The sequence below is a fragment of the Streptomyces sp. NPDC088733 genome (assembly GCF_044751185.1).
GTDB lineage: Bacteria > Actinomycetota > Actinomycetes > Streptomycetales > Streptomycetaceae > Actinacidiphila.
This window is the reverse complement of the sequence record NZ_JBIVLH010000016.1, coordinates 57,672-141,297: the sequence shown is the minus strand read 5'-3', so window position 1 is coordinate 141,297 and position 83,626 is coordinate 57,672. Positions and strand designations below refer to the sequence as shown.

Annotated in this window: 56 protein-coding genes, 2 tRNA genes and 1 other RNA gene (1 of these 59 running past the window's edge); 37 read left to right on the top strand and 22 right to left on the bottom strand. The window is 72.2% G+C overall.

Translation table 11 applies throughout. The features are described from left to right. Positions 1-695: 695 nt before the first annotated feature. Entirely contained in the window at positions 696-1,670 is a 975-nt protein-coding gene (locus ACIP64_RS27210) for a YbhN family protein (RefSeq protein ID WP_401591705.1), read from the bottom strand. A 245-nt stretch (positions 1,671-1,915) separates the two neighbouring features. Here ACIP64_RS27210 and ACIP64_RS27205 point away from each other — a divergent pair, with 245 nt between their 5' ends. Continuing rightward, positions 1,916-3,343 carry a fibronectin type III domain-containing protein gene (locus tag ACIP64_RS27205; RefSeq protein WP_401591703.1) on the top strand — a complete coding sequence of 476 codons (1,428 nt, stop codon included), beginning with the start codon at positions 1,916-1,918 and terminating at the stop codon, positions 3,341-3,343. Positions 3,344-3,351: 8 nt separating this feature from the next. On the opposite strand, the gene ACIP64_RS27200 is transcribed toward ACIP64_RS27205, so the two are convergent. Further along, on the bottom strand, positions 3,352-4,293 hold the full coding sequence (locus tag ACIP64_RS27200; protein WP_401591701.1) for a GlxA family transcriptional regulator: 942 nt from the start codon (positions 4,291-4,293) through the stop codon (positions 3,352-3,354). A gap of 186 nt (positions 4,294-4,479) precedes the next feature. Here ACIP64_RS27200 and ACIP64_RS27195 point away from each other — a divergent pair, with 186 nt between their 5' ends. The 10 genes from ACIP64_RS27195 (at position 4,480) to ACIP64_RS27150 (ending at position 16,142) form a co-directional block, all read left to right on the top strand. Beyond that, a complete protein-coding gene (locus ACIP64_RS27195) occupies positions 4,480-4,767 on the top strand; it encodes a hypothetical protein (RefSeq protein ID WP_401591699.1) in 288 nt (95 codons plus the stop codon). Positions 4,768-4,778: 11 nt separating this feature from the next. Further along, a complete protein-coding gene (locus ACIP64_RS27190; RefSeq protein WP_401591697.1) occupies positions 4,779-5,213 on the top strand; it encodes a hypothetical protein in 435 nt (144 codons plus the stop codon). Beyond that, a complete protein-coding gene (locus ACIP64_RS27185; protein WP_401591695.1) occupies positions 5,210-5,461 on the top strand; it encodes a DUF3817 domain-containing protein in 252 nt (83 codons plus the stop codon). The genes ACIP64_RS27190 and ACIP64_RS27185 overlap by 4 nt, the downstream gene beginning before the upstream one ends. Positions 5,462-5,524: 63 nt before the next feature. Further along, on the top strand, positions 5,525-6,199 hold the full coding sequence (locus tag ACIP64_RS27180) for a YoaK family protein (protein WP_401591693.1): 675 nt from the start codon (positions 5,525-5,527) through the stop codon (positions 6,197-6,199). 244 nt (positions 6,200-6,443) lie between these two features. Next, on the top strand, positions 6,444-7,655 hold the full coding sequence (locus ACIP64_RS27175; RefSeq protein ID WP_401591691.1) for a ferritin-like protein: 1,212 nt from the start codon (positions 6,444-6,446) through the stop codon (positions 7,653-7,655). Between the two features lie 421 nt (positions 7,656-8,076). After that, positions 8,077-9,366 (top strand): glycosyltransferase, encoded by a 1,290-nt coding sequence (locus tag ACIP64_RS27170; RefSeq protein WP_401591689.1) that lies wholly within the window; start codon positions 8,077-8,079, stop codon positions 9,364-9,366. After that, positions 9,363-11,225, top strand: a complete 1,863-nt coding sequence (locus ACIP64_RS27165; protein ID WP_401591687.1) for a right-handed parallel beta-helix repeat-containing protein — start codon at positions 9,363-9,365, stop codon at positions 11,223-11,225. Before ACIP64_RS27170 ends, ACIP64_RS27165 begins: the two co-directional genes overlap by 4 nt. A gap of 17 nt (positions 11,226-11,242) precedes the next feature. Next, the gene (locus ACIP64_RS27160) at positions 11,243-12,376 is read left to right on the top strand and encodes a right-handed parallel beta-helix repeat-containing protein (RefSeq protein ID WP_401591685.1); all 1,134 of its coding nucleotides are present in this window, start codon (positions 11,243-11,245) and stop codon (positions 12,374-12,376) included. Between the two features lie 187 nt (positions 12,377-12,563). Further along, a complete protein-coding gene (locus tag ACIP64_RS27155; RefSeq protein WP_401591683.1) occupies positions 12,564-13,943 on the top strand; it encodes a UDP-glucose dehydrogenase family protein in 1,380 nt (459 codons plus the stop codon). A 1,107-nt stretch (positions 13,944-15,050) separates the two neighbouring features. Continuing rightward, on the top strand, positions 15,051-16,142 hold the full coding sequence (locus tag ACIP64_RS27150) for a hypothetical protein (RefSeq protein ID WP_401591681.1): 1,092 nt from the start codon (positions 15,051-15,053) through the stop codon (positions 16,140-16,142). 118 nt (positions 16,143-16,260) lie between these two features. Here the strand turns inward: ACIP64_RS27150 and ACIP64_RS27145 are convergent, their stop codons facing one another. After that, entirely contained in the window at positions 16,261-17,268 is a 1,008-nt protein-coding gene (locus tag ACIP64_RS27145; protein ID WP_401591679.1) for a ricin-type beta-trefoil lectin domain protein, read from the bottom strand. Between the two features lie 263 nt (positions 17,269-17,531). Here ACIP64_RS27145 and ACIP64_RS27140 point away from each other — a divergent pair, with 263 nt between their 5' ends. From ACIP64_RS27140 to ACIP64_RS27130, 3 genes are read left to right on the top strand one after another with little or no spacing between them, the layout of a single operon-like run. After that, positions 17,532-18,107, top strand: a complete 576-nt coding sequence (locus ACIP64_RS27140; protein WP_401591677.1) for a sigma-70 family RNA polymerase sigma factor — start codon at positions 17,532-17,534, stop codon at positions 18,105-18,107. Then, positions 18,107-19,312 carry a hypothetical protein gene (locus ACIP64_RS27135; RefSeq protein ID WP_401591675.1) on the top strand — a complete coding sequence of 402 codons (1,206 nt, stop codon included), beginning with the start codon at positions 18,107-18,109 and terminating at the stop codon, positions 19,310-19,312. The genes ACIP64_RS27140 and ACIP64_RS27135 overlap by 1 nt, the downstream gene beginning before the upstream one ends. A gap of 25 nt (positions 19,313-19,337) precedes the next feature. Further along, complete coding sequence (locus ACIP64_RS27130; protein ID WP_401591673.1) at positions 19,338-23,882, top strand: FtsK/SpoIIIE domain-containing protein; 4,545 nt, start codon at positions 19,338-19,340, stop codon at positions 23,880-23,882. Positions 23,883-23,970: 88 nt separating this feature from the next. On the opposite strand, the gene ACIP64_RS27125 is transcribed toward ACIP64_RS27130, so the two are convergent. Continuing rightward, the gene (locus ACIP64_RS27125; RefSeq protein ID WP_319663852.1) at positions 23,971-24,279 is read right to left on the bottom strand and encodes a hypothetical protein; all 309 of its coding nucleotides are present in this window, start codon (positions 24,277-24,279) and stop codon (positions 23,971-23,973) included. Between the two features lie 50 nt (positions 24,280-24,329). Continuing rightward, entirely contained in the window at positions 24,330-25,199 is an 870-nt protein-coding gene (locus ACIP64_RS27120) for a hypothetical protein (protein WP_401591671.1), read from the bottom strand. 179 nt (positions 25,200-25,378) lie between these two features. On the opposite strand from ACIP64_RS27120, the gene ACIP64_RS27115 reads away from it, so the two are divergent. The 3 genes from ACIP64_RS27115 to ACIP64_RS27105 all read left to right on the top strand — a co-directional run bounded on the left by ACIP64_RS27115 (position 25,379) and on the right by ACIP64_RS27105 (position 49,982). Continuing rightward, complete coding sequence (locus ACIP64_RS27115) at positions 25,379-44,056, top strand: hypothetical protein (protein WP_401591669.1); 18,678 nt, start codon at positions 25,379-25,381, stop codon at positions 44,054-44,056. A 104-nt stretch (positions 44,057-44,160) separates the two neighbouring features. Further along, entirely contained in the window at positions 44,161-46,689 is a 2,529-nt protein-coding gene (locus ACIP64_RS27110; protein WP_401591667.1) for a right-handed parallel beta-helix repeat-containing protein, read from the top strand. A gap of 185 nt (positions 46,690-46,874) precedes the next feature. After that, positions 46,875-49,982, top strand: coding sequence for a PA14 domain-containing protein (locus tag ACIP64_RS27105; protein WP_401591665.1), 3,108 nt, complete (start codon positions 46,875-46,877; stop codon positions 49,980-49,982). Positions 49,983-50,045: 63 nt separating this feature from the next. Here the strand turns inward: ACIP64_RS27105 and ACIP64_RS27100 are convergent, their stop codons facing one another. After that, complete coding sequence (locus ACIP64_RS27100; RefSeq protein ID WP_401591663.1) at positions 50,046-50,594, bottom strand: YrhB domain-containing protein; 549 nt, start codon at positions 50,592-50,594, stop codon at positions 50,046-50,048. Between the two features lie 1,157 nt (positions 50,595-51,751). Between ACIP64_RS27100 and ACIP64_RS27095 the strand changes: the two genes are divergently transcribed. Then, entirely contained in the window at positions 51,752-52,480 is a 729-nt protein-coding gene (locus tag ACIP64_RS27095; protein WP_401591661.1) for a hypothetical protein, read from the top strand. Further along, positions 52,477-52,851 carry a winged helix-turn-helix domain-containing protein gene (locus ACIP64_RS27090; protein WP_401591659.1) on the top strand — a complete coding sequence of 125 codons (375 nt, stop codon included), beginning with the start codon at positions 52,477-52,479 and terminating at the stop codon, positions 52,849-52,851. Before ACIP64_RS27095 ends, ACIP64_RS27090 begins: the two co-directional genes overlap by 4 nt. A 369-nt stretch (positions 52,852-53,220) precedes the next feature. Here the strand turns inward: ACIP64_RS27090 and ACIP64_RS27085 are convergent, their stop codons facing one another. Beyond that, positions 53,221-53,967 (bottom strand): methyltransferase domain-containing protein, encoded by a 747-nt coding sequence (locus tag ACIP64_RS27085; protein WP_401591814.1) that lies wholly within the window; start codon positions 53,965-53,967, stop codon positions 53,221-53,223. Positions 53,968-54,225: 258 nt separating this feature from the next. On the opposite strand from ACIP64_RS27085, the gene ACIP64_RS27080 reads away from it, so the two are divergent. After that, complete coding sequence (locus ACIP64_RS27080; RefSeq protein WP_401591657.1) at positions 54,226-54,696, top strand: Imm1 family immunity protein; 471 nt, start codon at positions 54,226-54,228, stop codon at positions 54,694-54,696. Positions 54,697-54,827: 131 nt separating this feature from the next. Here the strand turns inward: ACIP64_RS27080 and ACIP64_RS27075 are convergent, their stop codons facing one another. Further along, on the bottom strand, positions 54,828-55,217 hold the full coding sequence (locus ACIP64_RS27075; RefSeq protein WP_401591653.1) for a hypothetical protein: 390 nt from the start codon (positions 55,215-55,217) through the stop codon (positions 54,828-54,830). A 306-nt stretch (positions 55,218-55,523) separates the two neighbouring features. Between ACIP64_RS27075 and ACIP64_RS27070 the strand changes: the two genes are divergently transcribed. The 4 genes from ACIP64_RS27070 to ACIP64_RS27055 all read left to right on the top strand — a co-directional run bounded on the left by ACIP64_RS27070 (position 55,524) and on the right by ACIP64_RS27055 (position 58,303). Further along, entirely contained in the window at positions 55,524-56,036 is a 513-nt protein-coding gene (locus ACIP64_RS27070) for a hypothetical protein (protein WP_401591651.1), read from the top strand. A gap of 180 nt (positions 56,037-56,216) precedes the next feature. Then, positions 56,217-57,269 (top strand): hypothetical protein, encoded by a 1,053-nt coding sequence (locus ACIP64_RS27065; RefSeq protein WP_401591649.1) that lies wholly within the window; start codon positions 56,217-56,219, stop codon positions 57,267-57,269. 37 nt (positions 57,270-57,306) lie between these two features. Next, positions 57,307-57,732 (top strand): hypothetical protein, encoded by a 426-nt coding sequence (locus ACIP64_RS27060; protein ID WP_401591647.1) that lies wholly within the window; start codon positions 57,307-57,309, stop codon positions 57,730-57,732. Further along, positions 57,725-58,303 carry a hypothetical protein gene (locus ACIP64_RS27055; RefSeq protein ID WP_401591645.1) on the top strand — a complete coding sequence of 193 codons (579 nt, stop codon included), beginning with the start codon at positions 57,725-57,727 and terminating at the stop codon, positions 58,301-58,303. Before ACIP64_RS27060 ends, ACIP64_RS27055 begins: the two co-directional genes overlap by 8 nt. Positions 58,304-58,314: 11 nt before the next feature. Here ACIP64_RS27055 and ACIP64_RS27050 read toward each other — a convergent pair whose 3' ends face one another. The 4 genes from ACIP64_RS27050 to ACIP64_RS27035 form a co-directional block, all read right to left on the bottom strand. After that, the gene (locus tag ACIP64_RS27050; protein WP_401591812.1) at positions 58,315-58,494 is read right to left on the bottom strand and encodes a PaeR7I family type II restriction endonuclease; all 180 of its coding nucleotides are present in this window, start codon (positions 58,492-58,494) and stop codon (positions 58,315-58,317) included. Positions 58,495-58,603: 109 nt separating this feature from the next. Then, positions 58,604-59,962, bottom strand: coding sequence for a hypothetical protein (locus ACIP64_RS27045; RefSeq protein ID WP_401591643.1), 1,359 nt, complete (start codon positions 59,960-59,962; stop codon positions 58,604-58,606). A gap of 186 nt (positions 59,963-60,148) precedes the next feature. Further along, positions 60,149-62,125, bottom strand: coding sequence for an N-6 DNA methylase (locus tag ACIP64_RS27040; RefSeq protein ID WP_401591641.1), 1,977 nt, complete (start codon positions 62,123-62,125; stop codon positions 60,149-60,151). Between the two features lie 823 nt (positions 62,126-62,948). Further along, positions 62,949-63,206, bottom strand: coding sequence for a hypothetical protein (locus ACIP64_RS27035; RefSeq protein ID WP_401591639.1), 258 nt, complete (start codon positions 63,204-63,206; stop codon positions 62,949-62,951). A 151-nt stretch (positions 63,207-63,357) separates the two neighbouring features. On the opposite strand from ACIP64_RS27035, the gene ACIP64_RS27030 reads away from it, so the two are divergent. Beyond that, positions 63,358-64,596: an IS256 family transposase gene (locus tag ACIP64_RS27030; protein ID WP_401591637.1), complete on the top strand. Its 1,239-nt coding sequence runs from the start codon at positions 63,358-63,360 to the stop codon at positions 64,594-64,596. Between the two features lie 557 nt (positions 64,597-65,153). On the opposite strand, the gene ACIP64_RS27025 is transcribed toward ACIP64_RS27030, so the two are convergent. Next, a tRNA-Ser gene (locus tag ACIP64_RS27025) sits at positions 65,154-65,241 on the bottom strand. Positions 65,242-65,336: 95 nt separating this feature from the next. Here ACIP64_RS27025 and ffs point away from each other — a divergent pair. From ffs to ACIP64_RS26980, 9 genes are all read left to right on the top strand, one after another. Continuing rightward, an RNA gene (ffs, locus tag ACIP64_RS27020) (signal recognition particle sRNA small type) lies at positions 65,337-65,433 on the top strand. Between the two features lie 81 nt (positions 65,434-65,514). Next, positions 65,515-67,755 carry a DNA polymerase III subunit gamma and tau gene (locus tag ACIP64_RS27015; RefSeq protein ID WP_401591635.1) on the top strand — a complete coding sequence of 747 codons (2,241 nt, stop codon included), beginning with the start codon at positions 65,515-65,517 and terminating at the stop codon, positions 67,753-67,755. A gap of 229 nt (positions 67,756-67,984) precedes the next feature. Next, positions 67,985-68,320: a YbaB/EbfC family nucleoid-associated protein gene (locus ACIP64_RS27010; RefSeq protein WP_360913155.1), complete on the top strand. Its 336-nt coding sequence runs from the start codon at positions 67,985-67,987 to the stop codon at positions 68,318-68,320. Between the two features lie 46 nt (positions 68,321-68,366). Further along, a complete protein-coding gene (recR, locus tag ACIP64_RS27005) occupies positions 68,367-68,966 on the top strand; it encodes a recombination mediator RecR (RefSeq protein WP_360913157.1) in 600 nt (199 codons plus the stop codon). Further along, positions 68,959-69,603, top strand: a complete 645-nt coding sequence (locus ACIP64_RS27000; RefSeq protein WP_401591632.1) for a DUF5063 domain-containing protein — start codon at positions 68,959-68,961, stop codon at positions 69,601-69,603. The genes recR and ACIP64_RS27000 overlap by 8 nt, the downstream gene beginning before the upstream one ends. Positions 69,604-69,822: 219 nt before the next feature. Beyond that, positions 69,823-71,097: an aspartate kinase gene (locus tag ACIP64_RS26995; protein WP_401591630.1), complete on the top strand. Its 1,275-nt coding sequence runs from the start codon at positions 69,823-69,825 to the stop codon at positions 71,095-71,097. A gap of 431 nt (positions 71,098-71,528) precedes the next feature. Then, positions 71,529-72,197 carry a SigE family RNA polymerase sigma factor gene (locus ACIP64_RS26990; RefSeq protein ID WP_401591628.1) on the top strand — a complete coding sequence of 223 codons (669 nt, stop codon included), beginning with the start codon at positions 71,529-71,531 and terminating at the stop codon, positions 72,195-72,197. Then, the gene (locus ACIP64_RS26985; protein ID WP_401591626.1) at positions 72,194-73,390 is read left to right on the top strand and encodes a hypothetical protein; all 1,197 of its coding nucleotides are present in this window, start codon (positions 72,194-72,196) and stop codon (positions 73,388-73,390) included. The genes ACIP64_RS26990 and ACIP64_RS26985 overlap by 4 nt, the downstream gene beginning before the upstream one ends. 64 nt (positions 73,391-73,454) lie before the next feature. Then, the gene (locus tag ACIP64_RS26980; RefSeq protein WP_401591624.1) at positions 73,455-74,333 is read left to right on the top strand and encodes an SURF1 family protein; all 879 of its coding nucleotides are present in this window, start codon (positions 73,455-73,457) and stop codon (positions 74,331-74,333) included. Here the strand turns inward: ACIP64_RS26980 and ACIP64_RS26975 are convergent. The 3 genes from ACIP64_RS26975 to ACIP64_RS26965 all read right to left on the bottom strand — a co-directional run bounded on the left by ACIP64_RS26975 (position 74,289) and on the right by ACIP64_RS26965 (position 77,680). Further along, a complete protein-coding gene (locus tag ACIP64_RS26975) occupies positions 74,289-76,079 on the bottom strand; it encodes a prolyl oligopeptidase family serine peptidase (protein ID WP_401591622.1) in 1,791 nt (596 codons plus the stop codon). The genes ACIP64_RS26980 and ACIP64_RS26975 overlap by 45 nt on opposite strands. Positions 76,080-76,201: 122 nt before the next feature. Then, positions 76,202-76,753 (bottom strand): DoxX family protein, encoded by a 552-nt coding sequence (locus ACIP64_RS26970; RefSeq protein ID WP_401591620.1) that lies wholly within the window; start codon positions 76,751-76,753, stop codon positions 76,202-76,204. 168 nt (positions 76,754-76,921) lie between these two features. Next, positions 76,922-77,680 (bottom strand): DeoR/GlpR family DNA-binding transcription regulator, encoded by a 759-nt coding sequence (locus tag ACIP64_RS26965; RefSeq protein ID WP_401591618.1) that lies wholly within the window; start codon positions 77,678-77,680, stop codon positions 76,922-76,924. A 72-nt stretch (positions 77,681-77,752) separates the two neighbouring features. Here ACIP64_RS26965 and ACIP64_RS26960 point away from each other — a divergent pair, with 72 nt between their 5' ends. Then, positions 77,753-78,952, top strand: coding sequence for an MFS transporter (locus tag ACIP64_RS26960; protein ID WP_401591616.1), 1,200 nt, complete (start codon positions 77,753-77,755; stop codon positions 78,950-78,952). 61 nt (positions 78,953-79,013) lie between these two features. On the opposite strand, the gene ACIP64_RS26955 is transcribed toward ACIP64_RS26960, so the two are convergent. Both ACIP64_RS26955 and ACIP64_RS26950 read right to left on the bottom strand, forming a co-directional pair. Next, entirely contained in the window at positions 79,014-79,382 is a 369-nt protein-coding gene (locus tag ACIP64_RS26955) for a YciI family protein (RefSeq protein ID WP_401591614.1), read from the bottom strand. Positions 79,383-79,491: 109 nt separating this feature from the next. Continuing rightward, positions 79,492-79,962 (bottom strand): hypothetical protein, encoded by a 471-nt coding sequence (locus ACIP64_RS26950; protein ID WP_401591612.1) that lies wholly within the window; start codon positions 79,960-79,962, stop codon positions 79,492-79,494. A 269-nt stretch (positions 79,963-80,231) separates the two neighbouring features. Between ACIP64_RS26950 and ACIP64_RS26945 the strand changes: the two genes are divergently transcribed. Continuing rightward, the gene (locus tag ACIP64_RS26945) at positions 80,232-80,483 is read left to right on the top strand and encodes a hypothetical protein (protein WP_401591610.1); all 252 of its coding nucleotides are present in this window, start codon (positions 80,232-80,234) and stop codon (positions 80,481-80,483) included. A 91-nt stretch (positions 80,484-80,574) separates the two neighbouring features. On the opposite strand, the gene ACIP64_RS26940 is transcribed toward ACIP64_RS26945, so the two are convergent. From ACIP64_RS26940 to ACIP64_RS26930, 3 genes are all read right to left on the bottom strand, one after another. Continuing rightward, positions 80,575-80,898: a hypothetical protein gene (locus ACIP64_RS26940; RefSeq protein ID WP_401591608.1), complete on the bottom strand. Its 324-nt coding sequence runs from the start codon at positions 80,896-80,898 to the stop codon at positions 80,575-80,577. Positions 80,899-80,974: 76 nt separating this feature from the next. Beyond that, positions 80,975-81,048 (bottom strand) — tRNA-Pro (locus tag ACIP64_RS26935). 89 nt (positions 81,049-81,137) lie between these two features. Further along, positions 81,138-82,070 carry a metallophosphoesterase gene (locus ACIP64_RS26930; RefSeq protein WP_401591606.1) on the bottom strand — a complete coding sequence of 311 codons (933 nt, stop codon included), beginning with the start codon at positions 82,068-82,070 and terminating at the stop codon, positions 81,138-81,140. Between the two features lie 75 nt (positions 82,071-82,145). Here ACIP64_RS26930 and ACIP64_RS26925 point away from each other — a divergent pair, with 75 nt between their 5' ends. Continuing rightward, on the top strand, positions 82,146-82,607 hold the full coding sequence (locus tag ACIP64_RS26925) for a GatB/YqeY domain-containing protein (protein ID WP_401591604.1): 462 nt from the start codon (positions 82,146-82,148) through the stop codon (positions 82,605-82,607). Positions 82,608-82,722: 115 nt separating this feature from the next. Here the strand turns inward: ACIP64_RS26925 and ACIP64_RS26920 are convergent, their stop codons facing one another. After that, positions 82,723-83,626, bottom strand: partial view of a transglycosylase domain-containing protein gene (locus tag ACIP64_RS26920; RefSeq protein ID WP_401591602.1) — the end only. The gene runs 1,427 nt beyond the window's last position; only the last 904 of its 2,331 coding nucleotides appear in the window; its start codon lies beyond the right edge, outside the window; it ends in the stop codon at positions 82,723-82,725.

The window sequence follows — 83,626 nt, the reverse complement described above, 5'->3', positions numbered from 1 at the left end:
AACGTGCGGCGGGGCCGGTTGGGGAACGGGCCCGCCGTCCGCCGGGGGTGGCGGCTTGTTCGGGGGCATCACCGGTCCCGCGCCGGGCGGCGCGGCCCGCCGATGTGCCGATGAGTCATGTTCGCGACGGCCCCGGGAGGCGGGACGTCCAAGAGGGGGCGACGTGCGTGCGTCGGACGACCTTCCGGCGGATGTGACGGAGGTCCGGCGGGGTGCCGGAGGGAACGTGCGGCGGGGCCGGTTGGGGAACGGGCCCGCCGTCCGCCGGGGGTGGCGGCTTGTTCGGGGGCATCACCGGTCCCGCGCCGGGCGGCGCGGCCTGCCGGCGTGCCGAGGGGCCAGGTTCACGACGGCCCGGCAGGGGTCAAAGAGGGCGTGCGACGGTCTTCCGGTGCACGAGTGCGCCGAGCGTCAGTGCGCCGGGGACGGGCGGCAGCCAGGCCGTGACGATGCGGAGGCCGGGTACGACGGAGGCCCGGAAACGGGCGTCGCCGCACGGCCGGTTCGGGGGCATCACCGGTCTTGCGCCGGACGGCGTGGCCCACCGATCTGCCGAGGGGCCACGTTCACGAGGGCGAACGGCGGCGCCGGTTGGGGAACGGGGCCCGCCGATCCGTGGAGCGCGTGCGTCGGACGGCCTTCCGGCGCACGAGTGCGCCGGGGATGAGCGGCCCCCGGTTCGCGGAGCGCGTGCCTCAGACGACCTTCCAGCGGACGAGTGCGCCGAGCGTCAGTGCGCCCGGTATGAGCGGCAGCCAGACCGTGACGATGCGGAAGCCGAGGACGACGGAGGTGGCCGCCGCGACGGAGGCGCCGGAGGCGACGAGGGCGAAGACGAGTGCGGCGTCGACGGAGCCGAGGCCGCCCGGGGTGGGGAGGGCGGCGGCCGCGATGCTCGCCGCGACGTACGCCACCGCGACATGCCCGATCGGCACCGGCATCGCGAGGGCCATCGACACCGCGACCAGGCCGGCCGCCTGGAGGGCGGGGAAGGCGAGCGCGCCGGCCCACAGTGCCAGTGCCCGCGACGGCCGGGCGTGCAGGGTGCGGGCGTCGGTGAGGGCGGTGGCCAGGAAGGAGCGGATGGCGGTGCGCACCTTCCGTACGGCCAGCAGGCCGATCACCGCCGCCGCGCAGACGGCGGCGATCACGGCGGCGGTCGTGCCCATCGAGAAGGAGACGCCGTTCGGCAGCAGGCCGTGCAGCCGCAGCGCGTGCGGGAAGACGGCGATCAGCAGTACCAGCAGCGCGCCGCGTCCCACGCACTCGGCCAGGAAGTACAGGGCGATGGCCGCCGCCGACCGGGCCGGGGGCAGGCCGCACGCCCGCATGAAGCGGAGGTTGACGGCGCTCGCGCCGATCCCGGCGGGCAGCAGGTGGTTGGCGGCGCCCGCGGCGAACTGCGTGGCCAGCAGGCGTCCGGCGGGGAGCCGTTCGAGGACGACGCCCTGCCGCATCAGGGAGACCGCGACCCAGCCGAGCCCGGTGGCCACCATCGCGGCGACCAGCCAGACGCGGTTGGCGTCGAGGAGCTGCCGCCCGCCGGAGGCGATGAGCGGCCAGTGCAGGACGACCCAGTAGCCGACCAGCACGATGGGGGCCGTGCAGGCGATCTGGCGGACGGGTATTCGCCGCAGGAGGGCTCGGATGTGCTGGATGGTTTTGGCCATGATCTCTTTAGCCCCCGCGCCTCACGCGCCTGTCCGCAGGTACTGTCGTCCCTTCTTGCCCTGCTGACACGTCTTCCGGGTGTCCTCCCGCTGACGTACGGCCGCTGTGCGGATGGCGGAAAGGCGATGCGGGGTGCGGGGCCCGTGCGGCTGCCGGGGCTGCGGCGCCGCGCGTACGCCGCCCCGACCCGGCGCCGATGCCGCCGGCACCGCCGCCGTTCACCCCCCGCGGGCACGCCGGAGGTATGCGCTGCTGCCTGACCGCCGCCCCGGCCCTGCTGACGGCCGCCGCATCCGCGTCGCTGCGGCGGCGGACGGCCTCGTGGCGCCCTCCGCACCCGGACGCCGTGGCGGCCGTCCACCTGGAACTGGTCACGCTCACCGAGGACTCGGCCGTCATCACCTGGTACACGGGTGTGCCCGGCACCGACGACGGCACCGGCGCGATGGTGCCCGCGCCGACGGAGGGGGAGGTCGACTGGGGCACGCACCCGGCGCGCCTGGACCGCACCGCGTACGGGGACGACGGGCCGACCGCCCACCACCATGTCGAGCTGACCGGCCTGGAGCCGGGGCGCACCTACTGGTACCGGGCCCGCTCGCGGGGCACGGCGGCGGCGCCGACACCGCTGCACCTGGTGGGCGGGAACGCCGTGGGCACGTCCCCGTACGGGCTGGGCGACGGCGGCCCGTACGCCTTCACCACGCCGCAACCGCCGCCGGGGAGCTTCCTGCTGGCCGTCGCGCTCTGCAACGACCTGCACCTGGGCGAGGTCAGGGCCGGGCTGGTCGCGGGCATCCCGCTGCTGCGCGGGGTCGGGCAGGACGCGGGCCTGGCACCGTACCCGCAGATCATGGGCCGGGCGCTGGCCGAGGACGCCCGCCTGCGCGGGGCCGACTTCCTGCTGGCGGCCGGTGACCTCACCGCGGGCGGCTCGGCCGCCGACCTGGACGAGGCCAAAGGCATCCTGGACGGCTTCGGCCGGCGGGGCGAGGACTGGTTCGCGGTGCGCGGCAACCACGACCGCGCGGCGGCCCCCGGCGCAGGGCCCTTCGCCGACGGCCCGGGGTGGTTCGACCACGACCTGCACGGACTGCGCGTCATCGGCCTGCACACCTACGACAAACCGGGCAACGGCGGTGACGCGGGCGGCCTCTCGCCCGAGCAGATGTCCTGGCTGCGTGGGCGGCTGCGGGACCACGCCGACCAGCCGACCGTGGTGTTCGGCCACCACCCGCCGGCGGTGCCGGACTCGCCGTTCCCCGTCACCGGCGGGCAGCGGCTCGACCGGCGCCAGGCGCGCGCCCTGCTCGACGGCTACGCGGCGGCCCCCGGCGTTTTCCTCCACCACGCCGGGCACACCCACCGCAACAAGCGCACGGTCCTGCCCGCCGCCCCGGGCGTCACCTTCCAGGAGGTCGGGGCCGTGAAGGAGTACCCCGGCGGCTTCTGCCTGCTGCGTGTGCACACCGGCGGCTACGCCCTGAACTTCTACAAGACCCGCGGTGCGGCCGCCCGCCGCTGGAGCGAGCGCAGCCGCCGGGTCGCGGCGGGGCTGTGGCCGCAGTTCGCGTTCGGCCGCGGGGTCGCGGACCGCAACAGCGTCACCGCGCGCGACCTGTCCGGTGTACGGGCGCCGCGCCGGCGGCGGGCGGCCGCCGTGACGGCCTGAACCCCCGCTCAGCCGCGGAAGGCGCGCCGGTAGGCCTGCGGGCTGGTGCCGACGACGCGCTTGAAGCGCTCGCGGAAGGCGGTGGGGGAGCCGAATCCCGCCTGGACGGCGATGCGGTCCACCGAATGGGACGTGGACTCCAGCAGGTACTGGGCGCGGCGGACCCGGGCGCGGTGCAGCCACTGGAGCGGGGTGGTGCCGGTCTGCTCGCGGAAGCGGCGGTTGAGGGTACGGGCGCTGGTCCCGGCGTGCGCGGCGATGTCCTCCAGGGAGAGCTCGCGGTCGCAGTGCTCCTCCATCCAGCGCAGCAGCGGCTCCATCGTGGCCCCGGCGGGCGTCGGCGGCTGCTCGTGGACGATGAACTGGGCCTGGCCGCCCTCGCGTTCCAGCGGCATGACGGAGAGCCGGGCGGTGTCGGCGGCGACGGCGGAGCCGTGGTCCTTGCGGATCATGTGCAGGCACAGGTCGAGCGCGGCGGCGGCACCCGCCGAGGTGAGGAACTGCCCGTTGTCGACGTACAGGACGTCGGGGTCGACGGTCACCTCCGGGTGGCGGGCGGCCAGTTGGGCCGCCGCCAGCCAGTGGGTCGTCGCCCGCAGCCCGTCCAGCAGCCCGGTGGCGGCGAGGACGAACGCGCCGACGCACACCGACGCGATCCGGGTGCCGTTCGCCGCGGCCTCCCGCAGCGCCCGCAGCACCTCCTCCGGTACCGGCCGCGCGGGGTCCGCGGTGCCGGGCACGATGATCGTGTCGGCCTCGGCGAGGCCCTCCAGCCCGTACGGGGCGCGCAGCGTGAACGGACCCGCGCCCACCTCGGGCGCGGGCGCGCAGATCCGCAGCCGGTAGCCGGGGCGGCCGTCGGGCAACCGGGTACGGGAGAAGACCTCGATCGGGGCCGCCAGGTCGAAGGCGATCACCTGGTCGAGCGCGAGGACGGCGACCGTGTGCATGGCGCGAGTGTAGATGGCCACCGGATTCCGGCCAATGCTGCTGCCAGGTCTGCGTGAAAGATGCCTGGGTTGACGGGCCTGGCGGGAATCCGTTGGGATATGGCAATCACGCCACTTCTGCTCTGCTGTGCGCCGTCCTAGCGTCTGAGGCGTCCGATCAACGTCCACCGCTGTGGAGGGGTGCCGATGCACGCCCGGTTCGTCCAGTACGACGGCTTCGACCCGCTCGCCGTCCTCGCGTCCCACGAGACGCCGGAGGCCGGCGGCGTCGAGGGCCCGCGCCACGTGCCCGGCGGCCTGCGGGGAGCGACCCAGCGGGCCGCCGCGGCCGGCGTGGACGCCACCATCCGCGCGTTCGGCCCGGACGCGCCGTGGAACGCCGGGACGGGGGCCGTCGCCGCCGGGTTCACCCCCGCGCCCGGCCTCGGGCCGCGCGCCGCGCACGCCGTGGACCCCGTCCCGGCCGGCGCCTGAGGACCGGCCCCGTGACCAAGTTCCTTCTCGCGGTGCACGTCCTGGCCGCGATCGTCGCCGTCGGCCCGGTCACCGTGGCCGCCAGTATGTTCCCGCGCATGGCCCGTCAGGCGCCGCGGTCGGCGCCGCTGCTGCACCGCGTCTGCCGGGTGTACGCGGGGTTCGGCACGGCCGTCCCGGTCTTCGGGCTGGCCACGGCCGGGAGCATGGGCGTCCTCGGCGACGCCTGGCTCATCACCTCCATCGCCCTGACGGCCCTGGCCGCCGGCGTGCTCGGCCTGCTGGTGCTGCCCCGGCAGGAAGCGGTGCTCGCCGCGCTCGACGCGGGGACCGACCCGGGCCGGACGGTCGCGCGCCTGGCCATGCTCACCGGCGTCTTCAACCTGCTCTGGGCGACGGTCACCGTGCTGATGATCGTCCGCCCCGGTTCGACGACGGGAGCGTGACCGCCGTGCGCCCGCTGCGGATCGCCTCCGCCGTCGAACTGCTCTCGCTCATCGTGCTGCTCGCCAACCTGGCCACCGTCCACCTGCCGCAGGTCTCGTCGCTCATGGGTCCGGTGCACGGCTGTGCGTACCTCTGGGTCGTGGTGGGCGTGCACCGCGCGGAGGGTTCCGCCGCGGCGGCCCGGGTGCGGGCGCTCGTGCCGGGTGTCGGTGGTGTGCTCGCCCTGCGGAGGCTGTCGATGCCGTGACCGGAACTCCCCGGCGCGTGCCCGGTGGTGGCGTCCTGCCGCCGGTGCGGTCAGGCTTCCGCCATGGAGTCGACGCTCGGCCGGGCCGCCGCCCGCCTCTTCCCCGGCACGCCCGGCCACCACGGGGTGCTGCCGCCGCTGCTGCTCGTCCTGACCTTCGTCACGGGGGTGGTGGACGCGGTCAGTTACCTGGGGCTGGGCCGGGTCTTCGTGGCCAACATGACCGGCAACGTGGTCTTCCTGGGATTCGCCCTGGCCGGGGACCGCGCACTGTCCGCCGCGGCGTCCCTGACCGCGGGGGCGGCGTTCTTCGCGGGGGCGGCCGCGGGCGGGCGGCTGGTGTCGCGGGTCACGCACCCCGTACGGCTGTTCACGCTGCTGGTGGCCGCGCACGCGGTGCTGGTGGCGGCCGCGATGGGCGCCTGCGGCGCGGACGCCTCGCGCTATGTGCCGATCGTGCTGCTCGCGCTGGGGATGGGCCTGCAGAACGCCGTGGTCCGCAAGCTCGCCGTGCCCGACCTGACCACCACGGTGCTCACCCTCACCGTGACCGGGCTCGCGGCGGACCGCCCGGGACCGGCCACCGCGCGCCGGGTGCTGTCGGTGGCGGCCATGTTCGCGGGCGCGCTCGTGGGCGGTGTGCTGCAGATCCGCTGCGGCAACGCCCTCGCGCTCGCCCCGGCGCTGCTGCTGCTCGCCGCCGTCGCGCTCGCGTCCGTGCCCGCGTCGCGGGGGTGAGCCGGACGCCGGGCCGGGGGAAACCCGGCGCCCAGGGCTCTTTCCTCACACCCGCGGCCGTTCCGCCGCACGGGTCGGCTGCCCCGGATCCGGCGTTCCACACCGCACCTGCCGAGCTTGCGCGCCGCCGTTGCGCCGCACGGGCGGAGCCGCCGCCACGCCGGGTGCAGCGCCCCGGGAGCGTCCGCGGCGGCTGGTAGCTTCGCCAGCCTCCGCAGACGGCTCCTCGGGGACGGAGAACTGGGTGACTCAGCGCCGCGACGACACCGGCAACGCACCGGCCGGACCGGGCGAGGTCCCGGCCGGCGCGCACGACGCCACCGGGGCCCTGGGCAGGCGGGGGTTCGTCGCCACGGCCGCGCTGGCCGCCGCGGGGCCCGCCGTCCTCGGTGGAACCGCCCAGGCCGCGGCGCGGGCGCCGCAGCGCGGCACGGTCGCCCGGCTGCTGGACGTGCCCGCTCCGGGTCGCGACGTGCGCTGGATCCGGCAGGCGCTGCAGATCGCGGTGCAATTGGAGCTGTCGACCATCCCGCCCTACCTGTGCGCCTGGTGGTCGGTGAAGGACCGCCGCGGTGAGGCGGCGCGCAGGCTCCGGAGCATCGTCGTGGACGAGATGTTCCACATGGGCCTGGTCTGCAACATGCTCACCGCCGTCGGCGGCCGCCCCTGGATCGCGGGCGCGGTGCCGGCGTACCCGGGGCCGCTGCCGGGCGGGGTCCGCAGCGAGCTGACGGTGTACCTGTCCGGGCTCACCAAGGAGTACGTCCACGACGTGATGATGGGCATCGAGATGCCCGAGAACCCGCTGCTGCGCGCGCTCGGCGGGCCCCCCACCATCGGTGACTTCTACGACGGGCTGCTGGACGCCTTCCGCGACGTCCGGCCCGCGCTCAGCGCGCGCGGCCAGATGACCGAGCGGATCGGCGGCGACGCGCTGCGGCCGATCACCTCGCCGGGGGACGTGGAATGGGCGATCGAGATCATCAAGGAGCAGGGCGAGGGCACGTCCACCTCCCCCCAGGCGCACCTGGCCCATGACGCGATCGGCCACTACTACGCCTTCGCCGAGATCTACCACGGCCGCGCCCTGCGCCGGGTCGGCCCGCTGTGGGCGTTCACCGGCGACCCCGTCCCGTTCCCCGAGGTCCGCCCCATGGGCGTCGTACCGGCCGGCGGCTGGCCCCGCCCGGCGCGCGAACCGGGCCGCCTGCTCCAGCAGTTCGACCTCAGGTTCAGTGACATGCTGCGCAACCTCCAGGCCGCGTGGGGCACGGGTGACGCCCACGCGCTGGACATGGCGGTCAAGGTGATGACGCAACTGCAGGAGCCCGCCGTGGCCCTCATGGACATCCCGCTCCCCGACGGCAGCGGCCGCACCTACGGTCCCCAGTTCCACGTGGTCCATCCCGCGGGCGGCCGCCCCGCCCCCGCCGGCGGTTCTCCGCAGGCCCACTGACCGTCGGACGAAGCGGACAATCCAGGCGTTCGGGGGAAGCGTTCATCGCGCGTTCACCAGTGCGGATGTGACGATGTGACATCCGCCACACAGGTCACGGAGTGTCAGCACGAGCCCGTCGGGGGGCCGGGTGCCCCGGCGCGGGTGCCGTGGTGGAACCTGTGAGGGTCCCGGCCTGATAGGGGGCGGGTGACGGCCTCCGGTCCCGTTGACCAGGGCAGTCAATTTCGGCCATCGGTCGATACGTTCCGGTTCACCGAGAGCACTTCCCCTCACGAAGGGACGTTCGTGACCAAAGTGAAGTTTGTGTTACCCGCGTGAAGGCGTTGTGTTTGATGCCTTAGATTCCTCCGTACCTGAGTCGCTTGCGTCGCTTTTTTGGTCAATCCCGATTGACCCGGTTCGTGTGGGGGCCTTTTTCATGTCGAGTTTCTTGGACTCGTCCTGGTCATGGCTGGTGGAGGCGGTCGGCGAGACGTCCTGGCGGGACGCGATGCCGCTGGGCCTCGCCGGCATCTTCGTGTGGGGACTCTGGCTCTACCGGGCCGTGCTGTCCCGCTTCGCGAGACCCGTGGTGAACAACTTCCGCACCACCACGTCCGTCGTCGTGCCCGCCTACCGGGAGGACCCCGACATCCTCCTGGACTGCCTGGACACCTGGCTGGCGCAGAACCCGACGGAGGTGATCATCGTTCCCGACGTGGAGGACCACGAGGTGCTCCGCCGGCTGTCGCTGGTGACCGACCCCCGGGTCCGCGTGATCGCCTTCGAGCACCGCGGCAAGCGCTCCGCCCTCGGCGTCGGCATACGCGCGGCGAGCGGTGAGGTCGTCGTCCTGGTCGACTCCGACACCCGCTGGGAGCCGGGCCTGCTGGACGCGGTGCAGATGCCGTTCGTCGACCCCGCGGTCGGCGGCGTGGGCACCCAGCAGAACGTGTACCTCCGCGGCTCCAGCGTCTGGCGCCGCATAGCCGACTGGCTGGTCAACCTCCGGTACTACGACTACGTCCCCGCGATGGGCCGGGCCGGAGCCGTCGCCTGCCTCTCCGGGCGCACCGCGGCCTACCGCCGCGCGGCGATCACGCCCGTGCTGACCAACCTCGAGGACGAGTTCTTCCTCGGCCGCCGCTGCATAGCCGGCGACGACGGGCGGCTCACCTGGCTGGTGCTGGCCTCCGGCTACAAGACGGTCCACCAGTCCTCGGCCCGCGCGATATCGATGTTCCCCTCGTCCTTCCGGGCGTTCGTCAAGCAGCGGGTGCGCTGGAGCCGCAACTCCTACCGCTGCTACCTCACGGCCGTGTACAAGGGCTGGCTGTGGCGTCAGCCGCTGGTCACCAAGATCACGGTGCTGCAGATCCTGCTCACCCCGGTCACCATGGGCATGGCCGTCGGCTATCTGGTCTTCAGCCGCCTCGAACTGACCGCCCAGGGCATCGCGCTGGCGGTCATCTGGCTGCTCGTCGGCCGCGGCGTCCGCGGCTACTCGCACCTGCGCCGGCACCCCCAGGAAGTGCTGCTGCTGCCGCTGCTCGCCCTGGTGGTCATCATGATCTCGCTTCCGATCAAGCTGTACGCGTTCGTCACCATGAACAAGCAGGGCTGGCTCACCCGCAGCAGCGACACCATCGGCGGCGAGGGCCAGGACTCCGCATCGCTCGGCACGACGCAGACGACCGCCAATTCCGGCATGGGGGCCTTCCAGTCATGAACCGCCCGACACCCGCGAGGCGCACCCGTCTCGCGCTGCGCCTCGCGGCGGCGCTGCCCCTCTCGGCGCTGCTGCTCGCCCCGGCGGTGCCCGCGCTCGCCGACGACTCCGGTGACACGACCTCGCAGTACACCACCGAGGAGTCCGAGACCCAGACCGCGCTGGCGGCGGGCGAGGACCACCGGCTCGACCAGATCCGCGCGATCGCCGCGGTCGCGCCGCTGAAGGACCTGAAGTACAGCAAGCCGTACCGGCTGGAGACGGCCGGCGGCTACACGCTCGTCCTGACCCGGCGCAGCCAGATCTACACCGTCACCGACCTGCTGAAGCTCGCGCCGCAGACCTTCGTGCGCAAGCCCGACGGCTCGTACCTGCTGACCGAGAACATCTACCTGAACTCCGGCGCGAAGCTGCGGCTGGCCAGCCCCGGCGGGCTGAACCTGCACCTGGCCAGCAGCCGCCTGGGCTTCGTCTCCATCGTCTCCTTCGGTGGCCGGATCATGCTCGACGGCGCCCCGCAGGCACACGTCAAGGTCACCAGCTGGGACCCCCAGAAGAACAAGCCGGACACCGACCCCCGGGACGGCCGGGCCTATGTCCGTGCCATCGGCGGCCAGTTCTCCATGACCTACGCCGACATCTCCGACCTGGGCTTCTGGAGCGGCCGGACCGGCGGGCTCAGCCTCACCGGAACCGACCGCCCCAACACCGGCAGCCTCGACGGCCCGGACTCCACCGACGAGGAGGACACCGGGCAGCTCAGCAGCAGCGGCGTACTGGCCGGACCCGCGGGCAAGCTCACCACGCCGGACAGCCGCTTCAACGTGCCCAAGCTGTCCTTCGTCTCGGCGGACATCAGCCACTCCACCGTGACCGGCAACGCCTACGGGCTCTTCGCCTCCGGCTCCACCGGCGTCACCATCGACAACACGGTCATCCGCAACAGCCTCCAGGACGGGCTGGTGCTGCACCGCTACGTCACCAACGCGGTCGTGGAGAAGACCGAGTCCCGGGACAACGGCGGCGACGGCTTCGTCATGGCCCGCGCCACCCAGCAGGTCCGCGTGACCGGCTCCAAGGCGATCGGCAACGGCGGCAACGGATTCACGATCAGCGGCCAGGCGCTGGCCCACGGCCCCTCCGCCTCCGGCCAGTCCGTCAGCAACTACGGCTCCAACTCCGTGTCCAGCAGCACCGCCAAGGACAACGGCCACTACGGCATCGAGGTCCTCGGCGGCACCGACGTCGGCGTCCAGGACAACACCGTCAACGGCGGCGACATGGGCATCGTGGTCCGCAAGGACGCGGAGAAGGTCGCCGTCACCGGCAACCACCTGATCGGCCAGTCCCGGCAGGGCATCTCGGTGCGCGACGGGGTGACCGGCGCCAAGGTCACCGGCAACATCGTGGAGGACGCCGACACGGCCGTGTACGTGCGCGACTCCGTCGCCGAGCTGCGCGGCAACACCATCGAGAACGCCGGCAACCACGGCATCTCGCTGGTCGGGGACATCGGCGGATCCACGATCTCCTACAACGTGATCGCCGGCGTCGGGCCGAGCGCCATCGACAGCACGCGGTCCAGCGGCGACGTCACCGTCAAGCAGAACCAGACCTTCGCCTGGTACGACACCAGCTCGTTCTGGGTGAAGTTCCGCCACTACGCGAGCCCGATGACCCTGCTGTGGGCGGGCATCCTGCTGCTGATCCTCTTCTCCGCGCTGCTCGGCCAGCGCGGCCGCCGCTCCCGCGGGCAGCTCGGCCGCCACCCGTACCTGGACAAGCGCCCGCTGCCCAAGGACAACGTCCGCGAGATCCGCCTCGCCGGCCAGGACCGGGTCCCGGTGATGGCCGAATGAAGCAGGGAACCCGGTCCATGTGGGTCTCCGGGGCCGCCCTCGTCATCGCCGTCGTGGCGCTGATCGTGGTGCTGGTCTCCGGCGGCGGGGACAACCCGCCCGCGGACAAGACGACCGACACCGCGCACCGCGCCTCGCCGTCCGCCCCGAAGGAGCCGGCCGAGGAGCCGTCGGCGCCCGTCACCGGGCCGCTCGGCGGACCGACACCGTCGTCCTCGCCGCAGACCACCGAGTCCGCCAAGACCTCGGCCGACGCGGTCACCTGCCCGGAGCCCACCGTCCAGGTGGGCGACGCCCACGCACTGGACGATGCCCTGGACAACGCCATGCCCGGCGATGTCATCGGGCTCGCCGACGGCACGTACAAGGACAAGTTCACCGCCGAGACCGCGGGCACCGCCGACCGGCCGATCTGGGTCTGCGGCGGCCCCGGCGCGGTGATCGACGCGGGCGACGTCGAGGGCGGCTACGCCTTCCACCTCGACGGCGCAAGCTACTGGCGGCTGGTCGGCTTCACGGTGCGCAACGGCCAGAAGGGCGTGATGGCCGACAAGGTCGATCACACCGTCATCCAGGGCCTGACCGTGGAGCACATCGGCGACGAGGCCATCCACCTGCGGAACTTCAGCACCGACAACGTCGTCCGCGACAACACCGTCCGCGACACCGGGCTGCGCAAGCCCAAGTTCGGCGAGGGCGTCTACATCGGCAGCGCCGAGTCCAACTGGTGCACGGTCAGCAAGTGCAAGCCGGACAACAGCGACCGCAACGTGGTCGCCGGCAACCACATCAGCGCCACCACCGCCGAGTCGATCGACATCAAGGAAGGCACCACCGGGGGGACCGTCACCCGCAACACCTTCGACGGCTCCGACCTGTCCGGTGACCACAACGACTCCTGGGTCGACGTCAAGGGCAACAACTGGACGATCTCCTTCAACACCGGCAGCCACGCGTCCGCGGACGGCTTCCAGACGCACGAGATCCTCAAGGGCTGGGGCCGCGGCAACACCTTCAAGGGCAACATCGCGCACGTGGACGGCCCGGGCTACGGCTTCAACCTCACACCCGTCAACGGCAACAAGGTGACCTGCGACAACAAGGTCACCGGCGCGGGGAAGGGCCTGACCAACACCGACTGCGCCGCCTGACGCGGCGCGCCGGGCCCGCCCCGCCGCACCCCCGTCCCACCGTCGCGCGGGGCCCGTCCTGGTGACGGGCCGCCGCGGCGGCCCGTCATGCCCGCAACCCGTCCCGAAACGTCCCGGGGGCACCGTGATCCGCGGCGCCCCGCACCACCCCCGACCCGCGAAGACACCGAGAAACCCTGGAGCGATCATGGCAGCCATCACCCTCGCGGAGGACGTCGCCGGCGCCAGAACCGTCGAAGCCGACGGTACGGCCCCCCGCCTCACCGTCATCGGCACCGGGTACCTCGGCGCCACGCACGCCATCTGCATGGCCGTGCTCGGCTTCGACGTGCTGGGTGTGGACGTCGACCCGGTCAAGATCGAGCGGCTCGCCGGGGGCGAGGTGCCCTTCTTCGAGCCCGGCCTGCCCGAACTGCTCGCCAAGGCCCTGGACTCCGGGCGGCTGCGCTTCACCACCAGCTTCGAGGAGGCCGCCGAGTTCGGCGACGTCCACTTCATCTGCGTGGGCACCCCGCAGCAGAAGGGGTCCGACGCGGCCGACATGACCTACGTCGACGGCGCGGTGACCGAACTCGCCCGCCACCTGCGCCGGCGGGCGCTGGTCGTCGGCAAGTCCACCGTCCCCGTGGGCACGGCGGCCCGGCTGACCGAGCTGGTGCGGAACACCGCGCCCGCCGGCTCCGAGGTCGAACTCGCCTGGAACCCCGAGTTCCTGCGCGAGGGCTACGCCGTGGACGACACCCTGCGCCCCGACCGCTTGGTCTTCGGCATCGCCTCCCCCTGGGCCGAGGAGCAGCTGCGCGCCGCCTTCGCCCCGGTGATCGCCCGCGACACCCCGGTGGTCGTCACCGACCTCACCACCGCCGAACTGGTCAAGGTCGCCGCCAACTCCTTCCTCGCCACCAAGATCTCGTACATCAACGCCATGGCCGAGGTCTGCGAGGCCACCGGCGGCGACGTCACCGGCCTCGCCGAGGCGCTGGCCTACGACGACCGGATCGGCGGGCGGTTCCTCAAGCCCGGCCTCGGCTTCGGCGGCGGCTGCCTCCCCAAGGACATCCGGGCCTTCGCGCACCGCGCCGAGGAACTCGGCGTCGGCCAGGCCGTCGCCTTCCTCCGCGAGGTGGACGGCATCAACAAGCGCCGCCGCGCCCGCACCGTCGACCTCGTGCGCGAGATGGCGGGCGGCGACCTCACCGGGGTGCGGGTGACCGCCCTCGGCGCCGCCTTCAAGCCCAACTCCGACGACATCCGCGACGCCCCCGCCCTGGATGTCGCGAGCACCCTGCAGCAGCTCGGCGCCCATGTCACCGTCGTCGACCCCGCCGCCACCGAGAACGCCCGGCGCAGCCACCCGGAGCTGTCCTACGGCACCGACGCCCTGTCCGCGGCCACCGGCGCCGACGTCGTCGTCCTGCTCACCGAGTGGACCGAGTTCCGGCAGATCGACCCCGAGGCGATGGGCGCCGTCGTCGCCTCCCGCCGCATCGTCGACGGCCGGCACGCCCTGGACCCGGTCCAGTGGCGCACCGCCGGCTGGGAGTACCGCGCCCTCGGCCGTCCCTGACATCCCGTCACGCCGGGCCCCCGCGCGGGGGCCCGGCGGAGCGGCCGCGCATCGCGGATCCCACCCCGGGGCTGCCGCTGCGGCCGCAGTGCCGGCCGGTCGCGACCTCGTGCGTGCACGACGCCGCCGGCTGCGAGGCCGTGCCCGCCGAAGTACGGGCCGCCACCGGGGCCGGCATCCCGGCCGACCTTCCTGTCCGCACGGGGGGCGGGCCGCGAACCGGCGTTCGCGGTCTCCCTGCGTCGGTGCCCGCCGGCCCGACCGGCACGTCCGTTCGGTCCCCGCCGTGCCCGCCTTCGTGGTCTGCGGGTTCCAGGGTGTTCGTCCGGTTCGCCTGCCTCACCGGCGTCCGCGTGTGCCGCGTTGAGCGGCTGGGTTCCGCGGCGGGCGGTGCTGTTCGTCGCGACCGGGCTCGGCGGTCCGAGTCGCGTCAAGCTCTCGCGTCGGCACGTCCGTTCGGTCCCGGCCCCGCTGCTGTGGTCTGCGGCCTCCAGGGTGTTCGCCTGCCTCACCGGCGCCCGCGTGTGCCGCGTTGAGCGGCTGGATCCTGCGGCGGGCGGTGCTGTTCGTCGCGACCGGGCTCGGCGGCCCGACCGTGGGCAGGGACATCAAGGCCCTGCGTCGGCACGTCCGTTCGGGTCCGGCCCCGCCGCTGTGGTCTGCGGGTTCCAGGGTGTTCGTCCGGTTCGGCTGCCTCACCGGCGTCCGCGTGTGGCGCGTTGAGCGGCTGGATCCTGCGGTGGGCGGTGCTGTTCGTCGCGACGGGGCTCGGCGGCCCGAGCCGGGACAGGGGCGTCAAGCTCCTGCGTCGGCAGGTCCGTTCGGTCCCAGTCCCGCAGCCGTGGGCGGCGGGCCTCCAGGGTGTTCGCCCGGTTCGCGCGCCCCACCGGCGCCCCGCGTTGAGCGGCTGGATCCCGCGGCCGGTGGCGCGGAGCTGTTCCGTGTCGGTGCTCCGCGTGCCGCCGTTCCGCCGTTGCCGCTGCGCCGGGAGGGGAGGGCGGGGCACGCGTGTCCCGGTGAACTCCCGTCTTCTTGATGACCGGTCGGGGCGCCCGTACGCTGCGGTCCTGCTCGCTTCTGATCCGCCGGTGATGGGGAGTTGACGCCTTGTACGGAACACCGTCCGCACCGCCGACCGACGAGGACGTACTCCGGGCAGTGGAGCGGCACCTGTCCGGGCGGAGCGGCGGCCCCGTCCGTCTCGGCTCACCCGATGCGGTGCGGATCTCCTGGCACTCGCTGCTGGAGTGCCGGATCGTACGGACCACGGAGACACGCGTCGAGAGCACGCGGGTCCACAAGGGCCGCACCGACCTGTCGAAGCGCGCCGTCTACACCGACCTGACGACGTACAAGACCGATCCGCCGCCGGAACCCGGCCGGCCGCGGCGGATCGAGCTCGTCCAGCGGGACTCCGTGCGCGAGCGGGCCTGCGAGTGCGGCAACGGCACGTGGCACTGCAAGCGGTGCGAGGGCCGGGGCGACATCCCCTGCGACACCACCGTCGTCTGCGCCGCCTGCCGCGGCCTGGACCCCTGCACCTCGTGCGAGGGCACCGGCCGTGCCCGGGACCGCGCGTCCGCCCGGGTGCAGGACACGGCTTCGCCCGAGCGCGTGCGCTGCGCCAAGTGCCGCAGCCCGCGCGCCGCCTGCCCCGCGTGTGCGGGCCGCGCCCGTACGGAGTGCCCCAAGTGCCGCGGCGGCGGCTCCGTTCCGTGCCCGCAGTGCAAGGGGTCCGGCACCGTCCCGCACGACGCCTGCGCCGGCACCGGCGTGATCACCACATGGACCGGCGCCGTCATCGAGCAGCGCGACCGCCCCGAGGAGGTGACGCTGCCCGAGCGGCGGCCGCCCGTGCGCGCGCGGCGCCGCGCCCGGTCCGCGGGGGCCTGGCGCGAGGCGGTCCTGACCTCGTCCCGGGCCGACCTCCCGGCCGACTTGGAGGACGCGCACCGCGCCGCGATCACCCCCCGGCTGGGCCGCTCCCCGGGCGAGGTCGCCCGCCGGGTCACCATCCGCCACCTGCCCCTGGCCCGGCTCTCCGCCGACCACGAGCCGGACCGGGTCTTCTACGTCTTCCCCGGCCTCACGGACCTGGAGGTCGTCGCGCTCCCGTCCCGGCGGCAGGTGCTGCGGGCGTCCGCGGTGGGGGCGGCGGTGCTGCTGGTGGCCCTGCTGGTGCTGGCGCTGGTCCTGTAGCGCGTCCTGGCGTCTCCCGTCGGGCCGGGGACGTGCCCGGCCCGACGGGGGAGGAACGGGCCCTCGGGGCGGAGGCACGAGCCGGCGGCCGTCCTGGCGCCGGATTCCCGGCCCGTTGTCAGCCCTTGTGCCATTTCTGGTTCGGCTGGCCGTTGCACGTCCAGAGTTGAAGACGCGTGCCAGAAGCGGTTCCCTCGTCCACTACGTCCACGCATTTGTCGGCGTCGGGGTTCACCAGGTCACCCGCGGCGCTGAGCCGGAACTGCTGGGCGGCGCTGCCGTGACAGTTCGCGAGTTGAATGACAGCGCCATTCTCGTGGGATCCCCACGCGACATCCATGCAGAGACCGAGTGAGCGCAGGGTGCCGTCGGAGGCGAATTCCCACTTCTGGTTGGCGTTGCCGTTGCAGTTCCAGATCTGCAGCGGGGTGCCGTCCTTGCCCTTGCCGCTGTTCGCGTCGGTGACGTCGATGCAGAGGTGGGACCCGCTGCCGATCAGGGCCGTGCCGGGCGCGGGAGGCGTGTTCGTGCCACCCCCGGTGCCACCGCTGGTGCCACCGGTCGTGCCACCGGTCGTGCCGCCCGTCGTGCCGCCGCCCGTCGTGCCGCCGGTGGTCGTGGAGGGGGTGGTCTTGGTGCCGCCGCCGTGGGCCGAGCCGGACGTCCCGCCCTGCGTGCCGCTCCCGCCGCCGGTGCCGGACTGCTGTCCCGACGTGCCGCTGCCGGCGGGCGGCAGGCCCAGCCCACCGGAACCGCCCCCGACCGTGCCCGCCGCGGCGGACCGCGGCTGTTGGCCGCCCGCCGGCGGCCGGGCCGCCGAGGCCGAGGGGACGGGGCTGCCGGGTGAGGTCACCGCCGGGTCGTGGGTGTCCCCGGAGACCGTGCGGACGGAGGTCGACGCCGGCTCGGAGAACAGGTCTATTCGTGCCAGCAGGGGCACGATCAGGACGGCGGCCACGGCCAGCGCCGCCACCCCGCCGGTCGTGGCCCACACACGCTTGCCGGGCAGCAGCCCGCGCCGTGGCAGGGCTGGGCGCCGGGCGAAGGTCGCGGTGAACCGTGCCGGCTGGTCGTCGCCCGGGTCCGTGGCGGACCCCGGGGACTCGGGATGGGGAACGGACGGCACGTCGCCTCCTTGAAGCCGCGAAGAATTCATCGGAAATGCCCCGAAGGGGCTTGCGGAAAATCCGCCGGCCCGGCCCGGTCCGCTGAGGCGGCGAGGGGGCAGGGACACGGTAGCGAATTCCGGCCGCTGTACCATCACCGGAGTGAACGGTTGGCCGATTTGCGGCCGCCTTCGCCCCGAGTGCGGTGTACCTCCGTTGACAAGCGCTGATTTAATCTGCGCGACAAACACCGCCGCAAACACTTCGGACTCCTGGGGAGATTGTGAGCCTCGCCGACCATGACCGTGCGGACGACCTGGCCGACACCGTCGCGCTCCTCGTCGCCGAACGGGACAGTCTCCGCCGCTATGTGGCGGGCCTGATAGGACGCGACCCCCACACCGTGGAGGACGTGGTCCAGGAGACCCTGCTCCGGGCCTGGCAGTCCGCGCCGCTCCTGGAGTGGCGCGACCGCCCCATCCGCATGTGGCTGTTCCGGGTCGCCCGCAACCTCGTCGCCGACCGGGTCCGCAGGAACCGGACCGTGCCGGTCGGCGTCACCGCCGAGGACTTCGCCGCGGCCGGCACCGCGTCCGTCCCGGACCACGCGGACGAGGTCGGGGACCGCTGCGTGCTGGTCGCCGCCCTCCACACGCTGGCTCCCGCGCACCGCGAGGCGGTCGCCCGGGTGCACCTGCTCGGCGAGGCCGGCGAGGACGTCGCCCGCCGCCTCGGGGTGCCCCGGGGCACGGTGAAGTCCCGCACCCACCACGGCATACGGGCGCTCCGTGACGAACTGGGCGCACGCGGCTACAGCCGCCCGGCGACGGGCGGCTCCGACGGAAAGGCCGCGGCGTGATGGGCGACGGCGGACTGACCACCTGGTTCGGGCTGGCAGGCGCCGTCATCCTCGTGGTGGCGGTGACGCACTGGCTCGTCCGGCGCGGCGGCGGGTGGAAGGCGCTCCTGCGCCGTACGCGCCACGAAGTGCGGCTCACGGTCCGGGCGTTCACAGGTCCGGTGCGGACCGAGGTCCGCTACCGGAGCGGGCTGCGGCTGCTCGTCCGGCTGCTGCGCGACCGGGACCTGTGGGCCGACGCCGAGCGGGCCGTGGTCCTGGCGGGTGACGTGGCCCCGCAGGCCCGCCCGTACGGGGTGCTGGCCGGCCCGGATCTGCTCGGGGTGCTGCTGGCCGCGGGCACGGCGAACGGCTCCCCGGCCCCCGTCCCCCCGAAGCCGTGGGCGGCGGACCCCGCCGACCCCCTGCTGTGGTGGATCTCCCGCACCGACGTGAACGACGCGAGCGGCACGAGCGGTCCCGCCGCTGCGCCGCTGCTGGTCTGCGCGGGTACCGACGGACGGCACGCCGTCCTGCTCGACCTGGCCACCGGCCCCTCCGCGGTCTCCGTGCACGGCGCGCCGCGGGCCTCCCGCGCGGTCCTCCAGGCGCTCGCGGCCCAGCTGGAGGTGCGCCTCCCGGCGGGCACGGTGGCGGTGTCCGGCGGTGTCCACCCGCGTCACCAGGGCCGCCCCGCGGACGAGGTCGTGGACCGGCCCGGCGTCTTCTTCGCGGTCACCGCCGAGCCCCCGGCCCGGCCGCTGCCGGACGGCGTGCGCCTGCTGACCCTCGGGCTCGCCCGCGGCCGGGTGCGGCTGCTGGCCGCCTCCCCGGACGGGATGCTGACCGTCCACGGCGCCCCCGCCGTCGGGCGGATCGACGCCCTGCCGCTGGCGCGCGCGGTGGTGAAGGCGCTGAACGCGCTGCCGCCGCACCCGGCGTCCGGCGGCCCCGGCCCCTACGACGACGAGCCGCCGGTGCAGACCGCGCCCGTGGAGCACCCCGACGTCCTGCCCGCAGGCGTCGCCGCGGCACCCCACGACGACCTGGCCGAGCCCGACTTCGCGCTCGGGGTCACCTCCGACAGCCCTCCGGCCCGGTCCGCCCCGCCGGTCCGGCCGGCCGTCCAGCGCCCGTCCGCCGACACCGGCGAGGACCTGGACGATCTCGCCGAGCCCACGACGTCCGGTATCGCCGGCGTCTCCGCCGCGCCCCCGACGCCCTGACGCACCGACGCACCGACGGGACATCGTGAACCTCACCATCACCACCGTGGACAGCGCGGACGGACTCCGCCGCGACCACCAGCTGCGGCTGCCCGCCGACGCCACCGTCGGGGAGCTCGCCGCCGCCCTGGAGCACGAGGAGCAGCCGGCCGACGGGCACGGGCCGGAGTGGGCGGCCGCCGCCGCCCCCGCCGCCCGCTCCCTGTACGCGGACGGCAGCCGCCTCGACCCCGCCGCGCCGGTCGCCGGCACCGGCGTCCGGGAGGGCAGCCTGCTGGGCCTGGGGGCCCCCGCCGGGACCGCCGACCTGGTGCGCCTGGCCGGCGACGACGAACTGGAACTGGCCGAAGTGCACGTGGTGTCCGGCCCCGGCGCCGGACGCACCTGGCGGCTCGGTCCCGGCAGCCACGAGATCGGCTCCGACCCGCTCTGCGCGATCCGGCTCGACGCCGCGGCCGAGGGCGTGCCCGCCCGCGGTCTGTGGGTGACCGTCGCGGCGGACGGCACCGCCTCCTGGCACCGCACCGGGGAGCCCGGCGGGTCGGTGAGGGCCCGGGTGGCCGCCCCGCCGCCGGACGACGCGGTGACGGCGCTGCGCCGGATCCGGCCGCCGCGCGCGGCCACCGAGCGCACCGGCGCTCCCGGGCAGCCCGTGCCGTGGCCGGCGGGTGAGGACCTGACCGTCGGCGCGGTGCTGCTGCGGCTGAGCGGGCCGGTCGAGCCGGACGCCGCCGTGACGCCCTCGGCGGACGGCTACGGGATCGACTACAACCGCCCGCCGCGGATCGCCCCGCACCTGGACGCCGAGCGGGTCCGGCTGCCGTCGCCGCCGACGCCGCCGAACAAGCGCCCGTTCCCGGCCGTGATGATGCTGTCGCCGGTCATCCTCGGCTTCTTCATGATCAGCGTCTTCAAGTCGTACTACTACCTCGTCTTCATCATGCTCGGCCCGGCGATGCTGGTGACCAACTGGGTGACCGGCCGCCGCACTTCGCGCAGGGACTACGAGGAGGCGGAGCGCCAGTACTCGGCCCGCCGGGCCACGCTGGAGGAGGGCGTCCGGGAGGCCGTCGCCCGGGAGCGCAAGGTGCGCAACGTCACCGGCCCCGACCCGGCCGCGGTCGCGCTGATCGCCACCGGCCCCGGCGGCCGGCTGTGGGAGCGGCGCCGGCACGACCCGGACCACCTGGTGCTCCGGCTGGGCACCGCCGACCAGCCCTCGCTGCGCGAGCTGGAGGACCCCTCCCGCGACGAGAACCACCGCTCGATCCGCTGGAACATCCCGGACACGCCCATCGGCGTCGACATCCCCGCCCACGGCGTCGTCGGCCTCGCCGGCCCGGGTGCCGAGGTGCAGCCGCTGGCCCGCTGGCTGGTGGTGCAGGCGGCCGTCCTGCACAGCCCGCGCGACCTGCGGATCGTCGTCCTCACCGAGCCCGAGCGGGCCGCCGACTGGGCCTGGGTGCGCTGGCTCGCGCATCTGCGGCCCGCGGCCACCGCGGGACCCGTCGTACTGATCGGCAACGACCCGGAGTCCACCACCGCGCGCGTCGGCGAGCTGGTCTCGCAGATCCAGTCGCGCAAGCGGGCGACCGGCACCGACCGCAACGCGGGCATCGGCGGTCCCGACGTGCTGGTCATCGCCGACGGCGCCCGGCGCCTGCGCGACGTGCCCGGCATGGTGCAGGTGCTCACCGAGGGCCCGGGCGTGCGCGTCTTCAGCGTCTGCCTGGACGAGCAGGAGCGGCTGCTGCCCGAGGAGAGCACCGGCGTGGTGCTCGCCGCGGACGGCCGGCTGACCGTCAAGCGCCCCGGCACCCCCGACGTCCCGGCGGTCCGCGCCGACCAGGTCGGGCCGCAGTGGTGCGAGCAACTGGCCCGCGCGCTGGCCCCGGTGCGCGACGTCAGCCCCGAGCACGACGCCGGACTCCCGCAGCGGGTGCGGTTGCTGGACCTGCTGGACCAGGAGCCGCCGAACGCCAGGGCGATCCTGGAGGGCTGGCGGGCGCGGCCCGCGTCCACGTCCTTCGTGATCGGCACCGGCTTCGACGGGCCGCTCTCCCTGGACCTGGTCCAGGACGGCCCGCACGGACTGGTCGCCGGCACCACCGGCTCCGGCAAGTCCGAGCTGCTGCAGACCTTCGTCGCCTCGCTGGCCGCGGCCAACCGCCCCGACGAGCTGACCTTCGTCCTCATCGACTACAAGGGCGGCAGCGCCTTCAAGGAGTGCGCGCACCTCCCGCACACCCTGGGCATGGTCACCGACCTCGACGCCCACCTGGTGGAGCGGGCCCTGGAGTCGCTGAGCGCCGAACTGCGGCGCCGCGAGCACGTGCTCGCGGCCGCCGACGCCAAGGACCACCCGGAGTACCAGGCCAAGCGCGCCGCCGACCCGAGCCTGAAGCCGCTGCCCCGGCTGCTGCTGGTGATCGACGAGTTCGCCACCCTGGTCCGGGAGGTTCCCGACTTCGTTCCCGGTCTCATCAGCATCGCCCAGCGCGGCCGTTCGCTCGGCATCCACCTGATCCTGGCCACCCAGCGTCCGGCCGGTGTGGTGACCGGCGACATCCGCGCCAACACCAACCTGCGGATCGCGCTGCGCGTCACGGACCAGAACGAGAGCCAGGACATCATCGACACCCGGGACGCCGTCGACATCTCGTCGGCCACCCCGGGACGGGCCCTGATCCGCCGCGGCCCGAAGTCGTCCGAGCCGTTCCAGACGGCGTGGGCCGGCGCCGAGCGCCCGCGGCCCAAGGAGGCGGGCGCCGCCCGGCCCGAGGCCGACAAGCGCAGGCCGGTCCACGCGGCGCAGCTGTCCTGGGACGGACTGGGCCGGGCCGCCGCCATGCCCGCGGAGACCGTCGTGGTCTCCGGCGCCCCCCAGGCCCCGGCACCGACCGACCTCCAGGTGCTGGTCTCCGAGATCAGGGCCGCCGCGGACACGCTGGAGGACTTCACCCCGGAGTCCAGCCCGTGGCTGCCGCCCCTGTCGGACCGGGTGCTGCTGGCGGACCTGGAGGCGATGGGCACCACCCGCGAGGGCCGGCTGCTCATCCCGTACGCGCTGGAGGACGTGCCGGCGCTGCAGCAGCGCCGGGTCGCGGTCGCCGACCTCGCCACCTTCGGGCACCTGTACGTCATCGGCTCCCCGCGCTCCGGCCGCACCCAGGTGCTGCGCACCCTGGCCGGTTCCGCGGCCCGCGCGGTGAGCAGCGCGGACGTGCACCTGTACGGCATCGACGCGGGCGGCGGCGGTCTCGCCGCCCTCGCCTCGCTGCCGCACTGCGGCGCCGTGGTCTCCCGGCACGACATGGAACGCCTGGGCCGCCTGCTGCGCCGGCTCAACCAGGAGCTGACGAACCGTCAGGACTTGGCGCAGCAGCACAACGCCACCGGCATCGCCGAACTGCGCCGCCTGCTGCCGCAGGCCGAGCGCCCCGCCCACATCCTGCTGCTCGTGGACGGCTGGGACTCCCTGTCGGCCATCCTGGACGACCACGACCACGGCGCCCTGGTCCAGGAGGTCATCCGGCTGGTGCGCGAGGGCGCCGGCGCGGGCATCCACGTCATCGCCAGCTCCGAGCGCTCCCTGCTGGGCGGCCGGATGGCGGCGCACAACGACCACAAGCTGCTGCTGCGCCAGGGCGACCGCAGCGACTACCAGGCGGTCGGCCTGATGCCCGGCAAGATCCCGTCCAACATCCCGCCCGGGCGCGGCTGGCACGTCCTGACCGGCACCGAGACCCAGGTGGCGCTGCTCGCCGAGGGCGGCGGCACCGAGCAGGCGGAGGCGCTGCGCACCATCGGCGACGAGGCCCGCAAGAGGGACGCCCGCGTGCCGCAGGCCCGCCGGCCGTTCCAGATCGCCTCGCTGCCCCGCTCCGTGGAGTTCTCCGAGACGTACGACAAGGTGCCCGCCGAGTTCCGGCGGCCGCTGTGGGGCCTGCTCGGTGTCGGAGGCGACGCGGGCGAGCCGATCGGCGCCGACCTCGCCGGCTCCTCCTCGGTCTTCGGGGTGCTCGGTCCCGCCGGGTCCGGGCGCAGCAACACCCTCGCCTCGCTGGCGGTCTCACTGCTGGCCGGCGGTACGTCCCTGGTCGTCCTCGCCCCCCGGGAATCGCCGCTGCGCGCGCTCGCCCGGCACGGCACGGTCCGGGTGCTCACCGGCGCCGACCCCTCGGCGGAGGACGTCCGGGCGGCGCTGGACGCGCTCCCCGGGCCGCGGGCGGTCGTCGTCGACGACGCCGACCTGCTGATGAACCCGGCCGCCGACAAGGTCCTCAAGGAGATCGCCCTCTCCGGCCGCGACCAGGGCCTCGGCCTGGTCTACGCCGCCTCGGCGGACGGTCTGCAGGGCGGTATGAGCGGCTGGACGGTCAGTGCCCGCCGGGCCCGCCGCGGCCTGCTGCTCGCCCCCAAGACGATGGCCGAGGGCGACCTGATCGGTGTGCGCCTGACCGGCAGCGTCGTCCGCGGCGTCAGCCACCCCGGCCGCGGCTGGACCGCCGGTCCCGGCGGCACGGTGCTGGCGGTCCAGGTGCCCCTGACCACGCTCCGGGCGGAGTGAGGGCGGCCGCCCCGCACATAGCGGCACAACGGCGAGGGGCCGGACCGGAAGCACGCTTCCGGTCCGGCCCCTCGCCGTTGTGCGACGGTCAGTTGTTGCCCTGGAGGCTGCTGCTGATGCCCTGGTCGAACTGGATCGCGTTCTCCTTGATGCCCTTGAACATCTCGGAGAAGTCGTTGATGCCCTTCACCGCGGCGAGCAGGCTGGTGTCGAAGTTGTTGTAGGTGGTCCGGATGACCTCACTGGACTGCTGGAACACCATGCCGTCGTCGACGAGCGCGTTGACCTGGTTGCGCAGGTTGCTCAGGGTCGGGAGCAGGTTCTCGTGCGCGTTGTGGAGGAGGTTCACGACCTCCTCGATCTTGGCGTAGTCGAGGTTGATGCCGTTGTAAGCCATGTCGTCCTGTCTTTCTGGGATGGGGTGGGGGGAAGCCGCAGGGGATGCGGTCAGGCGATGCTCGGCCGGGTTCCGCCGCCGCTGCCACCGCCGGTCGGGCGCGGGGGCGGCTGGTGGCCGCCGCCACCGTCGCCGTCGTCCGGGTCGTTGCCGCCGACCTGCACCCAGTCCGGCTGCTTGCCGTCGGTGCCCTTCGGGCCGCGGGTGTACTCGGTCTTGTCACCGTCGCTGTTGGTGACGACCATGCTCCCGCTGCCGTCCGTGTTGAGGTTGGTCTCCGAATGGACCTTGGACCCGTCGGGGTAGGAGGTGTCCGTCGTGTAACTACGGCCGTCGTTGCTGTAGTTGGTGACGGAGGTGTACGTCTTGCCGTCGTAGGTGACGGTGGACTCCTCCTTGATCACATTGCCCTTGTCGTCCACCGTCAGATGCGTGTGGACCTCGCCGCGCTCGGTCTTGATGTTCTGGTCCAGCGGGGGCTGGCCCGGGTCCGTGGCCGAGCAGAAGTCCGGCATCGAGCCGTCCGGACCGGGCACGCACTGGTCCATGTGCTTCTGCTTGTAGTCCCACAGGTCCTTGTCGCGGTAGTAGTTCTGCAGGGCCAGGTTGCTGCCCGTGATGCCCATGCCCTGGGCCAGTTCCGAGTCGAACGACAAGAACGCCTCGCCGACCGAGCCGAAGGCGCTCGCCAGTTCCTTGATGCCCTTGTCGGCCCGGGTCATCGTGGACTGGGCGTTGTAGTAGAAGCTGCTCAGCGCCGAGGCCAGGCCGGCGTCACCCAGCACCGAGGTGCCGTCGCCCCCACCGAGCTGGGCGAACAGTCCGGTGTCGAAGAGCGGACCGATACCGCTCGCCAGGTGTTCCAGGTCGGTCTTGGCGTCGTTGAGGACGTCGTAGTCGATCTTGAGTTTGTCGGGCAAGAGGGCCTCCCGGTACCCCGTCGAGACTCCGGTCAGCAGGACCACGCGCGACCGGTCCGCCCGGTTCACCACCCGGCGCCGTTGTAACGCAGGTCACGTGAACCGCACCCCGCACTCGTGCGTGGTCGGGGTGAGGGAACCGCCCCCGCCCCGTCCTGTCGTTTCCGGGAGGAACACCCATGGCACGCCCGACCGACTGGGACGCGATCGGGCTCTCAGGGGACCCCACTCCGGGTGACCCCGAGCAGATCAGGCAGCTGTCGACCGAGCTGAAGACCATGGGCGACAACGCCCGGGACATCAGCGCGGCCATCGACGCGGTGATGAACATCGCGGGCGACAGCGTCTTCGTCGGCCAGGCCGCCGACGCCCTGCGCGGCAAGGTCGACAACCGGCTGCGCGGCCACATCGAGGACGTCGCCCAGTCCTTCGAGAAGGCCGCGGACGCCCTCACCACCTGGGCGGACAAGCTCGTCGAACTCCAGGCCAGGGCCGATGGCGCGCTGAACGCCGGCCGCGGCCTGTCCGCCGACGACCCGCAGCGCGAGACCTACGCCACCACCGCCAGGGGCGCGGGCACCGAGCACGGCGAGGGGGCCGGCACCGCCGCCTCCAACATCAACGGCGTCGCCAACATCCAGCTCCCCATCTCCCAGTGCCAGGTGTTCTGGGAGGCCTTCCAGTGGCTGGCGATCATCCTGATCATCCCCGCGCTGATCTTCGGCGGCCCCATCGCGCTGCTCGCCCTCGGCGTCAACCTCACGCTCTTCATCAAGACCATCGTCGACTTCGCCAAGGGCGACGCCAACTTCCTCGACCTCTTCCTCGCCGGCCTCGGCATCATCGCCCCCACCACCAAGGCCCTGCCGATCTTCCAGATCATCAAGGCCGGCGGCACCGCCTTCGCCAAGGGGTTCAAGGCGATCGCGAGCACCGCCTTCCAGGCGCTGCGCAACCTGTTCACCAACGGCTTCCGGTTCACCACGATCATGCCGGGCCTGCGCGACTTCGTGCACCTGAGCACGACCTGGATCAAGGCCGGCGGCCTGTGGGTCATGCAGGGCGTGCACAACCTGCCCGGCCTCGCCGGCATGGTCATCCAGCGGGGCGGCATCACCGTCGTGCAGGGCCTGCGCGGCATCCCCGGCGTCGTCCGCGGACTGCCGGAGATCATCAGCGGCGGCCTGGCCGCCGGCTGGAAGGGCCTCGGCCGCGGCCTGACCATCGGCTGGGAGGGCCTGACCACCGGCGCCAAGGCGACCTACGACTTCGGCGTGCGCGAACTCGGCGGCGGCAAGTGGCTGCGGCTGCTGCTCCCCGTGGACGCGGGCGAGATCGGCCAGTTCGGCCTGGGCGGCGCCCTGCGCATCGGCTTCATCGACCGCGGCCTCATGGGCCAGCACATCTTCGGCGCGCCCCTCGCCAACGCCGTCGGCCACGGTGTCAGCGCGGTGCCGATCCCGCACGGCGGCCCGCACGGCCTGGACGCGCTGGTCGACATGCCCCGCGTGGAGCTGGGCAACGTCCGGCTCGGCGACTGGGCCGGCACCAACGCCGGCATGCGGCCCTTCGACCTCAACCTCGGCCCCGTCGACCTCGCGTCCGCGCTGCGCAGCCCCTCGCTGCACATGGGGAACGTCGGCGCCATCGGCGAGCGGGCCGGCCTCGGCTTCCACGCCTCGCGGCAGCTCGACGCCCTCGTCGACATCCCCAAGGCCCACCTGAACAACCTGGAGCTGAACGGCGGCTTCACCCCGCTCGGCGGCCGCACCGACGCCGGGCTCGGCGTCAGCGCCGCCTCCTCGGCCCCCTCCCTGCACTCCTCAGGCCTCTACCTGCCGGGCTCCGCCGGGGCCCCCGCCGTGCAGGGCGTCAACCTCGCCACCGGCACGCCCCTTCCGGGCGCCGCGCACTCCGCGCTCACCGCCGTGCAGGCACCGCCCCCCGGCGCCGTGAGCCACCTCGACACGCTGCTGCCGGGCACCGCGGGCGGCGCGCACAGCCCCGCGAACGTCCTGCTCGGCGGTGTGCAGGCGCCGCCCCCCGGCACCGCCGCCGCGGGCAACCTGCTCACCCCCGGCACCCCCGGCGCCGGCAACGGCATGCTGCACTCGGCGGTGACCGGCGCCCAGGCACCGCCGCCGGTCACCGCGGCAGGCCACGACCTCACCGCCGGGATCACCCCGGGCGGCGCGGCCGCCGGCGGCCACGTGCCGGTCACCGGAATCGGGCAGGCCCACCACGGGGCCAACGGCACCGGCGGCTCCGCGCTGGACCTGCTCGCGGCCGGCGGACGCAACACCCCGCAGAGCCCGGTACCGGCGGGCACCGGGGCCCAGTTCGGCGACCGCGCCGCGAGCGCGCTGACCGCCAACCAGACCCGGCTCCACCTCGACGAACTCGTGCACACCCCGGGCTCCCCGCGCGCCGGTGCCGTTCCCGACCGGCTCGTCCCCGGCTCCTCGGCCGCGAACGGCCCGACGCCCTCGCCGGTGCGCCTGCCCGGCGACACCCTTCCCCCGGTGGACGGCACCCGCGCCGCCGCCCTGGACCTCGTCGAATCCGGGCCGGGCCTGCGCCCCGCCGACACCCATGCCTTCGCCGGTGCACCCGCCAGGACCGATGACGCCGGGCACGCCTTCGCCGGCGCCCCCGCGGGCAGGGGGGAGCAGCCCGTGCTCCCGGCGGCGGCCGATCTGCACGGCACCCCCGTCCGCCCGGGACCGGCCGGCCGGGGACCGCACACCCCCGACGGCACCCCGCCCCGCGTCACCGAACCGGCGCTCGGCACCGCGGGCGCCGGGAAGGCACCCGCGTCGGTGTCGGGCGGCGGCCACGTCCACTCGCACGACGCGGAGCTGTTCCACGAGGTCAACATCAAGCTGCGCAAGATGGGCCACGAGGACACGACGCCGGGCACCGTCAGCGCCTCCCGCGAAGTGCTGGAGAACATCCGCGGTGCCGGCTTCACCAAGGTCGACGTCCGGGCCCAGGCCGACCAGCTGGCCGTGCACATCGCCGGCCCGGAACGCGGGAGGCTCCCGGGCGGCGTGCGGGAGACGGACCTCGGGCACGACGCGTCCCCGGCCCCGGCCCCGGGTACGGGCGGGCACCCCGCGCCGCCCGCCCCGCCGAGGCCTCCGCGGCCGGAGAGCGGCCTGCTCGACGGGCTGGACGACATGGTCCTGGACGACACCGGGGCACCGGTGCGTTCGCGCTTCGACTTCGACGACGACTCGTTGCCCGGGTCCCCGGTCAGCGAGCACGGGACCGAGGACCTGGACGGCTTCTCGGAGTTCGTGGACCTGGTCCGTCCGCTGCGGCAGCACGTGGAAGCGGCCATCGACCACCCCGCGGCGAACATCGAGGTGGCGCTCGTCGCGAGCCCCGGAGGCCGGACCTGGCGCGAGTTCTCCGACGACGTCGGCCACGCGATGGTCTCCGTGCTGCTGCCCGGCGAGCACCGACCGCTCACGATCGGCTTCTACCCCGAGAACGGGCACCTCTTCGGCAGCCCGGGTGCCATCGTCAACGACGCCGAGTACCTGCTCTCCGGGCACGTCCGGGTCCTGGGCACCTACCGGATCACCGCGGCGCAGCTGTTCGACGCGTACCGCTACGCGATGGCCAACTCCGGGTCCGTGTACGACCTGTTCCGCTTCAACTGCGTGCGGTTCGCGGAGGGGTTCGTCTCCGCCGCGCTCGGGAAGTCCGTGGCGGACCTGTGGGTGGCGGCCCCGTACCGGCTCGTCGACACGATGCTGCACCGCGACGGCGCCTGGCACTGGGCGGACGGCACGGGGCCCGTGGCCAAGCTGACCGCCGACGACACCATCAGGTACCAGAACGCCTTCGGCGAGGTGGAGGACTGGCGGCTCCACAACGAGGGCCGGTTCCAGGCGGCCACCGACCAGGCGAAGACCTTCGTGCTCTTCGACCACCAGCGTCCCCTGATCGACGGCAATCTCGCGACGGCCTCGCAGAAGGAGCGTCTGTTCATCCTCGACCAGTTCGAGAAGATGATCACCCACACCATCCTCACCTCGGGTGACGACGCGGGACGACAGTTGTCGCGTCAGCTGGGCGAGTCGTACGGCACGCTCCGCCCGGGGCTGGCCGACCTGCCTGGCCCCTCGGTCGCCGCCCCCGCCGCCGGCGACTCGCTCACCGGGATCGGGCGGGGCTCCGTGGGCGGCACCCCGGACACGGTGCCGAGCCCCGGCCCGTCGACCGCGGGCGACTCGGCCGGACACACGCCGGAGTCCCTGGTGCGGTACCCGTCCGACGTGCAGCACCTGTTCGGCGAGATCGACGACATGCTGCAGGACATGGGCCTGTTCCGGCACTCGGTGGACGATCTGGCGGGCGGCTCGCCGCCGTTCGCGCACGGCACCGAGACGGGCCTGCCCGGCGGCGCGGGCCATGACGTCCGCGGGGCCGGCGGGAACGACGTCGGACGGTTCATGGACGACACGCTGCCGGTGCGGCAGCACCTGGAGCACGCGATAGCCGACCCCTCCGCCGACATCCGGCTGGTCGTGGGGACCGACGGCACGACAGGCGCCCGTTCGCTGACCGTCTGGCTGCCGGGCCGGGACGCGCCGGTGCCCCTGGGCCCGGGCGCGCCGGGCGACCTCGGTGCCGTCCGCGGCACCCTCGACGGGACCCCGTCGGGCGGGCCGCACGCCCTGGAGGAGCACCGGATCACGGCGGCGCAACTGGAGAACGCCTACCTGTACGCGGCGCGGAACCTGCCGCTCGCGCACACCGACGCGGGCCGGTTCACCGACGGGTTCATGGACGCCGTGCTCGACGCGCGGCCCGCGGCGCACGAGCCCCCGACGGGCACGCCGGTCCACAACGCCCCGGACGCGCCTCCCGCGGTGGCGGGCAAGGGGAAGGCCGCGTCGCCCACCGGGACCGGCACCGTGGACATGCCCCACACCGGATCGCACCACGGCGGCCCGGCCGGGAGCTCCCTGGACGAGCTGTCGCACATCGACTCCGCGACGGCCATCACGGACGCGCGCCGCGAGCTGATCAACGCCCGGATCGTCCGCGACGACCTGCAGACGCGTTACGTGGAGGGCCTCGGCACCTCGGCGGAGGTCGACGGCGTCCGGTACCTCGAATCGTGGGAGCAGGTCCGGCAGGCCGACGCCGCGCTGACCCAGGCCGAGGCCCACTGGTCCGAGGTGACGGGGGGCGCTCCGCTCCCCGAGGTGCAGTCGTACCGCGGACGCGGGCTCGGCGGCGGCGCGCCGCAGCAGGCCGGCGACCTGGTGCCGCCGCCCGGTGGGGACCGTCCGGTGACGGCGGGCGACGACCTCGCGAATGCGGGGACCTCGGGCTCGCACCAGCCGGCGCCACTGCCCCCGGTCGACAACCGTTCGGTCGTCGGCGTCCCGGGGCAGGACGGGTTCGTCGTGCGTGCCGAGCGCGGCAAGACTCCGGAGCTGGTGGGGAACCCCGTTGTCGCCGGACATCACTTCGATGTGGCGGACGTCCAGCGCGGGGGCGCCCAGTTCACGGTGCGGGAGCTGGACGCCGGCGGCACGGTCGTCCACAGCTGGACGTACAAGCGGCTGGGGCCGGCGCTGCGCACCGCGGAGGAGACCGCGGCGCTCTCCGGCGGCCACTTCGCGGGCGCCGAGATCAAGATCGCCGGCAGCGCGGTGGCGGACGTGCCGGTCGGCGGGACGTCGTGGCCGGCGAAGCTGGTCGGCGATGGTGAGATCCATGTGGCGTCGCCGCTGGGCAATCAGGTCTACGACCGGGTCACCGGCACGTTGACCAGGACCGAGACGTCCGGCCGGCCGCCGGTTGAGGTGCCCGGGAGCGTGCCGCCGGGTGAGGCCGGGAACTGGACCGCCGCCGCTGACTTGGCGCGTGCGCATCTGGGCAGGGCCGCTGTGGACAACGACCTGAAGTTGTTCATGCAGAACGTGATCGGTGGTGCCTTCACCTCGAAGAAGGGCTACGGGGGCTATCTCAACGCCGGTGTCCTGGAGGCGAACCCGGGCCTGATCGGCAAGGTCGAGGAGTTCAACAAGGTCACCAAGGGCTTGCTGCACGAGGGCGCGAACGAGCCGATGACGGTCTGGCGCGGTGTGGCGATGGACCCCCACGCGGCGCAGGCCGATGTGTTCATCGAGCGGCTGCCCGCCTCCACGTCCAACAACCGGGGCTTCCAGGCGGAGTGGGCGAAGAACGGCGTCAACAGCAACCGTGTGGTCTTCGAGATCGAAGTGCCGGCGAATCACGGCAAGCTGGCGATGGACTACCCGCCGGGCTATCAGAGGGCGTCCGACGATGTCGCGGTCGCGCTGAGCGACCAGTCGGAGGTGACGCTCTCCCCGACGCGGCTGGTGCGCACCGGTTCGCCGCGCGTCGAGCCGGACGGCATCACCGTCATCCCGGTGCGTGCGGAGCAGATCCCGAACGCCGAGCTTCCCGCGTTGCTCCGTGAGGAGTGGCAGGGCCTGCCGTCGGGGACGGCTTTCGAGGACTTCGGCCGGGCCTTCGAGCAGGGCGCGGTGCGGCGCTGGGAGGGCCTGGACGACGCGATCGTCCGGACCGAGGGCACGAATCCGAATGTCAGGGAGTTCGTGGTCAGCCGGCCCGGCTACACGGACGAGCTGACGGTGACCGTCACCCACGATGCGGACCGCAACGCGGTCAAGGTGGAGATCACCGGTGGCGACCGGGCGTTCACCAAGGAGTGGAGCGGCACGGGCTTCAGCAACCTCGCCGCCGACCTGCGCGGCACGGTGCTGCACAACAACGACCTGTTCAACCCGCTGCCCACGCCCGCGTCCTGGAAGGAGGCACCGGCCTCCGCACCCGTGCGCAGCGAGTTGTCGCGGGAGACGGACCTGTTCCACACGGTGAACCTGCGGCTGCAGAAGCTGGGCGAGGGAACGGTGACGCGGGCCGAGTTCCAGCAGGCCTACCACGTGGTGCAGGACCGGCTGGGCACCCTCGAAGGCCGATTGACCGTGCGGGCGCTGACGGAGGACGTGACCGCGCAACTGCTCGGCCACGAGTTCCCGCGGCTGCGGGGCGGCATGCACCCGACGGCGAACGCGGGCGACGACCTGGCGACGGCGGGGCCTTCGGGCTCCGGCTCCGGGTCCCACCAGGCGCCGTCGGCGGCGCCCGCCGCGCACACGCCGGTCGACCTCGCGTCGCTGAACAACGCCTTGGAGGTGCACGCCGGCGCGGCGAGCAAGCTGCGCCAGGTCGAGAACGACCTGGCACAGCTGTCGGACAACTCCCCCAAGCTGTCCGATGCCCAGGCCAAGGTGGACGACGCCGTCCTGGACGAGCAGAAGGCCACGGCGGCGCTCGACGGCGCTGTGGACGACCTCATCGGCTCCCGGAACCTCACCCAGGTCGAGCTCAACAGCCTGGTCGACCGGCTCGCCGGTTCGAGCTACGTGGACCAGGCCGTCCGGCTCCGCGCGCACGGCGACGACCTCGACCGCTTCGCCCGTACCCCGCAGGGCGCCGGCCGTCCCGACCAGGGGGTCTGGACCGGGCCGGAGATCAGGACGCAGGCCGGCGCGGTGCGGGTGCGGGTCGCCGACCTCGAGAACGCACTGCTGCCCGGTTCGCAGGCGAGCCGCGTGGAGATCCAGGGCCTCGTCGACGAGCTCAGGGGTTCGGCCGGCCGGCTGGGCGTGATGACGGACGGATTCGTCAAGGACGCCGCCCGTTTCGGCGGCGCGTACGCGCTGCGCGCCCAGAACAAGGCGCTCGTCGTCGCCGCGAACCACTACGCGAAGCTCGTCGACGACGCCCTCGCCGCGGCCCGGCCGGGGGAGGCGGTGCAGCTGTCCGAGTCGTTCCTCGTCGGCAAGGCGGCCCGCGGGCTCTCGGGCGGGGCTGTCGACGTGGTGCGCAGGTACCGGGTGTGGGGCGCGTACAAGGACGTACCGACGGGCCATCAGTGGAGGAAGGTCCTCCCCGACGCCGAGGGGAAGTGGGCCCAGGCGATCGGGGATTTCCCGGACAACCTGACGCCCACGCAGAAGGGCGAGTTCGTCAAGAACCTCTCCGGCCGGAACATCCGGGTGCTGCGGGAGGAGTTCGACGCCCTGCTCGGCAAGATGGACGCCGGTGACGCCCAGGCCCTGCGCGACCTCCGCGCCCGGGTCGAGAACCTCCCGCACCACGTCAAGCACGCGACACCGGCCTACCACACCATGGCCAACAGCGGTTTCATGATGTCGCAGGGCGAACTGGAGCGCCGCGGCCTGAAGTTCCTCGCGTCCGGCAAGAGCTCGGTGAAGAACACGTCCAACCTGGGCAACGACGACTTCGTGTTCTTCCGGATGGAGTCCGGCAAGGCCCCGATGCAGACCCGGTACGGGCCCACCACCATGATCTTCGACGCCAAGGTGCTGGAGGAGAGGGGCGGCTGGGTCTCCCTGCACGACCAGCTCAACCCGCTGGACCGGCCGACCATGCGGAACCTGGAGTTCGGGGGGGAGAGCGTCCGCAAGGCCGATTTCGACGATGGCTTCAAGGGAACGGGCGAGCGGGCCCGGTGGACCTACACGTACCCGGACAACTCCACCCGTACGGTCTCCTTCGAGCAGGAGGTCTTCCACGGCGCGGAGGTGCGGGAAGGGCTCGCGCTGTCGGTGGTGCGCGAAGTGCAGTCCATCGGCGGTGACTTCAAGGCCCATGCGCTCCGCGTCATGGACAACCCGGACGAACTGGGCAAGGTTGTCTCCGATCTGTTCCGCCCGGAGGCGAAGTTCGGCGGCAACCTCCCCTTCACGCCCCTGGGGTCCGAGGTCTCCGGACGCTGGGCCGGCCTTGTGGACGTCCACAATCCGGCGGGCGACGGCCGGTACCTCCCGGACGGCACCGTCGACCCGTTCGCCCGGGCCGCGGGCAAGCAGCACGACGAGGCGCTCGACAAGGTCCGCCAGGCCGACAACGGCATCGCGAGCGGGCACACCAACTCCGTCAGGTTCAACCTGCGCAAGGCGGAGACGCACGCCCAGCAGTCGGTCGACCTGACGAAGCAGTTCCAGAGCACGGCCACCGGTGACCGCCTGGTGATGGCCAACGACCTCCTCGCCGAGCGCACCAAGCTGCTGCACGACATCAAGTCCCGGCTGGCGCCGGCGCCGCAGGCCGCGCCCCCCGCGCAGCCTCCGGTCGCGGCCCTCGGCACTGCCGGGGCACAGCCGCCGGCCGGTGCCGTCGCGAGTGTGGAGGACCTGCTGCAGCGTCCGGCGCCCAGGGTGGAGGGCGCGCTGAACGACGCGGCGGCGGAAGCGCTGAGGGACGCGGTGCAGGCCGGGGTGACGAACGCCAAGTTGGTGAAGGTCACCCCCCACATGGTGTCGGTGGGCAAGGTGCTGACCCACTCCGACGGGTTCCGGCCGCTGCTGAACTCCAAGGTCGACCTGGAGACCCAGGCGGCGTTCGGGCTCAGCAAGAACCAGTTCTCCAAGGCCTTCTCGGCCTTGGACAAACTCGGGCTCGTCAGGGGCGCGGACGACGGACTGCATCTGACCGACAAGGGCCGCGGATGGCTGCTGCCCCCGGGCACGGCGACCGACGTCCCCCCGCCGGTACCCTCGGGCTCGGGCGTCGCCCACGACGCGCCCACGTCCCCCGCCGTCGCCCACGAGGCGACCACGACCCCTCCCCCCGCCGGTACGCACGGCGGCGCCGACCCCTGGGCCCGCGACACCCGTGCGGTGGACGACCTGCTCGGCGGGCCGGGGCAGCCGGCCCGGCAGCACTACGCGGACCTCACCGCGGCCCGGACCGACCTCGGCAAGGCCGAGGAGGGGCTGCACGGCACCGAGGCCGGCACCTCGCAGCACGTCAGCGCGGTCGACCAGCACCACCAGGGCGAGGTGCTGGCGGCGCGCGGCCGGGAGGCGGACGCCTTCCACCAGCTGCAGGACACGGGCGTCGACCCGCTCGCCGTCGACGGACGGATGCACGAGCTCAACCACCAGGCGGCCGTCGAGCGCGGCGCGGTCAACGCGGGCTCCCGCGGGAACCTCCCGCCGGAGCGTGTTGTGCCGGTGTCGACGCACGAGACGCCGCTGTCCAACAGCGGCGTCAGCGGGCAGAACGGCCTCATCGTCCAGCGCAGCACCTGGGAGAACGGCGACCGGACCTTCCGGGTGCTGGGCAACGACCTCGCCGAGCACCCCGACTACACCGTGACCGTGCGGCGGGACGGCGGCTTCGACGTCCGCCACGCGCCCAGCGACTCGATCGCCACGTACAACGACAGCGGCCTGCGGATCGCCCACGACCTTCCCCTGGTGGACTCCGCGTACAACGCGACCGGTTCGCGTCTGCACGTCGAGCTGAACGGGCGCGGGCACGCCACGGACGCCACCGTCACCGGCCCGGGCGGGCAGCACTACCGCGTCGAGCTGTTCCGCGGCGACGTCGTGCGCGTCACGGACGAACTGGGCGCGGCGGCCCGCTGGACGACCGACGGCCGCCCCTGGGACGTTCTCGGGCAGCTCGACGGCCCCCTGGCGAAGCACACCAAGGCCGTCGAGGAGCTCCAGGGCGTCGAGCAGCAGCTCGCGCAGAAGACGGAGGCGGCCGGGAAGGACGGCAAGGCCGTCACCGGCGCCGAGGCGCTCCAGGAGAAGGTCACCGACTTCCGCGGCAAGGAGACGCTGGCACGGCAGGCGGTGACCGACGCCGTGCAGGACCTGATGGACGCGCGGTACCTGGCCCAGGACGAGGTCAACCACCTCGTCGAGCGCTTCGCCGGGCTCGGTGACATCAAGCACGCCGAGATGCTGCAGGCCCACGGCCGGGAGCTCGACGCACTCTCGCGCGCCACGGCGGGCGAGGAACCCGGGCGGCTCTGGCAGCGGATCTGGACCGGCCGGGAGATCACCGACCAGTCCGCCGAGGTCGAGAACCGCGCCGTCCGGCTGTACGAGGCCCTGCGGGCCGATCACCAGGTGCCGCCCGGCCAGTTGCGGGTCATGGCCGGGGAGCTGCACGCGGCCGCGGACGACCTCGACACCGGACTGCGGGGCTTCGTCAAGGACGCCGCCGGCTTCGGCGGCGTCTACGGACTGCGCAACGCGCACACGCCGTGGGCGGCCGTCGGCCGCCACTTCGCGAAGCTTGTCGACGAGGCCGCCGCGGCGGCGCCGTCCGGTGCGCGCGTCACGGTGCGCAATCCCTTGCACCCCCAGCTCACCTTCGCCCCGCGCGAGGCGGTGGACCGGACCCGCGTGCTGACGGACATGGTCCGGCAGTACCGCACCGACGAGGCCTTCAAGGCGGTGCCGACCGGCACCCAGTGGAAGGCCGTCTTCCCGGGCACCGAGGGGCAGTGGACCTCGGTGTTCGGGGACTTCGGGAAGCTGACCCCGCAGGAGCAGACGGCCTTCGTCCGCACGCTGTCCGAGGCCAACGTCCGCAACCTGCGCGCCGAGGTCGACAGCCTCCTGGCCGCGATGCCGGACCCGGTCCGCGCGCAGTTCGTCGAGCTGGGCAAGCAGCTCGACGCGGTCCCGTACCACGTCAAGCACGCCACACCCGCCTACCGCGCCATCGAGAACAGCGGGCAGATGGCGTCGCAGGGCGAGCTGGGCCGGCGCGGCCAGAAGTTCTACGCCTCCGGCAAGAGCTCGCTCAACAACACCTCGAACCTGGGCAACGACGACTTCGTGTTCTTCCGGATGGAGTCCGGGGACGCCCCGATGCAGACCCGGTACGGGCCGACCACCCTGGTCTTCGACGCCAAGGTACTGGAGGAGCGCGGCGGCTGGGTCTCCCTGCACGACCAGCTCAACCCGCTGGACCGCCCGGCCATGCAGAGCCTCGAACACGGCGGGCACGAGGTCCGCGGCGCCGCGTTCCCGGAGGGAGCCACCGGAACGGGAGCGCGTTCCCGGTGGACGTACACCTACCCGGACGGCAGCAAGCGCCTGGTCTCCTTCGAGCAGGAGGTCTTCCACGGCGCGCACGTGCGCGAGGGCATCACGCTGTCCGTGATGCGTGAAGTGGCCTCCATCGGCGGCGACTTCCAGAACCACGTCCTCGGGCTGCTGGGCAAGACCGACGAACTGGGCCGGATCGTCACCAGGATGTACCGCCCCGAGGCCAAGTTCGGCGGCAGTCTGCCCATCACCGCCGAGGGCGCCGTGGCACGCGGCGAGTGGCCCACCCCCGTGAAGGTCTGGAACGCGGACGGCGACGGCCGCTACTTCCCGGACGGCACCGTCGATCCGGTCGCCCGCGCCTCCGGCAAGCAGTTCGACCTGGCCTCCGACCGGTTGCGCCAGGCCCAGGGGGGCGTGGACAGCATCGAGCAGACCGGGAAGCGCCTCGACCTCTCCGACACCGAGCGTGCCAAACGCATCACGGGCATGGAACGCAATGTGCGCTTCAACCTGCGGAAGGCGCATCAGCACGTCACGACGTCGATCGAACTGACGAACCGCTTCCACGCGTCCGCGGAAGGCGCGCGAAAGGCTCTGGCGCAGCGCCTGCTCGACGAACGCGGCGGGCTGCTGGGCACGATCGAGGAGAAGCTGGGCCTGCGGAAGACGGAGGTCGCGCCCCCGCCGGCCGTGCAGCTCTCGGACGGCGAGATCCTCGGGCACCTGCCGGACGCCGGCCCGGAGCTGCGGCAGGTGATCCGCAGGCTGGTCGAGAACGGCGGAAGCATCGAACTCGCCAAGTTCGACGGCACGAGCATCCAGCAGGCCTTCGGCGTCGGCCGCAACAAGGTCGACAAGATGCTCAAGATGGACAAGGGCCCTGTGTACGGGTACGTGCAGGAGGGTGCCCCGGGCCGCGTGATCGCCCTGAGCGACACCGCCCGCGAGTGGTTCCTGTCCGGGCGGGCCGCGCCGGACCTCCCGGCGCCGTCCGCGTCGCTCGGCGCGGTCACCCACGAGGTTCCCGCCCCGGCTGTCGCGAGCGGCTCCGGACTGCGGCACAGCCCGGCACCGGCCGGCCCGCTCCACGACGCCCCGGCCCCGAAGCCGGTGGTCGACGCCTTCGCCGGCGGTTCGGGCGCGGAGCTGCTCCCGCCGCCGAAGCCGGTGGACGACGCGCTGTCCGCCGGCGCGGGCGCGGAGACGCTGTCCGCCCCCAAGCCGGTGGACGGCGTACTCTCCCGTCCCGGCGTGCTGGACGACCTCCTGGCCGGGCCGCGGGACGGCGGTCCCGTCCGGCACGTGGAGGAGACCCGCCCGCTGGGCACCGGCAGCGGCACGGACGCGGTTCCGCCGCCGAAGCCGCTGGACGCACTCCCTTCCCGCCCGGCGCTGATCGACGAGCTCGTCGTCCGCCCGGAGGGCACCTCCGGCCGCCCCGTCACGGCGGACCGCACGGTGACCGCGGGGACCGGGCGGCCAGCGCACCCCGATCTGCTCGACGCGGACACCTTCCAGAGCCGGACCGCGACCCGGACCGGCATTCGCAGCCGGTCGCAGATCAACCCCGTGGACCAGGCCGTGAACGACCTCCAGGGCGTCCCCGAGACGGACTTCGCCCGGCGGGCCGACGCCCTCGACCGCGTCGTCACGGCGGCCGACGAATTCCTGCGCGTGCGGCCCGGCTCGGACCGGGCGCCGGGGGTCCGGGACCTGCGCAACCAGGCCCGGGACGAGGCCGCCGTCTACCGTGCGCTGGACGACGTCCACCAGGGCGGATCGGGAGACCTGGCCCGCGGCGCCAGGTCCCTGCTGTCCGGGGACACCCTGCGCGCCGGCACCCGCGGGCACCTCGAAGCGGCCCTCACCAGGATCGACCGGGCCGACGACATCACTCCGCCCTGGGCCGACGACTACCGCGCCGTCGATGACCTGCTCGGCGGGGAGGGAAGCACCGCCCGGCAGCACTGGGCCGACCTCACGTCGGCCAGGACCGACCTCGGCCGTGCCGAGGACGGGTTCCGCGGCGGCGACGCCAGTACGTCGCAGGGACTCAGCGCGGTCGACGAGCACGTCATGGGCGAGGTGCTGGAGGCCCGCGGACGGCTGGCCGCCTCCTACCACCAGCTGCGCGAGGAGGGCCTCGACCCGCACGCCGTGGACGAGGAGATGCGCGGGATCAACGAGCGTGCCGCCATCCACCGCGGTGCCGTCAACGCGGCGGGCGGCGGGGACACCCTGCCCGAGCGCGTGCCGGTGTCGACGACGTCGACCCACCTGTCCGACTCCGGGCACTCCGGGCCCAACGGCTTCACCGTGCAGGAGCAGACCTGGGCGGACGGCTCCGTCACCCACCAGGTGGTGGACCGTCAGCTCGTCCCTGATCCGGACCGTACGGTCACCCTCCGGCAGGGCGGCGGCTTCGACGTCCGGCACACGCCCACCGACGTGGTCGTCACGTACAACCAGGCCGGTGCGCGCATCGCGGACGACGTCCCGCTGCGCGGCGCAGACGGCCTGCCGACCGGGGCGCGCCTGCACGTCGACCTCGCCGGCCGCGGCGGCCCGCAGGCCGTCCACGCGGTCGACGGGCAGGGGCACGCAGTGCACGCGGTGCTCCTGGACGACGCCCATGTGCGCGTGACCGACACGGGGACCGGTGTCACCACGCGTGTCACCGTCCGGGGTCAGCACGTCGACCAGGGACTCCAGTTGACCGGCCGCAACGGCGTCCCGGCGGACGCCGACCGGGTCCTGATGACCGAGGGCGCCGGACACCACGTCACCGACCTGCACGGCAACCGGCTGCCCGGCACCGTTACCGATCTCGGCCCCGGCAACGGCTTCCGGGTCACCGACGACGCCACCGGCGCCTACGCGGCCCACGGCGCCGACGGCCGGCTGGGCGAGACGGGCGTGGCGCTGGCCGACGCCGGGGGTGCGCGGGGTGCCGTGTTCGTGGCGGACCGTCCGGGCGGGCAGGTGCTGACGGACGCGGGCGGAGTGGTGCGCGGGGAGCGGCTGACGGTTCTGCCGAACGACGCCGGTTTCCGTGTGACGGACGACGTGACGGGCGCGACGACGCGCTACGGCGCCGACGGCCGCAGGGTTGAGACCGGTGTGGCCCTCGCCGACGCCGAGGGCGCGCGGGGTGCCGTGTTCGTGGCGGACCGTCCGGGCGGGCAGGTGCTGACGGACGCGGCGGGTGTGGTGCGCGGGGAGCGGCTGACGGTCCTGCCGGACAACGCGGGTTTCCGTGTGACGGACGACGTGACGGGCGCGACGACGCGCTACGGCGCCGGCGGCCGCCCGGTGGAGACCGGTGTGGCCCTCGTCGAACCGGCGACGGGCACGCGCGGCGGCCGTGTCGCGGTGCCGGACGACCGGGGCGGCCACCGGCTCACCGACAACGCCGGTGTCGCGCTGGACGACGCGGTCACCACGCTGCCCCGCAACCAGGGCCTGCGGATCGCGAACCGCACGGGATACGACACCTTCGGGCCCGACGGCGCAGTCACCGGCGACGGCCTGCGGCTCACCGGACGTGACGGCCGCCCTGCCGGCCATGTCGACCGCCCGGTGGGCGGCGCGGCCCGATGGCTGGACGACGCGTTCGCCGCCGACGCGGGCCGCGCGCTCACGCACCGCACGAACGGCGACTTCGAGATCACGCTGCCCGGTGGCGGCCGCGAGGTCTTCGACCGGACGACCGGGCGGTTCCTGGGGGACAGGACCCCGCTGCCCGGCGGCGGCCACCAGGTCACCGCGGCCGACGGCTCTTTCGGCCGCTACGACGGGACCGGCGTCCGTACCGCCGACGGCACCCCGCTGCCCGGCGAACCCGGCGGCCGTGTGCTCGTCACCCAGCCGCCCACCGCGGCGGCCCCGCAGGCCGCCCGCTGGCTGGAGGACGGCGCGGGCAACCGCCTCGCGCACTGGGACGTCACCTTGCAGCAGAACGGCGCCGTGCGCGCCGAGTTCACCCTGCGCGGCACGCCCCGGCACGGGGAGTTCGTCGAGGTCGCCGCTGACGGCACGCTCGCCCGGCAGAGCTTCAACGTCGTGGACAAGGGCCGGGCGACCGGCTTCCGGTACGAGGTGGACCACGTCGCCCACACCTGGCGGCGCACCGACGCCGCGGGCAACCCCGTCGGCAGCGGGTCCTTCCACCGCGGTGCCGTCGACCGCGCGGGGGAGGCCAACGGCCGGGTGCGCCTGCTGAGCACGACGAAGGGGGCGGTCCCGGTCTTCGAGCGGCGGCTGCTGCCCGGCGGCGACGTGCTCGACGCGTTCCGCCGTACCGACACCATCCAGTTCGGCCGCACCAACGCCCGTACCAGCTGGGCGCGGTGGGACCACGGCGGCCGGCCGACCGGCTCCGGCACCCGGCACTACGACACGGCGGGCACCGGCTGGCGGGACAAGGAAGGCCTGCAGACGGTGCGCGAGTACCGCGACGGCCTGCAGAAGTACGACGGCCGGGCCGGTCACACCCTCGCCGAACGCGGCGCCGACGGCACCTGGACCTGGCACCGCTACGACGGCGCCGCCAGGGAACTGGACCAGGGCCCGCGCACCCGCGACTTCCGGGACTCCGGCTGGACCGACCGCAACCGGGCCGGCGCCGTCGTCCAGCGGCAGTGGGGCATGGGCAGGCTGCCCGACGACGCCGGGCAGTACCAGGAATGGACGCTCACCCGGGACGGCACGCTGCCCGGCACCTGGGAGCGCCAGTCGCCGCACGGCAAGGAGACCGGCAAGCGCGAGGTGTTCGGCGACGGCCACCTCACCACCGAGCGCTGGCGCGAGCAGCGCCCGCCGTCCTGGGTCCGCAACCAGTGGATGCCGGACGCGGGCCGCGCGGACGCGGCGTTCGCGCACGTGCTCGGGGACGGCACCTACCAGATGTTCACCTGGGTCAAGGAGTCCCCGACCGCGCGCGGTTCGGGCGTGCGGTACGTCGGCTTCGACGGCGGCATCGTCGACCTCGCGGCCGACGGCTCCTTCGCCCGGTCGGTCACCAAGCTGCACGACGGCACGACCCTCAAGGCCGGCGACAACGCCCGTCCGCCCGCCGCCGCCCATGTGCGCGGCAACGGGGACGTCCCGTGGGAGGCGGGCGGCACCAGCGGCTACCGCGTGCGGGTGGCGGACTCGCCGGACGGCATCGTCTGGCGGGACGAGTTCCTCGACGGGACCGGCCGGTTGCGGGTCGCCCGCGAGGGCCTGCCCGGCGGCGTCGTGCGCGAGTACGCGGACCCGCCGGCCGTCGGCGACCCCGTGGGCCGCGGCACGTGGGTCAGCCGCGACGCGCACGGCAACCTGACCGGACAGCAGCACCCCGACCCGAACGGCGCACCGAACAGCTTCGTCCGCGGCACCGGCGGAGCGGCCGCGTCCCGCTGGACATGGCGGCAACTGGACGGTGCGGGCACCGAACTCGCCTCGGGACGGCGGGAGTTCTTCCGCGGTTCGCACGACGCCCGGATCCCGTGGGACGACTCCTACCGGGACTTCGACCGGCAGGGGAACCTGGTCCGCGAGCGCCGCATGCTCGACTCCGGCCGCTACGTCGACGCCTGGCGCGACCCGGCGCCCGGCGGCAACGGCTGGCTGACCGCCAAGTTCGAGCGGAACGGCACGCGGGTCGACCCCGGGGCGGGACAGCAGATCCGCACCTGGTGGAACGGGCGCGCCTGGCAGGACCAGTGGACCACCGGGGCCCGCCACTTCCGCGACGAGCTCGTCCCGCCGCCCGGCCAGGGCGGCGTCCAGCCCGCCGCCGTCAGGCTCCGCGAGACGCCGGTGCACTCCGGCGGCCCGCTGCGGGTGCGCGAGTTCGACACGGGCGCGGCGACCGCGCACTCGGTGTGGAAGGAGTTCGACCACGGAGCGGTGGTCCGGCAGCGCGCGGTCGAGGGCCAGGGATTCCTGGAGACCGACGCCTGGCGCGGCCAGTGGAACCGCTACGACGGGGGCGGCCGGCTCGTCGCCCAGCGCACCGACAACGGCCTGGTCTTCGAGACCGACGCACTCGGCCGGATGCGGCTGGTCGGCAACGAGTACGACTTCCGCGGCCCGCTGACCGAGATCCGCGGCTGGGGCCGCCGGGTCCGCGAGGCGCAGCGCATGCCGTGGTCCGGCACCGCGCTGCCCGAGGGGCCGGGCGCGGGCGCGGCGGTGCTGCGCGAGGCCCGCTACCAGCCGTACTGGCAGACGGTGGCGTACAAGGCGGCCCTGGAGTTCGGCCAGGAGTTCATCCTGGAGTTCGGCGCCAACCTGATCGTCAACGGCATCGTCGCCGCCGTCCAGGACAAGCCGTTCACCGGCAAGGAGGCCCTCAAGGCCTTCGCGAACGCCGCCGTCGGCGCGACGGTCAAGACCGGCCTGAGCACGGCGATCCACGAGAACCGCGGCGCGATCTTCCGCGACGCCGGCTCGTTCAAGGCGGGCTGGGCCAACATCGACAGCGGCAAGCACTGGAACCGCCGGCCCGGCAACCACGACAAGAACTGGGCCAACGAGTGGGGCGGCAACGAGACCCCGACCCGTTGGCGCGGAGGCATCTACGACTTCTCCTTCAGCGCCGGCAGCAGCGTCATCTCCGGCTGGATCAACGGCAGCATGAACGCGGCGGTCTGGGGCATCACCAACGCCAACGGCGAGACCGTGAAGCTCCACGGCGCCGACGCCTTCCTGGACGGCGGCATCAACGCCCTGGCGGCGCTCACGACGGCGTCCTCCACTGCCCTGGTGAAGAACATCTTCGTGATGGGCGGCGGCAGCCGGCTGTTCCACCGGCAGGGCTTCGCGGAGTTCTGGATCCAGCTGCCGTTCAAGATCTTCGAGAAGACCGTCCAGTCGCTGTACCTGACCAATCTCTATCGTGCGAGCATCGACCCGGCCTGGCGCCACCACACGCCGCCCCCGACGACGTCCACCGGCCAGAACAAGTAGGAGGACCGGCGGGAAGGGCAGTAGAAAGGGAGCAGCACGCCAGTACGACCAGCACGACCAGCACGCCGGCAGGACCAGCAGCAGAGCCAGTGAAGGATCCGGACATGACGCGTCACACCGTGGCCCCCAAAGGACAGGGCGGCAAGGGTGCCTTCCACCGGATCGCCGACGCGGTGCGCGCCGCCGCCGCCGGCGATCTGGTGGTGATCGCCCCCGGCACCTGGACCGAGGCCGTGGTGCTCGACCGCGCCGTCGTGCTCGCCGCGGAGCACGGCCGGGGCAGCGTCGTGCTGGCCGCGCCGTCCGGCGACCAGCCCGCGCTCACCGTCGACGGCCCCGACTGCGCCCTGCACGGCGTGACCGTGTGGGGTTCCGACGAGGGCGCCCCCGCGGTCGCGGTGCAGCCCGGTGCCGGGCTGGTCATGGAGGACTGCGCCGTCGAGGGCGGCCGGATCCAGGTCCGCGGCCCGGACGACGAGGAGGCCGGCACCACCGCGGTGATGCTGCGGCGCTGCCGCCTGGAGGGCGCCCGGCTGGCCGGCCTCTACCTCGCCGGCGGGGTCCGCGCGCAGATGGAGGACACCGCCGTGACGGGCGTGGACGGCACCGGCGTCGTGCTGTCGGGATCGGCCCGGCTCGACGCCGTACGGCTGCGCCTGGGCCGCACCACGGGCTCCGGCATCCGGCTGCGCGGCAACGCGCGGCTGCGGCTCGCCGACTCCACGCTGACCGGGACCGGCCGGGCCGGGCTGCTGCTGGAGGACGGTTCCGAGGCGACGGCGGGCGAACTGCGCATCGAGTCGCCCGGCGCGGCCGGTGTGCACCTCACGGGGTCGGCACGCGCCGAACTGACCGACTGCCGCATCCGCGGGGCCGCCTCCGTCGGCCTCGCCGTGCAGGACAAGGCCCAGCTCAAGGCCACCGGCTGCGCCGTGGCCGACGCGGGCGCCAACGGGGTGCTGCTCAGCGGCACCGCCACCGGCCACCTCGCCGACTGCCGGATCGACGGCAGCGCCTTCAGCGCCGTGCACGCGTCCGGCACCGCCACCGGCCGCCTCGCCGACTGCCTCGTCCGCGGCGGCTCCGAGCACGGCGTCCACGCCGCGGGGGAGTCGCGCGTGGAACTCGCCGACTGCGGCATCCGCGACGTCGCCATGACCGGCGTCGCCGTGGCCGAGCAGGCCACCGCCACGGTCACCGGCTGCCGGATCGACGGCGCGGCGACCGGCATCGGCGTGGGCTCGGCCACCGGCACCCGGGTGGAGCGCACCACCGTGACCGGCACCAAGGAGATCGGCGTCCAGATCGCGTCCGGCGGCACCGCCGTCCTCACCGGGATACGGATCACCGGGGCGGGCGCGGCGGGCGTCGTCGTCGACAAGGGCGCCGATGCCACGGTCGACGGCGGATCGGTGGAGGACTGCGGCGGCTCCGGTGTCGTCGTGTGGACCGGCGCCCGGCCCTCCGTCACCGACCTGCGGATCAGCGGCCCCGCCAAGAACGGCGTCTTCCTCGCCGAGGGCGCGGGCGGCACCTTCACCAGCATCGACGTGACCGGCTCCGGATTCCCCGCCCTGCACGTGGGCGCGTCCGCCGACCCCTTGTTCCGGCAGTGCCGGACCCGGGACTGCGCGGAGGCCCTCGGCACCGACGAGGGCGCCGCGCCGCGGCTGGAGGACTGCACCGCCGACGGCGTCCCGCTGACCTTCGGCTCACCTGTCTCCGCGGCCCGGCCGGGCTCCCCCGCCGCGCCGCCCGCGGCGCCCGGCGAGCCGCGCTCCGCGGCGTCCGCCGACGACCCGGAGGTGCCGGAGGAGCACCTGGAGGACCTGCTCGGCGAACTCCACGCCCTCGTCGGCCTCGACCGGGTCAAGCACGACGTCGGCTCGCTGGTCAAGCTCATGCAGACGGTCCGCCGCCGCGAGGAGGCCGGCCTGCCCGCGCCGCCGCTCAGCCGCCACCTGGTCTTCGCGGGCAACCCCGGCACCGGCAAGACCACGGTCGCGCGGCTCTACGGCCGGCTGCTCAAGGCGCTCGGCCTGCTGCGCCGCGGCCACCTCGTCGAGGTCGACCGCACGGCCCTGGTCGGCGAGTACGTCGGCCACACCGGCCCGAAGACCACCGCCGCCTTCAACCGGGCGCTCGGCGGCGTCCTGTTCATCGACGAGGCGTACTCCCTCGCCCCGCTCGGCGCGGGCAACGACTTCGGCACCGAGGCCGTGGCCACCCTGGTGAAGCTGATGGAGGACCACCGCGACGACGTGGTCGTCATCGCCGCCGGCTACCCCGGTGACATGGACCGCTTCATCAGCTCCAACCCGGGCCTGTCCTCCCGCTTCGGCCGCACCCTGCTCTTCGAGGACTACGACGCCGGCGAGCTGGTCTCGATCGTCGAGCACCAGGCGGAGGAGCACCAGTACGAGCTGACGCCCGCCGCCCGCGCCGAACTCGCCCTGCTCTTCGAGCGGATGCCGCGCGGCGAGGGCTTCGGCAACGGCCGCTCCGCCCGGCAGATGTTCCAGGAGATGACCGAGCGCCAGGCCCAGCGCGTCGCCGAACTCCCCGCGCCCACCCCGGACCAGCTCATCAGCCTGGAGACCCAGGACCTCCCGGTCCCGGTGGTCCCGTCCTGACGGGCGGTACTCCCGCGGCCGGCGTGTGTCCGTGCGTGCAGGATGCACACGAAATTCGCACACACCATCACACGAATACCCGTTCCCATGCCATCATCGTGCAGCTGAGGTGATCAACTGGTCGGCGCACGGGCGGTGTTGACGCCTCGGGGCGCCGCCGGACCCGAGGAAGGACGACGCCCCGGATGGGCAGACCCGTTCCCGTTCCCGTTCCCCCGCGATCCCGTGTCCGGACGGCGCACCGGCTGCTGTGGCCGGTCACCGCTGCCGCCGCCGGGGCCGCGCTCGTCGCCGGTACCGTGCAGACCCCGCCCCCGGTACGGCAGGACACCGTGCCGGCCGCCGCCGTGAGCTGCGCGGACGGCGTGTGGAAGGCCGACTACTACGCCAACACCACCCTCACCGGCACACCCCGCAGGTCGGTGTGCGACACGGCCATCAGCGAGAACTGGGGCAAGGGCCGTCCCAGCGGGACCACCCTGCCGAACGACCGGTTCGGCGTCCGCTGGACGATGCGCCGCAACTTCGGCGGAGGCGGCCCCTTCGTGCTGAGGACCGCCGCCCAGGACGGCGTCCGGGTCTGGATCGACAGCAAGCGCTACGTCGACCTGTGGCACGACTACACCTCCACCCGGTCGGCCGCCGTCAACCTGACCGTCCCCGCCGGGAAGCACACCGTGCGGGTCGACTACGTCGCTCTCAAGGGCTCGGCCAACGTGGCCGTCACCCTCACCCCGAGGACCCCGGACAAGACCGCCCCCCTGGCCCCCGCCTCCGTCAAGGCGACCCGGGGCGACGGCCGGACCACCGTGGGCTGGGCGGCCAACGCCGAGGCGGACCTCGCCGGTTACCGGGTCTACCGCTCCACGAGCAGCCCCGTGGCGATCGACACCGCGCACCGGATCAGCGGCAGCGCCGTGCTGAAGGGCCGCACGTTCACCGCGACCGGGCTGCGCAACGGCACCAAGTACTGGTTCGCCGTCACCGCCGTGGACCGCGCCGGCAACCAGTCCCGCGCCTCCGCCAACGCCTCCGCCGTCCCGGCGGACACCACCCCGCCGCGGCTCCCGGACCTCCTGGGCGCCGACGGCTACGGCGACATCGACCTCAACGGCAACGGAGCGCCCGACGCCGCCGACGACCTCGGCGAGAACTACCTGACCTGGGGCCCGAGCTGGGACGACGATTTCAGCACCAAGGACTCCTTCGCCGGCTACAACGTCTACCGGGCCGCCGCGCCGGGCGGCCCCTGGACCAGGATCAGGAGCGCCGACGCCCGGGTCGTCCAGGACAACGCCTACGCCGACAAGGCCGCCCCGATCGGCGTCACCTCGTACTACCGGGTGACCGCCGTCGACACCGCGGGCAACGAGTCCGCCCCGGCCACCACCGAACCCGGTGAGTACGCCCGGACCACCGCCGCGGCGCTGCGCCCCGACACCGGCCTGTTCCCGCCGCAGCGGCCCACCGGGCTGAAGGGCACACCCGGCAGCGGATTCGCCGTGCTGGACTGGGCGGACAACCCGGCCGGCAGCGCCGCGTACGGACTGACCACCGGCTACCAGGTGCAGTCCGCCGACTCGGCCTCCGGCCCCTGGACCCTGCGGGCCGGGAGCGGCGCACCGCTCACCACGTCGGCGTACTCCGACGGCACCCTGCCCGAGGGCAGCACCCGCTTCTACCGGGTGCGCGCCGTCGGCAAGGTGACCCGCGCCGGGACCGCGCCCGCGTACTCGGCCTGGACCGAACCCGTCACCGTCAGCCGCCCGGTGGAGCCGGACATCTACCCTCCCGCCGCGCCCGCCGCCCCCGAGGTCACCGCCCTCGAGGGCGCCACCACCGTCACCCTGGCGTGGACCACCATCGGATGGCCGGGCTACGACGCCGACTTCGCCGGCTACCAGGTCACCCGCGGCACGGACCCGGGCGGCCCGTTCACCGACTACTGGGGCGTGCGTACCCCGGTGTGCACCGCCATCGCCCCCGATACCGACGAGCGGGTCCGCTGCACCCTCACCGACGGACCGATCGACCCCGACGCGATCCCGTACTACCGGGTCGTCGCGGTCGACAGGACGGGCAACCGCTCCTCCGGCACCGTGGTGCGGCTGACCCGGCTGGCCCCGCCGCCGCCCTCGGCGACCGGGCTGACCGCCACCCGCGACGACGGCGGCGTCCTCCTCGACTGGGACGACTACCCGTCCTCCCGACTCGACCGCTACTACCTCTACCGGGGCAGCTACGGCGACCCGTGCGTCAACTCGGACACCTTCAACACGGCCGACTCCTGGTACCTGGACACCAGCCCGTACCGGCAGGCCCGCTACTGCCTGACCGTGCGGGACAAGCAGGGCAACTACAGCGACCCGGTCTGGGTCGACGTGCCCGCGGAGACCGACGGCTCGCCCCGACGGCCGACCGCGGAGGGCACCACCGACGGCACGCACGTCACCTGGGCCTCCAACGGCCTCGACCCGGCCCGCTACGAGGTCTGGCGCCGCACCGAGACCGACCCCGTGTTCAGCAGGGTCGCGGACATCGCCGCGACGGCCTCCCCGGAGTGGACCGACACCGGGGCACCGGCCGGAGTGGCCGCCTGCTACCGGACGGTCGCCGTGGGCCCGTCGGGGAGCCGCTCGTACTTCTCCGACCCGGGCTGCGCGGTGCGCCCGTACCCCGAGGGCACCACGCGGCCCGGCCGGCCCGGTGACCCGGCCGCACGGCAGGACGGCGCCCGGGCGGTGCTGTCCTGGCAGCCGGTGCCCGGCGCCACCGGCTACCTGGTCTACCGGGACTGGCAGGACGCCGCCCACCCCGGCACCCGGGTCCAGGACCAGCCCGTGACCGGCACCACCGTGACGGACACCGCCGCGCCCGCCGTCCGTTTCGGCGCCTACTACGCGGTGGTGGCCGTGGACGCCGACGGCGTGCGCTCCGAGGCGGCGGTGCTGCCGTGGACCGGCGACGGATACGTCAGCCACATGACACTGGCCGCGACCGGCTCCGCCGACGGCGTCCGGCTCACCTGGGCATGGGTCTGCCCGTACGACAGCGGATGCCCGGAGCCGTACGCGGTCACGGTCCAGCGCTGGAACCCGGCCACCCAGGTCTGGGACGAGGTGACGCCGCCCCTCCCCGGCACCGCCGAGTCCTACCTGGACACCACCGCGCCGGCCGGTGCGACCTCCTCCTACCAGGTCCGGATCCAGGCCGAGGACAGCGAGGGCTCCCACTACGTGATCGGTGAGGGCGCCACCCCCGCGACCCGCCCGGCCCCACCCGCCACGACCTGACCCCGCGCCCCCACCGCCCGCCCCACCGGCGGGCGGTGGGGCGCGCGATCGCAGGGAAGGTGCCTAACGGCGGACGGTCCGCACCGCGTACACCGGGTTGAGCGGTTTCACAAGCGCCCGATCGGCGATGGCCAGCAGGCCGGCGGGGACGTCGCCCCGGTGCAATCCGGTGACGTACTCCAGCGCCCGCGCGGGTGACAGCACGGGCAGCCGCTGCCGCAGCGCACGTCCAGCATGGATGCGCCCACGCCTGGTGGCGACTTCGCGTATCTCGTCGTGCAGATCGTCCACCGCGGTACGGACGGGCAGCCCCCGGATCCGGGCACGGTAGTCGTCCTCCCAGTGGCCACCGGCCGAGGAGACGACTCCGATTTGGTGCAACCCCCCGTCGACACGATCGACCAAGTAGGGTCCGTTGCCGACCAGCAGGTGCCGCGTGTTCCCGGTGCGCAGGTATTCCACGGACTGCCAGGAGACGATCCAGACCAGTTCGTGCTCACTGACATCCGCCACAGCCGTGCGTACCGCATGCGGATCTGTCGCCGCCCACTTCCGGTCCTCGCGTTCCAGCTCGTCCTCCACGATCCGGACCGCGACGTCTCGCTCGATCACGCGTGCATCCTTCCTCGTACGCCCCGCGGTACGGCGACGCGCAAGTTCCCAAGCCAGGGAACTGGGGCGGCGACTTGTCTCGCTACCCCGAGAGCATCGGAGCCCAGTGGCAGAGCTGCCCCTTCGTCGGCGAGTACGGAGCGATCCTCGCGCGACCTGACGGCCTCGTTCATCTCATTTGTTCCGGGGTTGCCGGGCCGCGCGAAACGCTGGACCTCTCCCGACGGATGAGCCGGTTCAGAGCCTCCTCGAAGGACTCCGCGACCCGCCAGTGGGCACAAGGGCTCATGCCGCCGTGGGACCGGGATCCGGCGCCAGGTTCGGTGCCGTACCGGGCGGGAGTCAGAAAGCGTCCCTCCACCACCCGTTTCCGTTACGGCGGTCGATGTCCAGGTACTGCCGCTGGATGATCAACTGATCCACCCTCTCGACGATGCGACGCACCTCGCGCGCTGTCTTGGAGGGGAGGGCGCAGATCGCGGATTCCAGGATGTCCCGCTCCTCGGCGGGCTCCGGACAGCAATCGGGATGGCCGCAGCGGTCGGCGAAGAGGGACGGAAGTTGTCCCCGTGGGGCGCGTGCGATGCTGCACCAGCGCGAGAGGGCTCGCCCGACGACCCCTGGGCCCAGGCGCGTGCGCTCCAGTCCAATGATCTCGGCCTGGGCCGGTCCGGACAGTTGGCCGATCCTGGAGTACCTGCCGTCGTGCGGCGAGAACACCCGGTTCTGCGCCCTCAGGCGCGTTGGGCGCCTACGCGGCATGGGCCCTTCGGTCGGTGTTCATGCGCACAGCATGGCAGGGCATCCGCGCGATTGCGCTTGATATCTCGCGCCGAGCTGGGGAGCCGCCGTCACCGACCGTGCCGCTGTTCGGCGCCGGCCCTCCCCGCCGACTTCAGGCCGACGCTCACGGGCGGCTGATCGGTGCGCCGCCGCAGGTAGCCACAACTCCTCTTGACCGCAACGTACTTTGCATTGCAAAGTTCATGGATGCGGGCAGCCGACCGGCGGCCCGCTTCCCAGCGCTCCCGAAGCGCGACCACAAGGGGGGCCTCATGGGGACACCGTCACTGAGCGGCGCGGGATCCGAGCCAAGGACGCACGCCGTCAGCCTGTTAGCGGCGACGGAAGACCTAAGGGCCAGGACTCGCGCGCAGATGAACGGCTCGTGGGTCTCCCTCCTCGGCTTCGCCTTTCTTGCGCTGGCAGCCTCTCCGGTTGCCCGGTACGCCTTCAATTTCGGCGCCCATGGACGCAACGTCGGGTCCTATCCGGCCTTCGCCTATGCCGAGCTGAGTGACCTGTGCGTCGTCCATGAACTGGGAGCCCCCTGTGTGAGGGGCGAGTTCGACGGCGCCGTCCTCCGCTTCGCGGCCTGGGGCGTGTGGTTCGCGCTGCTTCCCCTGGCATGGTTCGTCTTCGCCCGCTGGTACCGCCTGCGCGGTGAGGACCGCGGTGTCGTGCCCCGTCGTGGCATGTGGGTCCGTACGACCGCCGTAGCCACCGCAGCGATCACGACGGCCCTGATGGCCCTGCTGTTCGGCGGGGACCAACCGTGGGAGGTCGTACTGCTGGAGAACAGCTACGTCTCCCCGTGGTACCTCGTCGGCCTTGGACTCGTCGCACTCGGAACAGCCGAACGCAGCTGGATCGCCGTGGCCGCCGGTACCGCTCACGCCCTGCTGCTCACTGGGTACCTCGGGGCCTCCTGGGGCAGCGGATGGCTCCCCTGGCAGCATCCCGCACACCCCGACTGGACCGACGGACCGCAGGCCAAAGCACTCCTGCTCGCCGCCATCCTGCTCCTTGCCGGCCTGGCCGAGTGGGCCGTGGCCCGTCGTCGGCCCGCGCCCGAGGCGGTTGAAGCCGGTACGGTTGCCGCATGAGTGTCGGGGACTCGACCGCCGGGTGGGACGAAGAGGAAGGACTCCATCCGACGCAGTCGCTGAACGACACCGTCCACCAGCGTGTACGCCTCGGCATCCTCACCGTCGCCCGGGAAGCCGATCGCGTCGAGTTCGGCTTCCTGAAGAATCAGTTGGCCGTCACCGACGGAAACCTCTCCCGGCACGTGAAGGTGCTGGAGGACTCAGGTCTGATCACCGTGGAGAAGGGCTACGCCGGTCGGCGCCCCCGAACGTGGATTGCCCTCACCCGTCAAGGCGCGCAGGCGCTGGACGCGGAACTTCGCGCCCTGCGTGCCCTCGTCCTCCGCCTGGAAACCCCCCGTCCCACGGCCGACCCGTCGGAGGCGTGATCACCGTTCCGTCAGGGGTGCGGTACCCGCGGGTGAGGCTTTACGGCCTCGAACGCCGAGAACGCCGCCATTCGCCGAGCGTCCCGACCACCGTGATGCCGACGAACGCACAGACGCCGAACTGCACCAACTCCCAGAACGGCGCATGGCTGAACAGAACCCCCGCCAGCGTGCCCGCCACAGCCGCAAAGAGGGCAGCCCCCGCGTTCCCCAGCAACATTCGGCCCATGCCTCATCCCCCGTCCCCGTGTTGCCCATGTACCCGTACGAGGCCGGGAGGCCGACCTCGCAGGGGCGGTCTCAAGGATGACCCAGGTCCGCCGTGCCGGACGAGGCAATTGCCGGTGCGGCGATCGGACCCCCCGGGGGTCAGGCCTTCGTGAGGACGAAGAACAGGAAGCACAGGAACTTGCCCGACGGCTTCTGCGCGAAGACTTCGGGGAACCGTTCGCGGGCCTCGGGCGCCGGGGCCGGTTCGCTGATGACGTCGATCCGGAAGCCGGCCGCGGTGAACGCGTCGGTGATCGCGTGCAGCGGCCGGTCCCAGAAGGTCATCAGGTGTTTGGCGCCGCCGAGTTCCCACATCTCGGAGCTGGCGCGTGTCGCGAAGTAGTCGGTTCCGCGCGGCGCCGCCATCTGGCTGACGAAGGGGTGGTTGACGGACACGATGAGCCGTCCGCCGGGCTTCAGCACGCGCCGCAGTTCGGCCAGGGCCGTTGTCCAGTCCTCCAGGTAGTGCAGGACCAAGGAGGCGACGACGTCGTCGAATCCGGCGTCGGCGAACGGCAGCGGGCCGCCCAGTTCGGCGCGCTCCAGCACCACGTCGTCGCCGAGCCGCTTGCGGGCCAGCGCCAGCATCCCGGCGCTGGAGTCGAAGCCGGCCACGATCGCGCCCCGCGCGCGCAGGTCCTCGGCCACGGGGCCGGCGCCGCAGCCGGCGTCGAGGATCCGGCGGCCCACGACGTCGCCGGCGAGGTCCACGATCGCGGGACGCGCGTAATAGGCGTTGATGAGGCTGGTCTCGTTCTCCGCCGCGTACGCCTCGGCGAAGCGGTCGTAGTCGTTCGCCTTCTCCCCGGGCCCCGGGGGGGCCTCGACGGGACTGATCCAGGACATCGACCTGGGCACTGGGCCGTCCACCTGTCCGGTCTCAGGGATGGCGGGTCCGCCGGTCGTTCCGGGACGGTTCGGCAAGGTCGACCTCGTTCGTTCGGGCCACGGTGGGCATGACGGGAGTTCCACGAATCGGCCGCTCGGCCCCGATGAAGCCGGCGTACTCGAAACTACGCGACGAAGTCGTGTGCGAGGACGTACTTCCTGGGAGTTGTACGGCGACATGCGAGGGTAGGGAGGACGTGTGGCGAGGTTGAGACAGTGACTGATAACCGATTGGAAGCGCGTTACCGCCGAGCTGACATGCAGGACCCCGTGCTGATTTCCACATCGGGTGAAGTGGATCGCCTTATCGACGCTCTGTTGGCAGGGCCGGAAACCCACAACGCGGTGCACATCCTGTCGAGGGCTCGACCTGTGATGTGGCTGGGATTTCCGGATCATGAGCTCTACGTCGGAGTAAGCAGAGCTGACCAGGTGGGCGCGTTGGCTCTCTCGCTGCCCGAAGTCGGACGCATCGCTTCAGTGGGTTCCCCAGGTTCACGCAGTGGCGTCACATATCATGTCGCAGGGCATTGGACTGAATTTGCCGACAATTCCGAGATTTCATTGACGCGCGTTCGCGAGGCCGTCAAAGAGTTCCTCCGTTCCGGAGGAAATATTCCGACTTGCCCGAAGTGGAAGCCCTTTGAAACCCTTGGCGAGGGAGTGGACAACGACCCTTGGGCGTAGAGCCTTGATGCCATGGGAATTCGTCTCACCTGTCGGAAGGCTGCGGGCCGGGCCTCATCCGGGCGGATGCTGACCCGCGGCAACGCCGTCCCATCGCCGCTGTTGGGAGTTGCACGGCGCTGGGTCTGTCATCAGTTGAGGCAATCGGGGCAGTCCACCACGGGCGGCGGGTGCGGGAAGGTGCGGTTGCCTTCCAGCCAGTTCTCCAGCCACTGGGCCAGGGTGAACCGCTCCTCGAAGAATCGGTGCCGCTCGCAGAGCGCGTTCGGGTCCCAGCCCCACATGCGGGCCTCCGGTGTACGGAAGTCGACGTGCCACCAGATCGCGCAGCCCAGTGTCATCAGCGGCGGAGTGTGAAGCAGATACAAAAACTCGGGGTCAGACTTGATCTCGCGCACGCACCGGAGCAGGGACTCCTCCTCGCTGTACCACTTGCCGGTGTCGGTCAGGGACAGGACGCCGTCGGGTCCGAAGCCGCCATTGGCGACCTCCAGGTACAGGCGCCGCAGCAACGCCGGCATGGGGTGTCTCACGATGCTTTCGAGCTCGGCGATCGAGGCCCACCTGCATGGCACGGACGAGGACGCGGTCTCGTCGGCCTACGTGGAGGCGTGCGCTCAGCAGTGGACCGAGCGCAGAACCTCAACACGTGCGGCGACGAGCAGAGTTAGCCTCGGAATTTCACGAGGTGGGCGGGCCGTTCAAAGCGTGACCAAAAACGCGATAAGCACTCCGCGTCTGAACACTAAGGTGCACAGCCGGGGGATCGACTACCGGGCCCGCAGCGCGGAAGAAGTCGCTGCGAAGGAGAGCAATGGCCCCACGGCATGAAGTACAAGAACGAAGCCGAGATCATGCGCGCGCTCGGAATCGACACCTGGAGGCATCTCTCCAAGGAGAAGGCGGTCAGGTTCGCGGCCATGATGCCTGACATGGACACCGAAGTGGCCATGAAGATCGTTGAACAGTTCCCCGAGTTCAGGAAGTTCGCCACGGATGCCTTCGGCACCATCGAGAAGGCCCACGAGGCCACTCTTGCGGACGGCAGGCATAGCCTGGATCAGGTCTACCAGGCCCTCCGGGAGAACCGGGTGATCTTCGAGCGAGAACTCCAGAGGGGTGACCTGACCTGGGAGCAGAGGAAGCACATACTCGAACTCATCCAGGAAACGGCAAGACTTGCTTCTCAGAAGGACACCGAGCACAAGCGCCACGTGGACGGTCTGCTGAAGAAGACCATGGTCGGTGTCGGATCAGCGCTTGCTCTCGGTGTGGTCTTCGTCGGAGGCCGGATCCTGGCCCAGGGCAAGGACGAACCCGATGACTCCGGGGAGTCGTGAGACCGGCGCCGGCGACGGTCTTGGATTTCGGTGACCGTCTCATTGATCGGGCCGCGCTGGGCTCTGACCTCCGCTGGAAGCGGGGGCGTTGTCAGTGGCGTGCGTCAGACTCGGAGCACGGTACACACCCGTGCCGGCTGTCTGTCCACGCACCGCACCCCCGGCCCGCAAGGAACGGTCATGGCACATCTGCACAATCAGTTCGACGACCTGCTCACTCTGATCAACGTAGACCCCGACGTCCTCACGGCGACACGCGAACGTCTGGCGCTGGCCCGCACATTGGCCGAGCAGCACCCCGAGGGCCGTACGTCGTACAGCTCGGGTTCGATCCCTGTTCGCACCCACATTCAGCCGCACGCCGGAGCCATCAGCGATGGGGACGGCGGGATCATCTTGGACCGTATCCGGCACCCGGAGCTTGGTCCTGATGGAGGAGGGGAGGCTCCGCACACCGTCACCGATGAACTTGTCGCGTTCATCGGTCCGAAGCTCCGAGACCCGGAGCGCACCCCGTTTTACCCCAAGGCGCGAGTGTGCAAGTCCCGGCGGGGCCTCAAGATTCACTTCGGCGCCCCGGTCAACGGCACGGATGTCACGGTCGATCTCATCGTGGCGCTGCGGCGCCGCGACGGGCGCGGACTGTGGATCCCCGACCTGGAGCAGGCCCCGAGCTCCGCAAAGGCATGGAGCGCCAGCGACCCTCAAGGCCACGTGGAGCTGCTGACGTCCGGCGCCGACGCCCTGCGGCGCACTCGGCGTCGCGCCATCCGCATCCTCAAGGCGTGGAATGCCCAGGCCACGAAGCCGGGCTTTTCCTCACACCAACTCTCCGTCTGGGCATATGAGTTCGTCGAGCCGAAAATGGGCCTCGTCGGCGCCGTCCACACGGTGCTGCTGAAGGCCGCCCTGCGCCTTCAGCGCGGCGAGCCGACCAAGGATCCGCGCTCCGTCTCGCCCGACCTCAAGCCGCTGATCCCCGACGCGGATGCAGAGCGGCGGCTGCGGGTCGCCGCCGACAGGCTCGCGAAGGCCATAGCCGACCCCGATGACATCGACACGGTGGCGGAGGTCCTGGAACTCCTCTTCCCCAAGACGATGCGTGAACGCGAGCGCGCCTTCTCCGCCGCCTCCACTCCCCTGAGCACCACCGCAAGCCTCGGTCTCGCGGGCACGAGCCTGTCCATCCCGAAGACGCGCTCGTGGCGGAAGGGCACGGCCGTTGAACGGTGACAGACGTCCCGCGGGCCGTCCTTGGTTCGCCCGCCCGATGGCCCGCGCCGAGCTGCTGACTGGGATGCGTTCAACGGGGCTCGACGTGCGCGAGGTGGATAAACCCGCCGACTTCGCGTCCGGGTTCACCGTCCAGGTCTACCCGCACATTCGGATCCTGCCCTCACACAGTCTCCGCATCGCCTTCGCCCCCGGCGATCCGGCATTCCCCCGCGTCCACGCACGCGGACCCGACTGTCCCGCCCACCGCAACCCCGACGGTTCCCTTTGCCTCTGGTACCCGAAGGACGCGCTCTCGCGCCGGTGGTCGCCCGGCGACGGCGGGCGGCTCCTCGTCGCGATCATTGTCCGCCATCTGCGCTGGGAGTCTGCCTTTTGCGCCACCAGCATCTGGCCGGGCTTCGAAGCACCCCACGGCCTCGGTTCGCCGGGCCTCGACGAACAGGACCACATCATTGGCTGACGCGATCAAGGCCCTCGGCCCCTACGCTGCTGTTTTCGCCGCGCTGGTGACCGGCCTCGTCCTCGGCGTCCAGGCGCGGATCGGGCGTCGCGCTCAGATGCAGGAGCGGAAGCAGGAATTGTTCGCGAGCGCGTACGAGGCAAGTATCCAGTACGCGGAGATGGCTTACGCCGTGCGGCGCCGCCGCGCGGACGCTGCCGCCGAGGAGCGGGTTCGCCTGTCGGAGCAGCTGCGGGAGATCCAGTCCAGACTGACCTGGCACGAGGCGTGGGTCCGTTTCGAGGCTCCGGAGGTGGGCGCCGCGTATGACGAACTCGTCTCCCGTACACGGACGGTGGCCGGGCAGAGCATGAAGGATGCGTGGCGATCGGCTCCAGTGGCAGACGACACGGCGATGGTGATCCCGACGTCGGTCGTCGACCTGCGGGCGCTGGCGGATGTCCGCGAGCGATACATGGCTGCGGTGGAAGCGCACCTTCGCCCCCGGGGCCGCGCCCGACGCCTTCTCCCGCGCCCGCGCCGCGCCCTGCTGTCCCCTCGCGTGCCCGGTACTGGCCCTGGGCCTACGTGATCACCAACGCCCTAGAACGGCTCGATGAAGTGTTCGCTGCCCGCCTCGGCGGTGAGTAGCGCAGCAGTGTCGTAGTTGCCCTCCTTGACCATGCGTTCGAAGAAGATCTTGTACCGTCCTATGTACGACGCTCCTCGAAGATTGGGTCCGGCGGGAACGGCATGTTCTTGGGCAACTCGACCTTGGTCAATGATTTCGGCGCGCGTTCTACGAGCATGATGAAACCGAACCAGGGCTCAGCTTTGTGCGCCCCCAGCAAGCACCAGCAGGATCGGTCAGTCGTTGCAGCCAGCTGCCGGGTCACTCTTCCCGGAGACCGATTGCCATCACGGTCCCGTCGGCACGGATGGACACCGCGTTCCACTTCCCTGACGCGCTGCGGTCCGGCCACTGTCCTCGGAGGCCGTGCACTTCGCGTCGATATTCGTTGACGCGCCCGTGGTGGAGATGCATGTACAGGCTCTTCTCGAGTCCGGAGAACGCCTCTACGCGGGTGCCGTTCAGGCGGTAGATGTGGTCGGTGCCGACGAAGTCGATGCCGTGGATGTGGTGCTCTGCATCTCGCAGTCTGGCCGTGTTGGCATGGACGTCATGCTGGAAGTGGCGTTGCCCCTGCTCCTTGGTCAGGTACTGGGCGGTGGGTCTGCCACCTCCGGTGAATGCCGTGAGCGTGGCCGCTTCCGTCCGTGCCAGCACAATGTTGAACCAGGTGAAGGATTCGGGCAGTACCTGGTACCCGGGGAGGGTCGTCTCGCCTCGTTCTGCGTGCCGCACGACGTCGGCCATGCGATTCCCTTGGTCCAGGGCAAGGTTCAAGTCGGCTTGTCCTGTTTCTCCGGACGGGTGGAGGACGGTCGTGCCCGGTGCCTCCAGGACGTGCAGGGCGAGGCTCTCCTTAGTGGGGATCTCTGTTCCGATCAGCAGGTACGGGACGGTGCCGTAGGGCCCGATGTGTACGGACTCCACGTGAGCACCAGCGGTGCTGAGCTGCTTGTGTACCTGGTGGACGCTGCTGTGGGTGCCCTTCGAAGAGACGAGTAGGACCTTGGACGGCTGATCTGGCTGCCAGGCTTCGACGAAGAAGTGAGGCCGTCGTTGCAGCGGCTCCGGGCGGGATCCGGTGCCGGAGGTGCTGCGAAGGGCCCAGCCGGCTTTCAGAGCGACGTCCGCGGGAATCACGGAGACGGAGTGGTCGGGGTACCTGGACCTGACCACGTGCTCCGCCAACAGTGAGGCGAAGCCAGTTCCGATTTCTCCGGACTGCGTGGCCTTGTAGAAGCGCAGGAGGTCGCGCCCCTCGGACGACAGTCCCAGGTAGTCGCCCTGGTTGGCCTCCAGCGCCTGGCTGTAGCGCAGACTCCCCCAGTGCTCGGCCAGCCCTCGTCCTGCGCCTTGACGGGCCGACGCGGCCCCGAGGCCGATGGCGTGAATGACTTGCCAGGGAGTGAGTGTCAGTGACCGCGGCGCGGCTCGGACGGCTCTGTAGTCGGTGCGTCGGCGAAGCGGGCCCCGTCCGTCGTCTATTCGCTTTTCGTCCTCGTCCTCCGCGGCCTCGGAGACCTGGGCGGCGAGTTCGGTGGACGAGCGGACCTGGACGTGTGAGGTGTTGCTCAGCTCGTGGAGGATCTCGCTGACGGCTTTGGATTCGTCCTTGTTCACCGATTGCCCTTCCGTCGACGTCGTGTGGCTTGAGCCGCAGGACGGTAGGGCGGGGCGGGGGAGCGCAATCAAGTACGCACGAGGGGCGCAGGCCGGTATCCGGCCAGCTCTCTTCGGTGCCCGTACGAGTGGCGCCGGGCGAACTGCCAGGGCTGTCACTGGCAGCCTGAGCACTCTGCGTCGTACTCAACTTCGCAGGAGCCTCATGAGCGAGTCGCGGCGGATCTGTTGTGTGAGCGCGAGCTGCTCATGTAGCCGTCGCTCATGCTCATCCAGCTGCCTCATCGCGTCGGCGATCGCCTGTTGCACTCCGAGATCTGGCAGTGCAACAGGCAATTTGCTCAGAGCGTTGAGAGAGATGGTCTTCATGGTCATACTCCCCGTGGAGTGGGCATCGAGCCATTGGCGTGCCTTCGTACTGCGGAGGTAGGCCGCGAAGTAGTCAGCGTTCAGCTCAGCGGGTGGCCGAAGAACGAAGCAGCCGGTTCCACAGAGCCATCCCTGTTGCTCCTCTCGGACGACCGCACATCGCCCCAGCTCTCCGCGACGTGCCAGTACCACGTCGCCGAGGTGGAGGCGAAAGCGATCCAGATCATTGGCTTGACGGTCGCCGATGTACTTGATGCTCGTCGTGCTGATGCCATTGCTGGTGAGGTCCTTGGGCATCACCACGGGGATCCCGGCGTCCACGTAGTCCTCCGCATGGATGAGACTTCCCGAAGGCCCGGCGTAGAGCAGGCCGGGCTCCGGTTCCTCGAACAAACCAGCTTGAGTTCCCTTCACAATGAGCCCAAGAGGCACACGGGGAAGTTCGACCCCGCTGCGAGTCAATCGCCTGCACACGCTGAAACTTCCCTGGACAGCACGGCTGGAACTCGACGTCGCGCCGTTATGCCGGTCCAGGGCATCGAGCATGAGATCAAGGTCTGGTGCTGCTGGTTGCTGCTCAGGGTCGAAGTGGACGTACCGGCGCGGATCGAGGCTGCCGTCGTTCTCGTCGATCTCGGCATGTGAAACCGAACGAGAGAATCCTGGTTCATCAGGCGTTGCGGAAGGGGACAGCCGCCACGCGTGAAACCGCGTGCTGATGCGATCAGTGTCCTCGGTGGTCAAGGTGCATGGCTGCCGTGGAACCTGTTTACCGAGTCTGCTTGCATCGATGAAGAGGACGGATTCGGTATCGCCTACCGGCAGGTGGCGGGACTTGTCGCGAGCCAACACCCAGATGTGTACGGGAATGGCGGTGTGGGGTGCGAAAAGGTTCGCCGGCAACGCAATGATAGCGAGGAGAGCACCACTGGCGATCATTCTTCTGCGGATCAGCGCTTCACGGCCGCCGGACCAGGCGGCTCCCGGCGGCATGATCATTACCGCGAACCCCTCCTCGCTGAGTCGGCTCCACGCGAGCTGGAGCCAGGCGAAGTTCGCGCTGGATTCGGGCGGTTGCCCGAAGGGCCAGTCGACTGTGTGGTGAGCCGTGATGCGCTGGTTGAACGGCGGGTTGCTCAGCACCAGGTCGACGAGGCCCGTACCCCGGTGCTGAAAGAGCGACACCGGATCGGAGGCACTCACGACGGGCTGATCCACTCCGTGGATGGCCAGGTTCATCATCGCTAGCCGTGGATTGCTGCGATCTGTGGCATGAGCCTCGAAGGAAGCGCCGTCCAGCCGACCGTGTGCCGCGATGCGCTCCGCTGCGACTGCAAGAATGCCACCGGTCCCGCAAGCCGGATCAAGGATTCGATCCCCCGGCCGCGGGGCTGCGGTCTCCACAAGCAGGCGCACGACGTCGCGCGGTGTGTAGAACTCTCCTGCCAGAAAAGCACCTTCCTGAACGTGGCGTTCGAGGAGCAACTCATAGACTTCCGCCAGGCTTGCTTTGGCCAGCGCCGGCCCCTGCGTAAGGGCAGCAAGGAACGCGGCTGCCCAGGGAACGTCATCTGCTCCTTCACTTCCGTCGAGGAACTCGACGTCGAGCCTGTCGATGTCAGGCACAGGAAAGAGCTGATGCCTACTCGCGCTTCTCAAGGCGGCGCGCAGGTCCACCAGCGGCGAGATGCCGATCTGGGCCTCCGCAGTTGCTCGAGCCCACCGTTTGACGAACTCATCCTCCGATTCACCGACCGACTCAACAAACCCTGCAAGAAGCAGGATCGTGGTCATAGAGGTGAGGTCGCCGAACGTTTTCCGGCCCCGTTGGAAGGGTGCGTATGCCCGCCAGAGCCGGTCCACAACGTCAGCAGATGCGCTCTTCGTTTCTGTGCTTCCCACTTGCAGGTCTCCTCGCTCCACATCGACTTACTGCAGTTGGCTGATGGTGTATGCCACTGCTGAGGCGACAACCATCAGCAGACATAGACGCAGCGTCATGCCCGTGCTCTGCATCGCCTTACCCAGCAGCTCGAAGAACGACTTCACTCTGTGGTGCCCCCTACCACTCTCGATTGGGTATGTGCGCAGCAGCGCTGCGCACTCTCTGCACTCGGGGCCCTGTTGCGAGATGGCCGTGCTTGGCCCTGAAGTTGAGGCGGATTGGCAGGAATCTAGCAGTGGGTGCAGAGGGGTGCACGTCTGTTGCTTCCTCACTCCCGCTAACGTCACTGCGTGCGCAGCAGCGCTGCGCAACCTCTTAAGGTGAAGTTGCTGATGGCGGACGTGCCGAGACTGCGGCGGAGGGAAGGCGTCGCCTGGGGTGACGCTTCGAGTGTGAGGCAGGTCACTTGGGTTGTCGGGCTTACTCAACTCACTCACCCTCTACGCGGCTACCGGATCGCGCGAGTATCTGCAGCCGCGCGGCTCCAGCCTGACACTGCGATCGGTCTTCGGCGGGGCCAGCATGAGCCGCCGAGACGACTCCCCGGCACGCGTAGCCCGTCGGTAGTTCTCGACGGCTACGCGTACGTGCTCATCGTGAACCGAGGTGTACGCGGGTTCGCGACGGTTCGATGGGGACGACTGGGCATACCCGCGCAAATTCGAAGCGTCGCTATCGCGCTTCATCCAGGTCGAGCGTCTCCTCCTCGACTGCGAGGTAGGTGTCGGCAGTCGCCGCCTCCAGAAAGCCTTCTTCCCTGGGAAGTGCAAGCCGAGGAACCGAGTCGAGGAGATGAAGCCAGGAGGCTCTGTCGCCTGTTGTGAAGCCTGACCGCACAGCGCGGAGCTGCTCTTCCCGCCGTTCCTCCCGGACTCCCCGCATGTATCTCTCGGCCTCGGAGATCCTGTCCTCGTACGCCTGCTCGCTCACTGGCCGTTCGGACAGGGTTGCGTCCTTGGAAGTGGTGTACGGGTTCCCACCTGATTCGGGTGTTTGTCCCGGCGTCGGGGTGAGGGTCCGGATATAGAGACGGCCACCGGCTGATCTTCGAGATGTCTAAGGCTCGAAGGAGATCAGCACGATGACCGCACCAGACAGTCTGCCCCTGCACGCCCTGACCGAGGAGAACCTCGCTGCGGCGAGTCCCGATCTGCTGCGCGCGATGGTCAAGACCTTCGCCGACGCGCTCATGTCCGCGGAGGCCGACGCCCTCTGCAACGCCGAATACGGGCAGGTCAGCGACGAACGCGTCAACCACCGCAACGGCTATCGCCCACGCGAGTGGGACACCCGCGCCGGCACCGTCGAGCTGGCCATCCCCAAGCTCCGCAGCGGCAGTTACTTCCCGCACTGGCTCCTCGAACGCCGACGCCGGGCCGAACAAGCCCTCATCAGCGTGGTCGCCACCGCCTACCTGCTGGGCGTGTCCACCCGCCGGGTCGAGAAACTCGCCGAGTCCCTCGGCGTCACGCAACTGTCCAAGTCCCAGGTCAGCGCCATGTCCAAGCACCTCGACGAGCAGGTGGCCGCGTTCCGCAACCGGCCGCTGGACGCCGGACCGTATACGTTCGTCTGGGTCGACGCGCTGACCCAGAAGGTCCGCGAGGGCGGCCGGATCATCAACGTCCACGCGCTGGTCGCGGTCGGTGTCAACGCCGACGGGCACCGCGAGATCCTCGGCCTGGACGTCGCCACCGCCGAGGACGGTGCCGGCTGGCTCGCCTTCCTGCGCTCGCTCATCGCCCGCGGCCTCAGCGGCGTCCAGCTCGTCGTCTCCGACGCCCACACCGGCCTCGTCGACTCGATCGGCGCGACCCTGCCCGGCGCCTCGTGGCAGCGCTGCCGCACCCACTACGCCCGCAACCTGCTCTCCCAGGTCCCGAAATCGGCCCAGCCGTGGGTGGCCACACTGCTGCGGACGGTCTTCGAACAGCCCGACGCAGACGCCGTCCAGGCTCAGATGCGACACGTCCAGGAGGCTTTGGAGGCGAAGTTCCCCAAAGCCGCCGGACACCTGGACGCCGCCCGGCACGACCTGCTGGCCTTCACCGCCTTCCCGCGCGAGATCTGGCGGCAGATCTGGTCCAACAACCCCCAGGAACGACTGAACAAGGAGATCCGCCGCCGCACCGACGTGGTCGGCATCTTCCCCGACCGCACCGCCGTGATCCGGCTGGTCGGCGCCGTCCTGGCCGAACAGAACGACGAGTGGACCGAAGCCCGCCGCTACATGGGCCGCGAGCTGCTGATCAAGGCCCGCCTCCACCCGATCGAGTCAGGAACCGACGACACCGCCCTGCCGACCGAACTCACCGCATAGCCTCAAAGAAAAGATCACCGAGTGGCCGTCGATACACCACTCCGGCGGACGTGACCTCGGACAGCGGCATTACCGCCGCGCGCGGCAGCTCGGCGAGATAGGCAGGCCGCTTATCTCGGACCTGAGCGACGATACGACGCTCCGCGTTGGCAAGTTCCCGGCACGCGCCGTAGAGGCGTCGAGACATGCCAAGCATGAGGTCCGTCCCCGGCAGCCTTCCTGCCAGCATGTCCAGACCTTCCCGTCGCCTGATGCCCTCATCGCCGAGCCCGTGGAGCTTCCGCCGGGCATCCTATTTTGTGCCCCTGCCAGTGAGGTGGTGATCGGCCTCTGTTGCTGGCTGGTTCAGGCAGCCGACTTGGGCTGGGGGGCCGTGCATGTTCCCGCGGAGCGCTAAGCGGGTCGCCCTAGAGGATCTCGTCCCCGAAGCAGCGGGACGCCGACGAAGCCCGTTCGTGGGCGTCCGCGACTGTCCGCCCTGCGCAACTGAGACCACGTACGTCGAAGGGCCCCACCGCGACCGGTGGGGCCCTTCGACAACGTGCCCGGTGAGGCACTGGCGGAGGATACGAGATTCGAACTCGTGAGGGGTTGCCCCCAACACGCTTTCCAAGCGTGCGCCCTAGGCCACTAGGCGAATCCTCCGCGGCAAACATTACTAGACCGGAGGGAGTGCTCGCGAACTCGTTCCTCGGGAGCGTCGGCGTGCATCCGGGGGTGATCGGATCGGGTAGGCTGGGTGCAGCCCCTCACGTGGCGCTATCTCGCTGAACCCCCCCAGGGCCGGAAGGCAGCAAGGGTAGGTGGGCTCTGGCGGGTGCGTGAGGGGTCTTTCTTTTGGCCCGGGAGGGCGGCCCGTGTGGGGTCCGTCACATGGGTGGGGCCCGGGTGTCGGTGGGGGCCGATATCGTCGTAGGCGTGTCCCTTGCTCTGTACCGCCGCTATCGCCCCGAGACCTTCGCCGAGGTCATCGGGCAGGAGCACGTCACCGACCCGTTGCAGCAGGCGCTGCGGAACAACCGGGTCAATCACGCGTACCTCTTCAGCGGGCCGCGCGGCTGCGGCAAGACGACCAGCGCGCGCATCCTGGCGCGCTGCCTGAACTGCGAGAAGGGCCCGACGCCCACGCCGTGCGGCGAGTGCCAGTCGTGCCGGGACCTGGCCCGCAACGGTCCGGGGTCGATCGACGTGATCGAGATCGACGCGGCGTCGCACGGTGGTGTGGACGACGCCCGCGACCTGCGGGAGAAGGCCTTCTTCGGGCCGGCGAGCAGCCGCTACAAGATCTACATCATCGACGAGGCGCACATGGTCACCTCGGCGGGCTTCAACGCCCTGCTGAAGGTGGTCGAGGAGCCGCCGGAGCATCTGAAGTTCATCTTCGCGACGACGGAGCCCGAGAAGGTCATCGGCACGATCCGCTCGCGCACCCACCACTACCCCTTCCGGCTGGTGCCGCCAGGGACGCTCCGCGACTACCTGGCGGAGGTCTGCGAGCGCGAGGCGATCCCGGTCGAGGCCGGGGTGTATCCGCTGGTGGTCCGGGCCGGGGCCGGCTCGGTGCGCGACTCGATGTCGGTGATGGACCAGTTGCTCGCCGGTGCGGGCGAGGCCGGTGTGACGTACGCCATGGCGACCTCGCTGCTGGGGTACACCGACGCCGCGCTCCTGGACGACGTGGTGGACGCCTTCGCCGCCGGGGACGGCGCGTCGGCGTTCGAGATCGTGGACCGGGTGATCGAGGGCGGGCACGACCCGCGCCGCTTCGTCGCCGACCTGCTGGAGCGGTTGCGGGACCTGGTGATCCTGGCGGCGGTGCCGGACGCGGTGGAGAAGGGCCTGATCGACGCCCCCGCCGATGTCCTGGAGCGGATGCGCGCGCAGGCCGGCGTCTTCGGCGCGGCCGAACTGAGCCGCGCCGCCGACCTGGTCAACACCGGGCTCACCGAGATGCGCGGGGCGACCTCGCCGCGACTCCAGCTGGAACTGATCTGCGCCCGGGTGCTGCTGCCCGCGGCGTACGACGACGAACGGTCCGTGCAGGCCCGGCTGGACCGGCTGGAGCGGCGCGCCTCCGCGGGCGGTTTCGCGGCGCCCGCGGGCGGCCCGGCCGGCGGCCCCGCGGCTCCGGTCGTGGAGTTCGGCGAGCCGTTGCCCCCGGGCGGCGGCCGTGCGGCGGCCCGCGCGGCGATGAACGCCCCGGCACGTCCCGCCGACGAGCCCGCCGCCGCGCCACCCGCCCCTCCCGCCCCTGCCCCCGTACAGGCGCCCGCCCCCGCGGAGACCGCCCCCAGTCCGGTCGCAGCCCCCCGCCCCGGTGCCTGGCCGAGCGCCGCCGCCCCCGGGAGCGGCCAGCGCCCCGGTGCCTGGCCGGCCGCGGCCTCACCGGCGGCCCCGCCGCCCCCCGCTCCCGCCGAAGCGGCCCCCGTCGTCCCCGCCGTTCCCGCCGCCCCCGCGTCCGGGGCGCCTGTCGGCGACCCCTCCCGGGTCCGCCAGATGTGGCCGGACATCCTGGAGGCCGTCAAGAACCGTCGCCGGGTCACCTGGATGCTGCTGGAGCAGAACGGCCGCCTCGTCGGGTTCGACGGCTCCACGCTGCAGATCGGCTTCGACAACCCGGGCGCCCGCGACAGCTTCGTCAACCGCGGCCACGAGGACGTCCTCCAGCAGGCGATCACCGACGCCCTGGGCGTCCAGTGGCGCATCGAGGCGATCGTCAGCCCCGGCGGGCCGGGCGGCGGTTCCGGGGGCGGCTTCGGCGGCGGTTCCCGGCCCGGCCCGGGACACCCCCAGGGCCCGGCTCCCGCCGCGCCGCCGCAGCCCCAGCCGTCTCAGCAGCCGCACCAACCGCAGCAGGCTCAACCCCAACAGCCCCATCAGCAGCCCCAGTCGGCCGCTCCCGCCACGCCGGCCCCGCAGGCCGCGCCGCCCGCCACGGGCAGGGCCGCCGCCGCACGCGCCGCGGTGGGGGCGCCCTCCGCGGTGTCCGGTGGCGTGTCCGCCGCCGCGCACGCGCCGGTCGCCGAGGAGCCGCCCCCGGTCGAGTACGACATGCCCGAGGACGACGACCCGGACCTGGTCGAGTCCGCGCTGAGCGGCCACGACCTGATCGTGCGGGAACTGGGCGCCACCGTGATCGAGGAGATCGCCAACGACTGACCGGCGACCGCCGGTGACCGCCGGCCGGCTTCCGGCGGACCTGCGGGCAACCGCCGGGCAAGCGGCCGGCGACCGGCCAACGACCGGCCCTGTCCGGTCCTTCCGGCCGGAACGGGCGGAACGGGCGACGCGTGTCGGTCGTTCCTGGCTACGGGTAGCGCGAGCGGGCGTCCGAGCACGTAGGCTCGCCCTACCCGCACAACCGTCGTCGTGAGGCAGGAGCGAGACCGTGATCCCCGGTGGTGGTCAGCCGAACATGCAGCAGCTGCTCAAGCAGGCCCAGCAGATGCAGGAGAACCTCGCGGCAGCCCAGCAGGAGCTCGCCGAGACCGAGGTCGAGGGCACCGCGGGCGGCGGCCTGGTGAAGGCGACGGTGACCGGTGCCGGCGAGCTCCGGGGTCTGGTCATCGACCCGAAGGCGGTCGATCCTGAGGACACGGAGACGCTGGCCGACCTGGTCGTCGCCGCCGTGCAGAACGCGAACGCGAGCGCGCAGGAGCTGCAGCAGCGCAAGCTCGGCCCGCTCGCCCAGGGGCTCGGGGGCATCCCCGGCCTTCCTTTCTGACGGCCCCGGGTCTTCCGGACCGTCCGAGCGACGAAGAGGGCACAGCGTGTACGAGGGCGTGGTTCAGGACCTGATCGACGAGCTGGGCAGACTGCCCGGCGTGGGTCCGAAGAGCGCGCAGCGGATCGCCTTCCACATCCTTCAGGCCGATCCCGCCGACGTCCGCCGGCTCGCGCACGCCCTGAGCGAGGTCAAGGCGAAGGTGCGGTTCTGCGTGGTCTGCGGCAATGTCGCCGAGGCCGACCAGTGCCGGGTCTGCCGAGACCCGCGCCGCGACACCACGGTCATCTGCGTGGTCGAGGAGCCCAAGGACGTGGTCGCCATCGAGCGCACCCGCGAGTTCCGGGGCCGGTACCACGTGCTGGGCGGCGCGATCAGCCCGATCGAGGGCGTCGGCCCCGACGACCTGCGGATCAGGGAGCTGCTGGCGCGCCTCGCGGACGGCACCGTCACGGAGCTGATCCTCGCGACCGACCCCAACCTCGAGGGCGAGGCCACGGCCACGTATCTCGCGCGCATGGTCAAACCGATGGGACTGAAGGTCACCCGTCTCGCCAGCGGCCTGCCGGTCGGGGGCGACTTGGAATACGCCGACGAGGTCACGCTCGGCCGAGCCTTTGAAGGAAGGCGGCTCCTTGATGTCTGACAACGCCCTCGACCCCGACGACTTCGCGTCCTCGATCGTGGATCAGATCGAGAGCTTCATCCTCTCGGTGCGGGAGGTCGCCAAGGGCGACGACCCGGACAGCGCGGTGCCCTATCTCCTGCTGGAGGTCTCGCAGTTGCTGCTGGCCGGTGGCCGGCTGGGGGCACACGAGGACATCGTCCCGGAGGAGCGGTACGAGCCGGACCTCGGGCCGGAGCCGGACACCGACGAGCTGCGCGAGCGGCTCGCGGTGCTGCTGGAGCCGATCGACGTCTACTCCGAGGTCTTCGACCCGTACGTGCCGCGCAGCACGCCGGTCGCCTGCCGGATCTCCGACGACCTCGCGGACGTGGTGACCGACCTCACCCACGGTCTGGCGCACTTCCGGTCCGGCCGGATCACCGAGGCGCTGTGGTGGTGGCAGTTCTCGTACCTGTCCAACTGGGGTCCGACGGCCTCGGCGTCGCTGCGCGCCCTGCAGTCGCTGGTGGCGCACGTCCGGCTGGACAGCCCGCTGGACGCGCTGGACGGCCTGGACACGGACGCGGGCGCGGACGACGACCGGCTCGCGGACGAGGCGGGCCGTGTGATGGCCGCCGAGATCGCCAAACCGCTGGGGCTGGGCCCGGCGAAGTGACGTTCCGCCGGCGGGACCGCCCGGCGTCGGCCTCCGTTCACGAGGGCGTACGCCGGGCGCAGTGACATGGAGCACGGCGTGCGGCGCGATTACCGCGGCGGGGCCGTGGGCAGGTGGTCCGCTGAGTGAGCCGGGCGTCTCAGCATGTGGTGGTATGGGGTCGATCCGGGCCTGCTCGATAAACTGAGCCGAACGCAGTACCAGATTTGAGGAGCGCACGTGGGCCTTGTCGTGCAGAAGTACGGCGGCTCCTCCGTTGCGGATGCCGACGGCATCAAGCGCGTCGCCAAGCGGATCGTCGATGCCAAGAAGACCGGCCACCAAGTGGTCGTCGTGGTCTCGGCGATGGGTGACACGACGGACGAGTTGATCGAGCTCGCCGAACGGGTATCTCCGATGCCCGCCGGCCGCGAGTTCGACATGCTGCTGACCGCCGGAGAGCGGATCTCCATGGCGCTGCTGGCGATGGCGATCAAAAACCTCGGGCACGAGGCGCAGTCCTTCACCGGCAGCCAGGCGGGTGTCATCACCGACTCCGTCCACAACAAGGCCCGCATCATCGACGTCACGCCGGGCCGCATCCGCACCGCCCTCGACCAGGGCAACATCGCCATCGTCGCCGGCTTCCAAGGCGTGTCCCAGGACAGCAAGGACATCACGACGCTGGGCCGCGGCGGCTCCGACACCACGGCCGTCGCGCTGGCGGCCGCCCTCTACGCCGAGGTCTGCGAGATCTACACCGACGTGGACGGGGTGTTCACCGCCGATCCGCGCGTGGTGAAGAAGGCCCGGAAGATCGACTGGATCTCCTCCGAGGACATGCTGGAACTCGCCAGTTCCGGCTCCAAGGTGCTGCTCCACCGCTGTGTGGAGTACGCCCGCCGATACAACATCCCGATCCATGTCCGGTCGTCGTTCTCCGGCCTCCAGGGCACCTGGGTCAGCAACGAGCCGCGAGAGGACGCCAAGGGCATGGAGCACGCGATCATCTCCGGTGTCGCGCACGACACTTCCGAGGCCAAGGTGACGGTCGTCGGTGTGCCCGACAAGCCGGGCGAGGCTGCGGTGATCTTCCGTTCGATCGCGGACGCCGAGATCAACATCGACATGGTGGTGCAGAACGTGTCGGCGGCCTCCACCGGCCTGACCGACATCTCCTTCACCTTGCCCAAGAGCGACGGCCCGCGGGCGATCGAGGCGCTGAAGCGCACGCAGGCGGGCATCGGCTTCGAGGCGCTGCGCTACGACGACCAGATCGCCAAGATCTCGCTCGTCGGCGCGGGCATGAAGACCAACCCCGGCGTCACGGCGCAGTTCTTCGAGGCGCTGTCCAACGCGGGGGTCAACATCGAGCTGATCTCGACGTCCGAGATCCGCATCTCGGTGGTCACGCGTGCCGACGACGTCAACGAGGCCGTGCGCGCGGTGCACACCGCTTTCGGCCTGGACACCGAGAGCGACGAGGCGGTCGTCTACGGCGGCACCGGCCGCTGAGGCGCCCGGGGCCGCTTTCCGTCCCCGCACTGTCCGTTCACCCGTACCACCTGCTGTGTTCCACGACCGCCGGTCGGCCCGTTCACGGGTCGGCCGGCGGTCTGGTGTTACCAGCTGTAACCGCCCCGGGTCGCCGCCCCGTTGTACCGGCGAGTATCGATCATGTGATCAAAACGTGGTCCGGATCCCTTGAAGGAAGCCTGTAAGCACCAGACAATTTGAGCTCTCTGTGTTCCGCAACCGGGCGGTGCGCGGGGCGCGTCCTTGTGTCAGCGCACGGGCCTAATGTGCTGCACGCCGGACACGGTGCAACGGCGCCGGGTTAAAAGGGGCATTGAGGAATAGTTGGTACGCATGGGGATATGCGCGGCGCCATCAAAAACGGTGCCCCGACTGCACAACCCTGACGGGGGCACGTGTGTCCAACAGTCGTGGCAGAGGCAATCGGCATCGAAACAGCGCTCCTCGGGCGCGTCGCGGCTCCGGCGCGACCATACGCGCGGCGGCCGTCCGGCGTGGTCGGCGGCATGCCGGTGATCGCGCCCTGGCCTGTCGTGCAGTCCCCCTCGGGCCGTGACCGCAGCGACGCCGACGACGCGACGTCGGCCGGCACCACCGTCGACCACCTCACCGAGACCTACCGGGCGCACTACCGCTCGCTGCTCGGTCTCGCCGCGCTCCTGCTGGACGACACCGCCTCGTGCGAGGACGTCGTCCAGGAGGCCTTCATCCGCGTCCACTCCGCCCGCAAGCGGGTCCGTGAGCCGGAGAAGACCCTCGCCTACCTGCGCCAGACCGTCGTCAACCTCTCGCGCTCCGCGCTGCGCCGCCGCATCCTGGGCCTCCGGCTGCTCTCCAAGCCCATGCCCGACATGGCGAGCGCCGAGGAGGGCGCGTACGCCATCCTGGAGCGCGACGAGCTGAAGGCGGCCCTGCGCACGCTCCAGCGCCGCCAGCGCGAGGTTCTCGTACTACGCTATTTCGCCGATATGACCGAAGCCCAGGTGGCCGAGACCCTCGGTATCTCCATAGGGTCCGTGAAGGCGTACGGCTCGCGCGGCATCGCGGCGCTCCGCGTCGCGATGGAGGCCACGGCATGACCGAACCGACCACCCCAGAGGGCATGGACCCGAAGCATCCCGAGAACGTGAAGAACCGCGAGAACCCCGACGCCCCCGGGAACGCCGTGCGCCCGGAGAAGACCGCGGGTCCGGGGAAGCCGACGGCCGGCACCGCACCCGAGCAACCCGCGGTGCCCGACGTGACCCCCGGGCCGGGCGAGATCCCGCGCGCGGAGGCCTCGTCGGACCTGAGCCCGGACGAACTCGCGCTCCGCAAGCTGCTGCGCGACGCCGTGCAGGACATCCAGCCCGGCCCCGAGACCCTGGCACACCTGCGCAGGGCGGTGCCGGCGCGGCGCGCCCACCGGCGCCAACTCCTCGTCGGCACAGCGGCCGCGGGCCTGCTCGCGGTGGCGGCCGTGCCCGCCGTGCTGCACGCCACGAACACCGCCGGCTGGGACGACCCGAACCCCGTGGCCGCCGCCGGCACCCCCTCGCCCGGTGCCACCGCGGACGACCCCTCCACCGGCGGCACCAAGGGGGGCAAACCGACCGGCCCCGCCACCGGCGTGGTGGTCGACCCCACGGCGGGGGGCGGCGGCAAGCACCAGACCCCGGACACCCCCGGCGGGCACCCGACCACGAAGACCACGTCGTCCTCGGGGGACATGGCCGTCTCGTCGCCGGCGTGCACCGCCGCCGACCTCGGCAACCCCGCGGGCTGGGCCGGGGCGGCCGATGCCGCCGGCCGGATCAGCGGCTACTTCCGGGTGGCCAACGTCTCCGCGAACTCCTGCACCGTCGACGGCGGCGTGGTCAACGCCACCGCCGAGGGCTCCGCCGACCCGTCGCGGATCAGCGTGCTCGACCACGTGGCGGGCGACGGCAGCGGCCTGCCCGACGCCGGGGCGGAACCGATCGTCCTGAAGGCCGGCGCGAGCTACGAGATCCAGTTCGCCTGGGTCCCGGCCGCCGGCGGGGACATCAGCGGCTGCGCCGCCCCGCCGTCCTCGCCGCCACCCACGCCCACCGGCACGGGGGCCCCCACGTCGGGCAGCGACGCGTCGGGCGAGACGGTCACGACCCTGGACTCCGCGCCCTCCGACGGCGCCCCCGCCGCGGACGTGCTGCTCAGCCACACACCCGACGCCGGTTCGCCCACCGTGACCGTGACCGTCGCGGGCGCCTGCGCGGGCACCATTTACCACACCGCGCCGATGCCCCTGTCCTGAAAGGGCCCGGCGCGGGAGCGGGGGCGGGTCCGACCCGCCCGCCCGCGCCCCGTACCTTGGTGGGGTGTACCGGTTCCTGCTGACCCCGCGCTGGCTGGGCGGGCTCCTCTTCGTGGTGTGCGCCGTGGTGTTCTGCACCTTCATGGGCAGCTGGCAGCTGAGCCGCTTCGAGGACCGCGTGCAGACGCACCGCGCCGCGCAGGACGCGCCGGCGCGGGATGCCAGGACCGCCCCCGTGCCGCTCGCGGAACTGCTGCCCACCGCCCGCTCGGCGGTCACCGCGGAGACCTCCGGCCGGACCGTCACCGCCACCGGCCGCTACGACGGCGCCCACCAGTTCCTCGTGCCCGGCCGTGAACTCGACGGCCGCACCGGCTACTACGTGCTGACCCCGCTGCGGGTCACCGGCGGCCAGGCACTGCCCGTCGTCCGCGGCTGGCTGCCCGGGGACGCCTCGAAGGCGTCGCCCGCGGCCGTCCCGGCGGCCCCGTCCGGCGAGGTCACCGTCGCGGGCGCCCTCCAGGCCCCGGAGACCGACAGCACCGACGGTGCCGTCACCCGCGGCGGCCTGCCGGTCGGCCAGCTCGGGATGATCAGCGCCGCGTCGCTGGTCAACCTGGTCCCGTACCCCGTGTACGGGGCGTGGATCACGCAGACCGAGGGTGTCACGGCGCCGCTGACCGCCGTGCCGCCCGCCGCGCCCGCCGGTACCGGCCTGGACCTCAAGGCCTTCCAGAACCTGGGCTACACCGGCGAGTGGTTCGTCTTCGCGGGCTTCGTGCTCTTCATGTACGTACGGCTGCTGCGCCGCGAGGCCGAGACACGGCGGGACGCCGCGCTCGGCCTCGTGGAGCAGTCACCCGAGTCACCCGAGTCACCCGGGGCGCCTGCCGCGGCCTCAGCCGCCCAGGTGCCGGCGGACGAAGTCCAGCTCCAGCCGTAGCTGCTTGATCCGCTCGTCGACCACGAGCGAGCCGTGCCCGGCGTCGTAGCGGTAGACCTCGTGCACCTTGCCCAGGCCCTCCAGCCGCTCGACGTAGGTGTCGATCTGCCGGATCGGGCAGCGCGGGTCGTTCAGGCCCGCCGAGATGTAGACCGGCGCCTTGACCTGGCCGACGTAGGTGATCGGCGAGGACGCCTCGTAGCGCTCCGGCACCTCCTCGGGGGAGCCGCCGAACAGCGTGCGGTCCAGGGCCTTGAGGGCCTCCATCTCGTCCTCGTACGCGGCCACGTAGTCGGCGACCGGCACGGCCGCCAGCCCCGCCGTCCACAGCCCGGGCTGCGTGCCCATCCCCAGCAGGGTGAGGAAGCCGCCCCAGGAGCCGCCGGAGAGTACGACGCGCGCCGGGTCCGCGAAGCCGGACTCCACGGCCCACTGCCGCACCGCGGCGATGTCCTCCAGCTCGATCAGGCCGACGCGGTGCTTGAGCGCGTCCGTCCACTCCCGGCCGTAGCCGGTCGAGCCGCGGTAGTTGATCCGCACCACCGCGTAGCCGTGGTCCAGCCAGGCCGCGGGACCGGCCGCGAAGGAGTCGGAGTCGTGCCAGGCGGGGCCGCCGTGGATCTCGAAGAGGGTCGGGAACGGGCCCTGCCCGGTCGCCGGACGCTGCACGAGCGCGTGCACCCGCCCGCCGGGACCCTCGACCCACACGTCCTCCACCGGTACCGACCCCGGGGCCCGGAAGCCGGGTGCCTCCAGCACCACCGCGCCGGTCGTCGACCGCACCTCGGAGGGTGACTGAGCGGACGACCACAGGAACTCCACCGTGCCGTCCGGGCGCGCGGTGGCCCCGCTCACCGAGCCCGCCGGGGTCTCCAGCCGGGTCAGCTCCCCGCTCTCCAGGCCGTAGCGGAAGATCTCGCTGCGGGCCTGGTACGAGTGCACCACCAGCAGCGCGGAACCGTCCGGGTACCACTCGGCGGCCACGTCGCCCGGCAGGTCGATCGCCAGCGGGGTCTGCGTGCCCGCCGACACGTCCCAGAGCATCGGCTCCCAGCGGCCGCGCCGCTGGTGCGCCACCAGCAGCCGGGTGTCGCCCAGCACGGGCGCGAAACCCAGGCACTCCAGGCCGAGTTCGCGGGTGCCGCACTCGCTGTCGTCCAGCTCCGCCACGGCGGTCCCGTCGGTGCGCACGACGCGCAGCGCGGAGTGCATCGCGTCCCCGTGCTCGGTGTGCTCGACGACCACGAGGGTGCCGTCCTCCGACAGCGCGCCGACCCCGCCCGACTCCTCGTGGCGGTAGATCTCGACCGGCTCCGCGCCGGGGCGCGCCACGTGGATCGTCGTGCCCTCCTCGTCGGTGGAACGGCCCACCACCGCCAGGCCGTCCCGGCCCAGCGCCAGGCCCGCCGGGTACGAGGGCTCCAGCCCCGGCACGGCGGTCTCGTCCGCGCCGCCCTCGAAGGGCTGGCGCATCCACACCCCGAACTCGTCGCCGTCCTTGTCGGCGAACCACCACACCCACGCGCCGTCCGGCGTCAGGGTCCCGTCCGACGTCCCGTTCGGCCGGTCGGTGACCTGCCGCTGCGCACCGGTCGTGCGGTCCCACGCGTACAACTCGTACGTGCCGGTCGCATTCGACACGAAGAGGCTGCGGTGCGGTGCGTCCTCGGCCCACTCCGGCAGTCCGACGCGTGGCGCCCGGAAGCGCTTCTCCCAATCCGGCATACCAGCCATGACGTCGCTCATGACCCCATCCAACCGGATGCGGGCCCGCGGCGGACCGTGGGCGTCGTCACCTCCCGGTCACGGACCGGCTTTCCCCGGGGCACGGGCCGAGCGCCGGGCCGTCCCGGGGAGCGCGGACGGCTCTAAAGGCTGAGCACGATCGCGGAGCCGACACCGGCCAGCCCCAGGGCGAGGCCGGCCTCCGTCCAGCCGCCCTTCCCCCAGCGGAACGGCCGGTCGAGCGAGAGCCTTCCGGGGCCGACGGCGGCGACGGCGAGAGCGACGACCGCGATGGTCATGTTGTACTCCAGGCCGCCCTGCGTGGCCCACAGGCCGTGCGCCGCCGTGACCGTCACCATGGCGTTGATCATCACGGCGATCAGGGCGGCCGCCGCGAGGGGCGTGAACAGCCCGAGCGCGAGGCCCAGGCCGCCGAGGAGCTCCGAGGCTCCGCCGAGGACGGCGAAGACCTTCCCGGGGTGGTAGCCCAGCGCCTCGAACCCCCTGCCCGTCGCGGTGAGGCCGCCCCCGCCGAAGAGCCCGAAGAGTTTCATGCAGCCGTGCCCCGCCATCACCAGGCCGACGGTGATCCGCAGGAGCAGCAGCCCGCAGTCGGCGGCGGTCACCCGATGCGACACCGGAGCGTGGGCGTCGGGCTCGGGAGCGGCACGCAGTTGTTCGGCGATGTTCTTCATGGGGAGCTCTCCTCCGCACCGGGGTCCGGGCGGTACCGGCCGACCACCCGGAGAACCGGCAGAGCGGGATGTTGTCCTACCGCTCCATCATTACTCCTGACCGCGCGGAAAGCGGGCCGGCCGCCGCGGTCGCACCGGGCGGTGAAGCACCCGCCCCGGGGCGCCCGTTCACACCCGGTGAACGGTCACCCCCACCGCGGCCAGCGCCGCGGTCTCCTCCTCCGGGGCCTCCGAGTCCGTCACCACGGTGTGCAGCGCCGTGGCGGGCGCGACGAACGCCAGCGCCGTGCGGTGGAACTTCGCGCCCTCGGCCACCGCGACCACCCGGCGGGCCGAGGCGATGGCCGCCCGCTTCACCGCCGCGTCGTCCAGGTCGTACGCGGTCAGCCCCTCCTTCGCGCCGAGTCCGCAGCAGCCGATCACGGCCGTGTCGAAGCGCAGGGCCGCCAGCGACGCCTCGGTCAGCGGACCGGTCAGCGCCAGTTCCCCGGCCCGGGGCCGGCCGCCGGGCACCAGCAGGGTCAGCTCGGGCGCCCCGGCCAGCGCGTTCACCGCGTGCAGGGAGAGCGGCACCACTGTCAGCCGCCGGTGCTGGAGCGCGCGGGCCACCTCGAGGCAGGTGGTCCCGCTGTCCAGGACCACGGACTCGCCGTCCGTCAGCAGCCCGGCGACCTCCGCGGCGATCCGCCGCTTGATCTCCAGCCCCTCCTGGGTGCGCAGCGCGAAGGGCGGCTCCTCGCCGCGCAGCAGCAGGCTCCGCGCCCCTCCGCGGTAGCGCTCCAGCACGCCCTGGTCGGCCAGGACCTCCAGGTCGCGGCGGATGGTCATCTCGGAGGCGCCGGTCAGCGCGGCCAGTTCCGCGACGCCGACGCTGCCCGCCTCCCGTACGGCCTCGGTGATCCGCCGGAGCCGGTCTGTACTCACCATGGCAGAAGTGAACACCGTGCGCGCTCAGGAATCAATCTTTCGCACATCAGGATTGTTCGTTATGTTCGAAGCATGGAGAGATCCCTGCGGGCCGGACGGCTGGCCACCTTCGTCTACTTCACCCTGAACGGCTTCCTGCTGGGGATGTGGATCGTCCACATCCCCGGCATCGAGCAGCGCGCGGGCATCGGGCACGCCGTGCTCGGCTGGCTGCTGCTCCTGCTCGGCGCGGGCGCCTTCGCCGGCATGCAGGTCGCCGGCCCGCTCACCGACCGCTTCGGGGCCCGCACCGTCGTCCCGCTCGGCGCCGCCCTGTGCAGCGCGGCCCTCCTGCTGCCCGGGCTCGCCACGGACGCCTGGACCCTGGGCGGGGCCCTGCTCGTGCTCGGCATCGGGAACGGCTGCCTGGACGTCTCCATGAACGCCCACGCCGTCCAGGTCGAACGCGGCTACGCGCGGCCCGTGATGTCCGCCTTCCACGCCGCCTTCTCCGTCGGCGGCGTACTGGCCTCCCTGGCCGGCGCCCGCGCGCTCGACCGGGGCTGGAGCCCGGCCGCCACCCTCGGGACGGTCGCCGTCGCCGGCCTGGTCGTCGCCGCCGCGACCGCCCCCGCCCTGCTGCGACCCGACACGGCCCCGTCCCCCGCACCCCGGGACGGCGCGCCCGCCGCCCCCACCCGGCGCGGGACGCCGCAGCGCATCTGGGTGCTGGCCGCACTCGCGTTCATGGTCATGCTCAGCGAGGGCGTCGCCAACGACTGGAGCGTGCTCCACCTGCGCGACGTGCTCGACGCGCCCGCCTCCACCGCCGCCCTGGCCTACGGTGCCTTCGCCACCGCCATGACCGCCGGCCGCTTCCTCACCGACCGCGTCGCCGCCCGCTTCGGCCCGGCCGCCGTCCTCCGGTACGGCGCCGCCGCGGCCGCACTCGGCCTCACCACGGCGGCACTCTCCCCGTCGATCCCCCTCGCACTGCTCGGCTGGACGGTGTTCGGTGCCGGGCTGTCCGGCTGCGTCCCCCAGCTCTTCAGCGCCGCGGGCCACGCCGACCAGGAGGCCGCCGCCACCAACGTCTCCCGCGTCGCCGGCCTCGGCTACCTCGGCATGCTCGCCGGTCCCGCCGTCATCGGCCCGCTGACCCACCTCGTACCGCTCAACGTGACGCTCTTCCTGCCGGTCGCCTTCTGCGTCACCGCGGCGTGCGCGGCCGGCGTCCTGCGGCCCCGGGCGGCCGCGGCCGCCACCCGCACCCCGGAGGCCGAACCGGTATGACGGCGGCAGGGCGGGCCGGATCCGGCCCGCCCCGCCGAGCCCGCCGGGCCCGGCGGCCGGATCAGGCCGGGGGCTCCAGGTCGTCGAACTCCACGACCTGCCGCACCTCGACCTCCACCTCGTCGAACAGCTCGGCGTACTGCCGGGCGAGCGCCACGGCCTCCGCCCGGTCCTTGGCGTTGATCAGCCCGAAGCCGCCGATGACCTCCTTGGCCTCGGTGAAGGGACCGTCGGTCACATGCGTCGCCCCGCCCCGGGGCTTGCGCACCAACGCACCCCGCTCGGACGGATGGACGCCCTCCGCCGTGATCAGGATGCCCTTCTCGGACCAGTCCTGGATGAACGCGCCCATCTTCTCCATGAACTCCTGGCTGGGGTTCCAGGCCTCCGGGGCGCTCTCGTCCAGCCGGTGCATCATCAGAAAACGCATAACCGCTCCCTAGGTGTGTCGGGCCGGGATCCGGTCGCATCCGGACACGCTGACCAGCCCGTCGTCCGTACGTCGAACGGCAGCGCGCAGAATCGACACCGTTCCCGGATCAATCTTCGGGCTGAATCCGTGAGGTGCTCCAGCCGACCGCGACCGCCCAGGTCACCCCGGGGCCGGCGGTCACCCGGACCCGGCCCGCGGTCGTGGTGATCAACTCGGAGGCGTTGACACTCCCGTCGGGTTCCTCGGAGCAGTGCTCCGTGACGGTGCCGTACTGGCCTGCGTCCACCGTGAGCGTGCCGGTGCCCTGGCACTGCGTGGCGACCCAGACCGTTCCCCCACGGGCCTTGGGCAGGCGGGCCTGCCACCCGTCCGTGCGCCGGCCGCTCGACGCCCACACCTTGGTGTCGGACAGCGTTTGCGCCGGATCCTCCCAGGCCCTGTGCGTGGGCTCCGCGGACGCCGAACCGCGCACCACCGGCTCCGCAACCGCGGGCCGCTTCTCCTCCGTACAGCCGCTCAGTGCCAGGACCGCCCAGGCGCACCCGAGCAGCACGCATCGCCGTATGCCACGTGTCACCGTGAATCCCCCGTTTTGACGGTGCCGCCCCCCGGCACCGGTCCGATCATGCTGACAGGATCAGCCCGCCTTCGCAGGGCCAATCCAGATCGCCGGCCCGTGGATCGCCCAACTCTCCTTGTCCGAAGCCCGTTTGGATGGTCTCGCCACGCGGGTGCGAGTGGGTACGAGCCGCCCCGGCCCTCCGAGACGGCTGGACGCGAAGGTTCGGCCCCGCCAACTCGACCGTTCGCATACGGGACTTCGGCCCTCGGTCCTATGCTGACGCGGTGATCGCAGGGATGGTCTTCTTCCTGGCGGTGGGGACGTGTGTGATCGTCGCCCAATGCGTCAAGCGACGGTGGCGCCAAGCCGCCGCCTCAATGCTGGGCCTGCTCGTCGCGACGCTGGCGTTCGCCGCGAACGTGACCGGGCAGCTCTGGCTCGGCGTCGCCGCGACGATCGCGGCGCTCGGCGGCCTCGGTTGGGAACTCCTGCGGCGGCACCGCGATCGTACGGACGGCGCGAGCACGACGAAGTGAGGCGGGCCGTCGGTCGGCCGCCGTCGCGGTAGTTCGGGCAGGATGCGATCACGGACCGCCGAAGGCCCCGCGATCCGGAGCCGCAGCATCGTCAGGCCATGGGCGGGGCAGCCGCGGGGGCGGCACCAGGGCCCTCGTACTCGACGGAGTCAGCCGTCCGGGCAAGGGCGGCCATGGCTGCGTTGTGGAATCGCCGTTCTGCGTCCCTGCACGGGGCACTGAAGAAGGCCCGTTGCGCGTCGCCGAGGTCACACCGCATGAGCTCCTTGGTCACGAGCACGGCGTCGACTCCGTGGCAGTCCAGCTCCATCAGGCGTTCTTGCAGCAGATGCGGATCGCGGCTGGTCTCCCAGAACGGACGGACGTGCTCGGTCGTCGCGGCGATACGCGCCAGGCGCGCGGCGTCCAGTCCCATGCAGCTCTCCCCCGGCTTGCCGCACAACGACTCAGGGCTCCTGGGAGAATTTCCCAGGAGCCCTGAACTCACGAAGTCGGGGTGGCGGGATTTGAACCCACGGCCTCTTCGTCCCGAACGAAGCGCGCTACCAAGCTGCGCCACACCCCGGTGTCGCGTCGTGACCCTTCGGCCCGGCGCGACGAGGATTACTCTAGCGGACCGGCCGCTGGAGACGAAATCCGGTTTTCCGGGGTGGCTCAGCCGGCCGGGACGAGGGTGAGGAGGGTGGCCTCCGGGGGGCAGGCGAACCGGACCGGGGTGTAGCGGTTGGTGCCGCAGCCCGCGGAGACGTGCAGGTGGGAGCGGTGTCCGCCGGCCTCGTGGGCGGACAGGCCCTTCACGCGGTCCGGGTCGATGTCGCAGTTGGTGACCAGGGCCCCGTAGAAGGGGATGCAGAGCTGGCCGCCGTGGGTGTGGCCGGCGAGGATCAGCGGGTAGCGGTCGGCGGTGAAGGCGTCGAGGACCCGCAGGTAGGGGGCGTGGACGACGGCGAGGGAGAGGTCGGCGCCGCTGTCGGGGCCGCCGGCGACCTCGGTGTAGCGGTCGCGCCGGATGTGGGGGTCGTCCAGGCCGGTGAAGGCGATCTCGATGCCGTCGTCGAGCTTGAGGCGGCCGCGGGCGTTGTTGACCCCGACCCAGCCGGCCATGTCGAAGGCGTCGCGGACGTCCTCCCACGGGTTGCGGGTGACGCCGATCGCCGGGTCGTTCTTGCCGTTGAGGCCGTGGACCCCGCGGGACCGCTCCAGCAGGTAGCGGGCGGGGTTGCGCAGCTTGGGGGCGTAGTAGTCGTTGGAGCCGAAGACGTACACGCCGGGCAGGTCCAGCAGCGGGCCCAGGGCGTCGAGGAGCTCGGGGACACCGTTGGGGTCGGAGAGGTTGTCTCCGGTGTTGACGACGAAGTCGGGCCGCAGTCCGGCGAGGGACTGCAGCCAGCGGCGCTTCTTGTTCTGTCCGCTGACCATGTGGATGTCCGACAGTTGCAGGACGCGGACGGGCCGCATGCCGGGCGGCAGTACGGGCACCTGCACCCTGCGCAGGCGGAAGGAGCGTGCCTCGATGCCGGCCGCGTAGGCCACGCAGGCCGCGCCGACGGCTGTGATGCCCAGGGGTACTGCGTATAGCGCGCGCATGCACCCATGGTGGCAGACGGCTCGTCAGCGATAAATCTCCGGCCCTCCCGGCAGGGACCTGGCAGACTCGACGCCATGACCACCACGCTCAAGCAGCGTCTGCACGACGACCTCACGGCTGCCATGAAGGGACGGGACGAGCTCGTCACGTCCACCCTGCGCCTCACCCTGACCGCGATCACCAAGGAGGAGGTCGCGGGCAAGGAGGCGCGCGAGCTCTCCGACGACGAGGTGCTCCAGGTGATCGGCCGCGAGGCCAAGAAGCGCCGGGAGGCCGCCGAGGCCTTCGAGCAGGGCGGCCGCAAGGAGTCCGCGGAGCGGGAGCTCGCGGAGGGCGAGGTGCTCGCCCGCTACCTGCCCAAGCAGCTGGACGACACCGAGCTGGCCGGGATCGTCTCCGCGGCGATCAAGGAGTCGGGCGCCGAGGGGCCCCGGGCCATGGGCGCGGTCATGAAGATCGTGAACCCGAAGGTGTCCGGCCTCGCCGAGGGCGGCCGGGTCGCCGCCGAGGTGAAGCGGCAGCTCGCGGGCGGCTGAGGGCGGGGGAGCGGGTCCCCGCTCCAGGAGAACGCAGAGGACGACGAAGGGGCGCCCCGGACCGATGCGGTCCGGGGCGCCCCTTCGTCTGCGTGGCCGGGTGCGGCCGGCTGTGTCAGCCGTTGCCGGGGGTGACGCCCCCGCCGTCCGTGGTGCCGACGTCGCTGCCGCCGCCCGCACCGCCGTCGTTCGGGCCGGCCCCGCCGGCCCCGTTCCCGTTGCCGCCGCCGTTGCCGCCGAGGAGACCGCCGAAGAAGCCTCCGTCGCCTCCGTTCCCGTTGCCGCCCTGGTCGCCGCCGTTGTCGCCGCCGCGGATGTCGCCGGGGCCGTGGCCGTGGCCGTCGCCCTCGTCGCCGTGGTCCTGGGGCTTCTCCGGCTCGCGGATCGCGACCGTCGGCAGGCTGTCGGAGGTGGTCCCGGACAGGGCGCCGGCCATGGCGTCCTTCCAGATCGGGCCCGGGGTGTCGGCGCCGAAGACCTTGGCGTGGTAGACGCCGCCGATGGTGATGTTGGTCATCTGCCGCTTGTGGGCCGGGTCACCGACCCACACCGCGCCGGCCAGGTCCGAGGTGTAGCCGACGAACCAGGCCGCGTAGCGGAAGTCGGTCGTACCGGTCTTGCCCGCGCTGTCGCGGTCGGTCAGACCCGCCTGCTGGCCGGTGCCGTCCTCGACCACGCCCTTGAGGAGGGTGTTGAGGGTCGCGGCCGTCTGCTCGGACATGGCCCGCTTGCACTCGCTCTTCGGCACGGGCAGCTTCTTGCCGGCCGCGTCGGTGATCGACTCGATGGCGACCGGCGAGCAGTAGACGCCCTTGTTGGCGAAGGTCGCGTAGGCGTTCGCCATGGTCAGCGGCGAGACCTCCTGGGTGCCCAGGGTGATGGAGGGCACCTGGTCGAGGGCCTTGCCGTTGGCGCGCTGTATCCCCATGGCCTTGGCCATGTCGGTGACCGGGCACACGCCGATGTCGCTGATCAGCTGCACGAAGTAGGTGTTGACCGACTTGGCGGTGGCTTCCTTC

Bases quoted from the DNA above. Each gene is read 5' to 3' on its own strand.
- ACIP64_RS27195 (WP_401591699.1), top strand. From the start codon at position 4,480: ATGCACGCCCGGTTCGTCCAGTACGACGGCTTCGACCCGCTCGCCGTC.
- ACIP64_RS27060 (WP_401591647.1), top strand. From the start codon at position 57,307: ATGGCCCGCGCCGAGCTGCTGACTGGGATGCGTTCAACGGGGCTCGAC.
- ACIP64_RS26985 (WP_401591626.1), top strand. From the start codon at position 72,194: ATGACCGAACCGACCACCCCAGAGGGCATGGACCCGAAGCATCCCGAG.
- ACIP64_RS27115 (WP_401591669.1), top strand. From the start codon at position 25,379: ATGGCACGCCCGACCGACTGGGACGCGATCGGGCTCTCAGGGGACCCC.
- ACIP64_RS26930 (WP_401591606.1), bottom strand. From the start codon at position 82,070: ATGCGCGCGCTATACGCAGTACCCCTGGGCATCACAGCCGTCGGCGCG.
- ACIP64_RS27165 (WP_401591687.1), top strand. From the start codon at position 9,363: ATGAACCGCCCGACACCCGCGAGGCGCACCCGTCTCGCGCTGCGCCTC.
- ACIP64_RS27180 (WP_401591693.1), top strand. From the start codon at position 5,525: ATGGAGTCGACGCTCGGCCGGGCCGCCGCCCGCCTCTTCCCCGGCACG.
- ACIP64_RS26970 (WP_401591620.1), bottom strand. From the start codon at position 76,753: ATGAAGAACATCGCCGAACAACTGCGTGCCGCTCCCGAGCCCGACGCC.
- ACIP64_RS27065 (WP_401591649.1), top strand. From the start codon at position 56,217: ATGGCACATCTGCACAATCAGTTCGACGACCTGCTCACTCTGATCAAC.
- ACIP64_RS27090 (WP_401591659.1), top strand. From the start codon at position 52,477: ATGAGTGTCGGGGACTCGACCGCCGGGTGGGACGAAGAGGAAGGACTC.
- ACIP64_RS27205 (WP_401591703.1), top strand. From the start codon at position 1,916: ATGCGCTGCTGCCTGACCGCCGCCCCGGCCCTGCTGACGGCCGCCGCA.
- ACIP64_RS27155 (WP_401591683.1), top strand. From the start codon at position 12,564: ATGGCAGCCATCACCCTCGCGGAGGACGTCGCCGGCGCCAGAACCGTC.
- ACIP64_RS27095 (WP_401591661.1), top strand. From the start codon at position 51,752: ATGAACGGCTCGTGGGTCTCCCTCCTCGGCTTCGCCTTTCTTGCGCTG.
- ACIP64_RS27105 (WP_401591665.1), top strand. From the start codon at position 46,875: ATGGGCAGACCCGTTCCCGTTCCCGTTCCCCCGCGATCCCGTGTCCGG.
- ACIP64_RS27110 (WP_401591667.1), top strand. From the start codon at position 44,161: ATGACGCGTCACACCGTGGCCCCCAAAGGACAGGGCGGCAAGGGTGCC.
- ACIP64_RS27070 (WP_401591651.1), top strand. From the start codon at position 55,524: ATGAAGTACAAGAACGAAGCCGAGATCATGCGCGCGCTCGGAATCGAC.
- ACIP64_RS26960 (WP_401591616.1), top strand. From the start codon at position 77,753: ATGGAGAGATCCCTGCGGGCCGGACGGCTGGCCACCTTCGTCTACTTC.
- ACIP64_RS27000 (WP_401591632.1), top strand. From the start codon at position 68,959: ATGTCTGACAACGCCCTCGACCCCGACGACTTCGCGTCCTCGATCGTG.
- ACIP64_RS27030 (WP_401591637.1), top strand. From the start codon at position 63,358: ATGACCGCACCAGACAGTCTGCCCCTGCACGCCCTGACCGAGGAGAAC.
- ACIP64_RS26965 (WP_401591618.1), bottom strand. From the start codon at position 77,680: ATGGTGAGTACAGACCGGCTCCGGCGGATCACCGAGGCCGTACGGGAG.
- ACIP64_RS27200 (WP_401591701.1), bottom strand. From the start codon at position 4,293: ATGCACACGGTCGCCGTCCTCGCGCTCGACCAGGTGATCGCCTTCGAC.
- ACIP64_RS27125 (WP_319663852.1), bottom strand. From the start codon at position 24,279: ATGGCTTACAACGGCATCAACCTCGACTACGCCAAGATCGAGGAGGTC.
- ACIP64_RS26955 (WP_401591614.1), bottom strand. From the start codon at position 79,382: ATGCGTTTTCTGATGATGCACCGGCTGGACGAGAGCGCCCCGGAGGCC.
- ACIP64_RS27210 (WP_401591705.1), bottom strand. From the start codon at position 1,670: ATGGCCAAAACCATCCAGCACATCCGAGCCCTCCTGCGGCGAATACCC.
- ACIP64_RS26975 (WP_401591622.1), bottom strand. From the start codon at position 76,079: ATGAGCGACGTCATGGCTGGTATGCCGGATTGGGAGAAGCGCTTCCGG.
- ACIP64_RS26925 (WP_401591604.1), top strand. From the start codon at position 82,146: ATGACCACCACGCTCAAGCAGCGTCTGCACGACGACCTCACGGCTGCC.
- ACIP64_RS27135 (WP_401591675.1), top strand. From the start codon at position 18,107: ATGGGCGACGGCGGACTGACCACCTGGTTCGGGCTGGCAGGCGCCGTC.
- ACIP64_RS26940 (WP_401591608.1), bottom strand. From the start codon at position 80,898: ATGGGACTGGACGCCGCGCGCCTGGCGCGTATCGCCGCGACGACCGAG.
- ACIP64_RS27040 (WP_401591641.1), bottom strand. From the start codon at position 62,125: ATGACCACGATCCTGCTTCTTGCAGGGTTTGTTGAGTCGGTCGGTGAA.
- ACIP64_RS27170 (WP_401591689.1), top strand. From the start codon at position 8,077: ATGTCGAGTTTCTTGGACTCGTCCTGGTCATGGCTGGTGGAGGCGGTC.
- ACIP64_RS27085 (WP_401591814.1), bottom strand. From the start codon at position 53,967: ATGTCCTGGATCAGTCCCGTCGAGGCCCCCCCGGGGCCCGGGGAGAAG.
- ACIP64_RS27160 (WP_401591685.1), top strand. From the start codon at position 11,243: ATGTGGGTCTCCGGGGCCGCCCTCGTCATCGCCGTCGTGGCGCTGATC.
- ACIP64_RS27075 (WP_401591653.1), bottom strand. From the start codon at position 55,217: ATGCCGGCGTTGCTGCGGCGCCTGTACCTGGAGGTCGCCAATGGCGGC.